We start from the raw sequence: 114,888 nt of genomic DNA, 5'->3' as shown, positions 1-114,888 counted from the left end.
CGCCCGCCAGTTGCTGGAGTCAAGCGATCTCCCGGTCGACCTGGTCGCGCACCGGGCGGGCTTCGGCTCCGCCAACTCGCTGCGCCAGCACATGCGGACCGCCCTCGGCATCTCGCCGATCGCCTACCGCCGGACCTTCCGGCCCGGCACCCCGGCGGCCGCGGCGGCATGACCCCGGAGGTCATGGCCTTCGGCTCCCCGGCTTGGCAGGATCGGATCAACAGTCCGATCCGGAAAGCCACTTGAGAGCGCGGAGGCCACGACCATGACCGCTTACGCCATCGCCCACATCCGGCCCGAGAGCATGAACGAGGAGATCCTCCACTACATCGAGGAGATCCAGTCGACGATGGACCCCTTCGAGGGCCGCTTCCTCGTCCACGGCGCGCAGGCCGAGGTCATGGAAGGCCCCTTCCCCGGGACCGTGGTGCTCCTCGCCTTCCCGGACATCGAGCGGGCCCGTGCCTGGTACGCCTCCCCGGCCTACCAGGCCCTGATCCCGCTCCGCACCCGCCACATCCCGGGCGAGGTCATCCTGGTGGACGGCGTCCCGCCCGGATACGACGCCACGAAGACGGCGGCCCGCCTGCGCGCCGAAGCCGGTCTCTGATGCCCCTGCCGGGCGGGTCGGCCGGTGGCTGACCGGGGCCCGGATCAGCGCGCCGGGGGTGCGAGCATGGGGCGTATGGCTACTCACCTGATCACCGGTACCGGGGCAGGCATCGGCGCCGCCGTCGCCGCCCGGCTGCACGCCCGCGGCGACGACCTCGTCCTGCTCGCCCGCGACGCCGCCCGCGGCAAGCAGCTCGTCGAGCGCTACCCCGGCTCCCGCGCCCTCGTCGGGGACCTCGCCGACCCCGACCGGCTGTCGTGGGCCTTCTCCAAGCAGGCGATCCCGGAGCGGATCGACTCCCTCCTGCACATCGCCGGGATCGTCGACCTCGGCCCCGTCGGCGAGCTGCGCCCCAAGACCTGGCAGCAGCAGCTCAACGTGAACCTGATCGCCCCCGCCGAGGTCACCCGGCTGCTGCTGCCCACCCTGCGCGCCTCCCGCGCCACCGTGGTCTTCGTGAACTCCGGCGCCGGTCTCGCCGCCCACGCCGACTGGAGCGCGTACGCCGCGTCCAAGCACGGGCTCAAGGCGCTCGCCGACTCGCTGCGCGCCGAGGAGAAGCAGAACGGCATCCGCGTCACCTCCGTCTACCCCGGCCGGACCGCGACCGCGATGCAGGCCAAGGTCCACTCCCAGGAGGGCAAGGAGTACGACCCCTCCGCCTGGATCGACCCCAAGTCCGTGGCCACCACGATCCTGATGGCCGTCGACCTGCCGCGCGACGCCGAGGTCAACGACCTGAGCGTCAGGCCCGGCCGATGACCGCGAGCGCCACCGGCGTCGGCTCCCTCCCCGGCGGCGACGCCCGCGAGGCTGCCAAGACCGTCACCGGCTCCTTCGAGGAGTTCCCGTACCTGGCCGAGCTGCCCGCCCGCGGGCCCGGCGCGGACATGATCGGCCGCTCCCTCGGGCTGCTCGTCGACATGTACGCCCACGTCGAGCCCAGCGGCTGGCGGATCAGCGACCGCCCGGGACGGGACTCGAAGCGGGCCCGCTCCTGGCTGGGCGAGGACCTGGACGCGCTCGAGGAGTTCACCCAGGGGTACACGGGCAAGCTCAAGGTCCAGGCCGTCGGGCCGTGGACCCTCGCCACCGCCCTCGAACTGCACGGCGGCGAGGCCGTGCTCCAGGACGCCGGCGCCTGCCGCGACCTGGCCGGATCCCTCGCGGAGGGCCTGCGCGACCACCTGGCCGACGTACGCAGGCGCATCCCCGGCGCCGAGATCGTGCTCCAGCTCGACGAGCCGTCCTTGACCGCGGTGCTGCTGGGACGCGTACGGTCCGCGAGCAAGTACCGCACGTACCGGGCCGTGGACCGGCAGGTCGTCGAGGGCACCCTGCGCGAGCTGTTCGCCGTCCACGACGGGGAGGTCGTCGTCCACTCCTGCGCCCCCGAGGTGCCGTTCGGGCTGCTCCGGCGGGCCGGCGCCACGGGCGTGTCGTTCGATTTCTCCTTGCTCACCGAGCGCGAGGACGACGCCATCGGGGAGGCCGTCGAAAGCGGTACGAAACTCTTCGCCGGAGTGGTGCCGGGCACCGACGCCCCGTTGTCGGACCCTGCCGGTAGCGTCATGGGTGTCAGGAAGCTTTGGCGCAGGCTGGGGCTGGCCCCGGGGACTCTGGCGGAGTCCGTCGTGGTCACCCCGTCGTGCGGTCTGGCGGGCGCCTCGCCCGCCTACGCCCGCGCGGTGCAGGCGCACTGCGTCAGGGCGGCGAGGTCGCTCGCCGACAACCCTGAGTGACGTAAGCAGACGGGCCACGGGAGGACACGGCATGGCAGCCGAACAGAAGCAGGCCGGCGACGGCACGGCCGCACCGGCGGCGGTGCGTGAGCAGCACGCGCTGCTGGCCGAGCAGGTCGAGGAGCACCGCTTCCGGTACTACGTGAACGACCAGCCGGTCGTCAGCGACGCCGAGTTCGACAAGCTGCTGCGCTCGCTGGAGGCGCTGGAGGAGCAGTACCCGGAGCTGCGCACGCCCGATTCGCCCACCCAGAAGGTGGCCGGGGCGTACGCGACGGACTTCACGTCCGTCGAGCACCGGGAGCGCATGCTCTCCCTCGACAACGCCTTCGACGACGAGGAGTTGGCGGCCTGGGCCGAGCGGGTGGCCCGGGACGTCAACACCCCCGATTTCCACTACCTGTGCGAGCTCAAGGTGGACGGCCTCGCCGTCAACCTCACCTACGAGAAGGGCCGCCTCACCCGGGCCGCCACCCGCGGCGACGGCCGCACCGGCGAGGACATCACGCCCAACGTCCGCACCATCGCCGAGATCCCGGACCGCCTCAAGGGCGACCGGATCCCGGAGCTTGTGGAGATCCGCGGCGAGGTCTTCTTCCCGATGGAGAAGTTCGAGGAGCTCAACGCCCGGCTCGTCGAGGCCGGCGACAAGCCCTTCGCCAACCCGCGCAACGCGGCGGCCGGTTCGCTGCGCCAGAAGGACCCGAAGGTCACCGCCACCCGCCCGCTGCACATGGTGGTGCACGGCATCGGCGCGCGCTCCGGCTTCGACATCGACAAGCTCTCGCACGCGTACGAGCTGCTCAGTGAGTGGGGCCTGCCCACGGCACGGCACAACAAGGCGGTGTCCTCGCTCGCGGAGGTCCGCGAGTTCATCGCGTACTTCGGCGAGAACCGGCACTCGGTGGAGCACGAGATCGACGGCGTCGTCGTCAAGCTCGACGAGATCCCGCTCCAGGGCCGGCTCGGCTCCACGGCCCGCGCCCCGCGCTGGGCGATCGCCTGGAAGTACGCCCCCGAAGAGGTCAACACTAAGCTGGTGGACATCAAGGTCGGCGTGGGCCGCACCGGCCGGGTGACCCCGTACGCGCAGGTGGAGCCGGTGACGGTGGCCGGCTCGGAGGTCGAGTTCGCGACCCTGCACAACCAGGAGGTCGTCAAGGCCAAGGGCGTGCTCATCGGGGACACCGTGGTGCTGCGCAAGGCCGGCGACGTCATCCCCGAGATCCTCGGCCCCGTGGTGGACCTGCGCGACGGCACCGAGCGCGAGTTCGTCATGCCGGCCGAGTGCCCCGAGTGCGGGACGGCGCTGCGGCCGATGAAGGAGGGCGACATCGACCTCCGCTGCCCCAACGGGCAGACGTGCCCCGCCCAGTTGCGCGAGCGGCTGTTCTACCTGGCCGGCCGCCAGTGCCTGGACATCGAGAACTTCGGCGCGGTGGCCGCGGCCGCGCTCACCAACCCGCTGGAGCCGGCCGAGCCGCCGATGCTCGACGAGGGCGACCTGTTCGGCCTCACCATCGAGCAGCTGCTGCCCATCAAGGCGTACGTCCTGGACGCCGACAGCGGGCTGCCCAAGCGCGACCCGAAGACCGGCGAGGAGAAGATCGTCACGGTCTTCGCCAACCAGAAGGGCGAGCCGAAGAAGAACGCCCTGGCCATGCTGGAGAACATCGCGGCCGCCAAGGACCGCCCGCTGGCCCGGTTCATCAACGGCCTGTCGATCCGGCACGTGGGCCCCGTCGCGGCGGAGACCCTGGCCCGCGAGTTCCGTTCCATCGAGCGGATCGAGCAGGCCACCGAGGAGGAGCTCGCCGCCACCGAGGGCGTCGGGCAGATCATCGCGGCGGCGGTCAAGGAGTGGTTCGCCGTCGACTGGCACCAGGAGATCCTGCGCAAGTGGCGGGAGGCCGGTGTCCGGATGGAGGAGGAAGGTTCCGGCGAGGCGGAGGGCCCGCGCCCGCTGGAGGGCCTGACCGTCGTCGTCACCGGCACTCTGCAGAGCCACACGCGGGACGGCGCGAAGGAGGCCCTGCAGAGCCGCGGCGCCAAGGTGACCGGCTCCGTCTCGAAGAAGACCTCCTTCGTCGTGGTCGGTGAGAACCCGGGCTCCAAGTACGACAAGGCGATGCAGCTGAAGCTGGCCGTCCTCGACGACGCGGGCTTCGCGGTGCTCCTCGAACAGGGCCCCGACGCGGCACGCGAGGCGGCGCTCCCGGTGGACGGCGCCGCCGAAGCGGAGTAACACCCCCTGAACGACACGGCGGGACGCGTACAGGGAAAGTGGCTCAGGCGAACGGATGCGTGGTGTGCGGCCGTACGGGCGGGCGCACGCCAGGCGCAACGCCCGGTGGTAAAAGGCTGGTACAGGGCTGTTCGCAGGGCGGTGACCTGTCGGATCATCGGATGGGTGACCCGAGGATCCTGGTCCAAACTCACCCGTTCGGCGGATACCGTACTGATGAGGATGGCTGGGTCGCATTCGGGCAACCGCCGCCGACCGCTGCCCCTGGGAGCCTCTCGCGTCCTACTGTTGAGGGGTGCGCCTGTCGTGCACGGCTGCGTGATGCGATTCCAGCCGTGATGGCATGACATCGGGGCCATCGCGTGGCATCGGCATTGCCGGCTGTGAGAGGGACGGGCATGAAACCCACCGAAAGCGCCGACCCGTCACCTGATGTCGGCGGGGAGATCCCGTCCATGCGGGCGGGCCGGCTCGGCGTCCTGCGTTCCAGGACGCCGGACATCCACCCGCTCGACACCGGCGCGGGATCGGGCGGAGCGGCGCAGCGCACCGTGCTGCCCTTCATCGTCGTGGGCCTGTCCGCCGTGGCCCTCGCGGCCGGCATCGTCTCCGCGCTGAGTGACCGTCATGCCCTGTTCCCCGGCGGCCCGGTCGGCTGGGCGCTCGCCCTGCTGACCGGCATCATCGTCGGCCACCTGGTCGCGCTGGGCCGGGACCGCTGGTGGGGCGGCACCGGGTCGGGCGCGGCCCTCACCCTCGGCGTGCTCATCCTGTACGGGTGGGTGCCCGCGGGACTCGTCTCCCTCGCGGTGGTCTCCCTGGTCGGGGCCGCGCGCCGGCACCGCTGGCGCCAAGGGCTGCTGCACGGCGCCACCGACATCCTCGGCATCGGCGCGGGGGCCCTCGTACTCGCCGCGTTCGGCGAGGCGCCGAGCGTCGAGACGCCGTGGCGGCCCACCACCTGGGGGCCGGAGGCGGTCCCCGAGATCGTCCTGGTGGCCCTGGCCTACCTGCTGGTCACCAAGGTGCTGCTGTGGCTCGCGCTGACCCCGCGCGGCGGCGCCCTGCCCACCGTCGCCCGCACGGCCCTGCTCCGGCAGGCCTTAGTAGCCGTCGCCCTGCTCGGCATCGCCCCGCTGATCTGCGTGGTCGCCGTGACGCAGCCGGTGCTGCTGCCGCTGTTCGCCGTACCGCTGATCGCCCTCGACTCCACCCTGTGGATCGCCCGGGCGCGCGCCGAGGAACAGCTGCGCGATCCGCTGACCGGGCTGCCGAACCGGCAGTGGCTCCTGGAGCGGGCGTGGTCCGCTCTGGACGAGGCTGAACGTTTGGGCACCCGGTCAGCTCTTGTGTTGATCGACCTGGACCGGTTCCGCGCGGTCAACGACACGCTGGGCCACCTCGCCGGCGACCGGCTGCTCCTGCAGATCGCCGACCGGCTCCGCCAGGCCCTTCCCGAGGACGCCGAGGCCGCCCGCCTCGGCGGCGACGAGTTCGCCGTGCTCCTGCCCGTCGCCGACTCCACCACCAGCGCCCAGCGGGTCGCCCGCCACCTCGTCGCCGAGCTCAGCTCGCCCCTCGACCTGGACGGCCTGACCCTCGTCCTGGAGGCCAGCGCCGGCCTCGCCGTCTTCCCCGACCACGCGCTGGACGCGGAGGGGCTGCTGCGCCGCGCCGACGTCGCGATGTACCAGGCGAAGCGGGACCGTACGGGCGTGGAGGTGTACGAGTCCAAGCGGGACAGCAACACCCCCGACCGCCTCGGCCTCCTCGGCGATCTGCGGCGGGCCCTCGACGCCGGTGAAGTGGAACTCCACTACCAGCCCAAGGTCCGCTTCGACGGCCAGGTGGCCGGGCTCGAAGCCCTGGTGCGCTGGGTGCATCCGGAGCGGGGCAGGGTCTCGCCGGACGAGTTCATCGCGATCGCCGAGACCTCGGGGCTCATGCCGCACCTCACCGAGTACGTCCTCGAGACGGCCCTCGCCCAGGTGGCGCGGTGGCGGGCGCAGGGCCTGAAGGTCCCCGTCGCCGTCAACGTCTCGCCGCGCGACGTCCACACGCCCGGCTTCGCGGGCGCGGTCGCGGCCCGGCTGGCCCGGCACGGGGTCCCGGCGAGCGGGCTCCAGCTGGAGATAACGGAACACGTCCTGCTGGAGGACCCGCAGCGGGCGGCCGACACCATGGCGGGCCTGACGGGCCACGGCGTCAAGATGTCGCTCGACGACTTCGGCACGGGCTACTCCTCCCTGGTGCACCTGCGGCGGCTGCCGGTCAGCGAGCTGAAGATCGACCGCTCGTTCGTGGCGCGGCTCGCGGTGGACGCGCAGGACGCGGAGATCGTGCGCTGCACGGTGGACCTGGCGCACTCGCTGGGACTGCTCGTCGTCGCCGAGGGCGTGGAGGACGACGAGACCTGGGAGCGCCTGCGCGACCTGGGCTGCGACGCCGTCCAGGGCTGGCTGGTCGCAGCCGCCATGCCCCCGCAGGAGGCCACGGCCTGGCTCCTGGCCCGCGGCGAACGCGGCTGGCGCCGCCCGGCGGACATCACGGCGGAACTCTCGGCCTCCCCGACCGGCGCGGAAACCCCGGCCCAGTAGCCGGCGCGGCAGCCGGCGCCGGGCCCGCAGGGACTCCTGGTGGGAAACGGTTTCGTGGGTCCGGGGCCCGGCCCATAGGATTGGGCACGAAACTACACACTCACCACCCCCAGAGGATCGCTGCATGCCTGGCATCACGCGCGAGGAGGTTGCCCACCTCGCTCGGCTGGCACGTCTGGAGCTGAAGAGCGAAGAGCTCGACCACTTCGCTGGACAGCTCGACGACATCATCGGCGCGGTCGCCCGCGTTTCCGAGGTCGCCGACCAAGACGTCCCGCCGACCTCCCACCCGCTGCCGCTGACGAACGTCATGCGCGCGGACGAGGTCCGACCGTCGCTCACCCCCGAGCAGGCGCTTTCCGGCGCTCCCGCCCAGGAGCAGCAGCGTTTCAAGGTGCCGCAGATCCTGGGGGAGGACTAACAACCATGACTGACCAGATCATCAAGCTCACGGCAGCCCAGACCGCCGAGAAGATCGCCTCCGGCGAGCTCACGGCCGTCGAGGTCACCGAGGCCCACCTGGCCCGCATCGACGCGACCGACGAGAAGGTCCACGCCTTCCTGCACGTCGACCGCGAGGGCGCCCTCGCCCAGGCGCGCGCCGTCGACGCCAAGCGCGAGCGCGGCGAGAAGCTCGGCCCGCTGGCCGGCGTCCCGCTCGCCCTCAAGGACATCTTCACCACCGTCGGGGTTCCGACCACCGTCGGTTCGAAGATCCTCGAAGGCTGGATCCCGCCGTACGACGCCACCCTGACGCGCAAGCTCAAGGAAGCCGACGTCGTCATCCTCGGCAAGACCAACATGGACGAGTTCGCCATGGGGTCCTCCACCGAGAACAGCGCGTACGGGCCCACCGGCAACCCCTGGGACCTCACCCGGATCCCCGGCGGCTCCGGCGGCGGCTCCGCGGCCGCGCTGGCCGCCTTCCAGGCCCCCCTCGCGATCGGCACGGACACCGGCGGCTCCATCCGCCAGCCCGCCTCCGTCACGGGCACGGTCGGCGTGAAGCCCACGTACGGCGGTGTCTCCCGCTACGGCATGGTCGCCTTCTCCTCCTCCCTCGACCAGGGCGGGCCCTGCGCCCGTACGGTCCTGGACGCGGCGCTCCTCCACGAGGTCATCGCCGGCCACGACCCGCTGGACTCCACCTCCATCGACGCCCCGGTCCCGCCGGTCGTCGAGGCGGCCCGCAACGGCTCCGTCGCCGGCATGCGCGTCGGTGTCGTCAAGCAGTTCGCCGGCGAGGGCTACCAGGCCGGCGTCGTCCAGCGCTTCAACGAGTCGGTCGAGCTCCTCAAGGAGCTGGGCGCCGAGATCGTCGAGCTGGACTGCCCCTCCTTCGACCTCGCGATGGCCGCGTACTACCTCATCGCGCCGTCCGAGTGCTCCTCGAACCTGGCCCGCTTCGACGCCATGCGCTACGGCCTGCGCGTCGGCGACGACGGCACCAGGTCCGCCGAGGACGTCACCGCGCTCACCCGCGAAGCCGGTTTCGGCGACGAGGTCAAGCGCCGCATCATCCTCGGTACGTACGCGCTGAGCTCCGGCTACTACGACGCGTACTACGGCTCCGCCCAGAAGGTCCGCACGCTCATCACCAAGGACTTCGAGAAGTCCTTCGAGCAGGTCGACGTGATCGTCTCCCCGACGACCCCGACCACCGCCTTCGCCATCGGCGAGCGCACCGACGACCCGCTGGCGATGTACCTCGCGGACCTGTGCACCATCCCGACCAACCTGGCCGGCAACTCCGCCATGTCGCTCCCCTGCGGCCTGGCACCGGAGGACGGCCTGCCGGTCGGGCTGCAGATCATCGCCCCGGCGATGAAGGACGACCGGCTGTACAAGGTCGGCGCCGCCGTGGAGGCAGCCTTCGTCGAGCGCTGGGGTCACCCGCTGCTTGAGGAGGCTCCGTCGCTGTGAGTGGTAGCGCACTGTCCAAGGCCAAGGGCTTCAAGAAGTCCAAGTCCGGTACGTACCTGTCGATCGGCACCACCGCGTTCGGTGCCTTCAGCGTGATCAAGCAGGCCAAGAAGGCCCGCTCCGAGCACGACACGCTGAAGCTGGTCGACGCCGTTGTGTCCGCCGCCGCCATCGTCACCGGCCTCGCGATCCTGTACCGCGAGCTGAAGCGCCTCGGCGACGACGACGTTCTGCTGGGCTGAGAGGGAAGTTTCACTGTGACCGTCACCGAACTGCTGTCGTACGAGGACGCCCTCGCGTCGTACGACCCCGTCATGGGCCTCGAGGTCCATGTCGAGCTCGGCACCAAGACCAAGATGTTCTGCGGCTGTTCGACCGAGCTGGGCGCCGAGCCCAACTCGCAGACCTGCCCCACCTGTCTCGGTCTGCCCGGCTCGCTGCCCGTCGTCAACGCGATCGGCGTCGAGTCGGCCATCAAGATCGGCCTCGCGCTGCACTGCGAGATCGCCGAATGGTGCCGCTTCGCCCGGAAGAACTACTTCTATCCGGACATGCCGAAGAACTTCCAGACCTCCCAGTACGACGAGCCGATCGCCTTCAACGGCTACCTCGACGTCCAGCTGGAGGACGGCGAGATCTTCCGCGTGGAGATCGAGCGCGCCCACATGGAGGAGGACACCGGCAAGTCGCTGCACGTCGGCGGCGCCACCGGCCGTATCCACGGCGCGTCCCACTCCCTGCTGGACTACAACCGCGCCGGCATCCCGCTCATCGAGATCGTCACCAAGCCGATCGAGGGCGCGGGCGAGCGGGCCCCCGAGGTCGCCAAGGCGTACGTCGCCGAGCTGCGCGAGGTCATCAAGGCGCTCGGCGTGTCCGAGGCGCGGATGGACAAGGGCCAGATGCGCTGCGACGTGAACCTGTCGCTGCGCCCGACCCCCGAGTCCGAGTTCGGCACCCGCAGCGAGACGAAGAACGTCAACTCGCTGCGCTCCGTCGAGCGCGCGGCCCGCTTCGAGATCCAGCGCCACGCGGCGGTGCTCTCGTCCGGCGGCACGATCGTGCAGGAGACCCGCCACTTCCACGAGGAGGACGGCTCCACCACCGCCGGCCGCATCAAGGACAACGCCGAGGACTACCGGTACTTCCCGGAGCCCGACCTGGTCCCCGTCGCCCCGGCCCGCGACTGGGTCGAGGAGCTGCGCGGCGGTCTGCCCGAGATGCCGCGCGTGCGCCGCAACCGGCTCCGCGAGGACTGGGGCGTGAACGAGCACGACATGCAGTCGATCCTCAACGCGGGCGCGGTGGACTCCATCGTCGCCACCATCGAGGCCGGCGCCGACTCGACGGCCGCCCGCAAGTGGTGGATGGGCGAGCTGGCCCGCAACGCCAACGAGCAGGGCGTCGTCGTCGACGAGCTGCCGATCACCCCGGCGCAGGTCGCGCGCGTCGCGGCCCTGGTCGCGGCCGGTGAGCTGAACGACAAGCTGGCCCGCCAGGTCCTCGAGGGCGTCCTCGCCGGCGAGGGCACCCCGGACGAGGTCGTCGAGAAGCGCGGCCTGAAGGTCGTCTCGGACGAGGGCGCGCTCGGCGCGGCCGTGGACGAGGCCATCGCGGGCAACGCGGCCATCGCGGACAAGATCCGTGGCGGCAAGGTCGCCGCCGTCGGCGCCCTGGTCGGCGCGGTCATGAAGACCACCCGCGGCCAGGCCGACGCGGCCCGCGTAAAGGAGCTCATCCTGGAGCGCCTGGGCGTGACCGAGGGCTGATCCCCTCCTGCCTGAACGCCCGGAGGCCCCGCACCTGTCGGTGCGGGGCCTGCGTCGTCTCCGTGGGCGTGACGCCCGGTCAGCGGGCCTGCGGGGTGCTGAGGAAGGCGAGGCGGGCCTGCTTGGCCGGCAGGTAGACCTCGGGCAGGTCGATCTCGGGGAGCTCGATCTCCGGGCCGAGCACGAAGCCGGTGCGCTCGAGGCGGGCGATGGCCTTCTCGTTGCGGGCGTCCGGCTCGGCGACCACGCGGCGGGTGCGGCCGTCGGACCAGACGAACCCCATGAAGGCGCTCATCAGGGCGGCGCTGAAGCCGTGCTGGGGCGACCCCTGGGCGGGGCTGATCAGCAGGTGCACGCCGGTGTCGCCCGGCTGGACCTCGTAGCACTCGCTGACGCGGTCCTCGGCGCAGTCGTACGTCTGGAAGAGCCCGACCGGCTCGCCGTTGCGGCTGACGATGAACGCGTGGTGCGTGGTGCGTCTGTCGACGTCCTCGTAGATCTCCTGGACCAGCTCGCGGCCGGCCTCGCGCATGCCCCAGAAGGCGGCGCGCTCCTGGGTGACCCAGCTGTGGATCAGGGCCGCGTCCCCTGCGGGGTCGACGGGGGTGATGGTGACCGTGCCGAAGCCCTCGACGAGCTGGGTGTGCACGGGGCGGCGGGTGGACGTGGTCATCTGGAGGTTTCCTTCGCGAGGCGGGTCCAGTCGGTGACGACGGGGACGAGTTCGCACTGCGCCCAGAACGGCAGCTGGTCGCGGTGGTGGGGCGAGCCGGTGACGCCGTCCGCGCCGAGCGGGACCGCCCAGAGGCTGTCCTCGCGGCGGGCCAGATCCCAGACGTAACGGGCCGACGATGCACGGGCGGTGAGATCGGTGAACCCGGGGACGGTGGAGGTGGCGTTGACGCAGTCGTGGTCGCCGCCGAGGCCGGGCCACTCGGCCTCCGGGTCGGGGAGCGCCGACCAGGGGGCCAGCCGGTGGACCTCCGACCAGGGGGCGTCGGGGCGGGCGGCGGCGGCCGTCTCCTCCAGGGCGGCGCGGACGTGGGCCGCGCGGTCGAGGCCGGGGAGGAGGGTGGTGGTCAGCAGGCCTTCGAGGGCGTAGCCGATCTTCGGGACCAGGTACAGCCAGGGGTGGAACACCTCCGGGCCGGAGGGGGCGTCGGCGAGTCCGGCGAAGACGGGGTCGGCGGCGAAGCGGCGTACGGTCGCGGTCCGGAAGGCCGAGAAGACGGTCGCGTCGGTGCTCTCGGCCGCCATGTGGCGGTCCCAGGCGAGCAGCCGGGTGCGCAGCGCGGCGGCCTCGGGGGAGAGGTCGTCGAGTGCGGGCAGCAGGGCCAGCAGCGGCTCGGCGGAGGCCAGGTAGGTGTCCCGGTGTACGTCGGCCATCGCCTTCGGGGTCCAGTCCGCGGAGCCGGAGAGCAGCTCGCGGATGCGGTCGGCGCGGTGCGGGGGAGCGAACTCCACGCCGAGCGGCGAGGCGATGCCGCGGGCGTTGGCCATGACGGCGAACCCCTGCACGGGCTCGGCGGGGGTCTCGGCCCAGCCCTGCCAGGCGTACTGCGGATCCCAGGCGGGCACCGGGCGCAGCCGGTTGGCCCGGTGGCGCAGCGGGACCGCGCCGGCGACGCGGTGCAGCAGGCCGCCCTCGGCGTCGGCGGCGTGGACGACGTTGACGGGCTCGGCCCAGCCGTCGAAGGCGCGGTCGATGTCGGCGACGGTACGGGCGCGCAGCAGGGCGGGGAGGACGGCGAAGCCGAGGTCGCGGCGGACGCGGGGCGGGTAGCGGAGGGCGAGGGTCTGGCCGCCGCCGTCCGTCTCGTCCCGGATGATGACGGGGCCACGCGCGGTCTCCAGGACCTCGACCTCGACCGGTTCGGCGCCGGCGACGGTGATGGTCTCGGTGTGCCGGGCGACGGGCTCCCATGCGCCGTCGGGGCCGAGGGCCTCGATCACGCCGGGGGCGGCGGGGGCGGTGCGGAGCTGCTCGGCGTACAGGTCCTGGTAGTCGGACATGGCGTTGGTGATCGCCCAGGCGGCGCTGCCGGTGTGCCCGAAGTGGCCGAGGCCGGGGATGCCGGGGACGGCCAGGCCGAGGACGTCGTACTCGGGGCAGGAGAGCCGTATCTGCTGGTACACGCCCGGGTCCTCGATGAACCGGTGCGGGTCGCCCGCGATGATCGCCGAGCCGGTGGCGGTCCGGTCGCCGGGGACCAGCCAGCCGTTGCTGCCGGCGGTGCCGGGGCCGTCGGTGGCGAAGAGGGTGACGGCCTCGTCGCCGAGGGCGCGGGCCACGCGCTCGCGCCACAGCTTGGTGGCGAAGCCGGCAAAGAGGATGTGGGTGGCGATCCAGATGGCGAGGGGGACCCACGGCTCCCACGGGGTGGGGGTGTGGCCGGTACGGGCGAACCGCTCGTCGCGGACGGCGCCCTCGGCCAGCCCGTCGTTGACGCCGTCCACGTAGGCCCGCACCCAGGCGGCGGTGTCGGGGTCGAGCGCCTCGTGGCAGCGGCGGGCGGTGTCGGCGAGCCGGGACAGGCGGGCGAACCGGTCCCAGGCGACGGACTCCGGGCCGAGGAAGGCGGCGCTGGAGCCCTGGGCGCGGTGGCGCTCGACCTCCAGCTGCCAGGCGCGGTCGAGGGCGGTGGTGTGGCCCTGGGCGTAGGCGAGGCGGTCGGCGTCGGCGGCGCGGAGGTGGGGGATGCCCCAGTCGTCGCGGTAGAGCTCGAAGGCTTCGGCTTCGGCTTCGGCTTCGGCTCCGGTGGCGTCCGCTCCGGTGGTGTTCGCGTCGGCGTCGTCGGCGTTGGTCACAAGGCGCACACTCATCCCCCAATGCATTAGGTTAGGCTGCCCTAACTATAGGGGCTCAAGGGAGGGGTGGTCACACATGGGAGGCGTCGGCAAGGGCTGGGAGGGCGTGGTCCTTCGGCTTCTGCGGGGCAAGGACTTCACGTTCACGGTCACGGGCGCGGAGGACGTCACGGAGCACTACCGTCGCGTGCACGTGACGGACGGCGGACTGCTCGCGGCGGCCGGCGAGTCGCTCCACCCGACGATGTGGGTGCGGCTGTGGTTCGAGAGCGCGGGCAAGCCGCACACGCGGGCGTACACCCTGGTCGACCCGGATCCGGCGGCGGGCACGTTCAGCCTGGAGTTCGCGCTCCACGACGGCGCCGCGAGTGCGTGGGCGCGGGCCGCGAAGCCGGGAGACACCATCGAGGCCACCGTCCAGGGGACCGGCTTCACCGCCCCGGCGCCCGAGCCCGAGCGGCTGCTGGTGATCGGCGACCCGGCCTCGGTCCCGGCGATCAACTCCCTGCTGGACGCCTACCCGCAGACCCCGGCGACGATCTGGCTGGAGACGCAGCACGCGTCGGACGCCGACCTGCCGGTACGGCTGGACCCGGCCCGGCACGAGATCAGGCGGGTCGAGCGCACGGGCTCGGCACTGGTGGAGCAGGTGAAGGCGGAGCTCCCGGAGCTCGTTGCGGACCCGGCGTCGGCGTACGTCTGGCTCGCCTGCGACACGGCGACGACACGCACGCTGACGGCGTACCTGCGCAAGGAACTGGCCCTGCCGAAGCAGCGCGTGAACGGTCTGGGCTACTGGCGGGCCGCCTGACGGGCCTTCGGGCCTGCGGGCCTGCGGGCCTGACCGGGTCTGGGCGGTCCCGCCAGGTCCGTCAGGCTCCGGTGGCGCCGTCGACGGCCTCGCGCAGGAAGTCGGCGTGGCCGTTGTGGCGGGCGTACTCATGGATCAGGTGCAGCATGACGAGGCGCAGCGAGGCCTCCTCCTTCCAGCTGGCCACGTACGCCGTCACGTCGAGGGACTCGGCGGCCGCCTCGATGCGGCGGGCGTGCGCGACCTCCGCCTCCCAGGCGGTGAACGCCTCCTCGCGGGTGGCGCCGGCGGCGTCGTAGGCGGCCTGGAAATCGTGGGTGTCGGACCAGAGGTGGGGGAGGTCCTCGCCGTTCAGGGTGCGGCGGAACCAGTGCCGTTCGACCTCGCCCATGTGCCGGACCAGGCCCAGCAGGGAGAGGGTGGACGGCGGCGACGAGGGGCGCCGCAGCTCCTCGTCGGTGAGGCCCTCGCACTTCCAGGCGAGGGTGGCCCGGTGGTAGTCGAGGTACGCGCGCAGGGTCTCGCGCTCGTCGCCGGTCAGCGGCGGTCCAATGCGTTCCATGGCTCGATCTTGCCTGGGAGACGCCGGGGCCGGAAGGCCGGCGGGCCAAGTGGGCCGTCCCCTGCGGGGGCGGCTACGCGGTCCCGGTCCAGACGTACGGCACCGTCGTGCCCAGGCGTGTGAAGCCCAGGCGTTGCAGGATCGGGCGACTGTCGTCCGACGCGTCCACCTGGAGGTAGCGGATGCCGCGCTCCGCTGCGATGCGGGCCCGGTGGGCGACCAGGAGGCGGTAGATGCCCCGGCCCCGCCACTCCGGGAGGGTGCCGCCGCCCCAGAGGCCCGCGAAGGAGGAGCCCGGGCGCATCTCCATGCGGGCCGCGCTGACCGGGGTGTCCCCGGCCATCGCCACCACCGCCGCGACGGTCTCCGGCTCCTCCCTCAGCAGGGTGAGCAGCAGGTGCCGGATCCGGGGACGCTCCGTTCCGAAGGCCTTCGTGTGGACGTCCATCATCAGGTCGACGCCCGCCTCGTCCGTCACCACCCGCAGGGTGATCCCCTCCGGCGGCTCCACCTGCAGTGCGGCGAGTTCGTCCACCTGCCCCACCAGCAGGGTCTCGGCCGGCTCCGGGACGAAGCCCGCCGCGCGCAGCCGGTCCCCGAGATCCGCCGGCCGGTCGTGGTCGTACAGCTTCCACTCGAAGTCGCCGGCCCCGCGCCCCGCGAAGTGCGCCACCTGCGCCGCGATCTCCGCGTCCGCCGTCTCCTCGTCGAGGTCGGACCAGAGCACGCCGTTCCACCCCGGCCCGGGCACGGTCTGCCGTACCACCGCCCCCGCCCGTTCCACCCTGGCCTCCGCGGCGTCCGGCAGTGCGTCGCGGCGCATCTCCCGGTCGTACCGGTCCCGTACCTTCAGCAGTTCGTCAGGATTCATCGTCATCGGCCCAGCTCACCAGCCGTCCGCCCGCCCGCACAACTGCATTAGCCTCAGCCCGTGAACGACGACTCCATCTACACCGGCAAGGCCACCCCGGACGCCGCCACCGACCGCGGCTGGCTCCTCGGCCACTTCAAGGACCCCGCCGATCCGCGCCACAGCAAGGACGTGGAGATCAAGTGGGGAGTCCACCCGAAGGGCGACGAGCGGGCCCAGTGGGTGCGGGGCGAGGAGCGCACCGCGCTGCAGGTGCTGATCAGCGGGCGCTTCCGGCTGGAGTTCCCCGGCCGGACCGTCGTCCTCGCCGAGCAGGGGGACTACGTCGTCTGGGGCCGCGGGGTCGACCACTCCTGGTACGCGGAGGAGGACGCGGTGGTCCTCACCGTCCGGTGGCCCTCCGTCCCGGGCTACCGGGCCGACGAGCCGGACGGCCCGTCGAGCGGATGACCTTGGTCCCGCGCGGCTCCGCGCCCCTGTGACTATGCACACGAAAGGGGCCAACGATCACGAAACGCTGGGATCGTGGCGGTGTATACCTTCTTGGTCGATACCCGGGGCGATCCCCCGGGCTTCCGGCCTTCACGAGTTCCAGTGTCTTTGCGTCGGGCAGCTCCCGGTGAAGATCCGAACCACCAGGGAGCACGTCCGTTGGCAGCGATCGCACGGTGGTGCATGCGGCACCGGCTGGTAGCCGTTCTCCTGTGGCTGGTCGCGCTCGGCGCCGCCGCCGCGGCCGCAGGGACCGCCGGATCGGCGTTCTCCAACGACTACGAGGTCCCCGGCACCGAGTCCAGCCGCGCCCATGCCCTCCTCCGGGCGGGCTTCCACGGCCACGGCGGGGACACCGACACCGTCGTGTGGCGGGCCCCGGAGCATCAGAACGTCCGTACTCCCGACGTCCAGCAGCGCATGGCCAGGGCCCTCGACGCCATCGCCGGGCTCCCCGGCGTCGGTTCGGTCGCCGGCCCCTACGGCGCGGGGCCCGAGAGCGCCGCGCAGATCAGCCCCGACGGGCGCACCGCCTATGCCGTGGTGACGTTCGACCAGCAGGCCGACTCCGTACCCAAGGCGCAGGCCGAGGCCGTCGTCGACGCCGCGAAGAACCCCGCCACCGAGGCGGACGGCCTTCAGGTCGAGCTCGGCGGCCGGGCGATCGCCCTGACCGAGGCGCCCACCGCGCACGTCGCCGAGGTCATCGGCGTGGCCGTCGCGGCCCTCGTCCTCTTCCTCGCCTTCGGCTCGCTCGCCGCGAGCCTGCTGCCCATCGCGACCGCCCTGGTCAGCGTCGGCACCGCCTACTTCGGCATCACGCTCCTCGGGCACGCCATGCCCGTCGCCGACTTCGCCCCGATGCTCGGCACCCTCGTCGGGCTCGGCGTGGGCATCGACTATGCGCTGTTCATCGTGACCCGGCACCGCAAGGGCCTCATGCGCGGCCTGCCCGTCGAGGAGGCGGCCGAGCGCGCCGTCGCCACCACCGGCCGGGCCGTCGTCTTCGCCGGGGCCACCGTCTGCATCGCGCTGCTCGGCATGCTGGTGCTGCGGCTGAACTTCCTGAACGGCGTCGCGATAGCCGCCTCCCTCACGGTGGTGCTGACCGTCGCCGCCTCGGTCACGCTGCTGCCCGCCCTCCTCTCGTACATCGGCATGCGCGCCCTCTCGCGCCGCGAGCGCCGCCGGCTCGCGGCCGAGGGTCCGCGGCCCGAGACGCCCACCGGGTTCGCCGCCCGCTGGTCGGCCTTCGTGGAGCGGCACCCCAAACTGCTCGGCGCCGTCGCCGCGCTGGTCATGGTGGTGCTGGCGCTGCCCACCTTCTCGCTCCACCTGGGCACCTCCGACCAGGGCAACAACCCGGCCGGCTCCACCACCCGGCAGGCCTACGACCTGCTCGCCGACGGTTTCGGACCCGGCATGAACGGTCCGCTCACCGTCGTCTCCCGCCTCGACGGCGCCGGGGACCGGATAGCCGTCGATCACCTGGCCGAGGCGCTCCGTGCGACCGAAGGCGTCGCCGCCGCCGGCCCGGCCGTCTTCAACCGGAGCGGGGACACCGCCGTCCTGACCGTCGTACCGGACTCCGCCCCGCAGTCCCGGGCCACGAGCGAGCTGGTCACGACGCTGCGCGAGGAGGTCATTCCGGGCGCCGGGCACGGCAACACCATGGACGTCCACGTCGGCGGTGTGACCGCGGGCTACGACGACTTCGCCGACGTCATCGTCGGGAAACTGCCGCTGTTCGTCGGGGTGGTGATCACCCTCGGCTGCGTCCTGCTGCTGCTGGCCTTCCGGTCCCTCGGCATTCCGCTCAAGGCGGCCGCCATGAACGTCGCGGCGGTCGCCTCCTCCTTCGGCGTCGTCGTCGCCATCTTCCAGTGGGGCTGGGGCAGTGAGCTGCTGGGCCTGGGCAGCGCCGGTCCGATCGAGCCCTTCCTGCCGGTGATCATGGTGTCGGTCCTCTTCGGACTGTCCATGGACTACCAGGTGTTCCTGGTCAGCCGGATGTACGAGGAGTGGCTGGAGACGGGCGACAACCGGCGGGCCGTCCGCGTCGGCCTCGCAGAGACCAGCCGGGTGATCAACTCCGCGGCGGTCATCATGATCTCCGTCTTCCTGGCCTTCGTGCTCAGCGGCGACCGGATCATCGCGATGTTCGGCATCGCTCTCGCCGCGGCAGTCGCCCTCGACGCCTTCGTGCTGCGCACCCTCCTCGTCCCGGCGCTGATGCACATGCTCGGCGGCGCCAACTGGTGGCTGCCCGCCTGGCTGGACCGCAGGCTGCCCAAGATCAGCATCGAGCCCCCCGAGCGCCGTTCGCGTGCGACACTTCCGGCGCAGCGACCCGGTGCCGGCTCCGCCACGAGCGAGGACGGCGCCGAGCCCGCCACCGCATCCCGGTGATCCGGCAACCCGCCGTATGAGACCCAAGGAAGAAGCCGCATGTTCTCGATAGACCTCGCCGACGACGCCCAGCTGTTTCCGCTGGGGGTCTGGCACGCCGAGGAGTTCCTGGCACACATGGACCGCGGCCGGGAGTTCATCGGCGAGCACATCGTCCTGGCCGACTACGTCACCGACCTCGACTCGGCGCGCGGCTTCCTCTCCACGTACGCACAGAAGACGGCCGCCGACGGCGGGCGGATCTACGGCATCCGGGTCGGCGGCACCCTCGTCGGCGGGGTCCTCTTCCGGACCTTCGATGCCGAGTCGGGCAACTGCGAGGTCGGCTGCTGGCTGGAGCCGACGGCGGCCGGCCGGGGCCTGGTGTCCAAGGCCTGCCGCGTCCTGATCGACTGGGCCTTCCACGAGCGCGGCATGCACCGCGCCGAGTGGCACGCCTCCTCCGCCAACAAGAAGAGCCTCGCCGTCGCGGAGCGCCTCGGGATGACCCGCGAGGGCGTCCTGCGCGAGGCCTACCCGTACCGCGGCGTCCGCCAGAACACCGAGATCTGGGCCGTCCTCGCCCACGAGTGGCCGCCTGTTCCCACCGCCTGACACCACCCGCCGCGGCCCCGGTCCGGGGCCCGCGGCCGGCCCGGCCCGACCGCGTCGGCGCATTCTCAGAAACCTCTCAGACAAGCCGCCTACGGTGCCCCGCATGGACACCACGAAGACTGCCGACCCGACCGCTCCCGAGGCGGACACCGCCGAGCCCCAGGCCGCCGAGGCCGCCGAGGCCAAGGCCGACCTCAAGGACGCCCCCGCCGCGGAGACCGCCGAGGCCACCGAGCCCGCCCTCTCCGACGAGGAGCTCGAGGACGCGCTCCACGACGACCTCGACGACACCGAGAAGGTGTCCGAGGGCGTCGGCGCCGCGGCCTCCGCCGTCGTCGCGGCCGGGCTCGGGCTCGTCGCCCTCAGCGGCAGCTGGGTCTCGCGCGTCATAGCCGAGCGCCAGACCCTCGTGGGCCAGATCGAGTCGGTCAACGCCGCCACCACCGAGGCGAAGATCGAGGCCCTGTACGGCGACGCCTGGCACATGACCGCCCTCGTCAACGGCGTCCTGTCCACCCTCGCCCTCCTCCTCGCCGTCTTCGTGCTGGCCCGCCCCGCCTTCGGCGCCCCCGGCCGCACTCTCCCGACCTGGGTCCGCGCCGTCTCCTGGGCCGCCGTCGCGCTCGGCGCCCTGGGCGTCCTGCTCTTCGGCCTCATGTACTTCGACATCCTGGCTCCCCTCCCGAAGGCCGCCTAGGACCCCCGTTTCGCCTGCCTAGGACCCCCTCCTAGGCACTCCCGATCCGACCCGGGGTCCTTCGGCCGCGGCCTAAGGACCCCTGCCCCGTACAGATGCGGCATGCGCCCGATGTGCCGGCACCCCCTGGGACGCGAATCTTGGATCACACCGAACGAGGTGCCGAGAAACGCAGACCAGGGAGTACGAGATGTTCGAGTACGAGATCGCCACCGCCCGCCGCGCCGACCTCATCCGCGAGGCAGATGCGTACCGCCGGGTCCAGGAGGCCAAGAAGGCGCGCCGCGCCTCCTCTCGCAGCCAGGAACCCGAAGGGCCGGTGAGCGGGCAGCGCAGCCGCTTCACCCGCGCCGCGTAGCCCGCGCCACGAAACGCGTGGACCGGCACGTGATGAGAAGCGCACCGATAACGAGTGCCGTCGGCCCGGGATCCTGTGCGATGCTCGGCGACGTGGAGACCAGATCTGTCAGCCCGGTGTTCGTCGGCCGAGCCGACGAACTGGCGGTACTCACCGACGCATTGGCCCGCGCCGCGGGCCAGGAGCCGCAGGCGATGCTCATCGGGGGCGAGGCCGGGGTCGGAAAGACCCGCCTCACCGAGGAGTTCCTCTGCGAAGCGGCCCGCCGCGGTGCGGTCGTGGCCGTCGGAGGCTGTGTGGAGATCGGGGCGGAGGGACTTCCCTTCGCCCCGTTCTCGACGGCCCTGCGCACCCTGCACCGGCAGCTCCCGGGGGAGTTGGCGGCCGCGGCCGCCGGCCAGGAGGACGAACTCGCCCGGATCCTTCCCGAACTCGGCGACACCCCCCGCGGCCCGCACGACGAGGAGAGCACCGCCCGGCTCTTCGAACTGACGGCCCGGATGCTGGAGCGGCTCGCTGCCGACCGCACCGTCGTCCTCGTCCTGGAGGACCTGCACTGGGCGGACACCTCCACCCGGCACCTGCTCTCCTACCTCTTCCGCACCCTCGCCAGCGGTCGGCTCGTCGTCGTCGCCACCTACCGGGCCGACGACGTCCACCGCCGCCACCCGCTGCGCCCGCTGCTCGCCGAACTGGACCGGCTCCGCACCGTCCAGCGCATCGAACTGCCCCGCTTCAACCGGGCTGAGGTGCGGCGCCAGCTCGTCGGCATCCTCGCCGCGCAGCCCGACGAGGCCTTCGTGGACTCCGTCTTCGACCGCTCCGACGGCAACGCCTTCTTCGTCGAGGAACTCGTCGCCTGCCGGGAGAGCGGCTGCCGCGCCGGACTCACCGAGTCCCTGCGCGACCTGCTGCTCGTGCGCGTCGAGGTGCTGCCGGACGCCGCCCAGCGCGTGGTGCGCATCGTCGCCGAGGGCGGCTCCACCGTCGAGTATCCGCTCCTGCGCGCCGTCGCCGGGCTGACGGAGGACGAGCTGATCGAGGCCCTGCGGGCCGCCGTCGGCGCCAACATCCTCCTCGCCACCACCGACGGCGACGGCTACCGCTTCCGCCACTCGCTGGTCCGCGAGGCCGTCAGCGACGACCTGCTGCCCGGCGAACGCGCCCGCGTCAACCGCCGCTACGCCGAGGCCATGGAGGCCGACGGCTCGCTGATCCGAGCCGAGGAGGGGGTCATCCGGCTGGCCAGCTACTGGTACCACGCCAACGACGCCGCCAAGGCGCTGCCCGCCGTCCTCGCCGCCTCGGTCGCCGCCCGCCGCCGGCACGCCTACTCCGAACAGCTGCGGCTGCTGGAGCGGGCGTTGGACCTGTGGGAGAGCGCGCCGGAGGAGGTCCGCGAGGCGCTGCGCCCGGTGGACTACACCGATGTGTACCCTCCGTGCGGCTGCGACCCGGCCACCACCCCGCTGCAGCGGCTCGACCTGCTGGCCGAGGCGACCGTCGCCGCCCGCTTCGGCGGCGAACGGGAACGCGCCCTGAAGATCACCAAGACGGCGCTGCGCCTGCTGGAGGAGGACCAGGACCCGCTGCGGGCCGCCTGGTTCTGGACCGAGCGCTCCCGGCTCGTCTCCAGCCTGGCCCGCGGCGACGGCTGGGAGGAGCTCGCCAAGGCCCAGGAGCTCGTCAAGGGGCTGCCCCCGTCCCAGGTGCACGCCGAGGTCCTGGTCCGGGCCGCGGGCTGGGGCATGCTCCACAACCCCGGCCCCGGCAACCTCGACGCCGCGGAACGCGCCGTCGACTACGCCCGCATGGTCGGGGCCGAGGAGATCGAGCTCAACGCCCGGATCACGGTGGGCTCCCTGCTCACCGACTCCGGCGACGCCGAGCGCGGCCTCGCCGAGATGCACGCGGTCCGGGAGCGATCCGTGGAGCTGGGGTTCGTCATGCTGGCGGGACGTGCACATATCAACCTCACCTCTCAGCTGGAAAGTACGGGCCGGTCCCGCGAAGCCGTGGAACTGGCCGAACAGGGGGTCGAACTCGTCAAGAAGTCCCGGCTGCTGGACACCGAGGCCTGGCTCAGCGGGAACATGGCGGAGAGCCTGTACAACCTCGGCCGCTGGGACGAGGCAGCCGAAGCCGCCCGGCGCGCCCTGAGCGTCGGCCAGAGCGCGGCTCCGCGCGGTTCCGCCTCCGCACGGCTGTCCTACCTGGCCCTGGCGCGCGGCGAAATGACCGAGGCGACCGGCCGGCTCGCCGCCGCCCACGCCCACTTCGGCACCCACGACAGCCAGCCCCAGCACCGCATACCGCTCTACCGCCTCGCGGTCGGCGTGGCCGCGGGGGAGGGCCGGATAGCCGACGTCCGCGCGGAGATCGCAGATGCGGTTGCCCACGGCTTCCCGCTCGGCCACCACCGCTACGCCTGGCCGCTGCTGCTCGCCGCCGCCTCCGCCGAGGCGGACGCCCGAGGACTCCCCGTTGCCGACGCCGGCCGCGAAGCCGCCCTGGACGTGCTCCGCGGCGCCGCCCGCGCCCTGGCCACCCCGGTGCCCGTGTGGACCGCCCACGCCGAGTTCTTCCGCGCGGAGCTGCTGCGCGCCGAGGACCGGGACACCGCCGCCGACTGGGCCGCCGTCGAGCAGGCCGTCCGCCCGCTGGAGCGCCCGTACCTGCTGGCCCGCGCCCGCCACCGGCTCGCCGAGGCCCTGCTGGCCTCCGGCGGCTGCCGCGAGACCGCCGCCGTCCTGCTCCGCGAGGCCTACGCCACCGCGGACCGGCTCGGCTCCCGCCGGCTCCGCGAGGACCTGGCCCTGCTCGCCCAGCGCGCCCGGCTCCCGCTCACCGAGGCCGACACACCCCCGGCCCTGCCCGCACCGGACACCGACCCCGTCGAGGCCCTGGGCCTGACCAGCCGCGAGCGCGACGTACTGCGCCTGGTCGCGGCGGGCAACAGCAACCGCCAGATCGCCGAGGAGCTCTTCATCTCCCCGAAGACGGCCAGCGTGCACGTCTCGAACATCCTGGCCAAGCTGGGCGTCGCCGGCCGCGGCGAAGCAGCGGCCCTCGCCCACCGGCTGCGGCTGTTCGCGCCCCTCACTCCTGCGGGGGCTGCTCGGCCGGGCGTATGAGCACCTTGCCGGAGTCGAGGTCTATCGGACCGCGCCCCGGATCGTTCACGTCGGTCCGGGACAGCTCCAGCCGCTTCTTCTCCTCGTCCGTGTGCTTGCGCCCCGGGTTGAACAGCTCCTCGATCATGTTGAACACCGCGCCCACCGTGCCTTTCGCCCCCCCACCGGGGACCCGTCGGTTACCGCACCGTCAGTGTCAGGATCCTGTCGTCGTCCGCCTCCGGCGATCCGCGCCCGTCCGTCTCGCTCGTGACCAGCAGCAATCTGTCCCCGCCGAGGGCTATCACCGTGCGCAGCCGGCCGTACTTCCCCGTCAGGAAAGCCTCCGGCTCGGCCACCGGAGCGGCCCCGGCCAGCGGGATCCGCCACAGCCGCTCGCCCTTCAGCCCGGCCATCCACACCGAGCCCTGCGCCCAGGCGATCCCGCTCGGCGAGGCCTCGTCCGTCTTCCACACGGCCACCGGATCACGCAGGCCGGGCTTGCCCGCCTTCCCCTCGGCCTCCGGCCAGCCGTAGTTCGCGCCGGGCTCGATCAGATTCAGCTCGTCCCAGGTGTTCTGGCCGAACTCGGCCGCCCACAGCCGTTTGTCCTTGTCCCAGGCCAGGCCCTGCACATTGCGGTGCCCGTAGGAATAGACGACGGAGTCGGCCTCCGGATTCCCGTGTACCGGCTGCCCGTCCGGGGTCATCCGCAGGATCTTGCCGCCCAGAGACTTCTTGTCCTGCGCGAGCCCGGTGTCGCCGGTCTCGCCCGTCCCCGCGTAGAGCATCTTGTCCGGGCCGAAGGCGATCCGGCCGCCGTTGTGGACCAGGCCCTTGGGGATGCCCCGGAACACCGTGTCCGGCGCGCCCAGTTGCTGACCGGGGTCCCTCTGCTCGTCGTAGCGCATCCGGGCGACGCGGTTGTCGGACTCCGTCGTGAAGTACGCGTACACCATGCGGTCCGAGGCGTACGAGGGCGACAGCGCGAGCCCCAGCAGCCCGCCCTCCCCGCCCGGGGCCACCCCGGGCACCTTGCCGATCGGCGTCACCTTGCCCGTGGCTGCCGCGACCCTGCTGATCGTCCCCTTGTCCCGCGAGGCGACCAGCAGGTCCCCGCCGGGCAGCGGGGCCACGCCCCACGGAGACTCCAGGTTCTTGGCGATCTCGCCCGCCACCGTCACGGAGCCCTTGGCCGGCGGCGGGGCGGCCTCCGACGAGCCGGACGGGGAGCCTGCGGGGCCGGCCGCCGATGGTGTGGGTGCCGCGCGGGGTGGTGAGCTGCCCGCCTTGCTGCCGGGGGCGCCCGCCGGTGCGCAGCCCGCCGCCAGCAGAGCCCCGCATCCGGCCAGGGCGAATGCCGCCAGCACTCCACGGGTCCGGGTGCGCGGGCCCTCGTACAGCTTGTGCGCCTGTCCGTATCGCATCGTCCTGCTCCCCTTCGGTCCCGCGATCGTGCCTTTCATCTGTCTCAACAGCTGCGGCAGTTCCCGAAGTTCCACCACTCGTACACCCGATCGAGTGGTTGTGTCGGCGCAGGCCCGGCCACGGCCCCGGCCACGGCCCCGGGCCCCGCTCAGTCCCAGGCTCCCACCGCCGCCGGCAGGGCCGCGATCTCGGCCAGGTCCCCGGCCGTCAGCCTGACCTCCGCCGCCCCCGCGTTCTCCGCCGCCCAGTGCACCCGGTCGGCCCCCGGCACCGGCACCACATGCGGCCCCTGCGCCAGCACCCACGCCAGCGCCACCTGCGCCGCCGTCACCTGCGGCCCGTGCCGCCGGGCCACCCGCCGCAGCCCCGCCACCAGCACCTGGTTCGCCGCCATCGACTCCGCCGTGAACCGCGGATGCCGCGCCCGTACGTCCTCCCACTCGAAGCCCTCGCCCGGCCTGAGCGTCCCCGTCAGGAACCCGCTGCCCAGCGGCATCGCCGCCAGGAACCCCACCCCGCGCGCCGCACACCACGGCAGCAGCTGCCGCGCCGCCTCCGGGGACCACACCGACAGTTCCGCCTGCACCGCGCTCACCGGGAACACCTGCTGGACCCGTTCCAGGTGCCCCAAGGTCACCCGGTACGCCCGGTCCCCGCGCCGCCCCGCACCCGGCCCGGCACCCGCGCCCAGCGCGCAGAACCCGAGCGACCGCACCTTCCCGGCACCCACCAGCTCCGCCATTGCCCCCCAGGTCTCCTCCACCGGGACGTCCGGATCGACCCGGTGCAGCTGGTAGAGGTCTATGACGTCCGTCCGCAGCCGCCGCAGCGAGGCGTCGCAGGCCCGCCGCATGTAACCGGGCCGACCGTCAGCCACCACGTGCTGCTCGCCCGCCCGCAGTCCCACCTTGGCGGACACGAACGCCTCCGCCCGCCGCTCCCGCAGCACCCGCCCCAGCAGCAGCTCATTGGTGAACGGCCCGTACAGGTCGGCGGTGTCCAGCAGGTTCGCCCCCAGGTCCAGCGCCGTGTGCACCGTGGCCAGCGACTCCTCGCCGCGGCGCCGCGAGGGCGCGTACGCCCAGCTCATCGGCATGCACCCGAGCCCGACGGCGCCCACCGTCAGCGCCCCCGCCCCGATCGACCTGCGCTCCACCCGTGGGTCCCCCTCCCGGTCCGGCAAACAAACTAACGGCTTGATCAGGATCCTTTGGCCTTGGCATAGCCTCGTGATCATGACTGCAAAGACAGCGGACGTCTGGCTCCCGTTCCCCGCCGAAGAGATCGAGGGCCTCCCCGATACCTTCCGCTACCGCCACTGGGACGGCGAGGACACCTTCCCGGCCGATCCGGCCGCCTGCGTCTTCTACGTCACCCCGTACATGAAGTCCGCCGAGGTCACCCTGCGCCCGCTGGCCGGCATGCCGGACCTGGAGGTCGTACAGACGCTGACCGCGGGCATCGACCACGTCCTGGACGGCCTCGACCTCCTGCACCCCGGCGTACGGCTGTGCAACGCGCGCGGCGTCCACGAGGCGAGCACCGCAGAGCTGGCGCTCACCCTCACTCTCGCCTCGCTGCGCGGCATCCCCGGCATGGTGCGCGGCCAGGACCGCGAGGAGTGGCGCGGCGGCTTCTACGACGCCCTCGCCGACAAGTCCGTACTGATCGTCGGGTACGGATCGATCGGCGCGGCCATCGAGGACCGGCTCGCGCCCTTCGAGTGCGCGCGGGTCACACGGGTCGCACGCTCGGCGCGCACCACCACGCGCGGGCCGGTGCACGCGCACGCCGACCTGCCCCGGCTCCTCCCGCAGGCCGACGTGGTGATCCTCTCCACTCCGCTGACCGATGCGACGCGGGGCCTGGCCGACGCCGCCTTCCTCGCCGGCATGAAGGACGGCGCCCTGCTGGTGAACGTGGCGCGCGGCCCCGTCGTCGAAACCGCCGCGATGCTGGCGGAACTGGAGTCGGGCCGGCTGCGCGCGGCACTCGACGTCACCGACCCGGAACCGCTGCCCGCCGGCCATCCGCTCTGGCATGCTCCGAATGTCCTGATCACGCCTCACGTCGGCGGCAGCAGCACCGCGTTCGAGCCGCGGGCGAAGCGTCTGGTGGCCCGCCAGCTGCACCGGTTCGCCGCCGGGGAGCCCGTCGAGAACACGGTCCTGATCACCGAGTGACGCGCTGTGCGCACGCTCCGCATCCGTCCGGACGCGCACAGTGGCCACAACTCCCCGTGTGGTAACGGAGAGTAGACCATCTATGTCCCTGAGTGACGAAAGTGGTGTATCGTCCGGACCAAGGGGCTGCAGCGCGTTCGTCTGGCGCTGGTGAGTGATCGGACACTTTGGGGGGCGACGGGCGATGCACGGCCAATGGACGAAGGATCCGATGCGGCACAGCCGCCGGAGGCGACGCTGCCGAGACTGGGCTGCACCGGAACCAGCCGGCGAGGGGGGCCGGTGAGTGCCCCGGGGGCGGCGCTGCTGACCAGGCAGCCCGTCCCGGGCGGCGGTGGCAGGAGCCTGGCGATGCAGCTGCTCCTCGCCCTGATCAGCGGCGGTTACGCCGTCGGCGCCGCCCTCGGCTGGGGCTCCGAGGAACTCGCCGAGATCATGGGCGACTTCGGGCTCAGCGCCGCCGCCTTGCTCGCCGCCGTCTCCTGCTACACCTACGCACGGGCCATCGACAGCCGCGAGCGCCCGGCCTGGCTGCTCTTCGCGTTCTCCTCCCTCATGGGAGCCTGCGGCAACGCCGTCTGGGGCTGGTACGAGGTGATCCTCGGCGAGGCCGTGCCGAAGCCCTCGGTCGCCGACTTCGCGTTCCTCTGCTTCGCGCCGCCCGCCATCGTGGGCCTGCTCGTCCTCGCCAAACGCCCGGTCACCCGCGCCGGCTGGGTCTGCCTCGGGCTCGACTCCTGGCTCATCGGCGGCTCCCTGCTCACCCTGTCCTGGAGCCTGGCCCTCGCGCACGCGGCGCGCACCGCCCAGTCCGGGGCCCCAGGCAGCGTCCCGCGCGCCGCACTCTCCCTCGCCTACCCGCTGCTGGACATCGCGCTCGTCTCCATGGTGCTGGTCCTGCACTTCCGGCGCTCCGAGGCCAACCGCTCGGCCGTCAACACCGCCATCGCGGCCCTGGCCCTGACCGTGCTCAGCGACGCCCTGTTCACCTCGCCGCTGCTGAGCGCCGAATACCAGTCCGGGCAGCTGCTCGACGCCGGCTGGTTCGCCGGCTCGCTGCTGCTCGCGTACGCACCCTGGGGCGCCCGGCGCATCCACCCGGACCCGGGGACGCCGGGGCTTCCGCGCGCCGACCGTCCCGTCAGCCGTCCCGTCAGCCGCCCCATCACCGGCTCGCTGCCCGCCCTCACGCCGTATCTCGCGGCGGCCGTCTGCACCCTGGGCATCCTGTACAACGTCGTCGACGGCAGGAAGGTCGACCGGGTGGTCGTCTTCACCGGCTGCACGGTCGTGCTCGCCCTCGTCATCCGGCAGGGCATCATGCTCATCGACAACATCGCGCTGACGCAGGAACTGGCCCAGAAGGAGAACCACTTCCGCTCCCTCGTCCAGGGCTCCAGCGACGTCATCATGATCGCCGCACCCACCGGGACCCTGCGGTATGTCAGCCCCGCAGCGGCCGGGGTCTACGGGCGCGAGGCCGAGGAGCTCATCGGCACCGAGCTCGCCACCCTGATCCACCCGTACGACCTGGGCCGGGTGGTCCACGAGGTACGCCGCTTCCTCGCCGCACAGCCCGCCGAGGAGCCGACCACCCGCATTGAATGCCGCTTCAAGTCGGGCAGCGGCGAATGGCTCAACGTGGAGTCCACCGTCAACCGCCACCAGGGCGGCCTCATCCTCAACAGCCGGGACGTCACCGAGCGGGTCCGCCTCCAGGCGCAGCTCCAGCACAGCGCCGAGCACGATCCGCTGACCGACCTGCCCAACCGGGCGCTGTTCACCCGCCGGGTCCGCCAGGCCCTGACCGGCCGGCGCGCGGGGGACCACAGCACCGCCGTGCTCTTCATCGACCTCGACGGATTCAAGGCGGTCAACGACACCATCGGCCACCAGGCCGGCGACGAGCTGCTCATCCAGGCCGCGCACCGGCTCCAGGACTCGGTGCGTGCCGGTGACACCGCGGCCCGCCTCGGCGGCGACGAGTTCGCGGCGCTGATCCTGGGCGACGGCAGCCGCGACCGCAGTGCCCGCGAATACCAGGTGCACGAGATCGCGGACCGGCTGCGCACCACCCTGTCCCAGCCGTACCGGATCGCCGGCAGCGAGGTCCGGGTCGCTGCCAGCATCGGCGTGGCCTTCGCCGACCCCGGCATCACCCCTTCGGACCTGATGCGCAACGCGGATCTCGCGATGTACCGCGCCAAGGCGGGCGGCAAGGACCGGGTCGAGCTGTACGCGCCCCAGATGCAGGCCGAGGTCGTACGGAAGGCGGAACTCGCCGGGCGGCTGCGCACCGCGCTGCACGACGGGGAGTTCGCCCTGCTGCACCAGCCCGTGGTCTCGCTGGCGACCGGCGAGGTCACGGCCGTGGCGGCGCAGGCCCGCTGGCGCTCCGCCCAGGGGATCCTGTTCACCCCGGCGGAATTCCTCCGGGTGGCCGAGTACAGCGAGGGAGCGGCGGCAGGGCCGGACGGTCGCGGCGGGCTCCCCGGGGGCACGCCCACCCGGGCCGCCGAGCTGGGGCGCTGGCTGCTGGACGAGGCCGTGGGGCAGGCCGCCGAGCGGCACCGGATCGGGCACGACGTACCGGTGGCCGTCCGGATGAGCGCGCAGCGGCTGCTGGACCTGGGGCCGGCGGCAGCCGGGGGAGCCGTGCCGCTCGGCTCCGTGGATGCCTTGCTGAACCGCCACGGGCTGCCGTCCGGCGCCCTGGTGATCGAACTGGCCGACAGCGACCCCAGAGTCCCCTTCGACGAGCTGGAGCGGCGCCTGGCGGCCCTGCGCCGCCTGGGGGTCCTGATCGCCCTGGACGGCTTCGGCAGCGGCTACGCGGCCATCAGCGCCCTGCGCCGGCTCCCCGTGGACATCCTGAAGCTGGACAGAGGCCTGGTCGAGGGCGTGGTCGAGTCCGCCCGACTCCACAAGATCACCGCTGGTTTGTTGCGCATTGCAAATGATTTGGGCATGCAGTCGGTGGCCGACGGGGTCGACCTCCCCGAGCAGGTCATGGCGCTGCGCGCAATGGGCTGCACGCACGGCCAGGGAGCGGCTTTTTCCGGCCCGCTCGACGAGTACAGGCTGCGCCGCGCGCTGGTGCGCGGTACGTTCCCAGTACCGGGCGGATCGGCCCAGCCTGCCTTGGCCGGTGGTTCGTCCGGGGGCTCGATGGCCATCCGCAGAGGCTCACATAATGAGACGCCCGTCCCACCCGCTTGACATCCCCCTCCCGCCGGAGGGAGGGTCAGTGCCATGCGCACCCGAATTCTCGTACTTGGAAAGCGCGTCGGCTGAAGCTGGGACCAGCATGTCCCCGCTTCGCACACCCGACGCGCTCCCCTCGCTTGCCTCCTGGCACGAGGGGTTTTTTGTTGCACTGGCACACCTTCGAATCCTCGTAAAACCCTCAGCCTCGAGAAGAGAATGCCGATGACCGAGCAGGCCACCGGGGCCCACCATCCGCAGCCGCGGCCCCGTTCCGGCGGACACCAGCCCGCCGCAGTTGAGCACGTCACGGGTGCGCAGTCCCTCATCCGCTCTCTCGAAGAGGTGGGGTGCGACACCGTCTTCGGCATCCCGGGCGGGGCCATCCTGCCGGCGTACGACCCGATGATGGACAGCACCAAGGTGCGCCACATCCTGGTCCGCCACGAGCAGGGCGCCGGCCACGCTGCGACCGGCTATGCGCAGGCCACCGGCAAGGTGGGTGTCTGCATGGCCACCTCCGGCCCGGGCGCCACCAACCTGGTCACCCCGATCGCCGACGCGCACATGGACTCCGTGCCGCTCGTCGCGATCACCGGCCAGGTGTCCTCCAAGGCGATCGGCACCGACGCCTTCCAGGAGGCGGACATCGTCGGCATCACGATGCCGATCACCAAGCACAACTTCCTGGTCACCAAGGCCGAGGACATCCCGAGGACGATCGCCGAGGCCTTCCACATCGCCTCCACCGGCCGTCCCGGCCCGGTCCTGGTCGACATCGCCAAGGACGCCCTGCAGGCGAAGACCACCTTCACGTGGCCGCCCTCGCAGGACCTCCCGGGCTACCGGCCGGTCACCAAGCCGCACGCCAAGCAGATCCGTGAGGCCGCCAAGCTCATCTGCCAGGCCAAGCGCCCGGTCCTGTACGTCGGCGGCGGCGTCATGAAGTCCGGCGCGACCGCCGAACTGAAGGTCCTCGCCGAGCTGACCGGCGTCCCGGTCACCACCACGCTGATGGCGCTGGGCTCCTTCCCCGACAGCCACCCGCTGCACGTGGGCATGCCGGGCATGCACGGTGCGGTCACCGCCGTCACCGCCCTGCAGAAGTCGGACCTGCTGATCGCGCTCGGCACCCGCTTCGACGACCGCGTCACCGGCAAACTGGACAGCTTCGCCCCGTTCGCCAAGGTCATCCACGCGGACATCGACCCGGCCGAGATCGGCAAGAACCGCGAGGTCGACGTCCCGATCGTCGGTGACGCCCGCGAGGTCATCGCCGACCTGATCCAGGCGGTCCAGGCCGAGCACACCGAGGGCAACGCCGGGGACTACTCCGCCTGGTGGAAGGACCTCAGCCGCTGGCGCGAGACCTACCCGCTGGGCTACGAGACCCCCGCGGACGGCATGCTCTCGCCGCAGCAGGTCATCCAGCGCATCGGCGAACTCGCGCCCGAGCACACCATCTACGCGGCCGGCGTCGGCCAGCACCAGATGTGGGCCTCGCACTTCGTCAACTACGAGGAGCCCCGCACCTGGCTGAACTCCGGCGGCGCCGGAACCATGGGCTACGCGGTCCCGGCCGCGATGGGCGCCAAGGTCGGCATGCCGGACCGCACGGTCTGGGCGATCGACGGCGACGGCTGCTTCCAGATGACCAATCAGGAACTGGTCACCTGCGCGCTGAACAACATCCCGATCAAGGTCGCGATCATCAACAACGGTGCGCTGGGCATGGTCCGCCAGTGGCAGACCCTGTTCTACAACCAGCGGTACTCCAGCACCGTCCTGCACGCCGACGAGACCGGCCACGCCGCGGTCGGCTCCCAGCTCGGCGAGTCCACGGCCCCCCGCAAGGGCACCCGCGTCCCGGACTTCGTCAAGCTGTCCGAGGCCATGGGCTGTGTGGCGCTGCGCTGCGAGGACCCGGCCGACCTGGACAGGGTCATCGCCGAGGCCAACGCGATCAACGACCGTACCGTCGTGGTCGACTTCATCGTCCACGAGGACGCCATGGTGTGGCCGATGGTCGCCGCCGGCACCTCCAACGACGAGGTCATGGCAGCCCGGGGCGTCCGTCCCGACTTCGGCGACAACGAAGACGACTGAGCCGAGAGAGCCTGAGAGAGAGAACGACTCACATGTCCAAGCACACGCTCTCCGTCCTGGTCGAGAACACGCCCGGCATCCTCGCCCGGATCGCCGCGCTGTTCTCCCGCCGCGGGTTCAACATCGACTCCCTCGCGGTCGGCGTCACCGAGCACCCCGACATCTCGCGCATCACCATCGTCGTGAACGTCGAGGACCTCCCGCTGGAGCAGGTGACCAAGCAGCTGAACAAGCTGGTCAACGTGCTCAAGATCGTCGAGCTGGAGCCGCACAACGCCATCGAACGCGAACTCGTTCTGGTGAAGGTCCGGGCCGACAACGAGACCCGGTCCCAGATCATCGAGATCGTCCAGCTGTTCCGCGCCAAGACGGTCGACGTCTCCCCCGAGGCCGTCACCATCGAGGCCACCGGCGGTGCCGACAAGCTCGGCGCGATGCTCAAGATGCTGGAGCCGTTCGGCATCAAGGAGCTCGTGCAGTCCGGCACGATCGCCATAGGGCGCGGCGGCCGGTCCATCACGGACCGCAGCCTGCGCGCGCTCGACCGCAGCGCCTGAGCAACACCCTGACGTCGCGTTGCCTCTCGCATCGCGAGACCAGGAAACTTCCTCCCCGTTCCCCGCCGTACGGTGGGAGCAACACCAGCGCACCAAGGAGATATCCCAGTGGCCGAGCTGTTCTACGAGAACGACGCCGACCTGTCCATCATCCAGGGCCGCAAGGTCGCTGTCATCGGCTACGGCAGCCAGGGCCACGCCCACGCGCTGTCGCTGCGTGACTCCGGCGTCGACGTCGTCGTCGGCCTGAAGGAGGGCTCGAAGTCCAAGGCCAAGGCCGAGGAGCAGGGTCTGAAGGTCGTCCCCGTGGCCGAGGCCGCCGCCTGGGCGAACGTCATCATGATCCTGACGCCGGACCCGCTGCAGGCCGAGATCTACGAGGAGTCCATCAAGGAGCACCTCGAGGAGGGCGACGCGCTCTTCTTCGGCCACGGTTTCAACGTCCGCTACGGCTTCATCAAGCCCCCGGCCAACGTGGACGTCGCCCTGGTCGCCCCGAAGGGCCCGGGCCACCTGGTCCGCCGCCAGTACGAGGAAGGCCGCGGCGTGCCCTGCATCGCCGCCGTCGAGCAGGACCACTCGGGCAGCGCCTTCGCCCTCGCGCTCTCGTACGCGGCCGGCATCGGCGGCACCCGCGCCGGCGTCATCAAGACCACCTTCACCGAGGAGACCGAGACCGACCTGTTCGGTGAGCAGGCCGTCCTCTGCGGTGGCGCCTCCGCCCTGGTCAAGGCCGGTTTCGAGACCCTGACCGAGGCCGGCTACCAGCCGGAGATCGCGTACTTCGAGTGCCTGCACGAGCTGAAGCTCATCGTGGACCTCATGTACGAGGGCGGCCTGGAGAAGATGCGCTGGTCGGTCTCCGAGACCGCCGAGTGGGGCGACTACATCACCGGCCCCCGCATCATCACGGACGCCACCAAGGCCGAGATGAAGCAGATCCTCGCCGAGATCCAGAGCGGCGAGTTCGCCAACACCTGGATGGCCGAGTACAAGGCCGGTCTGCCGAAGTACAACGAGTACAAGAAGGCCGACGAGGCACACCTGCTCGAGACCACCGGCAAGAAGCTGCGCAAGCTGATGAGCTGGGTCGACAGCGACGAGAGCTGATCTCGCAGCCGTGGGGGCCGGGGCGACGCACCGTCCCGGCCCCGCGGCGCACCACCGGTTCGGCGGAATGCAGGCCCTCTTCGGCGCGGCTTGTCCACCCCGGCCAACCCCGGACGGGTGATCCTTCCGTACAGGCGGAATTCCGGCCGGGATCCGCCACTACACTGCTCAACACAACGCGTCAGGCCCACAGTGTCGTGCGTCTTCCACGCGGCTACCCCCTCCACCGCCTGCGGCCGTCGGGACGGCCGTCCGCACTGGACTTGTGAGGACCCACGTGAGCTCGAAACCTGTCGTACTCATCGCCGAAGAGCTGTCGCCCGCCACGGTGGACGCGCTCGGCCCGGACTTCGAGATCCGGCACGTCAACGGAGCCGACCGCGCGGAGCTGCTCCCCGCGATCGTGGACGTCGACGCCATCCTCGTGCGCTCCGCGACCAAGGTCGACGCGGAGGCCATCGCCGCCGCCAAGAAGCTGAAGGTCGTCGCCCGGGCCGGTGTCGGCCTCGACAACGTCGACGTCTCCTCGGCCACCAAGGCCGGCGTGATGGTCGTGAACGCCCCGACCTCCAACATCGTGACCGCCGCCGAGCTCGCCTGCGGCCTGCTCGTCGCCTCGGCCCGCAACATCCCGCAGGCCAACACCGCCCTGAAGAACGGTGAGTGGAAGCGGAACAAGTACACGGGCGTCGAGCTCAGCGAGAAGACCCTCGGTGTCGTCGGCCTCGGCCGCATCGGCGTCCTGGTCGCCCAGCGCATGTCGGCCTTCGGCATGAAGATCGTCGCGTACGACCCCTACGTACAGCCCGCGCGCGCCGCCCAGATGGGCGTCAAGATGCTGACGCTGGACGAGCTCCTCGAGGTCGCCGACTTCATCACCGTGCACCTGCCCAAGACCCCCGAGACCCTCGGTCTCATCGGGGACGAGGCCCTGCGCAAGGTGAAGCCGTCCGTGCGCATCGTCAACGCCGCGCGCGGCGGGATCGTGGACGAGGCCGCGCTGTACTCGGCCATCAAGGAGGGCCGCGTCGCCGGCGCCGGCCTCGACGTGTACGCGAAGGAGCCCTGCACGGACTCCCCGCTCTTCGAGCTCGACCAGGTCGTCTGCACCCCGCACCTCGGCGCGTCCACGGACGAGGCCCAGGAGAAGGCTGGCATCTCGGTCGCCAAGTCGGTCCGCCTGGCGCTCGCGGGCGAGCTCGTACCGGACGCGGTCAACGTCCAGGGCGGCGTCATCGCCGAGGACGTACGTCCGGGCCTGCCGCTCGCCGAGAAGCTCGGCCGCATCTTCACCGCCCTCGCGGGCGAGGTCGCGGTCCGCCTCGACGTCGAGGTCTGCGGCGAGATCACCCAGCACGACGTCAAGGTGCTGGAACTCTCCGCCCTCAAGGGTGTCTTCGAGGACGTCGTCGACGAGACGGTCTCCTACGTCAATGCCCCGCTGTTCGCGCAGGAGCGCGGTGTCGAGGTGCGCCTGACCACCAGCTCGGAGTCCCCGGACCACCGCAACGTGGTGACCGTGCGCGGCACCCTGTCGGACGGTCAGGAGGTCTCGGTCTCCGGCACCCTCGCCGGCCCGAAGCACCTGCAGAAGATCGTCGGCATCGGCGAGTACGACGTGGACCTGGCGCTCGCCGAGCAGATGCTCGTGCTGCGCTACACCGACCGCCCGGGTGTGGTCGGCACCGTCGGCCGCATCCTCGGCGAGGCCGGCCTGAACATCGCGGGCATGCAGGTCGCCCGCGCCGAGGAGGGCGGCGAGGCGCTCGGCGTCCTCACGGTCGACGCCGAGGTCCCGGTGAACGTCCTCGCGGAGATCGCCGCCGAGATCGGCGCCGTCTCGGCGCGTACGGTCAGCCTCGACTGACCCCGTAGCGGGCGGCAGCCGCCGGCAGCCGCGCAGCAGCAGACGAAGGGCTCGGGGAGTTCCCCGGGCCCTTCGCCGTGTTCCGCCGCTGCTCCGTCCGGCCGTACGGGGCTCAGCCGGCGAGGGGCGCGCCCTGCTCGGCGGTCTGCGCTGAGGGCTGCGCGGCCGGGGCGGGGGCACCGAGCCCCCGTGTCAGGGCCACCGCGAGGACGCCGCCCGCGAGCAGCAGGGCCGCACCGCCCCAGGCCGCGTACTGCATGCCGTGGACGAAGGCCTCGCGGGCCAGGGCCAGCACCTGCTCGCCGGCCGCACCGCCGAGCTGGTGGGCGGTGGCGTCGGCGCCGCCCAGGGTCTCCTGTACGGCAGGCTCCGCACCCGGCAGATCGGAGCGGTAGACGGCGGTGCCGAGGCTGCCCAGGACCGCCATGCCCAGCGCCCCGCCGAACTCCGACCCGGTCTCCAGCAGGGAGGCGGCGGAACCGGCCTTCTCGGCGGGGGCCGAGGCGAGGGCCATGTCGGAGACCAGGGACATCACGGTGACGAGACCGGAGGCCAGCACGCCGGCGCCGGTCAGCAGCAGCCACAGCGAGTCGCTGCCGACCAGGCTGATCAGGGTGAACCCGCCGGCGGCGAGGACGAAGCCGCCGGCGATGACGTACGCCCGGTCGGTCTTCTGGGCCAGGGCGGCGCTGACCGGGGCGGCGGCGCCGATGACGAGCGAGGGCGCGAGGCTCCACAGGGCGGCTTCCAGCGTGCCCATGCCGAGCACCGACTGCAGGTACTGGGTGGTGAAGTAGGCCGAGCCCATCATGGCGAAGGCGGCGATGGTGTTGAGGGCGATCCCCGCGCCGAATCCGCGGCCCCGGAAGAGGGCCCGGGCGACCATGGCGTCGTCACGGCTGCGCTGGCGGCGGACGAAGACGAACCCGAAGACCAGGCCCACGGCCACGGAGAGCGCGTAGAGCGGTTCGAGGCCCTCGGCGGCGATCTCCTTGAGGCCGTACACGACCGGGAGCACGGCGGCCGTCGACAGCGGGACGCTCAGCAGGTCGAAGCGGCCGGGGGCCGGGTCCTTGAACTCGGGGACGAGCACCGGGACGAGGACCAGCAGGAGCAGCATCGCGGGCACGTTGATCAGGAAGACCGAACCCCACCAGAAGTGGTTCAGCATCACGCCGCTCAGCACGGAGCCGAGGGCGATCCCGCCGGTCATGGCCCCGGACCAGATCGCGATGGCCTGGCCGCGCTGCCTGTCGTCCTGGAAGAGGTTGCGTACGAGCGCCAGCGTGGAGGGCATCAGGGTCGCGCCGCCGATGCCGAGCAGGACGCGGGCCGCGATCAGCATCTCGGCGCTGGTGGCGTAGGCGGCGCCGACGGAGGCGAGCCCGAAGGCGGTCGCCCCTATCAGCAGCAGCTTGCGGCGGCCGATCCGGTCACCGAGCGAACCCATGGTGATGAGCAGCCCCGCGAGGGCGAAGGCGTAGCTGTCGAAGATCCAGAGCTGCTGGGTGGCGCTCGGGTCGAGCTCCTGGGTGATGGCCGGGATGGCGAAGTAGAGGACGGAGACGTCCATGGAGACCAGGAGCAGGGGCAGCAGGAGAACGGTGAAGGCGGTCCATTCCCGGCGGCCGGCGAGACGTGCTGCGGAGTTCGTCATGAGCAGCAATGTACAAGCGTCATAAACGCTTGTCTAGTACGGGCGTATGGAACGCTTGTCTATGACGGTTGTCTTGATACGGTGAGGGCATGGGACACCGTGAAGATCTGCTCGAAGGCGCCAAGAAGTGCCTGGTCGAGAAGGGTTTCGTGCGGACGACCGCGCGCGACATCGTCAACGCCTCCGGGGCGAACCTGGCGTCGATCGGCTACCACTACGGCTCGAAGGACGCCCTGCTGACGCAGGCCTACGTCGAACTCGCGCAGGAGTGGGGCGACTCCTTCTCGCCGGAGGTGACCGGCGAGGGAGGCTCGCTGGAACGCTTCCGCTCCGTATGGGACGGCGTGATCGGCCGTCAGGAGGAGTCGGCCCCGATGTGGGCGGCCAGTATGGAGGTCGCGCTCAGCCGTGACCGGCTGCCTGAGCTGCGGGCGATGCTGGCCGCCTCGCAGGGCGAGGGCCGCCGGGGGCTCATCGCGCTGATCACCGGCATCCCCGAGGAGGACCTGGACGAGCGGGACGAGCGGACGCTCGGCGGGCTGTACGAGGCCCTGCTGACCGGAGTGATGGCGCAGTGGCTGTTCAACCCGGAAGGCGCGGTCACCGCGGAGGAGTTGACGGAGGGCATGCGGCGCACCGCAGAGATGATCACGAAGGGCAAGGGCGCCGACCCGGCCTGAGCCAGGCCGGGCCATTGGGCCATCGGGCTGTCGGCCGGCCAGGACTCGCTCAGGAGAGCGTGCCGGCCGGGCCCGGCGGCGCGGCGAGGGCGTCACGCAGCCGGGCCGTATGCGTGCCCGCTACCCGAACAGCCCCGGACCGTGGGCCGCCCATACGCACACGGGCAGTTGAGCGATCGGCGTCCGGCGTCGGCGCGCTGTGGGCACGCCCGTGCCGCTGACCTCGGGGGTCTGCGATCAGCCGTGCAGGCGGGCCGCCTTGAGGGCCATGTGGAGCAGCAGGCGGTCCTCGCCCTCGTCCAGGTCCAGGCCGGTCAGCTGTTCCACCCGGCCGAGCCGGTAGTAGAGGGTCTGGCGGTGGATGCCCAGGGCCGCCGCCGCGCGGCCCGCCTGGCCCGCGCAGTCCAGGAACAGCTCGGCGGTCCGGGCGAGTTCACGGTGCGCGGGGCCGAGCAGGACGCGGGTCGCCGGGTCGCCCTCCCGGTCGGCGGCCGCGAGCGCCGCCAGCATCCGGTACGGGCCGATCGCCGACCACTGGGCCACCGGGCCGAACCGGGGCTGGGCCGCGGCCGCCTGCGCCGCTGCCGTGGCCTCCGCCCAGGCGTCGGCCAGCGCGGTCAGCTCCCGGCGGGGCTCTGCGATTCCGGCGGTGGGGCCTGCGTGCGGCCGGGCGGCCGACGTGTCGGCGTGGGGCAGCAGCCGCGTCGCGATCCCCACGGCCGGTACGAGCACCTCGGCCGAGCGGAGCCTGACCAGTACGGCGAGGGCCTGGCGCCCCGGCCAGGGCGCGGTGCAGACCGCAGCCGTGCCCGGTACCGACGCCGGGGCCTCGCCGGCCCAAGGTGTCACGCACACCACCGCGTGCAGCCCGTCCGCCCCCGGACCGAGCGCCACCCGGAGTGCGGCCACCGCCGTGTCCTGCTGCGAACCCCGGCCGGCCGTGAGCACCGCCCGGAACTCCCGGGACAGGTCGGCCCCCGCCTTCGCCTCCTCGGCGAGCAGGATCCCGATCCGCTCGGCCACCTCCATGGCCGCCGCCAGGACGTCCGGCCCGGGGCCTGGCTCCTGGTCGAGGAGCCATACGTAGCCCTGCACGATCCCGCGGTACCGCACCGGCAGGCAGATCCGTCCCCGGAAGACCCCCGCGTCCGGCGCCGCCGGGATGCGTACCGGCCCGGTGGCCCGCGCGATGCCGAAGCCCTCGAACCAGGCCCGTACGGCCGCCGTCGACTGGCGGGTCAGGATCGAGCGGGTGCGTACGGGGTCCATCGCGAGATCGTCGTCGCTGTCGTGCGCGCCGAAGGCGATGAGGCGGAAGTCCCGGTTCTCCAGCGTCGCCGGGGCGCCGAGAAGCGCCGAGATCTCATCCACCAGGTCCTGGTAATCGCCCTTCACCCGGACATTCTCCCACCTGGAAACCCCGTCTTCAGACAGATGTATGAGATCGGGGACACGGATGCGTGACAGCTGTCGATGGCCGAGGATCAAAGCGATCCTTAGGTTTCACGGTGGTTTTACTTGAGTTTTCCTTATGGCCCCCGCTCACCCTCGCGCGGACCGTATGCCTGCTTCTGCCACCTGTTGGAGGTGCCCCGTGCTGGGTCCCGCGATCCTCGCCGCTTCGCGCAGCGACAAGATGCGCCGAATCGTCTCTGCCGCCCCGGTGACCAAGCCCGTGGTGAACCGGTTCATCCCCGGCGAGACGGTCGACCAGGTCATCCCGATCGTCGTGGACCTCACGGAGAAGGGCCTGGAGCTCACGCTCGACGTGGTGGGCGAGGACATCACCACCGTGGAGCAGTCCTACGCCGCGCGTGACGCCTACCTCGATCTCATCGAGCACCTGGCGGGCCTGGGACTCGGCGAGAAGGCCGAGATGTCGGTCAAGCTGTCGATGTTCGGCCAGGCGCTGGAGGGCGGCCACGAGCTCGCGCTCGCCAACGTCCGCCCGGTCGTCGAGGCCGCCGCGGCGATCGGCACCACCGTCACGCTGGACGCCGAGGACCACACCACCCTCGACTCGATGTTCGCCATCCACGAGGAGCTGCGCCGGGACTTCCCGCAGACCGGCTGCGTGATCCAGGCGTACCTCTTCCGCACCGAGGCCGACGCCCGCCGCCTGGCCGCCGCCGGCAGCCGCGTCCGGATCGTGAAGGGCGCGTACAAGGAGCCCGCCGAGGTCGCGTACCAGGACAAGGCCGAGATCGACAAGGCGTACGTCCGCATCCTGAAGACGCTGATGGAGGGCGAGGGCTACCCGATGATCGGGTCGCACGACCCGCGCCTCATCGCCATCGCCCAGGAGCTCGCCCGCACGGCGGGGCGCAAGCTGGACGAGTACGAGTTCCAGATGCTGTACGGCATCCGCAGCGAGGAGCACCTGCGGCTCGCCGCCGAGGGCCACCGCATGCGCGTCTACACCGCGTACGGGACGGACTGGTACGGCTACTTCATGCGGCGCCTCGCCGAGAAGCCGGCCAATCTCCTGTTCTTCCTCCGCTCGATGATCACCAAGAACTAGCCAAGAACCAGGTCAAGGAGTTACCAGTCCCATGGATGCTGTGACCCAGGTCCCCGCGCCGGTCAACGAGCCGGTCCACTCGTACGCCCCCGGCACCCCGGAGCGCGCGCGTCTCGAAACGCAGCTCAAGCAGCTGTCCGAGAACCCGATCGACCTGCCGATGACGATCAACGGCGTCAGGCGCATGGGCGGGGGCGAGCGCTTCGACGTGGTCCAGCCGCACGACCACAAGTCCGTGCTCGGCACCTACGCCAACGCCACCCAGGCCGACGCCCAGGAGGCCGTCGACGCCGCCCTGGCCGCCGCCCCGGCCTGGCGCTCGATGTCCTTCGACGACCGCGCCGCGATCATCCTGCGCGCCGCCGAGCTGCTGTCCGGCCCGTGGCGCGAGAAGCTGGCCGCCTCCACCATGCTGGGCCAGTCGAAGACCGCGCAGCAGGCCGAGATCGACACCCCGTGCGAGCTCGTCGACTTCTGGCGCTTCAACGTCCACTTCGCCCGCCAGATCCTGGCCGAGCAGCCGGTCGCGAACTCCGCCGGCGTGTGGAACCGCAGCGACCACCGCCCGCTCGAGGGCTTCGTCTACGCGATCACGCCGTTCAACTTCACGGCCATCGCCGGCAACCTGCCGACCGCCCCCGCCCTGATGGGCAACGTGGTCGTCTGGAAGCCGTCCCCGACGCAGACCCACTCCGCGGTCCTCCTGATGGAGCTCCTGGAGGAGGCCGGCCTGCCGAAGGGCGTCATCAACCTGGTGACGGGCGACGGCATCGCCGTGTCCGAGGTGGCCCTGAACCACCCCGAGCTGGCCGGCATCCACTTCACCGGTTCGACCAAGACCTTCCAGTACCTGTGGAAGACGGTCGGCAACAACATCGAGAACTACAAGTCCTACCCGCGCCTGGTCGGCGAGACCGGCGGCAAGGACTTCGTCGTCGCGCACCCGTCCGCGGACCGCGCCGTCCTGAAGACCGCCCTGACCCGCGGCTCCTTCGAGTTCCAGGGCCAGAAGTGCTCGGCGTCCTCGCGCGCCTACGTTCCGGCCTCGATCTGGAACGACGGCTTCAAGGAGGCCTTCGCGGCCGAGGTCGACGGCATCACCATGGGTGACGTCCGCGACCTGACCAACTTCATCGGCGCCGTCATCGACGAGCGCTCGTTCGCCAAGAACAAGGCCGCGATCGACCGCGCGATCGCCGACCCGACCTGCGAGATCATCGCCGGTGGCACGTACGACGACTCGGAGGGCTACTTCGTCCGCCCGACCGTCATCGCGTGCACCGACCCGGAGAACGAGGTCTTCACGACCGAGTACTTCGGCCCGATCCTGGCGATCCACGTGTACGAGGACGCCGACTTCGACGCGATGCTGGCCCAGATGGAGTCCGTCTCGGCGTACGCGCTGACCGGCTCGATCATCGCCGCCGACCGCTACGCGGCCGCGGACGCGATGGAGAAGCTCCGCTTCGCGGCGGGCAACTTCTACATCAACGACAAGTCGACCGGCGCCGTCGTCGGCCAGCAGCCCTTCGGCGGCGGCCGTGCCTCGGGTACGAACGACAAGGCCGGTGCCGCATCGAACCTGATGCGCTGGACCTCGACGCGCTCCATCAAGGAGACCCTGGTCGCGCCGACGGACTACGCGTACCCGCACATGGGCTGATCCTGCCCCGCTGAACCCCGCCCCCGTTCCGGTACCCGCAAGTCCGGATCGGGGGCGGTTCCAGTTGTGCCCTTGTCCGGTCGGGGGATCAGGGATCAGGGGATCAGGACCACCTTGCCGAGGTTGCGCCGCTCCTCGATCAGCCGGTGCGCACGGGCCGCCTCGGCGAGCGGGATCTCCCCGTGCACGGCGGGGCGCAGCGAGCCGTCCGCGTACGCCTCCCACAGCTCGCGCCGCCAGCCCTCGTACACCTCGGGCCTGCCCTGGGCGACGGCCCGGATCTGGAAGCCGATCACCGAGGCGCCGCGCACGAGCAGTTCGTACGCCTCCACCGTGCCGCCGCCGGAGCTGTACGCCACCAGCCGCCCGCCGGTGGCCAGGGCCCGCACGGCGGGGCCGAGCAGCTCGCCGCCGACTGCGTCGAGGACCACGTCGTACGGCTCGCCCCAGGCGGCGGGGTCCTCGTACAGCACGACCTCGTCGGCGCCGAGGCTCCGGACGAAGCCGGCCTTGTCCGGGCCGGACACGGCGGCGACCAGCCGGCCCGCCCCGGCGGCCCGGGCCAGCCGGAGCGCGAGGCTGCCGACCCCGCCGGCGGCGGCCGTGACCAGTACGGACTCCCCGGGCCGGATCTGTCCGGCCGCCACGGCGCCGCGGGCGACGAGCCCGCTGCGCACGAGGGCGACGGCGTCCACGGAGCCGGCCCCGTCGGGGACGGCGGAGGCGAAGGGCGCCGCGAGGAGCGCGTACTCGGCGTATCCGTGGCCGAAGCACAGCCCGGTGACCCGGTCCCCGACGGCGAAGCCCGTCACCCCCTCGCCGAGCGCGGCGACGGTCCCCGCGACCTCCCCGCCGAGCGGTACGGCCTCCCCGCCCTCCCGCACCTTGCGCACGACGGGCAGCGTCACCCCGACGGCCTCGACCGCGACGAGCAACTCCCCTGCCCCGGGGGCGGGCACGGCCACGTCCTCGGCGAACAGCACCTCGGGGCCGCCGTTGACGTCGTAGCGGATGCGGAGCACAGGACCTCCCGGACCGGTCAGATTCGTTGGGAGTCCCAACGATATAGGAGATCGTGGGGAACCCCAACGAATTGCTAGGCTGGGCTCATGACCTCGGCCCTCGCACACATCCAGTCCCTGCCGAGCTGGCTCGTCGGCCGGGTCGCGGCGCGCGGCCGCAGCCTGGTCGCCGAGGCGCTGGCCGCGGAGGGGCTGAAGCTCGCGCATCACGCGGTGCTGGCGGCGACCGCCGAGTACGGCCCGGTGGCCCAGGCCGACCTAGGCCGCCGGCTCGGCATCGACCCCAAGGACCTGGTCGGCCTCCTCAACCACCTGGAAAGCGCCGGCCTCGTCCTGCGGGCCCCGGACCCGGCGGACCGCCGCAAGAACGCGATCACCCTCACCCCTGCGGGCACGGCCACCCTCACCCGATGCGCATCGCTGGCCGAGACGGCGAACGCCGCATTCCTGGCCCCGCTGACCCCGGCGGAGCGCGAGCAGCTGACGGCCCTGCTGACGCGCATCCACGAAGCCTCGTAGATCCTCCGGGGAAGTCCTGTCAGCCTGGCGCCAGTTGTCGCGTACGGCGACACGCTCCATGATTCGGGCCCGGCTTCCCGAGGGGGCGAAGGGCTCCCGCGAGTTGCCGTGCGGGGTGGGGTTCCACGACAGGAGATACGCAACCTCTACGAGTCCGTGCCGGGGCGGGGGCCCGAGGAGACGTATGTCCCGGCGCACCGACAACCGCCACCGCGTGGCCACCATCTGCCGCGAGGCCACGGGCCTCGCACACCACACCTGCATGCAGTGGGCCGCCGACGGCCTGATCACCAGGCACCAGCCCGTACCGGACGCGGCCACCGCGGAGCAGCGGGCCTTCGAGGCGCGTGTGGCCCTCGTACTCGGGAACGCGCTCCGGGACAGCCAGATCGACTCCGCGGTCCTCGGGTACATCCGAGCCGAGCCCCTGCCCGAAGAGCTGACGCTGTGTCGTAGGAGATCAGCTCCTCCTGCTCGGCGGCGGCGCGGATCTGCCGCCGTACGGCCGGGTCCTTGACCAGGACGAAGGTCCACGGCTGCTGGTGGGCCCCCGACGGCGCGGTCGCGGCGCACGCGATGGCGTCCCGGACGACCTGCTCCGGGACGGGGTCGGGGGAGAACCGGCGGACCGTCCGCCGCTCGTCCATGCGCGCCCGCAATTCCGCGGCACGCGCGAGCGATTCCCCGCTCGGCATCCGCTCGGGCCGGTAGGCGACGGGGCGATACGGCTCGCCGTGGGTCGGGGTCCACTGCTGGGTCTCGGGCGACATGGACAGATCTTCACGCGGGGAACCGCGCGCGGCCAGAGTCGCGTCATGAGCCTCTGCCCGTTGTGTACTGACAGGGGGGCTATGGGAATGGCGACCACCGGTCGATTCCTGGTGTGGGACGGCTGTTTCAACGTGCGGGACCTGGGGGGCCTCGGGCGGGTCGTGCCGAGGGCCGCGGTCCGCGCCGACCGGCTCGACGCGCTCACGGCGCGCGGCTGGACCACCCTGTCCGCGCACGGCATACGGACCGTCGTCGACCTGCGCAACGACGACGAGCTCGTGGTGGACCAGTCCGCCCGCCCGGCCGGACTGACCACGCTGCGGATCCCCCTCGACGGCATCGAGCACCGGGACTTCTGGGACACCTGGTGGGGCACTCCGGGTTTCGGAACCCCCGCGTATTTCCGGCCTTTCCTGGAACGCTTCCCGGACCGCGTGGCCGCCGTCGCCCGTGCGATCGCCGAGGCCCCGCCAGGGGGAGTGGCCTTCCACTGCGGACTGGGCCGCGACCGTACGGGGATCATCGCGCTGGTCCTGCTGAAGCTGGCCGGTGCCGACCCCGAGGAGATCGCCGCAGACCACGGGCTGAGCGAGCCCCGGGTGCGGGCGATGCACGCCACGCAGGGGCGCCCGTACGACTCCGGCGAGATCGAGGCGTACGTGGCCGGCCTAGTGCTGGGTCAGGCGACGTTTGCCCGTCAAGGAGCGGCGTCCGGTGCGTGCTCTCGGCGTGCCGGCCGCAAGCGCTCGTACTGGACGTACTTGAGCTTTCGGCCGGTGCGGCGAGAGTGCGTGCCGGGCGTCGCGACGGGGCGAACGTCGCCTGACGCGGCACTGGGCACCACCGTCCACGAACTGGCCCGCGAGGCCGCGGACTGGCTGGACGCGGAGGCCTACCTGCGCGCCGCCGGCCTCGGCCCGGGCCCGCTGGATGCGCTTCGGCGGCGGCTCGGCGGGCGTTGATACGGTCCGGGCATGAGCATCGTGCTGCGGCATACCTCCCAGATCGGGGACGGCGGGCTCCGCGAGGTGCGGGAGTTGCTCGACCGGGCCTTCGGCGGGGACTTCGGCGACGAGGACTTCGAGCACGCCCTCGGCGGCATCCACGTGCTCGTGCGCGAGGGCGGGGAGCTCGTAGCGCACGGGAGCGTGGTGCAGCGGCGCGTACTGCACCGGGGACGGGCCCTGCGGACCGGATACGTCGAGGCCGTGGCCGTACGGCCGGACCGGCGCCGGCGCGGTCTCGGCGGGCAGGTCATGGCGGGGCTCGAGGGCGTCGTCGAGCGGGCCTACGTACTCGGGGCCCTGTCGGCCTCCGACGCCGGGGCCCGGCTGTACGCGGGACGGGGGTGGGCCGTGTGGGGCGGGCAGATCGGGGCCCTGTCACCCGCCGGGCCGGTACGGCTCGCCGAGGAGGAGGGGTCGACGTACGTGTGGTTCCCGCCCGGCGGGGTACTCGGGGATCCCGCCGGGCGGCTCGACTTCGACTGGCGTGACGGGGACGTGCTGTGAACCGTCGGTCAGGCCGTCAGGCCGTCAGCCCGAGATGCTCGGCGTGCCCGTCTCGATGTGGCCCGTGTAGCGGCGCGACCAGGTGCCGTCGTTGTCCGCGAGGATCGTGAAGTCGTACCAGCCGTCGTTGTAGGCGACCGCGTTGAAGTAGTCCTCGCGCGAGGAGTTCGCCGGGACGGTGTACGTCCACGGGCCGTCCGAGCGGTAGGCGTTCGAGCGGATCGTGAAGGTGACCGGCGCGGCCGACGTGTTCGTCATCTTGAAGTAGACCGCCGTCTTGCCCGTGCCCGGCTCCACCGCGAAGCGGGCCGCCACCTCGATCGCCTTGCCCGCCTTCGACGCGTCGCCGATGAACCGGCGCAGGAAGCGGTTGGGCCCGTACATCGAGATGTCGTACTTGCCGGAGCCGCTGCCGAGCCCGATGTTGAAGTAGTCCGTCGACGTCGCGCCCGGGTCGACCGTGTACTGCCAGGCCGCCGTGTCCCGGTACTGGTGCGGGTGGATCGAGAAGTGCGCCGGCCGCTTCGCCTGCGCACCTTGGTTGGTCATCGAGAACCACGCCAGGATCTTGCCGGCCGCGCCGAACTCGAAGCGGTCCAGATTGCCGTTCACCTGGTACGGAAGGGCCCGCGCCGGGCGGGTGCCGGCCTCCTGCGCCGGGAGCGCGTTGTCCTGCGGCGCCGGGTTGGGCAGCGGGCCGCAGGTCGACTGGCCGATGACCTTCGCGGTCGAGGGCAGCCCGGACGGCACCCCGTACACCGGGTGCGCGAAGTCGAAGACGCCCGTCAGGTCGCCCGTCACCTTGCGGCGCCAGGCGCTGATGTTCGGGCAGTTCGCCGGGGTGCCGAGGGCCGCCGTCCAGGTCTCCATGAAGCGGAGCACCGAGGTGTGGTCGAAGACCTCCGAGCTCACCCAGCCGCCGCGCGTCCACGGGGACATGACCAGCATGGGCACGCGGAAGCCGAGGCCGATCGGGGTGCCGTCGATGTACTCGCCCGCGGTGCCGGGCGGGGCGACCGGCGGCGGGACGTGGTCGAAGAAGCCGTCGTTCTCGTCGTAGTTCAGGAAGAGGACGGTGGAGTCGAAGACCTCGGGGTTCGCGGCCAGCGCCCGGTAGACCAGGTCCACGAAGTGTGCGCCGTCGCCGGGCGGGGCGTACGGGTGCTCCGAGAAGGCCTCGTTCGCGACGACCCAGGAGACCTGGGGCAGGGTGCCGGCGACGACGTCCGCGCGGATGGCGGCCGCGATGTCGTCGGGGGTGGAGCCGGTGACCTTCGGGACGGAGCCCATGCCGCGGTCCCACAGCGGGTTGCCGGGCGCCGCGTCCGTGAACTTCTTGAAGTAGGCCAGACCGTTGTCGCCGTAGTTGTCCTGGGCGTTCTGGTAGACCTTCCAGCTCATGCCGGCCCGCTGGAGGGCCTCCGCGTACGTCTCCCAGGTCAGCCCGGACTCGTCGCCGCCGTCCTTGCTGCCCGCGTCGACCTTGCCGCTCCACAGGAAGGTGCGGTTGGGGCCGGTCGCGCTCAGCGTGGAGCAGAAGTACGCGTCGCAGATCGTGTAGTTGTCGGCGAGCCCGTAGTGGAACGGTATGTCGCCGCGGTCCAGGTAGCCGAGGGTGCGGGTGTTGCCGACGCCCATGACCCAGTTGTCCATGCGGCCCTTGTTCCAGGCGGCGTGCTGCGAGGTCCAGCTGTGCGGGAGGTCGCCGTTGCACTGGGCCAGGGTCTCGCCGTCCACGCCGCCCGCCGGCGGGGTGGCGCTGAGCTTCCACGGATACTGGCGGCCGCCCCAGTTGGGCTGGTTGAACATGCCCCAGCCGCCCGGGATGTTGCCGGCGGCGCGGTCGCCGAAGCCGCGGACACCCTTCAGCCTGCCGAAGTAGTGGTCGAAGCTGCGGTTCTCCTGCATCAGGATCACCACGTGCTTCACGTCGGTGATCGTGCCGCTCGCGGCGGCCGCGGCCGCCGATGTCGGCGCGATCGCCGGCAGGGCGGCACCGGCCATCAGCCCGGCGCCGATTCCCACGAAACCTCTGCGGCTGATCGGTGTCACTGGCTACTCGCCTCCAACTCAAGTGCCCCGCTGGCACATTGACGGACAGAGTGACGGGCGCCGGGCCAAAGGTCTACATCCGTGCGGTAAGAAGTCGGTGAACATCCGGTTGGCTGGATTCAGCCCTCGAGACGGACGAGCATCTTGCCCAGATTGTCCCCGCGGAGCACGCCCAGGAAGGCGTCCACCGTGTGATCGATTCCCTGTACAACAGTGGTGTCCGTGCCGACGTGGCCGCTCTGCAGGTGCGGGACCAGGAAGTCCTCCAGCTCGTCCTGCAGATTGGTGTGGTTTCGAACCAATACGCCTTCCAGGCGCAGCGACTTGTGGACGACCTCGAAGAGGTTGCGGGGCGCGGCCGGCGAGCGGTCCCCGTTGTACATCGAGATCCCGCCGACCCAGGCGATCCGCCCGTACTCGCGCAGCACGTCGATCGCGCCCGCCAGGTGGTCCCCGCCCACGTTGTCCACGTACACGTCGATGCCCTCGGGCGCGGCCTTCGCGAGCTGCTCGCCGACGGGCCCGTCGTGGTAGTCGAAGGCCGCGTCGAAGCCGAGCACGTCGGTGAGGTGGCGGACCTTCGCCGCCGAGCCCGCGCTGCCGATGATCCGGCGGGCGCCCAGCAGCCGCGCGATGTGGCCGGTCGCGGTGCCGACCCCGCCCGCGGCCGCCGAGACGAAGAGGTCCTCGCCCTCGCGCAGGGCCGCGGTCCGGGTGAGGGCGGCGTACGCGGTCAGGCCGGTGCCGCCGAGGATGCTCAGGTACGCCTCCAGCGGGACGCCCTCGTGGCCGCGCAGCTTCCGGGTGCCGTCCACGCCGAGCGTGACGAGGGCGTGCGTACGCCAGCCCTCGCGGTGGAAGACCAGGTCGCCCTCGCGCAGCCCCGGATCGCGGGAGGCGAGCACCCGGCCCACCGAGCGGCCCTCCAGCGGGGTGTTCAGCTCGAAGCCGCCCTCGCCGCCGTCCATCAGCCCGCGGTGGTACGGGTCCACCGAGAGCAGGAGGTTCTGCACCAGGGCGGTGCCCGGGGCGGGGGAGGGGACCGGGGTCTCGACGTACGCGAAGTCGGCCGGGGAGGGGAAGCCGGTCGGGCGGGCGATCAGGTGGACGGCGTGAGCGGTGTGGTTCGTGGTCATGGCGAGGACGTTAGGAAGGAATCACCGGCCCGGGCAGAGGGTTGCGTTCATGGAAGCCGCACATCCATGAACACCGCTCATAGAACGAGGTGAGAGCCGCCGTGGCCGAGCTCGCTCCGCACGAACTCCGGGTCCTGGTCGCCGTCGCCGAAACCGGCGGCTTCTCCGCCGCGGCCGCCCGCCTCGGCCTGACCCAGTCGGCCGTGTCGCACTCCGTACGCGGCAGCGAGGCCAAGGTCGGCGCGGTGCTCTTCGAGCGCGGGCGCACCGGCGCCTCGCCCACCCCGGCGGGGGAGCGGGCCGTCGGCCTCGCCCGCCGGATCCTGCGGCTGTACGAGGTCCTCGGCGCGGAGGCGCGCAGCGCCGGCCGGACCGCCCCGGATCGCGGCGTGGTGGAGGGGGTGCTGCGCATCGCGGCGTTCCGCAGCGCGGCCCTGCACCTGCTGCCCCCGGCCCTGGAACGGCTCGCGGCCCGCCACCCCGGCATCCGTCCCGAGGTCCGGGTGGTGCGCGAGCTCGGCGCCGGCACGGCAGGGGAGGTGGCCGCCGGCCGCGCCGACCTCGGCATCGCCACGCTGAACGGGGCCGGGCCCGTACCGGAGGGCGGCGCCGCGGGCCTGCTGACGGGGGTGCTCCGGGAGGAGGCGTACGCCCTGGTCCACCCGGCCGGACACCCCGACCCGAAGGCGCTGCCCCTGCTGGACTGGGACGAGAACTGCGGCTCGTACACCCGCGACTGGTGGCAGGCCCAGGACTGGATCCCGCGGGCCACCGTCAAGGCGGAGGACGACGGGATGGTACTGACCATGGTCGGGCGCGGGCTCGGCATGGCGATCCTGCCCGAGCTCTCGCTCCGCGAGGCCACCGACGCCGTGGACATCACCGGACTGGGCCCTTCGGGGCCGGTGAGACGCGTGGGGTACGTCACCACGCCGGAATCCGCCGCCACTCTCGGCGTAAGGGCTCTGATCAGGGAACTTCGCTCCGAGACGCGCTGAATCGGATGCCCGGGAGGGAGCCTTCCGGGCGGTTGCCCGTCTCAGATAGTAGGAAGTCCGAGTAATTGCGGAGACAGACAGCGGGACCTGCCCTAGCTTTGTAGAAGCCGAACGTCTCGCCGATCCGGCGAATGGCGGTCGAGAGCGCGCGCCCCTGGCAGGCAACCCCTGCGGCGCACAGCTCCCCGCCTCTTCCGGCGCCTTGAAGGAACCCCTCATCCGTGGCCCCGCCACGCCGTGATCTCAAGGAGTCGATCACCATGACCGCATCCACCGCAGCCCGCCGCGTCCGCCACTCCTCCACGGCCGACGCCGACCGCAAGAACGCCGCCGCAGCCCTCCAGCGCGCCCTTGACCGCCGTGACAACGGCGGCTCGACCGGCCACTGAGCAAGGCCTGGCGCCTCAGACATCGTGCGTCCACATGGTGGACGCAAGATGTCTGAGGGCTGGGACAGGGAGTACGGTTCCGACATGTCGACCAGCATCAATCTCGCAGTGATCCCCGGTGATGGCATCGGCCAGGAAGTCGTGGCTCAGGGCCTCAAGGTCCTTACCGCGGTCCTGCCCCAGGATGTGAAGCTGGAGACCAAGCAGTACGACCTCGGCGCCACGCGCTGGCACCGCACCGGTGAGACCCTCCCGGACGACGAGCTCGAGGCGCTCAAGCATCACGACGCGATCCTGCTGGGCGCCATCGGCGACCCGTCGGTCCCGTCCGGCGTCCTGGAGCGCGGCCTGCTGCTCAAGCTCCGCTTCGCGTTCGACCACTTCATCAACCTGCGCCCGTCGAAGCTCTTCCCGAACACGGCCACCCCGCTCGCCGGCCGTCCGGAGATCGACTTCGTCGTGGTCCGCGAGGGCACCGAAGGCCCGTACACCGGCAACGGCGGCAGCCTGCGCACCGGCACCCCCGCCGAGGTGGCCACCGAGGTCAGCATCAACACCGCGTACGGCGTCGAGCGCGTCGTGCGTGACGCGTACGAGCGGGCCAACTCCCGCCCGCGCAAGAAGCTGACGCTGGTCCACAAGAACAACGTCCTCGTGTACGCGGGCCACATGTGGAAGAACATCTTCGACAAGGTCGGCCAGGAGTACCCCGAGGTCACCACCGACTACCTGCACGTCGACGCCGCGACGATCTTCTTCGTCACGCAGCCCGAGCGCTTCGACGTCATCGTCACGGACAACCTCTTCGGTGACATCCTCACCGACCTGGCCGCCGCCGTGACCGGCGGAATCGGCCTCGCTGCCTCCGGGAACATCAACCCGACCGGCGCCTTCCCGTCCATGTTCGAGCCCGTCCACGGCTCGGCCCCGGACATCGCGGGCACCGGCAAGGCCGACCCGACCGCGACGATCCTGTCCGTCGCCCTCCTGCTGCGCCATCTCGGCCACGAGGCCCAGGCCGTTCGCATCGAGGACGCGGTCACCGCCGACCTCGCGGAGCGCGACGGGACCTTCCGCACCACCGACCAGATCGGCGACGCGCTCGCCGCCCGAGTAGCCGGCTGACCCGGCAGCTCCACCTCAGGAAGCCGCCGGGTCGCGCGCACGACGCACCCGGCGGCTTTTCCTGTGCGGCCCCGGGTGCCACCATCTCCCCTGGGCCGCATTCACCCCGCTTCTCCGAAGGCACCTCGCGCGCGATAATCGAACGCGAGACCGCGGAATGCGGGGAAGCTCGGACGTCCTAGTACGCCGTGAGCGCGGTCCGCCATACACAACCGGTGAAGGACAAGCACTCATGACGACGCCCACGATCGAGCTCAAGCCCTCCTCGAACCCGCTGTCCGATGCGGAGCGCGAGGCGATCCTGGCCAGCCCCGGCTTCGGCCGCCACTTCACCGACCACATGGTGACGATCAAGTGGACCGAGGGCCGCGGCTGGCACGACGCCGAGCTGGTCCCCTACGCCCCGCTCTCGATGGACCCGGCGAACATGACCCTGCACTACGCGCAGACGATCTTCGAGGGCCTCAAGGCCTACCGCCAGCCTGACGGCACCGTGGCCACCTTCCGCCCGCAGGCCAACGCCGAGCGCTTCCAGTCCTCCGCGCGCCGCATGGCGATGCCGGAACTGCCGACCGAACTGTTCATCGAGGCCTGCGACGCGCTCATCAAGCAGGACCGCGCCTGGGTGCCGGACTCCGGCGAGGCCTCCCTGTACCTGCGGCCGTTCATGTTCGCCTCCGAGGTCGGCCTCGGCGTCCGTCCGGCCAACGAGTTCCTCTTCATCGTCATCGCCTCGCCCGCCGGCGCGTACTTCCCCGGTGGCGTCAAGCCCGTCTCCGTCTGGCTCTCCGAGGACTACGTCCGCGCGGTCAAGGGCGGCACCGGCGCCGCCAAGACCGGCGGCAACTACGCGGCTTCCCTCGTGGCCCAGGCCCAGGCCGCCGAGCACGGCTGCGACCAGGTGGTCTGGCTCGACGCCGTCGAGCACCGCTGGATCGAGGAGATGGGCGGCATGAACCTGTACTTCGTGTACGGGCAAGAGGATGGAACACAGCGCATCGTCACCCCGGAGCTGACCGGCTCGCTCCTGCCGGGCATCACCCGCGACTCCCTCCTCACCATCGCCCGCGACCTCGGCTACACCGCCGAGGAGGGACGTATCTCCACCGAGGACTGGAAGCGCGACAACGAGAACGGCACCCTGACCGAGGTGTTCGCCTGCGGCACCGCCGCCGTCATCACCCCGGTCGGCTCGGTCAAGTCCGAGCGCGCCAACTGGACCCAGGGCGACGGGCAGCCCGGCGAGGTCACCATGAAGCTCCGCAAGGCGCTGCTGGACCTCCAGACCGGCCACACCGCCGACACCCACGGCTGGATGCACCCGCTGGGCTAGGTCTGCCGCGCACCCGCACCGAAGAAGAGGTCCCGGCCGGGAGGCCGGGGCCTCTTCGTGCGTCCGGACCCGGTCCGGCGGGCGGTGCGGGCAGGCCGGCGCATCCGTCCGTGCCACCCGTACGGGGGTACGCCGGGGCTGTTGCGCACCGTCGCCCGCCACGGGCGCGGGCGCCGCCTGCGCCCGTGCCCGCGGGCGTTGCGGCCCCGCCCGCCGCGGCGTGGGGCGCGTGAGTCCGGTCCGTTCGGAAATGCGGTGGACGTACCGCCGTGCGACGTTGATCGCGCCTGCCCATGCGGCGCCGGACACCGGCTCCGGGCGGCACGGTACGCCCCCAGTGGCGTGAATCTCTCGTGCGTCGGCCGCCCAGGCCGGCGGGAAGGCGGATCCCCATGAAGCGGTTCGTTGCCTCCGGCCTGCTGTGCACGGCCGTGGTACTCGGCGCCTCGGCATGCTCCAGCGACGACAACGCGACGCCGCAGGAGGCAGCATCGTCGGCCAGCGCCGCGCTGTGCACCAACCTGGTCCAGTTGAAGTCGGACAACGCCGCGCTCAAGGCGTTGAATCCGGCGACGGCCACCAAGGACCAGTTGAAGTCGGCGTACGACGCTGTCCAGACCGACTGGAAGAAGGTCAAGGAGAGCACGTCGGCACTGAAGTCGGCCGAGAAGGACGCCGTCACGACGGCCGCGGAGAACCTCAAGAAGGCCTATGAGGACCTGCCGGGCGACACCACGGGCAAGGACGCGATCACCCAGCTCCAGCCGCAGGTCCAGGCGCTGGACACCGCGGCCACCGAGGCGACGACCTCGCTGAAGTGCAGTTAGCGCGCAGCGGCGGCTACGGTCACGCGGGCCCCGGGGGGACGTCCCCCCCCGGGGCCCGCGTCATGCACCGGTCCAAGCGTCCGCCGTCAGTCGACGGCGACCGCCACCTTGCCCGCGGTGTTGCCCGTGCCCACGGGTGCGACCGCGGTCGTGCTCGCGGTCCGGAACGTCAGGGCCGTGTAGACCAGGCCGCCGGCCAGTGCGGAGAGGACGAAGGAGCAGTCGACGCCGCCGGTCAGGGCGAGCAGCGGGCCCTCGTAGAAGGGGGTGGTCACGGCGAGCAGGCCGACTCCGGCGCCGACGGCCCAGGAGACCGTGGCGGCGACGTTCCAGCCGGCCCGGTACCAGTAGATCCCGCCCACCGAGCGGCGGTTGAAGACCTGGAGGGCGTCGGCGTCGTACTGCCCGCGGCAGCGGACGTAGCCGATCAGGGTGATCACGGCCCACGGGGTGCCGATCGCGGTCAGCAGCAGGACGAACGAGGTCATCGCGGACTGCACGTCCCACTCGAAGGAACCGATGAAGACGAACCCGGTGGCGACGCCTGCCGCGACCAGCGTGGCCTTGGCCCGGGTCGCCTTCGGCACGATGGCATCGAGGTCGAGGCCCATGGAGTAGAGCATCAGCCCGGCGTTGCCCACCGAGCCGGCCGCCGCGGCGGCGAGCAGCGGGAGCAGGTACCAGAAAGGCGCGGCCTCGACGAGGGGCCCGGCATAGTCGGCGCCGGCCTTGGCGGCGAGCGCGGTGTAGGTGCCGAACAGTTGCGGGATCAGCAGACCGACCAGCAGGCCGAGGCAGGTGGCCCAGAACACCTTGCGGGAGCTGTGCCTGCGGGGGGATATGTAGCGGGTGTAGTCGCCGAGCAGGGTGATGAAGGCGACGGGGCCGCTGAGTCCGGCGGCGACGGCGGCGAGGAGCCAGGTCGGCCAGAAGGAGCCGAGCAGGTACGCGGTCTCCGGCGGCGCGGCGGTGGTGAAGTCGGGGGCGTAGGCGTAGATGCCGACGGCGAGCAGGACCACCATGCCGATGGACAGGACCTTGCTCATGCGCAGCAGCAGCCGGTAGCCGAAGACGGCCCCGACGACGGTACAGGCGGCCAGTACGCCGTACATCACGGCCCGCGTGGCACCCGTGTCGGGCAGGCCGATGAGCCGGGACAGCGTGCCGGCCATCACGTCGCCGCCGATCCACAGGGTGAGCGCTGTGTAGCCGAGGGCGAGCAGTAGGCCGACGACCGAGCCGACGAGCCGGCCGCGTACGCCGAACTGGGCGCCGCTCGAGGTGGAGAGGTTGGTCGCCGTGCGCAGGGACACCAGCGCCAGCGGCGCGGTGAAGGCGATGCCGACCAGCGTGCCGGTCACGATGGCGGTGACCGAGGGCCACAGGCCCAGTCCGAAGGACGGGGGCAGCCAGCCGAACACGATCACGCCGAGGCAGAGGTTGGAGCCGAGCAGGATCGAGATCAGGTCACGGGGACCGCTCGTCCGCTCCTCCTCGGGGATGGTGTCGACTCCGCGCTGTTCGATGGGCATGGGGGGACTCCCTTGGCAGGGCGGGGGGTGGTTCGCATTTGTTTGAGCGACACTCAATGTGACCTAAGCCCAGGTCTCAGGTCAATGCTTCATTGCTGAGAAATGAAGAGTTAGAGTGATGCTCTAACCCATCGACTCAAAAGGTGGTGGATCGGCGTGCGGCTGACCCCTACGGAGCGCGACCGGCTGCTGCTGCGCAGCGCGGCGGAACTGGCCAGGGCCCGGCGGGCCCGCGGACTCAGGCTCAACGTCCCCGAGGCCACCGCGCTCATCGCGGACACGGTCTGCGAGGCCGCGCGCGACGGCAAGCGGCTGGCGGAGGCCATCGAGGAGGCCCGCAGCGTGCTGGGCCCGGACGACGTCCTGCCCGGCGTGGCCGACGTGGTCACCGAGGTGCACGTGGAGGCCGTCTTCGACGACGGATCCCGCCTCGCGGTGGTCCCGGCCCCGATCCAGGGCGCGGTGCCGCTCGGCGACGACGCCCCGGGAGCCGTCGTCCCCGGCCCCGGCGCCCCCCAGCCGGAGCCGGCGCTGCACCTGCACGTGCGCAACACGGCCTCCGTGCCGGTGAGCGTCACGTCCCACTTCCACTTCTTCGAGGCCAACCCCCGCCTCGACTTCGACCGCGCCGCGGCCTACGGCATGCGGCTGTGCGTGCCCGCGGGCTCGTCCGTACGGTTCGACCCGCACGGCGAGGCCGAGGTCGGCCTCGTCCCCATCGGCGGCGACCGCATCGCGATCGGCTTCGCCGGCCTGGTCGACGGTCCCCTGGATGCCCCGGGAGCCAAGGACGAGGCCCTGCGCCGCGCCGCGGCCTGCGGCTACCTGGGTACGGGGATCAGCGGCACGGCGGACGACACGGCGGACGACTCGGCGGACGGAGAGCAGGCGTGAGCAAGCAGACCAGGCACAGCGACCACTGTGCGCCGGGCAGCCGGCACATCGACCCCCACGAGTACGCCTCCGTCTTCGGCCCCCGCGCCGGGGACCGGGTCCGGCTCGGCGACTCCGGGCTCACCGTCCGGGTCGAGTACGACGCCCAGAAGCCCGGCGACGAGTTCCTGGCCGGCTTCGGCAAGACCGCCCGCGACGGCCTGCACCTGAAGGCCGCCGCCGTCCGCGAGACCTGCGACGTCGTGATCAGCAACGTCCTCGTCATCGACGCCGTCCTCGGCATCCGCAAGGTCTCCATCGGCATCCGGGAGGGCCGGATCCACGCGATCGGCCGGGCCGGCAACCCCGACACCCTCGACGGGGTGGACGTCGTCGTCGGCACCGGCACGAGCATCGTCTCCGGCGAGGGCCTGATCGCCACTGCCGGCGCCGTCGACACCCACGTCCACCTGCTGTCCCCGCGCGTCATGGAGGCCTCGCTCGCCGCGGGCGTCACCACGATCATCGGCCAGGAGTTCGGCCCGGTGTGGGGCGTCGGCGTCAACTCGCCGTGGGCCCTCAAACACGCCTTCAACGCCTTCGACGCCTGGCCCGTCAACATCGGCTTCCTCGCCCGCGGCTCATCCTCGGACGCCGCCCCGCTGGTCGAGGCGCTGGCCGAGGGCGGTGCGTCCGGCTTCAAGGTCCACGAGGACATGGGCGCGCACACCCGGGCCCTGGACACCGCGCTGCGGGTGGCCGAGGAGCACGACGTCCAGGTCGCCCTGCACAGCGACGGCCTCAACGAGTGCCTCTCCGTCGAGGACACCCTGCGCGTGCTGGACGGCCGCACCATCCACGCCTTCCACATCGAGGGGTGCGGCGGCGGACACGTCCCCAACGTGCTCAAGATGGCCGGCGTGCCGAACGTCATCGGCTCCTCCACCAACCCCACCCTGCCCTTCGGCCGGGACGCCGTCGCCGAGCACTACGGCATGATCGTCTCCGTCCACGACCTCAAGCCCGACCTCCCCGGCGATGCCGCCATGGCCCGCGACCGGATCCGCGCGGGCACGATGGGCGCCGAGGACGTGCTGCACGACCTGGGCGCGATCGGCATCACCTCCTCCGACGCCCAGGGCATGGGCCGCGCCGGCGAGACCATCCGCCGTACCTTCGCCATGGCCGCCAAGATGAAGGGCGAGCTCGGCCCGCTCGAAGGCGACGGCGAGGGCGACGACAATGCCCGCGTCCTGCGCTACATGGCCAAGCTGACCATCAACCCGGCCATCGCCCACGGCCTGGCCCACGAGATCGGCTCCATCGAGGTCGGCAAGCTCGCCGACATCGTGTTGTGGCGGCCCCAGTTCTTCGGTGCCAAGCCGCAGCTGGTCCTCAAGTCCGGCTTCCCCGCGTACGGGGTCACCGGCGACCCCAACGCGGCCACCGACACCTGCGAACCGCTGGTCCTCGGCCCGCAGTTCGGCTCGTACGGAGCCACCCCCGCCGATATCTCCGTCGCCTTCGTCTCGGCCGCCGCGGCGGCCCTGGGCAGCGACGAGATGCCGACCCGGCGCCGCCGGGTCGCCGTCCGCGGCACCCGCGGCATCGGCCCCGGGAACCTCCTCCTCAACTCCCGGGTGGGCGCGGTCGATGTCGACGCGCGCAGCGGGCTCGTCACTCTCGACGGCGACCTGCTGCGCTCCGAAGCGGCCGACTCGGTCTCCCTCAACCGCCTGTACTTCTTGTAAGTCAGCACAGCTTTTTAAGGACCCCTGCCATGACTGAAAAGCCCGCCGCCCGCGGATTCCGGATGCCCGCCGAGTGGATGCCCCACGAGCGGACCTGGATGGCCTGGCCCAGCCCCAACCCGACCTTCACCAACGAACAGGAGCTCGCCGAGGCCCGCGAGGCCTGGGGCGCCGTCGCCCGCGCGGTGCGCGCGTACGAGCCGGTGACCCTGGTCGTCTCGCCCGGCGACGCCGAGAGCGCCCGCGCGGTCGTCGGCGACGACGTACAGCTGGTGGAGCGCGAGCTCGACGACGCCTGGATGCGCGACATCGGTCCGACGTTCGTCACCAACGAGGCCGGCGAGCTGGCCGCCGTGGACTGGACCTTCAACGGCTGGGGCGGCCAGGAATGGGCCCGCTGGGAGCACGACTCCAAGGTTGCCCGGTACGTCTCCGACCTCGCCGGCACCCGTACGTACAGCACCCGGCTGGTCAACGAGGGCGGCGCCATCCACGTCGACGGCGAGGGCACCGTGCTCCTGACCGACACCGTGCAGCTGGGCGCCGGGCGCAACCCCGACTGGACCCGCCAGCAGGTCGAGGAGGAGATCCACGCCCACCTCGGCACCACCAAGGCGATCTGGCTGCCGTACGGCCTGGCCGGCGACTACGGCACCTACGGCACGCAGGGCCACGTCGACATCGTGGCCGCCTTCGCCCGCCCCGGCGTGGTGATGGTCCACACCCAGCCCGACCCGGCCCACCCGGACCACGAGCGCTGCAAGACCATCGCCGCCATCCTGCGCGCGTCCACCGACGCGCAGGGCCGGCAGCTGGAGGTCGTGGAGATCCCGGCGCCGACCGTGCTGGAGGAGGACGGGGAGTGGGTGGACTACTCCTACATCAACCACTACCTGTGCAACGGCGGCGTCGTGCTGTGCTCCTTCGACGACCCGCGCGACGAGGAGGCCGCCGAGATCTTCCGCGGCCTGTTCCCCGAGCGGACCGTGACGCTGGTTGACGCACGTACGATTTTCGCCGGGGGTGGCGGTATCCACTGCATCACCCAGCAGCAGCCGAAGGTCTGACCCGAGGCGGATCGACGAAGGAGTGGCCCATGGCGGCCGGTGGAGTACGCGCGGTCCGGAAGAACGCGCCGCCGCGCGAGGACGTACTCGTCGCCGCCATGGCCACGATCGCCGAGCGCGGCCTGGAGGGCCTGACCATGGCCGGGCTGGGCCGCCAGGTCGGTATGAGCAGCGGCCACCTCCTCTACTACTTCGGCAGCAAGGACGAGCTCCTGCTGCAGACGCTGGAGTGGAGCGAGGCGGCCCTGGGTGCGAAGCGGCGGGCCCTGCTGTCCCGCCGCGGCCCGGCGCGCGAGCGCCTTCAGGCGTACGTGGACCTGTACGTGCCCGAGGAGGCCCGGGACCCGCACTGGACCCTGTGGCTGGAGGTCTGGAACCGCTCGCAGAACGCGGGCGCGCAGGAACGCGAACGCCAGGCCGCCATCGAGGGCGCCTGGCACCGCGACCTGGTGGCCCTGCTCGCCGAGGGCGTCTCGCGCGGGGAGTTCCGGCCCGTGGACCCCGACCGCTTCGGCGCCCGTCTGCGGGCCCTGCTCGACGGGTTCAGCATCCAGGTCGCCGTCGGCCTGCCCGGGATAGGGCGGGCGGACATCCTGGCCCACGTCTCGGAATTCCTTGACGAGGCTCTCGTATCGTGAGACGCGCCGCTCTTGCGGTGAGACGGTATGACACACTGCGGATGTGCCTGCTCAGCTCATGATTATGGACAGCAGCGCGCCGGTCCGCAGTGGCCGCTGAACCGTGGAAAACCTTCGCGGAAGCGGCCATCGTGCCTCAGACCCGCGCGCAGACCTCTCGCACCCGCGAGAGGTCTTTTCGTTTCCCGGCCCCATTCCTGCCGGGAACGTACTGCGCGCGATGATGGGGGCAGTGGCGGCGGCCTGCCCCTGGGGCGGGTATCCGGAACCACTCATCCGACAGGAGTCAGACAGCAATGACGACGACAGAGGCGACAGCGCCGGCTCAGGGCCCCGACGACAGCTTCCACGTCTTCGACACCACCCTGCGCGACGGCGCCCAGCGTGAGGGCATCAACCTCACCGTCGCCGACAAGCTGACGATCGCACGGCACCTGGACGACTTCGGAGTGGGCTTCATCGAGGGCGGCTGGCCGGGCGCCAACCCCCGCGACACCGAGTTCTTCGCCCGCGCCCGGGCCGAGATCGACTTCAAGCACGCCCAGCTGGTCGCCTTCGGCGCGACCCGGCGGGCGGGCGGCTCGGCCGCCGAGGACCCGCAGGTGCGGGCCCTGCTCGAGTCGGGCGCCCCGGTGATCACCCTGGTGGCCAAGTCCCACGACCGGCACGTCGAGCTCGCCCTGCGCACCACGCTGGACGAGAACCTGGAGATGGTCCGGGACACGGTCTCCCACCTGGTCGCCCAGGGTCGCCGCGTCTTCGTCGACTGCGAGCACTTCTTCGACGGCTACCGGGCCAACGCCGAGTACGCGAAGTCGGTCGTGCGCACCGCGCACGAGGCCGGCGCCGACGTCGTCATCCTCTGCGACACCAACGGCGGCATGCTGCCCGCGCAGGTCACGGCGACCGTCGCGACCGTACTCGCCGACACCGGGGCGCGCCTCGGCATCCACGCCCAGGACGACACCGGCTGCGCCGTCGCCAACACCCTGGCCGCCGTCGACGCCGGCGCCACGCACGTGCAGTGCACCGCGAACGGCTACGGCGAGCGGGTCGGCAACGCCAACCTCTTCCCCGTCGTCGCCGCGCTGGAGATCAAGTACGGGCGCCAGGTGCTGCCCGTCGGCGCGCTCGCCGAGATGACCCGCATCTCGCACGCCATCGCCGAGGTTGTGAACCTGACCCCGTCCACGCACCAGCCGTACGTCGGCGTCTCGGCCTTCGCGCACAAGGCGGGCCTGCACGCGTCGGCCATCAAGGTCGATCCGGACCTGTACCAGCACATCGACCCCGAGCGGGTCGGCAACACCATGCGGATGCTGGTCTCCGACATGGCCGGGCGCGCCTCCATCGAGCTCAAGGGCAAGGAGCTCGGCGTCGACCTCGGCGGGGACCGCGCGCTGGTCTCCCGGGTCGTCGAGCGGGTCAAGGAGCGGGAGCTCTCGGGCTACACGTACGAGGCCGCCGACGCCTCCTTCGAGCTGCTGCTGCGCGCGGAGGTCGAGGGCCGGGCCCGCAAGTACTTCCGTACGGAGTCCTGGCGGGCCATCGTCGAGGACCGTCCGGACGGCACCCACGCCAACGAGGCCACGGTGAAGCTGTGGGCCAAGGGCGAGCGGATCGTCGCGACGGCGGAGGGCAACGGCCCGGTCAACGCCCTGGACCGGGCGCTGCGGGTCGCCCTCGAGCGCTTCTACCCCCAGCTGGCCAAGTTCGAGCTGATCGACTACAAGGTCCGCATCCTGGAGGGCAAGCACGGTACGGAGTCCACGACCCGCGTCCTGATCGCCACGACGGACGGCAGCCGCGAGTGGTCCACGGTGGGCGTCGCCCCGAACGTGATCGCCGCGTCCTGGCAGGCCCTTGAGGACGCCATCACCTACGGCCTCCTCCACGCCGGCGTGGAACCCGCCGAGTAGCCGAGCCCCACCCACCCCACCCCCCCCGTGGCGGGGGTGGTGGGGTTTATGTCCTGCTCACACAGGAAAGTGGCGGTTCCGGTAGCGTCGGGGATATGAGGACCAGGCTGATACCCGTACGTTCCGGCCGGCTGCTGGCCGGTCTGCTGCTGGCCCTGTCCGCGACCGCCCTCGTGGCCGCCCCGCAGGCATCGGCGGCCACCGGACCCGCTGCCGTGGCGGAGGCCCTCAAGCAGGGCCCGGTCTACGTGGACCCCCGCGCCGAGGCGCAGCTGCCGAAGGCCCAGGCGGACGCACTGGCCAAGAAGATCAAGGACGCCGGGAAACCGGTGTTCGTCGCCGTGCTGCCGGCCAACGCGGAGTTCCCCGCCGACAGTGTGCTGCGTACGGTCCGGGCCGAGACCGGCATCACCGGGCTCTACGCGATCCGGCTCGGCGACGGCTTCAACGCGGGCGCCGACCGGGCCGTCATGCCCGCCAACGCCGTCCGCAATCTGACCGATGCGGTGAAGGCGGGCGGGCCCGTGGACGCGGGCACGCAGCTGAACAACTTCGTGGACCAGGCCCTGGCCCAGGCCAAGGGCGGCGCCCCGGGCTCCTGGGGCGACTCCGGCAGCGGCGGCGGGGTCCCGGTCGGCGGGCTGATCACGCTCGGCGCGGTGGCCGCCATCGGCGGCGGCGGTGCGTACGCGCTGGTGCGCCGCAATCGCAGGAAGAAGGAAGAGGCGGAGCGCGAGGCCATCGAGAAGCTGCGCGTGGTCGTCGACGAGGACATCACCGCGTTCGGCGAGGAGCTCGACCGGCTGGACTTCCACCCCGGTGAGCCCGGCGCGGACGACGCCATGCGGGCGGACTACGAGAAGGGCCTCGACTCGTACGAGAAGGCCAAGGACATCATGGCCTCGGTCCAGCACCCCGACGAGGTCAGGGGAGTCACCCAGGCTCTTGAGGACGGCCGGTTCGCGCTGGCGAGCCTCGATGCCCGCCGTGAGGGCAGGCCGCTGCCCGAGCGCCGTTCGCCCTGCTTCTTCGACCCCCGGCACGGGCCGAGTACGGAGGACGCCGGCTGGGCGCCGGCCGGCGGGGCGGCGCGTACCGTGCCCGTGTGCGCGACGGACGCCGTCCGCCTGCGCGAGGGCAAGGACCCGATGGTCCGCACGGTCGACACCGAGTACGGTCCGCGCCCGTACTACGACGCCGGCCCGGCGTACGGCCCCTGGGCGGGCGGATACTTCGGCGGCGGCATCCTGCCCGGCCTGCTCGTGGGCACGCTGCTCGGCTCGATGATGTCGAGCCCCGCCTACGCCTCCGACATGGGCGGCTACGACGGCGGGGACTATTCCGGCGCCGACTTCAACTCCTCCGACTTCGGGGGAGGGGACTTCGGCGGCGGCGGTGGATTCGACGGCGGCGGCGGGTTCGACGGTGGGGGCGGCTTCTAAGCGGTCTCGGGGAAGTGGGGCGCGCCCCCGCGCCGCCCGGCACGGCACCTCGCCGCGTTGTCGCGGCACCCGAGTACGCCCGGTACGGGGGCGCCGCTCCGCCGTGCGATCCACCGCACCGCACGACGCGCAAACGCACCCCACTTCCCCGAGACCGCTGAGGACCGCCCCCGGTCCCGGCGGCGTCAGGCGGGTCAGGCCTGCTTGATGGCCGAGATGTCGAAGGTCAGCTTCACCTTGTCGCTGACCATGACGCCGCCGGCCTCCAGTGCGGCGTTCCAGGTCAGGCCCCAGTCGGAGCGCAGGATCTCGGCGGAGCCCTCGAAGCCGACGCGCTCGTTGCCGTAGACGTCGGTGGCCGAGCCGTTGAACTCCAGGTCGATGGAGAGCGGGCGGGTCACATCCTTGATCGTCAGCTCGCCGGTGATGCGGTACTTGTCGCCGCCGAGCTGGGCCGCCTGGGTGGAGCGGAAGGTCATCAGCGGGAAGGCCTCCGTGTCGAAGAAGTCCCCGCTGCGCAGGTGGCCGTCGCGGTCGGCGATGCCGGTGTCCACGGAGGCGACCTTCACCTCGAGGGAGGCGGCGGAGCGCGCCGGGTCGCTGCCGTCGAGCTGCAGGGTGCCGGCGTAGTCGGTGAAGCTGCCTCGGACGTTGGTCACCATCGCGTGGCGGACGGTGAAGCCAATGCTGCTGTGGGCGGCGTCGATGACGTAGTCGCCGGTGAGGGCGGCCAGCGCCGGGTCCACCTCGAGGGTGGCGACGGCGGTGTTGGCGGTGTCCTGGCTGCGGCGGGTGAAGAGACCCATGATCTGCTCCTTGGGGGTGCCCTGCTCGGTGTTGGTTGAACTTTCAACGAGACTGACGCTAGACCTATTCCGTTCAAATTTCAACATCCAGGGTCCGAGTCGCGCTGTTTTGTGGACACTCCACAAAGGAGGGCGGCCCTGCCTGGTGGGGTCCGCGCATCACGTGGCGGTTCTGTCCGGGCCGGACAGCGGAACACACCCGAGACTGTGTGGAACCAACGGAGGTTTTTCTTCGACCGCTTCGTAAGGTCGATACATGACCGTTGTGGACCAGACTCCGAGCGAGCCGACGGACGCCCGCGGGCGCGTGGCCGAGCTGCACTCCCTGCGCGAGCAGGCGCGGCGTGGACCCAGTGACCGGGCGACCGAGGCGCAGCACGCCAAGGGCAAGCTGACCGCGCGCGAGCGCATCGCGCTGCTGCTCGACGAGGGTTCCTTCAAGGAGGTCGAACAGCTGCGCCGCCACCGGGCGACCGGCTTCGGCCTCGAGGGCAAGAAGCCGTACACCGACGGTGTCATCACCGGCTGGGGCACGGTCGAGGGCCGCACGGTCTTCGTCTACGCGCACGACTTCCGCATCTTCGGCGGCGCCCTGGGCGAGGCCCACGCCACGAAGATCCACAAGATCATGGACATGGCCATCGCGGCCGGTGCCCCGCTGGTCTCCCTGAACGACGGCGCCGGTGCCCGTATCCAGGAGGGCGTCTCCGCGCTCGCCGGCTACGGCGGCATCTTCCAGCGCAACACCAAGGCCTCGGGTGTCATCCCGCAGATCTCGGTCATGCTGGGCCCGTGCGCCGGCGGCGCCGCGTACTCGCCGGCCCTGACGGACTTCGTGTTCATGGTCCGCGAGACCTCGCAGATGTTCATCACCGGCCCCGACGTCGTCCGCGCCGTCACCGGCGAGGAGATCTCCCAGAACGGCCTCGGCGGCGCCGACGTGCACGCCGAGACCTCCGGCGTCGCGCACTTCGCGTACGACGACGAGGAGACCTGCATCTCCGAGGTGCGCTACCTCATCTCGATGCTGCCCTCCAACAACCGGGAGAACCCGCCGGTCCAGGAGACCTCCGACCCCGCCGACCGGCGCTCGGACGTCCTGCTGGACCTGGTCCCCGCGGACGGCAACCGCCCGTACGACATGCACAAGGTGATCGAGGAGCTCGTCGACGAAGGCGACTTCCTGGAGATCCACGAGCGCTGGGCCCGCAACATCATCTGCGCCCTGGCCCGGCTCGACGGCCAGGTCGTCGGCATCGTCGCCAACCAGCCCGCCCACCTCGCGGGCGTCCTCGACATCGAGGCCTCCGAGAAGTCCGCGCGCTTCGTCCAGATGTGCGATGCCTTCAACATCCCGATCATCACCCTGCTGGACGTCCCCGGCTTCCTGCCGGGCGTCGACCAGGAGCACGGCGGCATCATCCGCCACGGCGCGAAGCTCCTGTACGCGTACTGCAACGCCACGGTCCCGCGGATCTCGCTGATCCTGCGCAAGGCCTACGGCGGCGCGTACATCGTCATGGACTCCCAGTCCATCGGCGCGGACATCACGTACGCCTGGCCGACGAACGAGATCGCGGTCATGGGCGCCGAGGGCGCCGCCAACGTCATCTTCCGCAAGCAGATCGCGGAGGCCGAGGACCCCGAGGCGATGCGTGCGCGCATGGTCAAGGAGTACAAGGCCGAGCTGATGCACCCGTACTACGCCGCCGAACGCGGTCTCGTCGACGACGTCATCGACCCGGCGGAGACCCGCGAAACCCTGATCAGCGCCCTGGCGATGCTCCGCAGCAAGCACGCCGATCTGCCGTCCCGCAAGCACGGCAACCCGCCGCAGTAACAGCGAAGGAGACCTGCCACTGATGAGCAAGACGACCGACACCCTGCTGCGCGTCGAGAAGGGCAACGCCGCCCCCGAGGAGCTGGCCGCGATCACCGCGATCCTGCTGGCCCGCGCCGCGGCCACCCCGGAGGCCCGCCCGGTGCACCGCATGGGCTCCCAGGCCCGCTGGCGCCGCCTGGAGCGCACCCCCGGCTTCCGCGCCCCGCACAGCTGGCAGGGCTAGTTCTTCCGCAAGAGCCGGCCTCGCAAAGCCCCCGTACGTACGAGCCTTCGTACGTACGGGGGCTTCGTCGTTGCCGGACCGTGCACCGAAGACCGAAAGGCCCCCGCACTCCGAGGAGTGCGGGGGCCTTTCGCGTCAGCCGTGGCGCCTAGCGCAGGCGGGCCATGAGGGCGTGCTCGACGAGCGTGATGAGCGCGCTCTTGGCGTCCGCGCGGTGGCGGGCGTCGGTGGTGATGATCGGAGCGTCCGGGCCGATCTGCAGGGCCTCGCGGACTTCCTCGGGGGTGTAAGGCTGGTGTCCCTCGAAGCCGTTGAGGGCGATGACGAACGGCAGCCCGCTGTTCTCGAAGTAGTCGACCGCGGGGAAGCAGTCGGCGAGGCGGCGGGTGTCGACGAGCACGATCGCCCCGATGGCGCCGCGGACGAGGTCGTCCCACATGAACCAGAACCGGTCCTGACCGGGGGTACCGAAGAGGTACAGGATCAGGTCCTGGTCCAGGGTGATGCGGCCGAAGTCCATGGCGACCGTGGTGGTCGTCTTGTCCCCGGTGTGGGTCAGATCGTCGATACCGGCCGACGCGGACGTCATGACGGCTTCGGTGCGCAGCGGGTTGATCTCGGAGACCGCGCCGACGAACGTGGTCTTGCCCACGCCGAAGCCGCCCGCCACCACGATCTTCGCGGAGGTGGTGGAGCGAGCCGCTCCGCCGTTAGAGCTTGCGAAGTCCACTGAGCACCCTTTCGAGCAGTGTCACATCTGGCTGGCCGCCGGCAGACTCGTCGCCGCCGGGCTGGTGAATGGCGACAAGGCCCGCCTCCGCCAGGTCGGCGACGAGGATTCGGGCGACACCAAGAGGAATGGAGAGAAGTGCCGAGATCTCCGCGACGGATTTGATCTCCTGGCACAGGCGGCAGATGCGCTGGTGCTCGGGCAACTGCCCTTGCAACCGCGCGGGATCTGCCGTGGTACTGACCAGCGCCTCGATGGCGAGCTGGTAGCGCGGCCGGGTACGGCCGCCGGTCATCGCGTACGGGCGCACCAGCGGGTTGTGGGCCTTGGGGGCCTGCGGCTGCGTACCCCGGTGGGCCTGCTGCGAAGGCCGCTGAGGCGCCTGGGCCTGCTGGGGCTGGCCGTACGGCTGCTGGTACGGGTTGTGCTCCGGCACGGGCCGGCTGGGAGCGGAGGGAAAGTTGAAGCGGTTCTGGTCGTGCTGCCCACCCTGCGGCTGCTGCGCGCCGCCATAAGGATGACCTCCGGGTGTTGTCACGTTTCCTCCTCCGACTCCAAGAACGCAGTACTCCCTGTGGAACCGCGCCACCGCACCCTATGGTGCGATGACGCGAAACGCACTGCCTGTTTGCTAGTTGAGAAGACTTCCCTGCAGCTCCGAGCGCAGTTCCGGGGTGAGAACACTGCCTGCTCGGTCCACAAGGAGGGCCATCTCGTAGCCCACGAGGCCGATGTCACACTCGGGGTGCGCGAGCACCGCGAGCGAAGATCCGTCCGAGACGGACATGAGGAAGAGGAATCCCCGGTCCATCTCGACCACGGTCTGGTTGACGGCGCCACCCTCGAAGATGCGGGAGGCTCCTGCGGTCAGCGACGTCAGACCGGAGGCCACGGCCGCCAGCTGATCGGCGCGGTCGCGCGGGAATCCGTCGGACATCGCCAGAAGAAGGCCGTCGGCGGAGACCACCACCGTGTGGGACACCCCAGGGGTGTTGTCCACGAAGTTGGTGATCAACCAGTTCAGGTTCTGTGCCGCCTGGCTCATCGGGCTCACACTAACGCTCCTGGTCATAGCTGTTACTTGACTGCTCAGAACCCGCACTGCGTCCCTGCTGGACACCGCGCCGCAGGTTGCTCAACCTGCCGCGGACGTCCTCCGGTGCGCGGGAGACCTGGGGGCCGCCCTGCGGGGTCGTCTCCGCCGCACCCTCGACCAGGTTGGCCTTGGGCACGCGCCGAGGGAGACCGGACGGGGTGACCCCGCCCGCCTTCGGCTCACGGAGCTTTGAGGCCTGCTGCCAGCGCTCGTCGTTGTTCGAGCGCCAGTCGTTGCTGCCTTCCTCGTCCCGCTCCGCGGCGGCGGGCTGCTGCTGTCGCGGCGGCCGCTGCGCGAAGAGGGATCCGGTGGACTCCGCTTCCTTCCGTGCCGGCTGCCCCTGCTGCTGGCTGCCGCGGCGCGGCAGGCCCGCTCCGGTCACTTGGTGGCTGGTGTCGGCAGCGGCGCCCGGACGGTCGAAGCCTACGCGTTCCGGGGCGGGTTCGGGAGCGGCCGGGGGTTCCGATTCGGTCCCGTATCCCTGCTGGTAGCCGCCGGAGTAGGTGTTCTGCTCGGGCCACTCGGCCTGCTGGGACTGGGATCCGAAGCCGCCGTCGTACGCCTGGGCGCTCTGCTGCCGATCCTGGTAGCCGGCTTCCGGATAGGCGTAGTCCTGCTGCGGGTACGCCTCGTAGCCCTGCTGGGACCCATGGGCCTGCTGGGAGTCGTACGAGGTGTCGTAACCCTGCTCGGGCTGCTGCGGGTAGTCCTGGTACTGCTGGTACCCGTGCTCCGGCTGCGGTTCCGCATACTCCTGCTCGGAGTACTCGGCCTGCTGCTCCTGCCCGTAGACCTGGGCCTCGAGCGCGGCTCTGCGCTCCTGCTGGGCCAGGGAGCGGCCGACCGGGTTCAACCCGGGGGTGTCGCCGCCCTGGTTGTCGTAGCGGGAGTCGTCGAAGCCGAGCTCGGCGGCCGTACGCATCGGAATGGCCTGCGGCGCCGGCTGCTGCGGGATCATCGTGGACACCGTGAAGTCGTCGCTCGGGATCCCCTCACCACCACCACCGTGGGTGATCACGTCGGGCAGCATGACCAGCGACGTGGTGCCGGCGGCCTCGCCCGAGGGGCGCAGCTGGACCCGGATGCTGTGACGGTCCGCCAGCCGGCCGACCACGAACAGACCCATGCGCTGGGAGATCGCGGCGTCCACGGTCGGCGGGTTGGCCAGCTTGTGGTTGATGTCCGCGAAGTCCTCGGCGGTGAGGCCGATGCCCTTGTCGTGGATCTCGATCATCACGCGGCCGTCGGGCAGACGCGTGGCGTTGACGCGGACCTTGGTCTGCGGCGAGGAGAACGTCGTGGCGTTCTCCAGGAGCTCGGCGAGCAGGTGCACGAGGTCGGTCACGGCCTGGCCGTGGATCTCGGCCTCGGAGACGCCCGAGAGCTCGATGCGCTCGTACTGCTCCACCTCGGAGGAGGCGGCGCGCAGGACGTCGACGAGGGGGACCGGCTGGTCCCAGCGGCGGCCCGGCTCCTCACCCGCGAGGATGAGGAGGTTCTCGCCGTTGCGGCGCATACGGGTGGCCAGGTGGTCCAGGCGGAAGAGGTTCTCCAGCTGGTCCGGGTCGGCCTCGTTGTTCTCCAGGTCGGTGATGAGGGTCAGCTGGCCCTCGATCAGCGACTGGTTGCGCATGGAGAGGTTCGTGAAGATCGCGTTGACGTTGCCTCGCAGGAGCGCCTGCTCGGCGGCGAGCCGGACCGCTTCCCGGTGGACCTGGTCGAAGGCGCGGGCGACCTCGCCGATCTCGTCCTGGGAGTTGATCGGGATCGGCGCGACACGGGTGTCGACCTTGCCCGGGTCGGTGCGCGAGAGCTGGTCGACGAGCATCGGCAGGCGCTGCTCGGCGACGTCGAAGGCGGCGGAGCGCAGGCGGCGCATCGAGTTGCTCATCGAGCGGGCCATCATGGCGGCCAGGATGAAGGCGGCGAGCAGGGCCACGACCACGACGGCGCCGGTCCAGATGGCGTCGTTGCGGGCCGCGTCGGAGACCGCGACGGAGTCGTTGACGGCCTTGGCGAGGAGATCCTTCTCGATCTCGGCGTAGCCCTCGAACTTGGCGGTGGCCGCGGCCTGCCAGGCCTGGGGCGTGGTGCCGTTCGCGGCGAGCTTGGTCTTGTTGTCGCCGCTGGCTATCGCCTCGGTCATGCCGGTGAGCACGGAGCCGTTCACCATCGGCGGGACCTTGAAGACGGTGCCGGCCTGCTCGGCCTGCGTCTTGGCGGCCGCGAGCTTGGCAGCACCCTCCTGCGACTTCTTGCCCATGACCTCCTTGAGGCGGTTCACGTCGTCCTCGGTGCCGGCCGCGACGTACTCGCCGATGGCGATGTCCTCGAGGTAGGCGTACGAGGCGAAGGCGACGAGCTGGGCCTTGCGGACCTGTTCGTTCTCATTGGGCCGGACCAGCAGGTGGGTGCCGACCGAGCGCTGGAGCGAGTTGGCGGCCTTGGCCAGCTCGACCGCGTAGACCATGCGGCCGTAGCTGGTGACGTTGCCGGTGCCCAGGCCGAGTTCGTTGGAGAACGTCATGAGGTAGTGCTGGACCAGCACGTACCCCTCTTCGGTCGGGATCGGACCGTTCGCGCTGGGCGGGTTCTTCTTGTCCGTCTCCTGCGCGACGTACGCCGTCTGCCGGACGGCCGCGAGCTTGGGCTCCTCCTGACGGAAGAGCTCCAGGCGGCGCTCCAGCCCCTGGTTCGCGTTCGAGGGGAGGTCCTTGGCGGCCTGGGCGAACCTCTCCTTGGCCGCGTCGGTGGCGTCCCGGGCCTTCGCGACGCCCGCGTTGGTGGCGTCGCCCCGGAGGAGCGGTTCGGCCGTGAGGTCGCGCTCGTTGAGGAGGGCCTGGCCGTATTCGGCCGCCGCCTGGACGATGCGGGCCGTCTTCTCGGCGTCCTTGGCCTCGTTCCAGCTGTCGACGGAGCCCTTCACCTGGAAGCCGCCCATGACCAGTCCGACGAGGACGGGTACGAGCAGGATGGCGTTCAGCTTGGTCGGCACACGCCAGTTACGGGGTGCGAACCTGCTGGTGCTGCCGCTCATCGCCGGTGGGTCCACGGGTACGTCGACGTGCGACGCGGCCGCGCGCTGCGGCGGGGTGAAGTTGCCACGCGCGGGTTCATCCGCGGGGCTCGCGTTGCTTCGCCTCACTCGACCAACAACCTTCCGGCGGTGCTACTAGCTAGTTAGTTGAATTCCAGCACGGTTAACGGCCGTGTTCCAAACAGTTGGAATCAGCCATTCCAAGAGACTTATGTCCCGCATAAATCGGACATAAAGAGCGAGTGGCAGCAAAAATGGAGTCATTCGTGCGCGCAGCGGCACCGACCGACCGCACCCTGTGTCCAACTGGCGGCAATTCTCTGTCGAAACGTTATGAACCGAGAGGGCGGGCCGTGTCCTATGACACAGCCCGCCCTCTCACGTTGTGAAGAACCCGTGGTACTTGAGTGGTGCCCCTTGAGCCGCGTGACTCGAATCGTGTTACTTGAGTCGGGCCATGAGGGCGTGCTCGACCAGCGTGATGAGCGCGCTCTTGGCGTCCGCGCGGTGGCGGGCGTCGGTGGTGATGATCGGAGCGTCCGGGCCGATCTGCAGGGCCTCGCGGACTTCCTCGGGGGTGTAAGGCTGGTGTCCCTCGAAGCCGTTGAGGGCCACGACGAACGGCAGCCCGCTGTTCTCGAAGTAGTCGACCGCGGGGAAGCAGTCGGCGAGACGGCGGGTGTCGACGAGCACGATCGCCCCGATGGCGCCGCGGACGAGGTCGTCCCACATGAACCAGAACCGGTCCTGACCGGGGGTACCGAAGAGGTACAGGATCAGGTCCTGGTCCAGGGTGATGCGGCCGAAGTCCATGGCGACCGTGGTGGTCGTCTTGTCCCCGGTGTGGGTCAGATCGTCGATACCGGCCGACGCGGAGGTCATGACGGCTTCCGTGCGCAGCGGATTGATCTCCGAGACGGCCCCGACGAACGTGGTCTTGCCCACGCCGAACCCGCCCGCCACCACGATCTTCGCGGAGGTGGTGGAACGGGCGGTTCCGCCATTAGAGCTTGCGAAGTCCACTGAGCACCCTTTCGAGCAGCGTTACATCCGGCGTGCCGCCGGCCTCTCCATTGCCCGGCTGGTGGATGGCCACCATTCCGGCCTCGGCCAGGTCGGCGACGAGGATCCGGGCGACACCGAGCGGCATCGACAGCAGTGCGGAGACCTCCGCGACCGACTTGACCTCGCGGCACAGCGTGCAGATGCGCTGGTGCTCGGGAAGCAGGCCGGACAGGTGCATCGGATCGGCCGTGGTGCTGACCAGCGCCTCAATGGCGAGCTGGTAGCGCGGCCGGGTCCGTCCGCCGGTCATCGCGTACGGGCGAACGAGCGGCTGGTCGCCTTCCGAGTACGACGAATCGCCGTACGAATCGGGGTAGGCGGGGGGCGGGGTCATTGATCCTCCGGGCTGGACAGCAGTGGTCAGCGTGCCGTCTGACGGGGCGGCCGGTGGGGGGACGGTATGACGGCCTGACGGTGGTACTGGGTTCCGGGGCTGGCGCCCCGGTCTCCCGGCCGGAAGTACCGTCCGGCCGGGAGATGTGGCGTCAGATGAGCAGGCTTCCCTGCAGCTCCGCGCGCAGGTCCGGGGTGAGGACGCTGCCGGCGCGGTCCACGAGGAGGGCCATCTCGTAGCCGACGAGGCCGATGTCGCAGTCGGGGTGTGCGAGTACGGCCAGCGAGGATCCGTCCGAGACGGACATGAGGAAGAGGAATCCCCGGTCCATCTCGACCACGGTCTGGTTGACGGCGCCGCCCTCGAAGATGCGGGAGGCTCCTGCGGTCAGCGACGTCAGACCGGAGGCCACGGCCGCCAGCTGATCGGCGCGGTCCCGGGGAAAACCTTCGGACATCGCCAGAAGGAGGCCGTCGGCGGAGACCACCACCGTGTGGGACACCCCGGGGGTGTTGTCCACGAAGTTGGTGATCAACCAGTTCAGGTTCTGTGCCGCCTGGCTCATCGAACTCAACTAACGCTCCTGCTGGTAAGTGGGGTCGATGTGGTAACTGCCGGTCGCCGGGCCGTTGTTGCCGGCCTGACGGCCCTGCTGGATACCCCGTCGGAGGTTGGTCAGACGGCCGCGGACGTCGTCCGGCGCTCGCGAGACCTGCGGGCCGGACTGTGCGTCGGCCTGCTGCTGCGCGGTGCCGGCCACGAGGTTCGCCCGTGGTACTCGGCGGGGCAGCCCCGAGGTGGTGATGCCGCCGGCGGCGGGCTGGCGCACGCGCTCGGCCTGCCGCATCAGCTCGTCGTTCGGCGAGGACCGCCAGCTGACGGTCGGCGAGCTGCCGTTCGCCGCCTGGGCGGGCTCGGCCGCCTGCTCCTGGCCGCGCTGCGGCAGCGGCTGCTGCGAGCGCTGCTGGGGAGCCGGAGCCGGGGCGGACTGCTGGGGTACGGCCGGCGCCTGACCGGAGGACTGCTGGCCCTCCTGGTGGAACCAGTTCGACTCCAGCGTGTCGAAGATCGGGCTGCGCTCGTTGCCGGTGCTCGGAGCCGGCGGCAGCGCCTCCGGCTGGGGAGCCTGCGGCAACTGCGGGGCCTGCGACTGCTGGGCGTATCCGCCGACACCGGGGCCGCCGGGCCGCGGGGCCTGGTAGTCCGGGCGGGCGAACTGGCCCGTGGTGGACGGGTCCGCCGGACCGCGCAGCTCCGGGCGCTCGAACTGCCCGGTGGAGGACATGTTCTGGCCGGCTGGGGGCAGCGGGGCCCGCAGGTCGGGACGCTCGAACTGGCCGGTGGTGCTGTTGCCGGCCGGCGGGCGCGGAGCATTGAAGTCCGGACGGGGGAACTCGGCCGTCGCACCGGGCCCCGAGAGCTCGTCGTGGCCGCGCGGGACCTCCTGGCCGCCGCTGCGCGCCGGGTCGGCGCCCCAGCTGGTGGTCTGCGGGATCCCGGCAGGACCCGTACCCGGAAGCTCCGGACGGGGGGCGCCACCGCGCGGCGGCAGCTGCGGACGGTTGCCGCGCGGAGCCGGGGCGGCGGGCGCCTGGGCCGAGGGGACCGGGCCCGTGGGGGCGGGCTGCTGCGGAGTCTGCGGCCGCTCGAAGCCGTTGCCCTGCGGGAATCCGGCCTGACCGGAGGCCGTGGGCGCGGACATCGGACGCGACGGGGGACCGCCGGCCGGACCGCGGCCCGGCAGAGGGGCACCGCCGCCGAAGGCACCCTGGCCCTGGCCGGTCGGAGCGCCCGGCATGCCCGGACCGCCCTGCGGACGCCCGCCGGTGCCGCCCTGCTGCGGACGTGCACCGGGACCGCCCTGCGGACCGGCGGCGCCGTCGCGTCCCGGCAGCGCGGCACGCTGGCCGCCGCCGGAGACCTGGCCGCGCTGCGGGCCGGCGCCCACGGGCTGGCGTGCGCCGCCGCCCGGGACGGAACCCTGCGGGGAAGCACCCGGCATGCCCTGCGGACCGCCGGAGCCCGGACCACCCGGACCGCCCTGGCCCGGCATCGGACCCGGCTTCTTGCCGCCCTGGGCGACGTCCACCGGCAGCATGACGAGGGCCGTCGTACCACCCGAGTCGGACGGGCGCAGCTGGATGCGGATGCCGTGTCGCAGGGACAGGCGGCCGACCACGAACAGGCCCATGCGGCGGGAGACGGAGACGTCCACGGTCGGCGGCGACGCGAGCCGCTCGTTGATCGCGGCGAGGTCCTCGGGCGAGAGGCCGATACCGGTGTCGTGGATCTCGACGAGCACGCGGCCGTCGGGCAGCGCGTGACCGGTGACCTTGACCTTGGTCTGCGGGGAGGAGAACGAGGTGGCGTTCTCCAGCAGCTCGGCGAGCAGGTGCACGAGGTCGTTGACGACGCGGCCGGCGACATCGGTGCCGGGCACCGACGACAGCTCGATGCGCTCGTACTGCTCCACCTCGGACGCGGCGGCGCGGAGCACGTCGACGAGCGGGACGGGGCGGGTCCACCGGCGGCCCGGCTCCTCGCCCGCGAGGACGAGGAGGTTTTCGCCGTTACGGCGCATACGGGTCGCGAGGTGGTCGAGCCGGAAGAGCGAGGACAGCTGGTCCGGGTCGGCCTCGCGCGACTCCAGCTCGGAGATGAGCGAGAGCTGGCGCTGGATGAGGCCCTGCGAACGGCGCGAGAGGTTGGTGAACATCGCGTTGACGTTGCCCCGGAGGAGGGCCTGCTCGGCGGCGAGGCGGACGGCCTCGCGGTGCACGTCGTCGAAGGCCGCGGCCACCTGGCCGATCTCGTCGCGGGTGTGCAGGCCGACCGATTCCACGGACGTGTCCACGTCCTGCGGGTCGGACTCGGACAGCTGCTTGACGAGCTCGGGCAGTCGGTCCTGGGCGACCCGGGTCGCGGTGTCCTGCAGGCGGCGCAGCGAGCGGATCATCGACCGCGCCATGACGAAGGCACCGACGAGCGAGACACCGAGGACGAGGAGGATCAGGGCACCGTTGATGATGGCGTCCTGCTGCGAGGAGTTCTTGAGCTCGCGGGCCTTCTGCTCCATGTCCTCGAGCAGGGTGAGCTCGATCTGCTTCATCGCCTGGATCTTGGTGTCGTCCGCGTCGTACCAGTCCATCCAGGACCGGTACTGCGTCTCCTTGGCGAACTGACCCTGGGTCGACAGGACGCGGCGGGTGTAGTGGTCCGCCTTGCCGATCTCCGCGTTGCCGTCACCGAGCACCGCGAGGAGTTCCTCGGGCTTGCCCTGGTAGACGAGTTCGAAGGTCTTCTTCGCCTGGCTCTCGCCGCGGAGCGCGGCGAGAGCGTACAGGCGGTCGTTCTCGGTGAGGGTGCCGGCGGGCTGGCCGCTGTCGGGCAGCGAGGCGGCGATGACGGCGCGCTGGATCGAGGCGTACTCCTTGGCGGAGGAGAAGGCCGCCAGGGCGCGCGTACGCTTGATCATCTCCGGGCTGGAGGTGGCCTGCGCCATGTCCTGGGAGAGCGAGAGCAGCGAGACGATCAGCGCGTTGTACTCGGTGACCGTCTGCTGGGCGCTGTTGCGGTACGCGTTCTTGCGGATTTCCTCGATGCCGGTGAGCTGGCGGCCGATCTGCAGGATGTTGTTGCGGATCGACTTGAGGGTCTCGTCCTTGTCCTGCGCGCTGTCGACCTTGTCGGTCGCGGCGGCGAAGGACTTGGCGGCGGCGTCGGTCTGGTCGCGGACGCCCGTGACGAGGGTGCTGGGCTTGCCCGACTTGTCGACCGACAGCGGACCCGCCGACCTGTCCCGCTCCTCCTGGAGCATGGCGGCCAGGTTGGTGGCCTGCCGGGTCATCGTCGTCAGCAGCTGCATGTGCTCCAGCTGGGAGATGTCGTTGAGCGAGTCGTTGATGCGGAAGCCACCGAGCGTGGTGGCCGCGACGACCGGCAGGGTCAGCAGCGACACGAGTCGCGTGCTGATGCGCCAGTTCTGCATGGCGAATCGCGAACCGGGCCCGCTGGGAGCCTTCGGTATCGCCACGTCCTTGTCGGCCGGCTCTTCGCTCTTCGCCTTGCCCCGGGGCTTGAGGCGTGCCTTCCCCCTCACCGCGTTCACGGTGGCGGAGGAGTCGGTGCCCGCGCCTTGGACAGCCGGCCCGCGGTTCTGGGCGTGCTGGGGCGAGGAGCCACGGTCGGTCCCGCCGCGCGGCTCCTGCTCCGCCGCAGCGCTGCCATCCCTCTTGAATCGTCCCTGCACTAGCGTCGCAACCTCTGGACCAGGCGTCCCGCCGGGCGACCGGTGGGACGGTGTCGAGTCGTGGGGCGTTTCGGCCCCATGGTGGTCGTCGGTGACCGGCGCGTCTCCCTCTCCTTGCCGCCGCGCGCGGCGCTGTGTCGCGCCACCTGCGCGCCGGCTGTTCCCGCGGCGGTCCCGCGAATTCCAGCACAGTGGCGGATCTCCAACAAGGTGCGCGTGTCGGCCCGGGGAGTTGGTGACCTCCCGTAATGGCGGGATTACGCGATGTGGTCCGCCTTTCGGGAGGAAACGGACTTACGCCATCCAAACGCAGGGGCTGGCAAGGTGTCCCAGTCGAGATGATCAGGAGCGGAATGGCTGATTCAGTGGCGTAATGTCCGGTTCGTCACCCAAAAATGACCATCCGTTATGCCCGTATTGCCTGGTCACAGGTGAGCAAACTCACACAGCCGTGGCCATTACTTCCCGGTTGAGCCGGGGAATCGGATGTTTAGCCTTGCCCTTTACAGGGTTGACGGATCCGACAACCCCCACCCCACAACCGAGCCGAGGGCCCGAGACACCGTGAAGACGACGATGATGTTCCGCAACATAGCCAACCCCCGCCGCACCACCCTCGCGCACCTCAAGGACGCCGAGGAGCTGCAGGCGACCGAGGCTCCGGAGCACACCGTCGAGCTCCCCACCCAGACCGCGAACCCGCGCCGCACGATCCTCATGGACGCGCCGGTCGCCGCCGCGCAGTAAGCCACTCGGCAAAAGGAGCGCGAAGCGCCGCTGCCCGCCGCGTTAGCCTGGGGACGCAGACTCCAGCCAGCGGAAATACAGAGGGGCAGACGCAACACGTGCGCATCGCCAGGTTCTCCATCGACGGCAATGTCGCGTTCGGCGCGGTCGAGGGCAGCACTGCCCCCGGCGCCGAGGGTGAGCTCGTCCTCGACATCATCAAGGGCATTCCGTTCGCGGACTTCGAGCTCTCGGGCACGAAGGTCCCGCTGAGCAAGGTCCGGCTGCTGCCGCCCGTGCTCCCGAATAAGGTCGTGGCCATCGGCCGCAACTACGCGGAGCACGCGGCGGAGCTGGGCAACGAGGTCCCCGAGGTCCCGATCACCTTCTTCAAGCCCTCCACCTCGGTGGTCGGCCCGGGCGACCCGATCACGTACCCCTCCTTCTCCCAGGACCTCCACCACGAGGCGGAGCTCGCCGTGGTCATCGGCCGCATGTGCCGAGAGGTCCCGAAGGAGCGCGTCAAGGACGTGATCCTCGGCTACACCTGCGCCAACGACGTCACCGCGCGCGATGTCCAGCAGCGCGAGAAGCAGTGGGCCCGGGCCAAGGGCTTCGACAGCTCCTGCCCCCTCGGCCCCTGGATCGAGACCGAGCTCGACCCGAGCGACCTGACCATCCAGTGCACCGTGAACGGCGAACAGCGCCAGCTCGGCCGCACCAGCGACATGGTCCGCTCCATCGAGGACCTGATCGTCCACATCACCGAGGCCATGACGCTGCTCCCCGGCGACGTCATCCTCACGGGGACCCCGGCCGGAGTCGGCCCCCTCAACGTCGGCGACGAGGTCGCCGTCACCATCGAAGGCATCGGCACTCTCACCAACAAGGTGATCAAGCGTGACTAACGCGAACGTCCGCGTACGTTTCTGTCCCTCCCCGACCGGCAACCCCCACGTGGGCCTGGTCCGGACCGCCCTCTTCAACTGGGCGTTCGCCCGCCACCACGGCGGCACGTTCGTCTTCCGCATCGAGGACACCGACGCGGCCCGCGACTCCGAGGAGTCGTACAACCAGCTGCTCGACTCGCTGCGCTGGCTCGGCTTCACCTGGGACGAGGGCCCCGAGGTGGGCGGCCCGCACGCCCCGTACCGCCAGTCCGAGCGGATGGACATCTACGCGGACATCGCCCAGCGCCTGCGCGACGGCGGCTACGCGTACGACTGCTACTGCACCACCGAGGAGCTGGACGCGCGCCGCGCCGCCGCCCGCGCCGCCGGCAAGCCCTCCGGCTACGACGGCCACTGCCGCGAGCTGACCCAGGTGCAGCTGGAGGCCTACCAGGGCGAGCACCGCTCCTCGATCGTCCGCTTCCGGATGCCCGACGAGCCGATCACCTTCACCGACCTGGTCCGCGGCGAGCTGACCTTCACCCCGGAGAACGTGCCGGACTTCGGCATCCTGCGCGCCAACGGCGCCCCGCTCTACACGCTCGTCAACCCGGTCGACGACGCGCTGATGCAGATCACGCACGTGCTCCGCGGCGAGGACCTGCTGTCCTCCACACCGCGCCAGATCGCGCTCTACAAGGCGCTGATGGAGCTCGGCGTCGCCACGGACGTCCCGCAGTTCGGTCACCTGCCCTACGTCATGGGCGAGGGCAACAAGAAGCTCTCCAAGCGCGACCCGGAGAGCTCGCTCAACCTGTACCGCGAGCGCGGCTTCCTCCCCGAGGGCCTGCTGAACTACCTCTCGCTCCTCGGCTGGTCCTTCTCCAAGGACCAGGACATCTTCTCGATCGAGGAGATGGTGGCGAAGTTCGACATCCCGGACGTCAACGCCAACCCGGCGCGCTTCGACCTCAAGAAGGCCGAGGCCATCAACGCCGACCACATCCGGCTGCTGGACCCGAAGGCCTTCGCGGACGCCTGCGCCCCGTGGCTGCAGGCCCCGCACGCCAACTGGGAGGCGGAGGACTTCGACGCCGAGGCCTGGGCGGCCATCGCGCCGTACGCCCAGACCCGCGTGACCGTCCTGTCGGACATCACCGCGAACGTCGACTTCCTGTTCCGCAAGGAGCCGGTCGAGGACCAGGCGTCCTGGGACAAGGCCATGAAGGGCGAGCCCGCGGCCCTCCTGACCACCGTCCGCGCCAACCTGGACGCGGCCGACTGGAGCGACCCCGAGTCCCTCAAGCAGGCCGTCCTGACCGCCGGCGAGGCCCACGGGCTCAAGCTCGGCAAGGCCCAGGCCCCGGTCCGCGTGGCCGTCACCGGCCGTACGGTCGGCCTGCCGCTCTTCGAGTCCCTGCAGATCCTCGGCAAGGACCGCTCGCTGTCCCGCATCGACGCGGCCCTGGCCAAGCTCGCCGCGTAAGCAAGCCCGTACCTCTCTCAGGGGGCGGCAGCCGGAGTTCCCGGCCGCCGCCCCCTGAGGCGTTTCCCGGGGGTCGACCGGGGGTCGGGCGATGGACATCGGCAAACCCCGGGAGCGGAGCCCGGCGATGTCGTAGCGTCGGGGGTATGCCGATCCGCGCCGTGCTGTGGGACATCGACGACACCCTGTTCGACTACACGGGGGCGGACAGTGCCGGACTCGCGCGCCGGCTCGCCGAGGAGGGCATCGCGGAGCGGTACGGATCCCCCGCGCAGGCGCTCGCCCTGTGGCGGGAGATCACCACCCGCCACTGGGACCGCTTCGCCGCCGGGGAGGTGAGCTTCCAGGAGCAGCGCCGGGACCGGGTGCGGGACTTCCTCGGAAGGCCGGGGATGAGCGCCGCCGAGGCCGACGGCTGGTTCGACCGGTACGTCGAGCACTACAAGGCCGCCTGGATGCTGTTCCCCGACGTGGTGCCCGTACTGGACGCCCTCGCGGCCGACTACCGGCACGGGGTGCTCACCAACTCCTCCACCGTCAACCAGGACCCCAAGCTGCGCCACCTCGGGCTGCGCGAGCGCTTCGAGGTGCTCGTGTGCGCCGTGGAACTGGGCGTCAGCAAGCCCGAGGCGGAGGCCTTCCTGGCGGCCTGCGAGGCGCTCGGGCTGCCGCCGGGCGACGTGGCGTACGTGGGCGACCAGCCGGAGATCGACGCGCGCGGCGCCCGCGACGCCGGGCTGACCGCGGTCTGGCTCGACCGCGACGGCGATCGAGGACCGGGCCCCGACGGCGTGCACCGGATCGCCGGGCTCGCCCGGCTCCCGGAGCTGCTGGCCTCGGATACCCGTTTTGGAGCACGGTCAGGCATCCGGTAATGTTCTTTCTGCGCCGCCGGAGCGGGCCGAAAGGCCGGACGGAGGCGCCACTCGAAAGAAAATCCCCCCAGGGGGTTGACTTTCGGTGGGGTATAGTGTAATTGGCAACACGAGGGTTTCTGGTTCCCTTATTCTAGGTTCGAGTCCTGGTACCCCAGCGCAGTGCAGTAATGACGCAGTGCTTTGCCCCCGTTGTGTAGCGGCCTAGCACGCCGCCCTCTCAAGGCGGTAGCGCCGGTTCGAATCCGGTCGGGGGTACAGATCCTTCCCGCAAGATCTCCATTTGGGTAGCTCCCGGACGTCTTGATGCAGGATCGCTAGGGCCCCCGTTGTGTAGCGGCCTAGCACGCCGCCCTCTCAAGGCGGTAGCGCCGGTTCGAATCCGGTCGGGGGTACTGGTCTGGTATAGACCACATTGGGCTATGGTGTAATTGGCAACACGAAGGTTTCTGGTTCCTTTGTTCTAGGTTCGAGTCCTGGTAGCCCAGCGCAGTACAGAGCAAGCCCCCGTTGTGTAGCGGCCTAGCACGCCGCCCTCTCAAGGCGGTAGCGCCGGTTCGAATCCGGTCGGGGGTACGCACAGAAGAGGCCCTCCGCGTTCATCGCGGAGGGCCTCTTCGTTGTTCCCGAACGCACTCCGCCCCCGTGCAGGGCCCCGTACAAGTACGGGCCCGGAGGCGCGTGTTCGGACGTGTGCGGCGCCGTACGCGCCCCCGGGCCCGGGGGAGTGGGAGAAGGGCGGGAGGTCAGCCGGAGCGGCGCAGGGCCTCCGACAGGCGGCCGGCCGCGTCGATGACGGCCTGGGCGTGCATCCGGCCCGGGTGGCGGGTCAGGCGCTCGATCGGCCCGGAGACCGACACGGCGGCCACCACGCGGTTCGACGGCCCGCGCACCGGCGCAGAGACCGACGCCACGCCGGGCTCCCGCTCGCCGATCGACTGCGCCCAGCCGCGGCGCCGTACGCCCGACAGGGCCGTCGCCGTGAAGCGCGCACCCTGCAGCCCGCGGTGGAGCCGCTCGGGCTCCTCCCAGGCCATCAGGATCTGCGCGGCCGAACCGGCCTTCATCGGGAGCGTGGAGCCCACCGGGACGGTGTCCCGAAGGCCCGACAGCCGCTCCGCGGCCGCCACGCAGATGCGCATGTCGCCCTGACGCCGGTAGAGCTGCGCGCTCTCGCCCGTCACGTCACGGAGGTGGGTGAGTACCGGTCCCGCCGTGGCCAGCAGGCGGTCCTCGCCGGCTGCGGCGGCGAGCTCCGCCAGCCGCGGTCCGAGGATGAACCGGCCCTGCATGTCCCTCGCCACCATCCGGTGGTGTTCCAGTGCCACGGCCAGGCGATGTGCCGTGGGTCGTGCGAGCCCTGTCGCCGCGACCAGCCCGGCGAGGGTGGCCGGACCGGACTCCAGTGCGCTCAATACCAGAGCTGCCTTGTCGAGAACGCCGACGCCGCTAGAGTTGTCCATGAAACGATATTCGCGTCTCACACTGTGAAACGCAAGTTCAATTTTTCCAAGAAACAGCGAGTCTGTATGTACGGGTCCACGAACCACTGGATCCGGGACGGTGAGCCGGAGGGAAAGCGATGGGTAGGACACTCGCGGAGAAGGTCTGGGACGACCATGTCGTCCGGCGCGCCGAGGGCGAGCCCGACCTCCTCTTCATCGATCTGCACCTGCTGCACGAGGTGACCAGCCCCCAGGCCTTCGAGGGCCTGCGGCAGGCCGGCCGCAAGGTCCGTCGCCTGGACCTCACCATCGCGACCGAGGACCACAACACCCCCACCATCGACATCGACAAGCCGATCGCGGACCCGGTTTCCCGGGCCCAGCTGGAGACGCTGCGCAACAACTGCGCCGAGTTCGGCGTACGCCTGCACTCGCTGGGCGACGTCGAGCAGGGCGTCGTCCACGTCGTGGGACCGCAGCTGGGCCTGACCCAGCCGGGCACCACCGTGGTCTGCGGTGACTCCCACACCTCCACGCACGGCGCCTTCGGCGCGCTGGCCTTCGGCATCGGCACCAGCCAGGTCGAGCACGTGCTGGCCACCCAGACGCTGCCGCTGGCCCGCCCGAAGACGATGGCCATCACCGTCACCGGCGAGCTGGCCGAGGGTGTCACCGCCAAGGACCTGATCCTGGCGATCATCGCCAAGATCGGCACCGGCGGCGGCCAGGGCTACATCCTGGAATACCGCGGCGAGGCCATCGAGAAACTCTCGATGGAAGCGCGCATGACCATCTGCAACATGTCGATCGAGGCCGGCGCCCGCGCGGGCATGATCGCCCCCGACCGGACCACCTTCGACTACCTCGAGGGCCGCGACCACGCCCCCGAGGGCGCGGACTGGGACGCGGCGGTCGCGTACTGGGAGACCCTGCGCACCGACGACGACGCGGTCTTCGACGCCGAGGTCGTCATCGACGGCGCCACGCTGTCCCCGTTCGTCACCTGGGGCACCAACCCGGGCCAGGGTGCGCCCCTGTCGGCGAACGTCCCCGACCCGGCTTCGTACGAGGACGCTTCGGAGCGCCACGCCGCCGAAAAGGCCCTGGAGTACATGGGGTTGACGGCCGGGCAGCCGCTGCGCGACATCAAGGTCGACACCGTCTTCGTAGGTTCGTGCACCAACGGCCGCATCGAGGACCTGCGCGCCGTCGCCGGCATCATCGGGGGCCGCAAAGTCGCCGACGGCGTACGGATGCTGGTCGTCCCGGGCTCCGTCCGGGTCGCCCTGCAGGCCGTGGAGGAGGGCCTGGACCAGGTCTTCAAGGAGGCCGGCGCCGAATGGCGGCACGCGGGCTGCTCGATGTGTCTGGGCATGAACCCCGACCAACTGGCCCCCGGTGAGCGCTCCGCGTCCACCTCCAACCGCAACTTCGAGGGCCGGCAGGGCAAGGGCGGGCGGACCCACCTGGTCTCCCCGCAGGTGGCCGCCGCCACCGCGGTGCTGGGCCACCTGGCCTCACCCGCCGACCTGTCCGACGCCAACGCGACCGCCGGAGTCTGAGAACCATGGAAGCCTTCACCACCCACACCGGCCGGGCCGTCCCGCTGCGCCGCAGCAACGTCGACACCGACCAGATCATCCCGGCCCACTGGCTGAAGAAGATCACCCGCGACGGGTTCGAGGACGGGCTCTTCGAGGCCTGGCGCAAGGACCCCGAGTTCGTCACGAACCGCCCGGAGCGCCAGGGCGCGACCGTCCTGGTCGCCGGCCCCGACTTCGGCACCGGTTCCTCGCGCGAGCACGCCGTCTGGGCCCTGCAGAACTTCGGGTTCAAGACGGTCATCTCCTCCCGCTTCGCCGACATCTTCCGCGGCAACTCGCTGAAGAACGGTCTGCTGACGGTGGTCCTGCCGCAGGAGACCGTCGACCGGCTGTGGGAGCTGACCGAGGCCGACCCGACCGCCGAGGTCACGGTCGACCTGGTCGCCCGCCAGGTCCGCGCGGCGGGAATCGAGGCGGAGTTCGAACTCGACGACAACGCCCGCTGGCGTCTGCTGGAGGGTCTGGACGACATCTCGCTCACCCTTCAGAACGAAGCGGACATCGCCACGTACGAAAGCACCCGGCCGAGCTTCAAGCCGCGCACGATCCAGGCCTGATTCCTGCCTGATCAGCGCTTTTTCACCCTTGGGTGATCACATCGACAACACTGTGCCCCCCGCCTTCCGGCGGGGGGCACAGCCGTGTGTTGAGGCCCCGTGAGGCGACAACTCGCCCCAGATGGCACAATCTGTGCATGGAACGCGACAGTCAACTTGAGCTCTACGAACTCGTCGCCGACCGGCTGAAAGAAGCACACACAAGGGTGCGCACACTGCAAGTCCCGGAGGGCGTAAGGATGGCGCTGTCCCGGAAGCTGTTGGTCGTCACGGCCGCGGCGAAGCATGATCTCGCCGATGCGGCAAGGCGCCTGGACAGGTTGATGAAGGACCTCGACGAGGGTCGATTCCCTGAAGGCGACTGATGCGAAGGAACTCCGTAACGACCTACACCGTTGCGGCACTAGGGTGATTAGCCCGTTTCGTGTTTGATTTGCGGTATATATCCGCCTAACGTGCGAAATAAGCTTGAACACATTCGTTCTGGCGAAGTCTCCGAAGGGGAAGACGTGAACAAGGCGCAGCTCGTAGAAGCGATTGCCGACAAGCTGGGCGGCCGCCAGCAGGCCGCGGACGCTGTCGACGCGGTACTGGACGCGATGGTCCGCGCTGTGGTCGCGGGCGACCGGGTCTCGGTCACGGGCTTCGGCTCGTTCGAGAAGGTCGACCGCCCGGCCCGCTACGCCCGCAACCCGCAGACGGGTGAGCGCGTCCGGGTCAAGAAGACCTCGGTTCCCCGCTTCCGCGCGGGCCAGGGCTTCAAGGACCTGGTCGCGGGCACCAAGAAGCTGCCCAAGGGCGGCGAGGTGTCGGTGAAGAAGGCTCCCAAGGGCAGCCTCTCCGGCGGAGCTTCCGCGACGGTCAAGAAGGCCGTGGCCAAGAAGGCCACCACCGCCAAGAAGGCGGCGGCGAAGACCACGGTCGCCAAGAAGACCACCGCGAAGAAGGTCGCCACCGCCAAGAAGGTGGTCGCCAAGACCGCCGCGGTGAAGAAGACCACGGCGGCGGTGAAGAAGACCACTGCCGCGGCGAAGAAGACCGCGACGGCGGCGAAGAAGACCACCGCCACCGCCAAGAAGACGGCTCCGGCGGCCAAGAAGGCCACCGCGAAGACCACGGCGCCCGCCAAGAAGACGACGGCGCGCAAGACCACCGCGAAGAAGACCACGGCCCGCAAGAAGTAAGGCCACGAGTCACACACGCCGGGCCGGCTTCCCCTCCTTGGGGAAGCCGGCCCGCGGTGCTGTCCGTGCAGGTCGGAAGGCCGGCACGGCCGAGGCTCAGAAGGTCTGCAGGGTGATCAGGGTGATCCGCCGCGCCGGCCCCTCGCCGTCCGTCTCGATCCGGACCCGCTGCCCGGGGCGCAGCAGCCGCAGGCCGCCCGCGTCGAACGCCGGGGCCTCGAAGGGCACCGGGGTGCCGTCGTCCAGCAGCACACTGCCGCTGCGGGTCTGGGAGTCGTACGTGTACGCGGTCGCCTGCATACCGGCACTGTATCGGGCCGTGTGACGGCCCACACCGAGGGCGAGGGCCGTCCGCAGATCCGCGGCCGTGTCCACGTCCCGGCGCACGCTCTCGACATCCGCGAGGGCTATTTCCGCAGCTCCCGAGGCCGAATGCCGGGCCCGTGACGGGCCCCCGAACGAGGGTGCCAATTCCACGTCCGGCGCAGCGGAAAGCAGGGTCGTACCGATTCCCGCCGCATCCGCCAGAAATGCCCGGGGAAATGCGGATGCGGCTTCGAGCACGCGTAGCAATTCCGGCGGCCGCAGCGCGGGCAGATCCGCGTTCATCGCGGCCACCGCCGCCCCGGGCCGCGCCGCGCGTATCTCCCGCGCCCCGTGGGCCAGCGCCGCGTTGAGCCCGGCGGCCGGGGTGTCCGGCAGGATCCGCGCCCCGAGCCGGGCCAGTTCCGCACCCGCCTGCACGTCGTCCGTGACGACCACCACATCCGCGACTGCCGCGCAGGCCAGCGCCCCCGCCACGGTGTCCTGCGCGAACGCCAGCGCGAGCCCGGGACGGGACGCGCCCACGGCCGCCGCGAGACGGCTCTTGGCCACCGCCAGGGGCTTCAGCGGGACCACCAGACTCCAGACCGCGTTCGTGGCGGGCCCCTTCCCTCCGGTGCGCGTCCGTACATACGTGGACCAAGGCCGGGTCACGGCCGGGTCATGCGTCGGCCCATTGTCGCCTCTGCCCGGTCGACCCGGCGGTTCGGTGCTCCGGGCGGGGCGTACCGTGTTCTCGACAGAGACCGGACCTGAGGCCACACTTGTCCGGCCGACGAGGTGTCCCGGCTTCCCCAGCTGCCGCTGGGAGGTACCCCCACGCACCGGTTCAAGAGGAAAGGTGTCCGAGTGTCCCGCCGCAGAATCGGCTTCTGGTACCGCCTGGCGGCGGTCATCGCAAAACCGCCGCTGGTGGTGCTCTTCAAGCGGGACTGGCGGGGAATGGATCACATTCCGGCCGACGGCGGGTTTATCACGGCCGTCAATCACAACTCGTATCTGGACCCGCTCTCCTACGCGCACTTCCAGTACAACACCGGCCGGGTGCCCCGATTGCTCGCGAAGGCGGCCCTCTTCAAGGTCCCCATTGTCGGCGCGATCCTGCGCGGCTCCGGCCAGATCCCGGTCTACCGCGAGACCACCAACGCCCTGGACGCATTCCGGGCCGCCGTGGACGCGATCGAGCGCGGCGAATGCGTGGCCTTTTATCCGGAAGGCACCCTCACCCGCGATCCGGACATGTGGCCGATGGCCGGCAAGACCGGCGCCGCCCGGGTCGCGCTGATGACCAGGGCACCGGTCATTCCGGTGGCCCAGTGGGGCGCGAATCTCGCGATGCCGCCCTACGCCAAGGAGGACAAGGTGCGGCTGTTCCCGCGCAAGACCCTCCAGGTGCTCGCCGGACCTCCCGTGGACCTCTCCGAGTTCTACGACCGGGAGCCCACCCCGGACGTGCTCAAGGCCGCCACCGAGACGATCATGGAGGCCATCACCGAGCTGCTGGAGGAGCTGCGCGGCGAGAAGGCGCCCGAGCAGCTGTACGACCATCGCAGGGCCAGGGCGGAACAGCGGCACAAGGCCGCGGGGGAGGACCAGAAGTGACACGTCCCGTGAAGGCAGCCGTCTTCGGAACCGGCTCCTGGGGCACGGCCTTCGGCATGGTGCTCGCCGACGCAGGCTGCGAGGTGACCCTGTGGGGCCGCCGCCGCGAGGTCGTCGACGCCATCAACACCGGCCGGACCAACCCGGACTACTTCCCGGACGTCGAACTCCCCGCGAACATGCGCGCCACCACCGACCCGGCCGAGGCCGCGGCCGGCGCCGATTTCGCGGTCCTTGCCATCCCCTCCCAGACCCTGCGCGGCAACCTCGCCGAATGGGCCCCGCTGCTGCCCGCCGACGCCGTTCTCGTCTCCCTGATGAAGGGCATCGAACTCGGCACCGCCAAGCGGATGAGCGAGGTCATCGAGGAGGTGGCCAAGGTCCCCGCCGAGCGCGTTGCCGTCGTCACCGGCCCCAACCTGGCCCGTGAGATCGCCGCCCGGCAGCCGGCCGCCGCCGTCGTCGCCTGCTCCGACGAAGCCGTCGCGCAGCGCCTCCAGGCGGCTTGCCACACCCCGTACTTCCGCCCGTACACGAGCACCGACGTCATCGGCTGCGAGCTGGGCGGCGCCGTCAAGAACGTCATCGGCCTCGCCGTCGGCATCGCGGACGGCATGGGCCTGGGCGACAACACCAAGGGCTCGCTCATCACCCGCGGCCTCGCCGAAGCGACCCGGCTGGGCCTGGCGATGGGCGCCGACCCGCTCACCTTCTCCGGTCTCGCGGGCCTCGGCGACCTCGTCGCCACCTGCTCCTCGCCGCTCTCCCGGAACCACACCTTCGGCACCAACCTCGGCCGCGGAATGACCCTCGAGGAGACCATCGCGGTCACCAAGCAGACCGCCGAGGGGGTCAAGTCCTGCCAGTCCGTGGCAGATCTGGCACGGCGCCACGGAGTGGACATGCCGATCACCGACACGGTCGTCGACATCGTCCACCACGGCAAGCCCCCGCTGGTCGCGCTCAAGGAACTGATGGGACGCAGCGCCAAACCGGAACGCCGCTGACTCCATTCCGGACGTGTGAGCGGGTATCGTCGTGGCGATATGAGCAGCGAGAACCTCCCCCAGACCCCTGAGCAGCAGGGCCGCAAGCCCCGCGTGGCCGTCGTGTTCGGCGGCCGCAGCTCGGAACACGCCATCTCGGTCGTCACGGCGGGCGCCGTGCTGCGCTCCATCGACCGGTCCAAGTACGAGGTGCTGCCGATCGGCATCACCACGGACGGCCGGTGGGCGCTGACCGCCGACGAGCCCGCGCGGATGGCCATTGCCGACCGCAAGCTCCCGAGCGTCGAGGAGCTTGCGGACTCCGAGGACGGCGCCGTCGTGCTCTCCGTCGACCCGGCCAACCGCGAGGTCGTCTACACCGAGCCGGGAGCCGTCCCCAAGGCCCTGGGCGAGGTCGACGTCGTCTTCCCGATGCTGCACGGCCCGTACGGCGAGGACGGCACCCTGCAGGGCCTCCTGGAGCTCTCCGGCATCCCGTACGTCGGCTCGGGCGTCCTCGCCTCGGCCGTCGGCCAGGACAAGGAGTACATGAAGCGGGTCTTCACCTCCTTCGGCCTCCCCGTCGGCCCGTACGTGACCATCCGCCCCCGCGAGTGGGAAGCCGACCGGGAAGCCGCCAAGGCGCGCATCCTGGACTTCGCCGGCGAGCACGGCTGGCCGCTCTTCATCAAGCCCGCCCGGGCCGGCTCCTCCATCGGCATCACCAAGGTCGACGACGTCTCCGGCCTCGACGAGGCGATCCGCGAGGCCCAGCGCCACGACCCGAAGGTCATCGTGGAGGCGCTGCTGCGCGGCCGCGAGATCGAGTGCGGGGTGCTGGAGTTCGAGGACGGGCCGCGCGCGAGCATGCCCGCCGAGATCCCGCCGGTCTCCAGCCACGACTTCTACGACTTCGAGGCGAAGTACATCGACTCCGCCTCCGGGATCGTGCCCGCTCCGCTCACCCCGGAGCAGACCGCCGAGGTGCAGCGGCTCGCGATCGAGGCGTTCGACGCCGCGTCCTGCGAGGGATTGGTGCGCGCCGACTTCTTCCTCACCGAGGACGGCACCTTCGTCATCAACGAGATCAACACCATGCCGGGCTTCACCCCGATCTCCATGTACCCGCGGATGTGGCAGGAGTCGGGCATCGAGTACCCGGAGCTGGTGGACCGCCTGATCCAGGCGGCCCTGCGCCGCTCCACAGGGCTGCGCTAGCAGGCAGCCGCAGCGCGCAAAGCCGACCGCCCGCCGGGATTCCCGGCGGGCGGTCGGTGTGCGAAGCGGGGAGGGGGCAGGCCGTCGGGCCTTCGAGCCCTTCGGGCCGTCAATACGAAGAGATTCCCTCCGGGACGGTCCTGGCCACGACGCCGGACAGACCGACCAGCATGCCCGCATCCGTGGCATGCTCCTTGTCGACCCGGACCTCGGTGTACGCCAGCCGCATCCCGGTGATGAACCGGAACCCCCCGCCGGCGCTGTCGGGGACCGGCTTCAGCAGCCACCGGACGCCGTCGACCTCGACGCCGCCCAGCTTTTCGTCCGTCATCTCGGGGGGCTTGGGGATACCGCACCGCAGTACGATCGCCGAGCCGCCCCACGCGGCGGTCAGATCCGAATCCGGCGCGGTCCTGGCCCGCGCCAGGCCGGCCACCGTCTCCGGGAGCTCCTTGTGCAGTGCTGCACAGAACCCCGCGACGTCGGCGGGCGGCGTGGGCGGCGGGTCCACCCGGGCTTCGGAATCACCCGGGGTGCAGCCCGCGAGGGCCAGTACCGCGACCAGTACGGGCAGAGCGGGCAGACGCAGGGGCCGGCGGTGGAAGGACATCACCGGCCAAGAGTAGACGGGGGCTACAGATGGACCACCGGGCAGGTCAGGGTGCGGGTGATGCCCTCCACCTGCTGGACCTTGGCGACGACCATGCGGCCGAGCTCGTCCACGGTGTCGGCCTGGGCGCGCACGATCACGTCGTACGGGCCCGTCACGTCCTCGGCCTGGATCACCCCCGCGATCTGGCTGATGGACTCGGCGACGAACGACGCCTTGCCCACCTCGGTCTGGATAAGGATGTACGCCTGTACCACGGAACCTCCAGGGCGGCCACGAGGATCGATTCCCCTAACCTTCGGGTGGGCCCAGGGATTCGGGTGGGCCCGGGGAAGAAGGGACGCCACGGTACCGCGTTGCCGAGCACCACGGGGAGACCCGGGGGCACGGCGCCACGCACAGCGGGGCGTACGGAGAGCAGAAGTTGACGTATCTGTTGACGGTACCCAGAGCTGTGACGGCTCGCGACCGCAAGCGGACTGGGCAAGAAGGGGCACAGCGATGAAGGGCACTGTGGGCGAGCTGGGGGAGTTCGGGCTCATTCGGGAGCTCACCTCACGGCTCACCACCACCCCGGCGGTCCGGCTCGGACCGGGCGACGACGCCGCGGTCGTGTCGGCCCCCGACCGGCGAGTCGTGGCGAGCACCGACATCCTGCTCGAGGGCAGGCACTTCCGGCGCGACTGGTCCACCGCGTACGACGTCGGCCGCAAGGCCGCCGCGCAGAACCTCGCCGACATCGCCGCCATGGGCGCGGTGCCGACCGCGCTGCTGCTCGGCCTGGTCGTCCCGGCCGAGCTGCCGGTCACCTGGCCCACCGAGCTGATGGACGGCATCCGCGACGAGTGCCAGGTCGCCGGCGCGGCCGTGGTCGGCGGCGACGTCGTCCGCGGGGACACCATCACCGTGGCCATCACCGCCCTCGGCGACCTGCGCAACCACGAGCCCGTGCTGCGCTCCGGCGCCCAGCCCGGCGACGTCGTGGCCGTCACGGGCTGGCTGGGCTGGTCCGCGGCCGGATTCGCCGTGCTCTCGCGCGGCTTCCGCTCCCCCCGGGCCTTCGTCGAGGCGCACCGGCGCCCCGAACCCCCGTACCACGCGGGCCCCGCGGCCGCCGGACTCGGCGCCACCGCCATGACCGACGTCAGCGACGGCCTGATCGCCGACCTCGGGCACATCGCGGAGGCCAGCAAGGTACGGATCGACCTGCGTTCGGCGGCCGTCGACATCCCGACCCAGATGCACGACATCGGGCAGGCCGTCGGGGTCGACCCCTTGCAGTGGGTGCTCACCGGAGGAGAAGATCACGCCATCGTGGCGACCTTCCCGCCCGACGTGAAACTGCCGGCCCGCTGGAAGGTCATCGGAGAGGTGCTGAACCGGTCCGCGCTGCCCCAGGTGACCGTCGACGGCGCCCCCTGGACGAGCACCGGCGGGTGGGACCACTTCGGCTCCGACCCGTCCACCGAGGAGACCCCCAGATGACCGACGCGCCACCGCTGTGCCTGACCGTCGCCGGATCCGACTCCGGCGGTGGCGCCGGGATCCAGGCCGACCTCAAGACGATGCTGGCACTCGGCGTGCACGGGATGAGCGTGGTGACCGCCGTGACCGCGCAGAACTCCCTCGGGGTCCAGGGAGTCTGGGAGCTGCCCGCCGAGGCCGTGAAGGCCCAGTACCGGGCCGTCGTGGACGACATCGGCGTACAGGCGGTCAAGACCGGGATGCTGTCCTCCGCCGCGCTGGTGGAGATGGTGGCCGAGCTGCTCGCCGCCACCTCCGCCCCCGCCGTCGTGGATCCCGTCGGGGTCTCCAAGCACGGGGACGCGCTGCTCGCCGAGTCGGCGCTGGACGCCGTACGCAAGGAGCTGCTGCCGCGGGCCACCGTGGCCACGCCGAACCTGGACGAGGTGGCACAGCTCACGGGCGTGGTGGTGGAGAGCGAGGACGACATGCGGCGGGCCGCCGACGCGGTCCTCTCGTACGGGCCCGAGTGGGCGCTGATCAAGGGCGGGCACCTGGCGGCCCACGGGAACGAGGCCGCCGACCTGCTGACCGACGGCGAGACCCAGCTGTGGCTGCGGGCGCCGCGCCACGACAACCGGCACACCCACGGCACCGGCTGCACCCTCGCCAGTGCGATAGCCGCCGGGCTCGCCAAGGGCCAGGACGTGCCGCAGGCCGTCATGGAGGCCAAGGAGTACGTGACCGGCGCCATCGCGGCGGGCTTCGCGCTCGGCGGCGGCATCGGCCCGGTGGACCACGCCTGGCAGTGGCACCGCTGAGGCGACGGGACCGCGCACCCCGCACAGCAGAAGACCCCCGCATCACATGATGCGGGGGTCTACGGCCGCCCGGTCGGTCCAGGCAAGGCAAGGCAAAAGGCCGGTCCACCAGGTGGACCGGCCTTCTTGGCAACCGGAAAGGGCTGCGCTACGACGGTTGGCGTCAGCGCGAGACCTTGCCGGCCTTGATGCACGAGGTGCAGACGTTGAGGCGCTTCGGCGTCCCACTGACCATGGCACGAACGCGCTGGATGTTCGGGTTCCAGCGACGCGAGGTGCGGCGGTGCGAGTGGGAGATGTTGTTGCCGAAGCTCGGCCCCTTGGCGCAAACGTCGCAGTTGGCAGCCACAGGTCACTCCAAAGACTTCAGATGCACTTACAGTGAAATCCGGCGCACCGGATCAGAAGTCTGAGGAAGTCTGAGTGGTTTGCCGGGGGAATGGCCCGACTCTCATCGGGCAACCGGAGCAGCATACAACGACTGCGTCCGTCCAAGAAAACTACCATGGCTGCCGCCGACCCCGCCCCGCGGTCCCGGACGCCCGGCAGTCCTTGGTTACCCTGCGGTGAACCCTGGCCCGCACAAGGAGGAACGCCCGGTGCCGCACGAGCCGCAGCCGCAGCCCCCCGACGAGCTCGACGCCGAAGCGGTGCGCACCTGGAGCTCGCTGGCCGTGGCCGCACTGGGCCGGGCCCGCGAGGACATCGACGCGATCAACGTCTACCCGGTCGCGGACGCGGACACCGGCACCAACCTCTACCTGACCGCCGAATCGGCGGACCGCGCACTGGCCGAGGCCCTCGGGGCGGCGCCCGCGGACGTGAGCGAGACCACAGGGCCCGGGCCGGACGCCGGGGCCCGGACCCCCTCCCTCTCCCAGGCCGTACGGGCCTACGCGCACGGCGCCCTCATAGGCGCCCGGGGGAACTCCGGGACGATCCTGGCGCAGCTGCTGCGCGGAGTGGCCGACGTACTGGGGGACGAGCCCGGCGACCGCGGGCCGGGCCGGCTGCTGGCCCAGGCGCTGACCCGGGCCGCCGAGGAGGCGTACCGGGCGGTCGCGCACCCGGTGGAGGGCACGATGCTCACCGTCGCCGCCGCGGCGGCGCGGGCCGGCGAGGCGGCGGGGGCGGCCGCCGGAACCGCCGCGGACGTGGCCCGGGCCGCCTACGACGCGGCCCGCGCGGCCCTGGCGGACACCCCGGGGCAGCTGGCCGAGCTGGGCCGGGCCGGGGTGGTCGACGCCGGGGGCTGCGGGCTGGTCGCCGTACTCGGGGCGCTGTGGCAGGCGCTGTCCGGCCAGGAGCCCGCCGCCGAGGCGGTCCGCGGCCGGGCCGTGCCCGTACCGCAGCCGCCGCGGCCCTGCGACGCGGAGGAGCAGGGCGGGCCCGCGTACGAGGTGATCTACCTGCTGGAGGCCGCCGAGCCGGCCGTGGGGGAGCTGCGCGAGCGCCTCGACGGGCTCGGGGACTCCCTGGTGGTGGTCGGCGGCGACGGACTGTGGAACGTGCACGTCCACGTCGACGACCCCGGCGCCGCCGTGGAAGCCGGCGTGGTCGCCGGGCGGCCGTACCGCATCCGCATCACCCACTTCGGCGACGAGCGGCGCCGGGCGCGCGGGGAACGCGTCCAGCGGGCCGTGGTCGCCGTGGTCCCGGGCGAGGGGCTGGCCGGGCTGTGCGGGGAGGCGGGCGCGACCACCGTGCTCACCCGCCCCGGGGAGGTCCCGGACGCCGCCGCACTCGTCGACGCCATCCGGCGCGCGCACGCCCGCGAGGTGGTGCTGCTGCCCGGCGGCGCCGACCAGCGCGCGGCCGCGGCCGCCGCGGCCGAGCGGGCCCGCGCCGACGGCGTACGGGTGGCCGTGATCCCCACCCGGTCCGCGGTGCAGGGCCTGGCCGCCCTCGCCGTGCACGACCCGGACGGCAGCTTCGACGAGGACGTCGTCGCCATGACCGCGGCGGCCGGCGCCACCCGCTACGCGGAACTCGCCGTCGCCGAACGGCAGTCCTTCACCTCCGCCGGCATCTGCCAGGCCGGGGACGTGCTCGGGCTCATCGACGGCGACGTCGCCGTCATCGGGACCGGCCTCACCGAGACCGCCGAGGCGGTCCTGGAGCGGATGCTGGGTTCCGGCGGCGAACTCGTCACCCTGGTCCTGGGACCGGAGGTGCCGGACGCCCTCGCCGAGCGCCTGGAGGCGTACGTACAGCACGGACACCTGGCGGTGGACACCGTCACCTACCGCGGCGGCCGGTACTCGGCGCCCCTCCTCATCGGGGTCGAATAGCCGGCTTGTCAGCGCGATGGTGTGCAATGAACACGTGCCCGCGCTCGACGAAGACCTCAAGAAGACGCTCGGCCCCGCCACCGCCAAGGTGCTGGCCGAGCAGCTCGGCCTGCACACGGCCCTGGACCTGCTCCACCACTACCCGCGGCGGTACGCCGAGCGCGGCGAGCTGACCTCGCTGGCGGAGCTCGCCGACCAGATCGACGAGCACGTGACGGTGGTCGCCCAGGTCGCCGACGCCCGGATCCTGACGTTCAACGGGGGCCGCGGCAAGCGCCTGGAGGTGACCATCACCGACGGCAGCGGCCGCCTCCAGCTGGTCTTCTTCGGGGCGGGCGTCCACAAGCCGCACAAGGACCTGCTGCCGGGCAGCCGCGCCATGTTCGCGGGCAAGGTCGGCATGTTCAACCGCAAGCTCCAGCTGGCCCACCCCGCGTACGAGCCTCTGGGCGCGGACGCCTCCGACCGGGACGCCGCCACCGCGTTCGCAAACCAGCTCATCCCGATCTACCCGGCCTGCGCCAAGCTGGAGTCCTGGAAGATCGCCAAATGCGTGGACGCCGTACTGCCCAGCGCCCATGAGGCCGTGGACCCGCTGCCGGACGCACTGCGCGAGGGCCGCGGACTGGTCCCGCTCACCGAGGCCCTCCTCAAGATCCACCGCCCGACCACCAAGGCCGACATCGAGGACGCCCGGCAGCGGCTGAAGTGGGACGAGGCCTTCGTCCTCCAAGTCGCCCTGGCCCGCCGCCGGCACGCCGACGCCCAGCTCCCGGCCGTCCCGCGCCGCCCCGCTCGCGGCGGCCTGCTCGACGCCTTCGACGCCAAGCTCCCCTTCACCCTCACCGAGGGCCAGCAGACCGTCTCGAAGGAGATCTTCGACGACCTGGCCACCGAACACCCCATGCACCGCCTCCTCCAGGGCGAGGTCGGCAGTGGGAAGACGATGGTCGCGCTGCGGGCCATGCTCGCCGTCGTGGACTGCGGCGGGCAGGCAGCCATGCTGGCCCCCACCGAGGTGCTCGCCCAGCAGCACCACCGCTCCATCACCGAGATGATGGGCGAGCTCGCCGAAGGAGGAATGCTCGGCGGCTCCGACCAGGGCACCAAGGTCGTGCTGCTCACCGGCTCCATGGGGATGCCCGCGCGCCGCCAGGCCCTGCTCGACCTGGTCACCGGCGAGGCCGGCATCGTGATCGGCACGCACGCGCTCATCGAGGACAAGGTGCAGTTCCACGACCTCGGCCTGGTCGTGGTCGACGAACAGCACCGCTTCGGCGTGGAACAGCGCGACGCGCTGCGGTCCAAGGGGAAGCAGCCCCCGCACCTGCTGGTGATGACCGCGACCCCGATCCCGCGCACGGTCGCGATGACCGTCTTCGGGGACCTGGAGACCTCCGTCCTGGACCAGCTGCCCGCCGGCCGCTCCCCGATCGCCACCCACGTCGTACCGGCGAAGGACAAGCCGCACTTCCTGACCCGCGCCTGGGAGCGGGTGCGGGAGGAGGTCGAGAACGGGCACCAGGCGTACGTGGTGTGCCCGCGGATCGGCGACGGCGAGGACGACCCGAAGAACCCGAAGAAGAAGACCGCCGAGGACGACGGCGAGAAGCGGCCGCCGCTGGCCGTCCTGGAGATCGCCGAGCAGCTCACCCGGGGGCCGCTCGCCGGGCTGCCGGTGGAGGTGCTGCACGGCCGGATGGACCCGGCCGACAAGGACGACGTCATGCGCCGCTTCGCCGCCGGCGAGGTCAAGGTGCTGGTCGCCACCACCGTCATCGAGGTCGGCGTGAACGTCCCGAACTCCACGGTCATGGTGATCATGGACGCGGACCGGTTCGGCGTCTCCCAGCTCCACCAGCTGCGCGGCCGCGTCGGCCGCGGCTCCGCGCCGGGCCTGTGCCTGCTGGTCAGCGAGATGCACGAGGCGAGCCCCGCCCGGGCCCGGCTCGCCGCGGTCGCCGCCACCCTGGACGGCTTCGAGCTCTCCCGGATCGACCTGGAACAGCGCCGCGAGGGCGATGTGCTGGGCCAGGCCCAGTCGGGCGTGCGGTCCTCGCTGCGCATGCTCGCGGTCATCGAGGACGAGGAGGTCATCGCCCAGGCCCGGGAGGAGGCCACCCGCGTGGTCGCCGCCGACCCGGAACTGGAGCGGCTGCCGGGCCTGAGGAGCGCGCTGGAGGCCCTGCTTGACACCGAGCGGGAGCAGTACCTGGAGAAGGGCTGAGCGGTACCGCCCGGGGCCGCCCGGAGCGGTACGACCTATCGTTGAACTCCGCAGTACCGGGCAGGAACGGAAACGGCCCGGCAGTACCTGTCAGTACCCCGACCGCCACCGTCGTACCGAAGGACCCCAGATGACCCGCGTGATCGCCGGCAGCGCCGGCGGGCGACGGCTGACCGTGCCCCCGGGCACCGGCACCCGGCCGACCTCGGACCGGATGCGCGAAGGCCTGTTCTCCACCTGGGAGTCGCTGCACGGAGTCGAGGGCGCCCGGGTGCTCGACCTGTACGCCGGCTCCGGCGCCGTCGGCCTGGAGGCCCTCTCCCGCGGCGCCTCCCACGCGCTGCTGGTCGAGCCCGAGGCCAAGGCAGCCAAGGCGATCCGGGACAACATCAAGGCGCTGGGCCTGCCCGGCGCCGAGTTCCGGGCCGGCAAGGCGGAGCAGATCGTGGCGGCCGCGGCGGGCGGGGACCCGTACGACGTCGTCTTCCTGGACCCGCCGTACGCCGTCGGCCACGGCGATCTTGGCGAGATCCTCCTCACACTCCGCGCCAATGGCTGGCTCACGGACGATGCGCTCGTCACCGTGGAGCGCGGTACGAGGAGCGGTGCGTTCCCGTGGCCCGAGGGGTTCGAGCCGCTGCGCTCCCGCAAGTACGGCGAAGGCACCCTTTGGTACGGTCGCGCCGCCTTCACCAGCGAAGACTCATGATGCCCGCACCGGAGAGCGAGGGACCCAAGTTGCGCCGAGCCGTCTGTCCCGGGTCATTCGACCCCATCACCAACGGACACCTCGACATCATCGGCCGGGCCTCCCGGCTCTACGACGTCGTCCACGTCGCCGTGATGATCAACCAGTCCAAGCAGGGGCTGTTCACCGTAGAGGAGCGGATCGAGCTGATCCGCGAGGCGACCGCCGACTACGGCAACATCGAGGTGGAGTCCTTCCACGGCCTGCTCGTCGACTTCTGCAAGCAGCGCGACATCCCGGCCATCGTCAAGGGCCTGCGCGCCGTCAGCGACTTCGACTACGAGCTCCAGATGGCCCAGATGAACATGGGGCTCTCGGGCGTCGAAACGCTGTTCGTGCCGACCAACCCCACCTACAGCTTCCTGTCCTCCTCCCTGGTCAAGGAGGTCGCCGCCTGGGGCGGCGACGTCGCCCACCTGCTGCCGCCGCACGTGCACGCGGCGCTGACCGAGCGGCTCGCCGCCCGCTGACCGACTGACGGGCCGTCAGTCGGTGTCGGGCGTTCGCCCGGTGGCCTTACAGTCGTCCCGTCCGTCTCAGGAACCGCCCGAGGCCGAGAGAGTGCGAGCCCCCATGGACGTGCAGAAGAAGCTCGACGAGATCGTCGCGGCCGTCGGCGGCGCCCGGTCCATGCCCATGTCGGCCTCGTGCGTGATCAACCGCGCCGAGCTGCTCGCCCAGCTCGAAGAGGTGCGCCAGGCGCTCCCCGGCTCGCTCGCGCAGGCTCAGGAGCTCATCGGCGGGCGGGAGCAGATGGTCGAGGAGGCCCGCCGGGAGGCGGAGCGGATCATCGACGCCGCCCACAACCAGCGCGGTTCGCTGATCTCCGACACCGAGATCGCGCGGCGTTCGCAGGCGGAGGCGGACCGGATCCTCGAAGAGGCCCGCCGGGAGGCCGAGGAGATCCGGGCCGAGGCCGACGACTACGTCGACAGCAAGCTCGCGAACTTCGAGGTCGTGCTGAGCAAGACCATCGGTTCGGTGGACCGGGGCCGGGAGAAGCTCCTGGGCCGCGGCCCCGGCCTGGACGAGCACGGCTACCCGGACATGGACGCGCCCGAGCGCAGCCACGATCCGGACACGCAGCGGCAGCAGGCGGACGCGTACGTGGACACCAAGCTGGCGACCTTCGAGGCGGTGCTCTCCAAGACCCTCGAGGCGGTCGGCCGGGGCCGCCAGAAGCTGCTGGGCCGGGTGCCCACGGACGACCTCGGCGCGCACATGGCCGCCCAGGACGCCGCAGCCTCGCAGCAGTCCCGCTCGGCGAGCGACGCGGACTTCCTGGCGGGCCTGGCGGAGCCGGCGGCTCCGATGGCCCCCGCGATCCCGGCGCAGGCCCAGCAGGAGCCGGCGTACGACGCGTACGGCTACCAGCAGCCCCAGCAGCAGGACGCGTATCCCGGTGCAAGCACCGGCTCCACTGCTGGAGCGGCTTACGCCGCGCCCTCCTATGGGGACCCGTACGCCTATCAGCAGCAGGTCCAGCAGCCGGATCCGTACGCGACGATGGGCTACGAGCAGCAGCCGGACCCCTACGCGGCCTACCAGCAGCAGCCGCAGGCCCCGCAGCAGCCCCAGCAGCCCGCCCTCGACGAGACCAGCTTCTTCGACACGAGCATGATCAACCTGGACCAGCTGCGCCAGTACGAACAGGGACGCTAGGGCCGGATTGGGCTCAGAGCGAAGCGCCGGGTATCCTGGCTCTTCGGTCGCGCGTATGCTCCGCGATCCATGCTGCCCGCAAGTGGCGGAAATTTTGATCTTCAGCGATCTGTGAAAGCAGGAACGGCCCTGAATACCCGCCTCGACCACCGCAACCCTCTCGTGTTCGACACGCACGAGCTGGGCCGGCGTCCTGGTGCCATGCAGCGGCTGTCCCGTGAGATCGCGGCACCGGCGGACCTCGGTCTCGTCGGCGTCATCGGGGTTCCGGAAGGCGCCCCGCTGAAGCTCAGCCTCCGCCTCGAGTCGGTCATGGAAGGGGTGCTTGTCACAGGCACCGCCCGTGCAGCGGCCGTAGGGGAGTGCGTAAGGTGTCTGGAGCCCGTCGAGCGCGAGCTCAAGGCGGACTTCCAGGAGATGTTCTCGTACCCTGACGCCGACGACCGGAGCCGCACCAAGGCGGAGCCGGCCGACGACGCCGAGGACGACGAGGACACGCTCTTCCTCGAGGACGGTTTGTTCGACCTCGAACCCGTGCTGCGGGATGTGGTGGTGCTCGCACTGCCCATGCAGCCGGTGTGCCGGGAGGACTGTCTCGGACTGTGCCCCGATTGCGGGCTCAGCCTGAACGACGACCCGGACCACCACCATGACGCCGTCGACATCCGTTGGGCGGCACTGCAAGGACTCGTCACCGATCAGGGCGTCGAGAAGGACAACATGAGCGGCACTGCCTCTGACGGAGTTCAGGGCGCCGCCGAGAAGCAGGAGAAGTAGCCGTGGCTGTTCCGAAGCGGAAGATGTCGCGCAGCAACACGCGCCACCGCCGGTCGCAGTGGAAGGCTGCGGTCCCCACCCTGGTTTCGTGCGAGCGTTGCCAGGAGCCGAAGCTCCAGCACATTGCGTGCCCGAGCTGCGGCACCTACAACAAGCGCCAGGTCCTCGAGGTCTGAGCGGCTGGTGAGAGGCGCAATGTCTGAGCTGTCCAACGCTGAGAAGCAGGCAGACAGTAACAACGCGGCCTCGTCCCACACGCTTCTGGAAGGGCGGCTCGGGTATCGACTCGAGACCGCCCTTCTGGTGCGTGCACTGACCCACCGCTCGTACGCGTACGAGAACGGCGGTCTGCCCACCAACGAGCGCCTGGAGTTCCTCGGGGACTCCGTGCTCGGCCTGGTGGTCACGGACACGCTGTACACGACCCACCCCGACCTGCCCGAAGGCCAGCTGGCCAAACTGCGGGCCGCGGTGGTCAACTCACGCGCACTGGCGGAGGTCGGGCGCGGCCTCGAACTCGGCTCCTTCATCCGGCTCGGCCGGGGCGAAGAGGGCACGGGTGGCCGGGACAAGGCCTCCATCCTCGCCGACACCCTTGAAGCGGTGATCGGCGCGGTCTACCTCGACCAGGGCCTCGACGCGGCCTCGGAGCTGGTTCACCGGCTCTTCGACCCGCTCATCGAGAAGTCCTCGAACCTCGGGGCCGGCCTGGACTGGAAGACCAGTCTCCAGGAGCTCACGGCGGCCGAAGGCCTCGGTGTACCGGAATACCTGGTCACCGAGACCGGTCCGGACCACGAGAAGACCTTCACCGCTGCCGCCCGCGTCGGTGGTGTCTCGTACGGCACCGGCACCGGCCGCAGCAAGAAGGAAGCGGAACAGCAGGCTGCGGAGTCCGCATGGCGCGGTATCCGTGCCAAGGCGGACGAGCGGATCGCGGCGGAAGCCGCGGCCTCTGCGGCCGCACAGGTCACGGTGGCGGCCCCGGCCGACACCGAGGCCCCGGCCGAGGGCGGCGGGTCGCCGACGCCCGCCGAACCGACGCCGAACGGCTGAGCCCTTCCTTCGGGATCTCCCGCCCGCCCCTGCCGAGCAGGGGCGGGCGGACCCGTTTCCGGGCCGGGCGGGGGAGGCCGGTACGCTCGCCGGGAGCGACCAGAACGCACCCCCTCCGGAGGACCGCCGTGCCCGAGCTGCCCGAAGTCGAAGTGGTACGGCGGGGCTTGGAGCGCTGGGTGGCCGGCCGGACGGTCGAGGCCGTCGAGGTGCTGCACCCCCGCGCGGTACGCCGCCACCCCGCCGGCGGGGCCGATTTCGCGGCGCGGCTGACGGGCGAGACGATCGGCGTGGCGCAGCGGCGCGGCAAGTACCTGTGGCTGCCCCTGGAGGGGCGGGACCTCTCCGTGCTCGGGCACCTCGGTATGAGCGGACAGCTCCTCGTGCAGCCCGAAGAGGCCGCCGACGAGAAGCACCTGCGCATCCGCGTGCGCTTCCGGGACACCGCCGGGACCGAGCTGCGTTTCGTCGACCAGCGCACCTTCGGCGGTCTCTCGCTCCACGAGAACACCGCCGACGGGCTGCCCGACGTCATCGCGCACATCGCCCGGGACCCGCTGGACCCCCTCTTCGACGAGGCGGTGTACCACGCGGCGCTGCGCGCCAGGCGGACCACCGTCAAGCGGGCCCTGCTGGACCAGTCCCTGATCAGCGGCGTCGGCAACATCTACGCCGACGAGGCGCTGTGGCGGGCCAGGCTGCACTACGAGCGCCCCACCGCCACGCTGACGCGCCCCCGGAGCGCGGAACTCCTCGGGCATGTCCGGGACGTGATGAACGCGGCCCTCGCGGTCGGCGGCACCAGCTTCGACAGCCTCTACGTCAACGTGAACGGAGAGTCCGGCTACTTCGACCGTTCGCTCGACGCCTACGGGCGTGAGGACGAGCCGTGCCGGCGCTGCGGCACCCCGATGCGGCGCCGCCCGTGGATGAACCGGTCCAGCTACTTCTGCCCGCGCTGTCAGCGGCCGCCGCGCGTGGCGTCGTAGGTCTCCCGGGCGTTCATGACCTGGGGCATGCTGCCCTCGAGGAAGTGGATGAGCGCGAGCAGCCGGTCGGCGACCTCGATGCCGAGCGGGGTCAGCTCGTAGTCGACGCGCGGCGGGTTCGTCGGCTGCGCCTCGCGGTGGACGATGCCGTCGCGCTCCAGCGCCTGCAGGGTCTGGGAGAGCATCTTCTCGCTCACGCCGTCCACCTTGCGGCGCAGCTCGTTGAAGCGGCACGAGCCGTCGCGCAGGGCGCCCACGGTGAGGCTGCCCCAGCGGCCCGTGACGTGCTCCAGGGTTGCCCGGGACGGGCAAGCGCGCGCGAAGGCGTCGAACGGAAGCTGTGTCTCCATGGCGACCAGCTTAACTCCGCACAGCGCTTGCCAGAAGCTTGCGCTTTCGGTTGGTAAGCGCTTGGTAGGTGCTCGCCGCCGGGGCTGCGGTGCTGCGGCTAGAAGCCGAAGTCCTGGGTCCACCAGGGGCCGCCGGCCGCGACGTAGACGCCGACGCCCAGGGTGCGGAACTCGCAGTTGAGGATGTTCGCCTTGTGGCCCGGGCTGTTCATCCACGCGTTCATGACCGCCTGGGCGTCACCCTGGCCGCGGGCGATGTTCTCGCCGCCGAGCCCGGAGAGGCCCGCGTTGGTGGCCCGGTCCCACGGGGAGTTCCCGTCGGGGTCGGTGTGGTCGAAGAAGCCGCGGGTGGCCATGTCCTTGCTGAAGGCGCCGGCCAGTGCCGCGAGCGGCGGGTTCGCCCGGACGGGACCGCAGCCGGCCTGTGCGCGCTCCTGATTGACCAGGGTGAGTACGGCGGCCTCCTCCGCGGAGTGGCCGGTGTCGGGCGTCGGGGGCGTCGGGGGCGTCGGGGGCCTCGGGGCCGGCGGGGCCGGCGGGGCCGGCGGGGCCGGCGGCTTGGGCGCGGCCGTCTTCGGCGGCACCGGCACCGGGACCGGCTTCTTCTCCGGCTTCGGAGCTTCCTTGGCGGAGGCAGAGGCGGACGGGGTGGGCGAGGCGGAAGGGCTCGCCGAGGCCGACGGGGAAGGGGAGGCCGATGGCGAGGGGGAGGCCGAGGGGGACGGGCTGCCCGTGCCGGGGCCCGAGGAAGCGCGGCCGGACAGGTTGGCCAGCCCGCCCTGCTGCTCGGCCGCGGTGTCGGGGCTCGGCGAAGCCTCGGCCTCGGCCCGCGTCTTGGCGGCCGGGCTGTCGGCGGTGACGCCGACATAGGGGAAGGAAGTGCTGACCGGCACCATGCCGGTGGTCACGGCCGCCGTGCCGAGGGCCACGGCCACGGCGACGCCCAGCAGGCCACCCCGCACGAGGGCGTGGCGCTTGCCGCCGTGGTCCGGCGCGGCGGGGAGTCGGTGGCGTCCCATCGGCGCGTACCTTCCTTGCAGGTCAAGATCATCCCTTACTCACCCAAATGGGCGAGTTCATTGCTGCGCGACTGTACGCCATGGGGCGCGGGGGCGATGTGGGCCGAAACTCTTTGCCCGGTTAGCGTTCACGCATGAATGAAGATGTCCGCCTGACCGCCTGGGTGCGCGGCCGCGTACAGGGAGTGGGCTTCCGCTGGTTCACCAGGGCCAATGCGCTGGAGATCGGCGGAGTCGTCGGGTTCGCGCTCAACCTCGACGACGGACGAGTGCAGGTTGTGGCTGAAGGTCAACGTGAGAATTGCCACCGGCTGCTCGACTGGCTGCGCTCCGCCGACACGCCCGGGAAGGTGGACGGAGTGACAGAGATCTGGGGCACACCGCGCGGTGGCTACGACGGGTTCGTCAGTCGGTGACCGATCGACTGATCATGTACTGATCACATCTCTCAACGGTCCGCACCCCGTCGGATCTGCGCGTTCGCCGTCGACGCGTTGCCTGTCGGCCCGAACCGTGGAAGGCTCGAAGCAGCGGACGATCTCCACGTCCCTTGGGAGAGCCGGGCTGCCCGCCGATACGGGGCGTGATCGTGTTGACCGTCAAACTTTTTGGTGAGACGCTGGAAGCCCCGCGCACCTGAGCTGTTTGGCAGTGCTGGCAGTAGCCGTGTTAGCAAAAGAACGCGTGCAGTGACTGACAGTCGCTGCCGGACATCCGCGGGTGCGATTCCCTCACGACCCACACCGCTTCGGTCGGTCACTCAGTGTGGAGGACCATCCATCATGGCAAAGGCGCTTCTCGGTTACGTCGGCGGTTCCGATCCGCGACTCCTCGCCGAGATGCGACGGCTTCAGCAGCGCGTCCAGGACCTCGAGTCCGAGCTCGTACGGATTCAGTCCGAAAACGACGCGCTGAATGCGGCCGCCGCTCAGCACGGAGACTCGCTGCTGGACCGCATCGACATCGACGTACCCCAGGCGGAGCCTGCGCTCACCTGATCCGCGCTCAACTCGTCGCTCGACTACAGCCCCGCATGATCTGCAAGGGACGCTCCGGCGTCCCTTCTTTCTTTGACCACCGCGTCAGCTACCACCGCGCCACCCGTGCGCGAGCACGTTGGGCCAGGTGGGGGGCCGATTCCTTTAACGTCAGTTGTGCCCTGCACCTTCATGGGTGAAACCGAACGCGAAAGGTAGAGTCCGGCGGCGTGCACCTCAAGTCCCTGACCCTGCGTGGCTTCAAGTCCTTCGCCTCTGCAACCACCCTGCGCTTCGAGCCCGGTATCACCTGCGTCGTGGGCCCGAACGGCTCGGGCAAGTCCAACGTGGTGGACGCGCTGTCCTGGGTCATGGGGGAGCAGGGTGCCAAGTCCCTGCGCGGCGGCAAGATGGAGGACGTCATCTTCGCCGGGACCACCGGGCGGCCGCCGCTCGGGCGCGCCGAGGTCTCGCTCACCATCGACAACTCTGACGGCGCCCTGCCGATCGAATACGCCGAGGTCACGATCACGCGGATCATGTTCCGCGGCGGCAGCAGCGAGTACCAGATCAACGGCGACACCTGCCGGCTGCTCGACATCCAGGAGCTGCTCTCCGACTCCGGAATCGGCCGCGAGATGCACGTCATCGTCGGCCAGGGCCAGCTGGACTCTGTCCTGCACGCCGATCCGATGGGCCGCCGCGCCTTCATCGAGGAGGCGGCCGGCGTACTCAAGCACCGCAAGCGCAAAGAGAAGGCACTGCGGAAGCTGGACGCGATGCAGGCCAATCTCGCGCGCGTGCAGGACCTCAACGATGAACTGCGGCGCCAGCTGAAGCCGCTGGGGCGGCAGGCCGCGGTGGCCCGGAGGGCCGCCGTCATCCAGGCCGACCTGCGCGACGCGCGGCTGCGGCTGCTCGCCGACGACCTGGTCACGTTGCGGGGCGCGCTGGACGCGGAGGTCGCGGACGAGGCGGCGCTGAAGGAGCGCAAGGAGGCGGCCGAGGCCCAGCTCGCGGACGCGCTGCGGCGCGAGGCGCAGCTGGAAGAAACGGTGCGGCACTTGACGCCGCGGCTCCAGCGGGCCCAGCAGACCTGGTACGAGCTGTCGCAGCTGGCCGAGCGGGTACGCGGGACCGCGTCCCTGGCCGACGCGCGGGTCAAGTCGGCCTCGGCTCCGGCCGAGGAGGAGCGGGGCGGCTCGAACCAGAGGGACCCTGAAAGCATGGAGCGGGAGGCCGCGCGGATCCGCGAGCAGGAGGCGGAGCTGACGGCCGCGCTGGAGGCGGCCTCGCGGGCGCTGGAGGATACCGTCGAGCACCGGGCGGAGCTGGAGCGGTCGCTGGCCGAGGAGGAGCGGCGGCTGCGCGACGCCGCGCGGGCCATCGCCGACCGGCGCGAGGGGCTGGCCCGGCTGACGGGGCGGCTGGGCGCTGCCCGGTCCCGGGCGGGGGCCGCGCAGGCGGAGATCGACCGGCTGGTGGCGGCGCGGGACGAGGCCGAGTCCCGGGCCGGGGCCGCGCAGGCGGAGTACGAGGCGCTGGCCGAGGAGGTCGGCGGGCTCGAGGACCCGGCGGTGGACGAGGAGTACGCGGCGGCGCGGGCGGAGCTCGCGGCGGCGGAGGCCGCGCAGACGGCGGCGCGGGACGCGGTGACGGCCGCGGAGAAGTCGCGGGCGGCGGTGTCGGCGCGGCGGGATGCGCTGGCGCTGGGGCTGCGGAGGAAGGACGGCACGGGGGCGCTGCTTGCGGTGCGGGAGCGGCTGGCCGGGCTGCTGGGGCCGGCGGCGGAGCGGCTGTCGGTGACTCCGGGGTACGAGGTCGCGGTGGCGGCGGCGCTGGGCTCCGCGGCGGACGCGGTGGCGGTGGCCTCCCCGGGCGCGGCGGCCGACGCCATCCGCCACCTGCGGGACGCGGATGCGGGCCGGGCCACGTTCCTGATCACCCCCGCCCCGGCGGATCCGTCGGCCGGGATCCCGATCCCGGGTCAGGCCTTCGCGGGCGCGGATGCTGCAGTCCAGGCGGGTCGGACCGCTGCCGACGCGGATCCCCAGGCTCCGGAGGGCGGGATCCCGTTGCCGAGCCGGGCGTTGGCCACGGGTGGCCCGGCGGGTGGGGCTGCCGCCGGCGCGGATGCCGTGTACCCGCCGGGCTCTTCGGCCGGGACGCCGTTTCCGGGACAGGCCGCGGCCGACGGGGTCGGGCCGGGGGGAACTTTCCCCCGCCTCGCCCCTTCCCGAACCCGGGACTCCGCCCCGGACCCCGCGCCTCAAACGCCGGAGGGGCCGGAATCGGCTGCCCCGGGCTCGACCGCGGCCCCCGCGCCTTGGGCGACGGTCGGGTTGGGGTTGCCCGCAGGGCGGGAGGGCCGGGGTTCCACGCCCGGGGCGTTGTCCGCCGCAGGCTCCGGCCAGGGCGCCGCGTCGACCGTGCCGGGCTTGCCCGTCGGGGCCTCCGGTCAAGGTGCCGCGCCGGCCGTGCCGGGCCTCGGGTTGGCCGGGCCGGGATTGGCCGGCGGGCCAGGGCTGGCTGCCGGGGGGTTGGTGCAGGGGGATGCCGGTGTTGTGCGGGCCGTGGCCTGGGTGTTGCGGGAGTACGTCGTCGTCGGGACGCTCGACGAGGCCGAAGGGGTCGTCGGGGCGCGGCCCGACCTCGTCGCCGTGACCCTCGACGGGGACGTGCTCGGCGCGCACCTCGCGCACGGGGGTTCCGCCGGGGCGCCGAGCCTCATCGAGGTGCAGGCCGCCGTCGACGAGGCGGAGGGTGAACTCGTACGGCTCGACGGGCAGTGTGCGGAGCTCGGCGCGGCCCGGGACGCCGCCCAGGCCCTGAGGCGGGAACTCGTCGCGCGTGTCGAGGAGATCGGCGAGCGCCGCCGGGCCGGGGAGCAGGCCCGGGCCGGGGTGGCGCAGCAGCTGGGGCGGCTCGCCGGGCAGGCGAAGGGGGCCGCCGGCGAGGCCGAGCGCAGTGCCGCCGCCGCGGCCAAGGCCCAGGACGCGCTGGAGCAGGCGCTGACCGATGTCGAGGAGTGCGCCGAACGGCTGGCCATCGCCGAGGAGATGCCTGTCGAGGAGGAGGCCGACACCGCGGTGCGGGACCGGCTCGCCGCCGACGGGGCCAACGCCCGGCAGACCGAGATGGAAGCCCGGCTGCAGCTCAGGACCCATGAAGAGCGGGTCAAGGGGCTGGCCGGGCGGGCTGATTCCCTGGATCGCGGGGCCCGCGCCGAGCGGGAGGCCCGGGCCCGCGCCGAGCGGCGCCGGGCACGGCTGCGCCACGAGGCCGAAGTGGCCCGCGCCGTCGCCGACGGAGCCCGGCAGCTGCTCGCGCACCTGGAGGTCTCGCTGCGCCGGGCCGAACGGGAGCGCACCACCGCCGAGTACGCCAAGGGCCTGCGCGAGCGGGAGCTCGGGGAGGCCCGGACCCGCGGCCGCGACCTCAAGGGCGAGCTCGACAAGCTCACCGACTCCGTGCACCGCGGCGAGGTGCTCGGCGCCGAGAAGCGGCTGCGCATCGAGCAGGTGGAGTCGCGTGCGCTGGAGGAGTTCGGGATGGAGGCGGCCGGTCTCGTCGCCGAGTACGGGCCGGACCAGCCGGTGCCGCCGAGCCCGCCCGCCGAGGGCGAGGACCCGGACGAGGACGCCGAGCCGGGGCCCTTCGTACGGGCTCGGCAGGAGAAGCGGCTCAAGGCGGCCGAACGTGCGTACCAGCAGCTCGGCAAGGTCAACCCGCTCGCCCTGGAGGAGTTCGCGGCGCTGGAGGAGCGCCACCAGTTCCTGAGCGAGCAGCTGGAGGACCTGCGCAAGACCCGGGCCGATCTCCTTCAGGTCGTGAAGGAGGTCGACGAGCGCGTCGAGCAGGTTTTCACCGAGGCCTACCGGGACACGGCCCGGCAGTTCGAGGGGGTGTTCTCGCGGCTGTTCCCCGGCGGCGAGGGCCGGCTGATCCTCACCGACCCCGACAACATGCTGACCACCGGCGTGGACGTGGAGGCCCGGCCGCCCGGCAAGAAGGTCAAGCGGCTCTCCCTGCTCTCCGGCGGCGAGCGGTCGCTGACGGCCGTCGCCCTGCTGGTGTCCATCTTCAAAGCCCGGCCCAGCCCGTTCTACGTGATGGACGAGGTCGAGGCCGCGCTCGACGACACCAACCTGCAGCGGCTGATCCGGATCATGGAGGAGCTCCAGGAGAGCTCCCAGCTGATCGTCATCACGCACCAGAAGCGGACGATGGAGGTCGCCGACGCGCTGTACGGCGTCTCCATGCAAGGCGACGGCGTCTCCAAGGTCATCAGCCAGCGACTTCGTTGACCCATCCGTTCGTTCGAGAAGTGAATGTCTCTATCCCCGGCAACCAGGCAAGTGAACTTCCCCCCGCCTCTTGACTTCAAGAACTGAACACATAGGCTCGCTCCCGCTGCCTTTCCCCTTCGGGTGGTGCCGGATCTTCAGCTGTGCGCCACTGGAAGGAATCACCCCCACCCAGCCCGTCACCGCAGCCGGGCACCGCAGGAGCAGACCTTGACCAGCAGCACAGCGCAGGAGCCGGTGCCGGGCGGCGGCGGCCGGGCCGCCCACCCCGACCACCTCGCGCACGTCATCTTCATTGCCGCCGCGGCCGCCATGGGCGGCTTCCTCTTCGGCTACGACAGCTCGGTCATCAACGGCGCCGTCGTGGCCATCCGCGAGCGGTTCGACGTCGGTTCGGCCGTACTCGCCCAGGTGATCGCCGCCGCGCTGATCGGCTGCGCACTCGGTGCGGCCACGGCCGGCCGCATGGCCGACCGGATCGGCCGTATCCGCTGCATGCAGATCGCCGCCATCCTGTTCACCGCGAGCGCGATCGGCTCGGCCCTCCCCTTCGCCCTCTGGGACCTCGCCGTCTGGCGCGTCATCGGCGGCTTCGGCATCGGCATGGCCTCCGTCATCGGCCCCGCCTACATCGCCGAGGTGTCCCCGGCCGCCTACCGCGGTCGGCTCGCCTCGTTCCAGCAGGCCGCGATCGTCATCGGCATCGCCGTCTCCCAGCTCGTCAACTGGGGGATCCTGAACCTCGCCGACGGCGACCAGCGCGGGGAGATCGGCGGCCTCGAAGCCTGGCAGTGGATGCTCGGCGTCATGGTCGTTCCGGCCGTGCTCTACGGGCTGATGTCCTTCGTCATCCCGGAGTCCCCCCGCTTCCTCGTCTCCGTCGGCCGCACCGACGAGGCCAAGAAGGTGCTCACCGAGGTCGAGGGCTCGAAGATCGACCTGGACGGGCGCGTCGCCGAGATCGAGCACGCCATGCACTCCGAGCACAAGTCCACCTTCAAGGACCTGCTCGGCGGCCGCTTCGGCTTCCTGCCCATCGTCTGGATCGGCATCGGCCTGTCCGTCTTCCAGCAGCTCGTCGGCATCAACGTGATCTTCTACTACAGCTCCTCGCTGTGGCAGTCGGTCGGCATCGACCCGAGCTCCTCCTTCCTGTACTCCTTCGAGACCTCCGTCGTGAACATCATCGGCACGGTGATCGCGATGATCTTCGTCGACCGGATCGGCCGCAAGCCCCTCGCGCTCATCGGCTCGGTCGGCATGGCGATCTCCCTGGGGCTCGCCGCATGGGCCTTCTCCTACAAGGACACCAGCGGCGGCGACATCGCCCTGCCGCACACCCAGGGGCTCGTCGCGCTCATCGCCGCCAACTGCTTCGTCCTCTTCTTCGCCCTGTCCTGGGGCGTGGTGGTCTGGGTGCTGCTCGGCGAGATGTTCCCCGGGCGCATCCGCGCCGCCGCCCTCGGCGTGGCGGCCGCCGCCCAGTGGATCGCCAACTGGGTCATCACCGTCTCGTTCCCGTCGCTGTCGGACTGGAACCTGTCCGGTGCGTACGTCATCTATTCGATCTTCGCCGCGCTCTCGATCCCGTTCATCCTCAGGTGGGTGCCGGAGACCAAGGGCAAGGCGTTGGAGGAGATGGGGTAACCACCCCCGCCAACACCCCCTCTCCTCTTACGGCAGGTGCTGCCCCCGCTCAGTCCTTGAGCCGGGGCAGCACCTGTTCGCACAACAGGTGCAGGCTGCGCCAGCCCTCGTCCAGCGGCATCCCGCCGCACAGCGGGTGCAGCACCAGGTTCCCCGCCTCGCCCGCCCCCCGGGCGTACGCGACCGCCTCGTCCGGGGTCAGCACCCGGTACACGCCCTCCGCGCGCAGCTCCGCCACCGTGCGCGCGGCCGACCGGACGGCGCTGCGGATGTCCTTCGACTGCCACGAGGCGTACATGCCCGCCTCGTGCAGGAAGCGGTCGCCGTACTCGGCCCAGACCCGGTCCGGGTCCTCCGCGATGTGCAGCAGCGGCGTCTCGGCCGCGGGCATCATGCAGAAGCCCTCCGTCCCGTGCTCCGCGAGCTGCGCCTGGTAGTACGCCTCCAGCTCCGGCAGGTGTGCGCTGGGGAAGAACGGCAGCCCCAGCCGGGCCGCACGCCGGGCCGCGGCCTTGGAGCTGCCGCCGACCAGGAGCAGCGGGTGCGGCTGCGTGAAGGGTCGCGGGGTGACCCGTACGGTACGGCCGCGGTACTCGAACGGCTCGCCGGTCCACGCCCGCAGCAGGGTCTCCAGCAGCTCGTCCTGGAGCCGGCCGCGCCGGCCCCACTCGACGCCGTGCTGCTCGTACTCCTCGGGCCGGTAGCCGATGCCCGCGACCGTGACGAGGCGGCCGCCGCTCAGCAGGTCGAGGACCGCGATGTCCTCGGCCACCTTCAGCGGGTCGTACAGCGGGCCGATGATCGCCGAGACGGTGACCGCGATCCGGCGGGTGGCCCCGAAGACCGCGCCCGCGAAGGCGAACGGCGAGGGCAGCCAGTTGTTGGCGGCGCCGTGGTGCTCCTCGGTCTGGACGGTGTCGATGCCGCGGTCGTCCGCGTACCTCGCCATCTCCAGCGCGGCTTTGTAACGGGCGGAGAGGGTCTCGGGGGTGCCGTTCGGGTCGACGAGATTGAACCGGGCCACGGTGATGGGCATGGAGAAGTCCCCCTTCGCCGGAGGTGGGTGGGCGGGCGAAGGGGGACGCTAGCTGACGTGGCGTCAGTTGGACAGGGATCCGGCGAGCGCGGGCTCCTCGGCCTCGGCCGCGCCGGCCGCCGGAGCCGGGGTGCGCGGCAGTACGGCGTACAGCACACCGGAGGTGACGATGCCGGCCGCCCAGCCCAGGCCGTTCTGCCCGATCCAGGTGCCGGCGAGCGGTCCGCCGAACCAGTCGACCTTGGTGAAGAGCAGCCCCACGACCAGGGCCAGGCCCCACGCGGTCATGGCCTGCCAGGCGTACCCGCCCCGGTACCAGTAGGCGCTGGTGCGGGTGGTGTCGAGCAGCGCGGCGCCGTCGTACGAGGTCCGGCGCAGCATGTCGACGCCGAAGACGCCGATCCACGCGGAGAACGCCACGGCGAGGAGCGTCAGGAAGGAGATGAACGAGCCGAAGAAGCTGGTCGCGACCACCATCAGCAGGAAGCCGAAGACCAGGCTGATGACGGCGTTGACGCTGACGGCCGCCGCGCGCGGGACCTTGATGCCGAGGGTCTGCGCCGTGAAGCCGGCCGAGTACATGGACATCGAGTTGATCAGCAGCATGCCGACGAGCGCGACCAGCAGGTACGGGACCGCGATCCAGGCGGGCAGCAGATTGCCGATGAAGGAGACCGGGTCCTGGGCCGTGGCCAGGTCCGGGGTGCCCACCGCCATGACCGCGCCCATCAGCACCATCGGGATGACGACGACGGCGGCGCCGCCGATCGTCGCGCCGACCATGCCCTTGGCGGAGGCCGTACGCGGCAGGTAGCGGGTGAAGTCCGGGCCGGACGGGACCCAGCTGATGCCGCCCGCGGCGATGGTGCCGATCCCGGCGATCATCATCGCCGTCGAGCCGGCCGGCTTGTCGAAGACGGCGGACCAGTCGGTCTCCGCGACCAGATAGCCGAGCACGAGCACGCTGAAGGCGCCGAAGAGGTACGTCGACCAGGTCGAGCAGACGCGCAGCGCGCTGATGCCGAGGCCGGACACCAGGAAGGTGCAGCCGACGAAGAGCAGCAGGGTGACCACGATCAGGGCCGTGTTCTTCTGCACGCCGAACAGCAGGTCCAGCACGGTGAGCATGGCGAACGCGCCGCTGACCGCGTTGATCGTCTCCCAGCCCCAGCGGGCGACCCAGATCAGTGCGCCGGGGAAGAGATTGCCGCGCTGGCCGAACACGGCGCGCGAGAGGGCCATGCCGGGGGCGCCGCCGCGCTTCCCGGCGATCGAGATCAGGCCGACGAGCCCGTACGAGACGACGGGCGCGGCGACCGCGACGACGAGCACCTGCCAGATGTTGAGCTTGTTGAAGATCACCAGGCCCGCGCCCATCGTCAGCAGCAGCACGCTGATGTTGGCGGCGACCCAGGTGGGCACGAGCTCGCGGACCCGGCCGCTGCGCTCGCCGTCCGGCACGGGCTCGAGGCCGCGGGTCTCGACCGAGGTCTCGGGCAGCGTCTCGACGGACGTCTCGGGCGGCGTCTGTATCGCGCCTTCGACGGGCTCGGCAGGCATGCGGCACTCCGGGTGGGCAGGGCGTACGGGAATCCGCCCATCATCGTAGATGTGCTGCTAAGAGCACAAATAGAGCCTTACGGCCTGGTCGCAAGCGCCGGAAACGGGGGTCCGGGGCTGCCGTGGCCGATACTGGACGCGTTATGGACATCCTCATCCTTGCTGTAGTCATCGCCCTGGTCGCGGTCGGCGTGATCAGCGGGCTCGTGGTCGGCAGCCGCAAGAAGAAGCAGCTGCCGCCCTCGGCGCCGCCCAGCACACCGACCATCACTGCCCCGCCCACCGAACCGCAGGTGGGGGAGGACGCCGTAGAGACGGCGGAAGAGCCCCGCCGCACCATCGAGGAGGTCGGCCTCCCCGAAGCGGAGGCTGCGGCTCCCGAGGCGCCCGCCGTCCTCGAACCCGCGGCTCCGGCCGCCCCCGAGATCGAGGTGCCCGAGCCCACCGCCGGCCGCCTGGTCCGGCTGCGCACCCGGCTCGCCCGGTCGCAGAACTCGCTCGGCAAGGGGCTGCTCACGCTGCTCTCGCGCGAGCACCTCGACGAGGACACCTGGGAGGAGATCGAGGAGACCCTCCTGATCGCCGACGTCGGTGTCGTGCCGACGCAGGAGCTCGTGGACCGGCTCCGCGAGCGGGTCAAGGTGCTCGGCACCCGCACCCCCGCGGACCTGCGCGCCCTGCTCAAGGAGGAGCTGCTGACCCTGGTCGGCACCGACTTCGACCGCGCGGTGAAGACCGAGAGCGGCGTGGACACCCCGGGCGTCGTGATGGTCGTGGGGGTCAACGGCACCGGCAAGACCACCACCACCGGCAAGCTGGCCCGCGTGCTCGTCGCCGACGGCCGCTCCGTGGTGCTCGGCGCCGCCGACACCTTCCGTGCCGCCGCCGCCGACCAGCTCCAGACCTGGGGTGAGCGGGTCGGCGCGCGCACCGTGCGTGGCCCCGAGGGCGGCGACCCGGCCTCGATCGCCTACGACGCGGTCAAGGAGGGCATCGCCGAAGGCGCCGACGTGGTGCTCATCGACACCGCCGGCCGCCTGCACACCAAGACCGGCCTCATGGACGAGCTCGGCAAGGTCAAGCGCGTCGTGGAGAAGCACGGCCCGCTGGACGAGATCCTGCTCGTCCTGGACGCCACCACCGGGCAGAACGGCCTGACCCAGGCCCGTGTCTTCGCCGAGGTCGTGGACATCACCGGCATCGTGCTGACCAAGCTCGACGGCACCGCCAAGGGCGGCATCGTCGTCGCCGTGCAGCGCGAGCTCGGCGTCCCGGTCAAGCTCATCGGCCTCGGCGAGGGACCGGACGACCTGGCGCCCTTCGAGCCGGAGGCGTTCGTGGACGCCCTGATCGGCGACTGAGCGCAGACCGTACGCAGCGCACGCAGACGTACGCATGGCAGCGCCCCCGCATTCCGGCCGGAACGCGGGGGCGCTGCCATGGACACCCCCTGAGCGGTCTCGGGGAAGTGGGGTGCGTTTCCGCGCCGTGCGGTGCGGTGGATCGCACGGCGGAGCGGCGCCCCCGTACCGGGCGTACTCGGGTGCCGCGACAACGCGGCGAGGTGCCGTGCCGGGCGGCG

100 protein-coding genes, 5 tRNA genes and 2 pseudogenes (1 of these 107 only partly in view) are annotated in these 114,888 nt (G+C 71.4%); 75 read left to right on the top strand and 32 right to left on the bottom strand.

The features are described 5' to 3' along the window. From AB0M76_RS27740 to gatB, 10 genes are all read left to right on the top strand, one after another. Positions 1–172: the final stretch of a helix-turn-helix domain-containing protein gene (locus tag AB0M76_RS27740; protein ID WP_365955440.1), read on the top strand. The gene continues 818 nt to the left of window position 1, outside the view; 172 of the gene's 990 nt are visible here — the last part of the coding sequence; the start codon falls outside the window, past its left edge; its stop codon occupies positions 170–172. Between the two features lie 93 nt (positions 173–265). Next, positions 266–610, top strand: a complete 345-nt coding sequence (locus AB0M76_RS27735) for a DUF1330 domain-containing protein (protein ID WP_365955439.1) — start codon at positions 266–268, stop codon at positions 608–610. 75 nt (positions 611–685) lie between these two features. Further along, positions 686–1,375: an SDR family oxidoreductase gene (locus AB0M76_RS27730; RefSeq protein WP_365955438.1), complete on the top strand. Its 690-nt coding sequence runs from the start codon at positions 686–688 to the stop codon at positions 1,373–1,375. Beyond that, positions 1,372–2,355: a methionine synthase gene (locus tag AB0M76_RS27725; protein WP_365955437.1), complete on the top strand. Its 984-nt coding sequence runs from the start codon at positions 1,372–1,374 to the stop codon at positions 2,353–2,355. The genes AB0M76_RS27730 and AB0M76_RS27725 overlap by 4 nt, the downstream gene beginning before the upstream one ends. A gap of 31 nt (positions 2,356–2,386) precedes the next feature. After that, on the top strand, positions 2,387–4,600 hold the full coding sequence (gene ligA, locus AB0M76_RS27720) for an NAD-dependent DNA ligase LigA (RefSeq protein WP_365955436.1): 2,214 nt from the start codon (positions 2,387–2,389) through the stop codon (positions 4,598–4,600). 554 nt (positions 4,601–5,154) lie between these two features. Next, positions 5,155–7,197: a bifunctional diguanylate cyclase/phosphodiesterase gene (locus AB0M76_RS27715; RefSeq protein WP_365955486.1), complete on the top strand. Its 2,043-nt coding sequence runs from the start codon at positions 5,155–5,157 to the stop codon at positions 7,195–7,197. A gap of 124 nt (positions 7,198–7,321) precedes the next feature. After that, the gene (gene gatC, locus AB0M76_RS27710; protein WP_007266718.1) at positions 7,322–7,618 is read left to right on the top strand and encodes an Asp-tRNA(Asn)/Glu-tRNA(Gln) amidotransferase subunit GatC; all 297 of its coding nucleotides are present in this window, start codon (positions 7,322–7,324) and stop codon (positions 7,616–7,618) included. A 5-nt stretch (positions 7,619–7,623) separates the two neighbouring features. After that, positions 7,624–9,120 (top strand): Asp-tRNA(Asn)/Glu-tRNA(Gln) amidotransferase subunit GatA, encoded by a 1,497-nt coding sequence (gatA, locus tag AB0M76_RS27705; RefSeq protein ID WP_266997168.1) that lies wholly within the window; start codon positions 7,624–7,626, stop codon positions 9,118–9,120. Further along, complete coding sequence (locus tag AB0M76_RS27700) at positions 9,117–9,362, top strand: hypothetical protein (protein WP_266625181.1); 246 nt, start codon at positions 9,117–9,119, stop codon at positions 9,360–9,362. The genes gatA and AB0M76_RS27700 overlap by 4 nt, the downstream gene beginning before the upstream one ends. A gap of 15 nt (positions 9,363–9,377) precedes the next feature. Beyond that, a complete protein-coding gene (gatB, locus tag AB0M76_RS27695) occupies positions 9,378–10,889 on the top strand; it encodes an Asp-tRNA(Asn)/Glu-tRNA(Gln) amidotransferase subunit GatB (RefSeq protein WP_365955435.1) in 1,512 nt (503 codons plus the stop codon). 79 nt (positions 10,890–10,968) lie between these two features. On the opposite strand, the gene AB0M76_RS27690 is transcribed toward gatB, so the two are convergent. Both AB0M76_RS27690 and AB0M76_RS27685 read right to left on the bottom strand, forming a co-directional pair. After that, positions 10,969–11,562 carry a GNAT family N-acetyltransferase gene (locus tag AB0M76_RS27690; protein ID WP_365955434.1) on the bottom strand — a complete coding sequence of 198 codons (594 nt, stop codon included), beginning with the start codon at positions 11,560–11,562 and terminating at the stop codon, positions 10,969–10,971. Further along, positions 11,559–13,712 carry a penicillin acylase family protein gene (locus AB0M76_RS27685; RefSeq protein WP_365955433.1) on the bottom strand — a complete coding sequence of 718 codons (2,154 nt, stop codon included), beginning with the start codon at positions 13,710–13,712 and terminating at the stop codon, positions 11,559–11,561. The genes AB0M76_RS27690 and AB0M76_RS27685 overlap by 4 nt, the downstream gene beginning before the upstream one ends. Before the next feature lie 61 nt (positions 13,713–13,773). Here AB0M76_RS27685 and AB0M76_RS27680 point away from each other — a divergent pair, with 61 nt between their 5' ends. Continuing rightward, complete coding sequence (locus tag AB0M76_RS27680) at positions 13,774–14,508, top strand: siderophore-interacting protein (protein ID WP_365955431.1); 735 nt, start codon at positions 13,774–13,776, stop codon at positions 14,506–14,508. 61 nt (positions 14,509–14,569) lie between these two features. On the opposite strand, the gene AB0M76_RS27675 is transcribed toward AB0M76_RS27680, so the two are convergent. Next, entirely contained in the window at positions 14,570–15,070 is a 501-nt protein-coding gene (locus tag AB0M76_RS27675) for a DinB family protein (RefSeq protein ID WP_365955430.1), read from the bottom strand. 73 nt (positions 15,071–15,143) lie between these two features. Continuing rightward, positions 15,144–15,941 carry a GNAT family N-acetyltransferase gene (locus AB0M76_RS27670; RefSeq protein WP_365955485.1) on the bottom strand — a complete coding sequence of 266 codons (798 nt, stop codon included), beginning with the start codon at positions 15,939–15,941 and terminating at the stop codon, positions 15,144–15,146. A 60-nt stretch (positions 15,942–16,001) separates the two neighbouring features. On the opposite strand from AB0M76_RS27670, the gene AB0M76_RS27665 reads away from it, so the two are divergent. The 6 genes from AB0M76_RS27665 to AB0M76_RS27640 all read left to right on the top strand — a co-directional run bounded on the left by AB0M76_RS27665 (position 16,002) and on the right by AB0M76_RS27640 (position 23,625). After that, positions 16,002–16,391, top strand: a complete 390-nt coding sequence (locus AB0M76_RS27665) for a signal peptidase I (protein WP_030295063.1) — start codon at positions 16,002–16,004, stop codon at positions 16,389–16,391. Between the two features lie 201 nt (positions 16,392–16,592). Next, positions 16,593–18,842 (top strand): MMPL family transporter, encoded by a 2,250-nt coding sequence (locus tag AB0M76_RS27660; RefSeq protein ID WP_365955429.1) that lies wholly within the window; start codon positions 16,593–16,595, stop codon positions 18,840–18,842. Positions 18,843–18,881: 39 nt separating this feature from the next. Then, complete coding sequence (locus AB0M76_RS27655) at positions 18,882–19,436, top strand: GNAT family protein (RefSeq protein ID WP_365955428.1); 555 nt, start codon at positions 18,882–18,884, stop codon at positions 19,434–19,436. A gap of 103 nt (positions 19,437–19,539) precedes the next feature. Continuing rightward, a complete protein-coding gene (locus AB0M76_RS27650) occupies positions 19,540–20,133 on the top strand; it encodes a hypothetical protein (RefSeq protein WP_365955427.1) in 594 nt (197 codons plus the stop codon). Between the two features lie 190 nt (positions 20,134–20,323). Beyond that, positions 20,324–20,491, top strand: a complete 168-nt coding sequence (locus AB0M76_RS27645; protein WP_168724336.1) for a hypothetical protein — start codon at positions 20,324–20,326, stop codon at positions 20,489–20,491. 80 nt (positions 20,492–20,571) lie between these two features. Further along, positions 20,572–23,625: an AAA family ATPase gene (locus AB0M76_RS27640; protein WP_365955426.1), complete on the top strand. Its 3,054-nt coding sequence runs from the start codon at positions 20,572–20,574 to the stop codon at positions 23,623–23,625. Here AB0M76_RS27640 and AB0M76_RS27635 read toward each other — a convergent pair. From AB0M76_RS27635 to AB0M76_RS27625, 3 genes are all read right to left on the bottom strand, one after another. After that, positions 23,591–23,752, bottom strand: a complete 162-nt coding sequence (locus AB0M76_RS27635; protein ID WP_365955484.1) for a DUF6191 domain-containing protein — start codon at positions 23,750–23,752, stop codon at positions 23,591–23,593. The two genes, AB0M76_RS27640 and AB0M76_RS27635, sit on opposite strands and share 35 nt — an antisense overlap. A gap of 52 nt (positions 23,753–23,804) precedes the next feature. Beyond that, positions 23,805–25,031 (bottom strand): PQQ-dependent sugar dehydrogenase, encoded by a 1,227-nt coding sequence (locus AB0M76_RS27630; RefSeq protein ID WP_365955425.1) that lies wholly within the window; start codon positions 25,029–25,031, stop codon positions 23,805–23,807. A 149-nt stretch (positions 25,032–25,180) separates the two neighbouring features. Then, complete coding sequence (locus tag AB0M76_RS27625) at positions 25,181–26,188, bottom strand: aldo/keto reductase (RefSeq protein WP_365955423.1); 1,008 nt, start codon at positions 26,186–26,188, stop codon at positions 25,181–25,183. A 79-nt stretch (positions 26,189–26,267) separates the two neighbouring features. Here AB0M76_RS27625 and AB0M76_RS27620 point away from each other — a divergent pair, with 79 nt between their 5' ends. From AB0M76_RS27620 to serA, 6 genes are all read left to right on the top strand, one after another. Beyond that, a complete protein-coding gene (locus tag AB0M76_RS27620) occupies positions 26,268–27,215 on the top strand; it encodes a 2-hydroxyacid dehydrogenase (RefSeq protein ID WP_365955422.1) in 948 nt (315 codons plus the stop codon). Positions 27,216–27,566: 351 nt separating this feature from the next. Beyond that, on the top strand, positions 27,567–30,434 hold the full coding sequence (locus AB0M76_RS27615; protein ID WP_365955483.1) for an EAL domain-containing protein: 2,868 nt from the start codon (positions 27,567–27,569) through the stop codon (positions 30,432–30,434). Positions 30,435–30,638: 204 nt separating this feature from the next. Then, a complete protein-coding gene (locus AB0M76_RS27610; protein ID WP_365955421.1) occupies positions 30,639–32,525 on the top strand; it encodes an acetolactate synthase large subunit in 1,887 nt (628 codons plus the stop codon). A gap of 32 nt (positions 32,526–32,557) precedes the next feature. Next, a complete protein-coding gene (gene ilvN / locus AB0M76_RS27605) occupies positions 32,558–33,082 on the top strand; it encodes an acetolactate synthase small subunit (protein WP_054223586.1) in 525 nt (174 codons plus the stop codon). Positions 33,083–33,190: 108 nt separating this feature from the next. Further along, entirely contained in the window at positions 33,191–34,192 is a 1,002-nt protein-coding gene (gene ilvC, locus AB0M76_RS27600) for a ketol-acid reductoisomerase (RefSeq protein WP_365955420.1), read from the top strand. A 277-nt stretch (positions 34,193–34,469) separates the two neighbouring features. Further along, on the top strand, positions 34,470–36,059 hold the full coding sequence (serA, locus tag AB0M76_RS27595; RefSeq protein WP_365955419.1) for a phosphoglycerate dehydrogenase: 1,590 nt from the start codon (positions 34,470–34,472) through the stop codon (positions 36,057–36,059). A 112-nt stretch (positions 36,060–36,171) separates the two neighbouring features. On the opposite strand, the gene AB0M76_RS27590 is transcribed toward serA, so the two are convergent. Next, complete coding sequence (locus tag AB0M76_RS27590) at positions 36,172–37,716, bottom strand: MFS transporter (protein WP_365955418.1); 1,545 nt, start codon at positions 37,714–37,716, stop codon at positions 36,172–36,174. An 89-nt stretch (positions 37,717–37,805) separates the two neighbouring features. On the opposite strand from AB0M76_RS27590, the gene AB0M76_RS27585 reads away from it, so the two are divergent. Next, positions 37,806–38,396 carry a TetR/AcrR family transcriptional regulator gene (locus tag AB0M76_RS27585; protein WP_365955417.1) on the top strand — a complete coding sequence of 197 codons (591 nt, stop codon included), beginning with the start codon at positions 37,806–37,808 and terminating at the stop codon, positions 38,394–38,396. A gap of 237 nt (positions 38,397–38,633) precedes the next feature. On the opposite strand, the gene AB0M76_RS27580 is transcribed toward AB0M76_RS27585, so the two are convergent. Further along, a complete protein-coding gene (locus AB0M76_RS27580; RefSeq protein WP_365955416.1) occupies positions 38,634–39,791 on the bottom strand; it encodes a helix-turn-helix domain-containing protein in 1,158 nt (385 codons plus the stop codon). Positions 39,792–39,990: 199 nt separating this feature from the next. On the opposite strand from AB0M76_RS27580, the gene AB0M76_RS27575 reads away from it, so the two are divergent. Then, a complete protein-coding gene (locus tag AB0M76_RS27575) occupies positions 39,991–40,917 on the top strand; it encodes a proline dehydrogenase family protein (RefSeq protein ID WP_365955415.1) in 927 nt (308 codons plus the stop codon). 31 nt (positions 40,918–40,948) lie between these two features. Next, positions 40,949–42,580: an L-glutamate gamma-semialdehyde dehydrogenase gene (pruA, locus tag AB0M76_RS27570; protein ID WP_365955414.1), complete on the top strand. Its 1,632-nt coding sequence runs from the start codon at positions 40,949–40,951 to the stop codon at positions 42,578–42,580. Between the two features lie 95 nt (positions 42,581–42,675). Here pruA and AB0M76_RS27565 read toward each other — a convergent pair whose 3' ends face one another. After that, the gene (locus AB0M76_RS27565) at positions 42,676–43,602 is read right to left on the bottom strand and encodes a zinc-binding dehydrogenase (protein WP_365955413.1); all 927 of its coding nucleotides are present in this window, start codon (positions 43,600–43,602) and stop codon (positions 42,676–42,678) included. Between the two features lie 87 nt (positions 43,603–43,689). On the opposite strand from AB0M76_RS27565, the gene AB0M76_RS27560 reads away from it, so the two are divergent. After that, entirely contained in the window at positions 43,690–44,121 is a 432-nt protein-coding gene (locus tag AB0M76_RS27560; protein WP_365955412.1) for a MarR family transcriptional regulator, read from the top strand. A gap of 184 nt (positions 44,122–44,305) precedes the next feature. Continuing rightward, on the top strand, positions 44,306–44,638 hold the full coding sequence (locus AB0M76_RS27555) for a hypothetical protein (protein WP_365955495.1): 333 nt from the start codon (positions 44,306–44,308) through the stop codon (positions 44,636–44,638). On the opposite strand, the pseudogene AB0M76_RS27550 reads toward AB0M76_RS27555, so the two are convergent. Then, positions 44,571–44,891: pseudogene (locus tag AB0M76_RS27550) on the bottom strand (nitroreductase family protein); the annotation flags it as partial. The gene AB0M76_RS27555 and the pseudogene AB0M76_RS27550 sit on opposite strands and share 68 nt — an antisense overlap. An 87-nt stretch (positions 44,892–44,978) precedes the next feature. Between AB0M76_RS27550 and AB0M76_RS27545 the strand changes: the two are divergent. Both AB0M76_RS27545 and AB0M76_RS27540 read left to right on the top strand, forming a co-directional pair. Further along, a complete protein-coding gene (locus AB0M76_RS27545) occupies positions 44,979–45,854 on the top strand; it encodes a tyrosine-protein phosphatase (RefSeq protein ID WP_365955411.1) in 876 nt (291 codons plus the stop codon). A gap of 12 nt (positions 45,855–45,866) precedes the next feature. Next, positions 45,867–46,403: a GNAT family N-acetyltransferase gene (locus AB0M76_RS27540; protein ID WP_365955410.1), complete on the top strand. Its 537-nt coding sequence runs from the start codon at positions 45,867–45,869 to the stop codon at positions 46,401–46,403. A gap of 24 nt (positions 46,404–46,427) precedes the next feature. Here AB0M76_RS27540 and AB0M76_RS27535 read toward each other — a convergent pair whose 3' ends face one another. Both AB0M76_RS27535 and AB0M76_RS27530 read right to left on the bottom strand, forming a co-directional pair. Then, on the bottom strand, positions 46,428–48,455 hold the full coding sequence (locus AB0M76_RS27535) for a phosphocholine-specific phospholipase C (RefSeq protein ID WP_365955409.1): 2,028 nt from the start codon (positions 48,453–48,455) through the stop codon (positions 46,428–46,430). Positions 48,456–48,574: 119 nt separating this feature from the next. After that, on the bottom strand, positions 48,575–49,591 hold the full coding sequence (locus tag AB0M76_RS27530) for an NADP-dependent oxidoreductase (RefSeq protein WP_365955408.1): 1,017 nt from the start codon (positions 49,589–49,591) through the stop codon (positions 48,575–48,577). A gap of 101 nt (positions 49,592–49,692) precedes the next feature. Between AB0M76_RS27530 and AB0M76_RS27525 the strand changes: the two genes are divergently transcribed. From AB0M76_RS27525 to AB0M76_RS27505, 5 genes are all read left to right on the top strand, one after another. Continuing rightward, a complete protein-coding gene (locus AB0M76_RS27525) occupies positions 49,693–50,589 on the top strand; it encodes a LysR family transcriptional regulator (protein WP_365955407.1) in 897 nt (298 codons plus the stop codon). A gap of 260 nt (positions 50,590–50,849) precedes the next feature. After that, positions 50,850–50,978: a hypothetical protein gene (locus AB0M76_RS27520; protein WP_266625109.1), complete on the top strand. Its 129-nt coding sequence runs from the start codon at positions 50,850–50,852 to the stop codon at positions 50,976–50,978. 84 nt (positions 50,979–51,062) lie between these two features. Then, complete coding sequence (locus tag AB0M76_RS27515; protein WP_365955406.1) at positions 51,063–52,103, top strand: 3-isopropylmalate dehydrogenase; 1,041 nt, start codon at positions 51,063–51,065, stop codon at positions 52,101–52,103. A gap of 232 nt (positions 52,104–52,335) precedes the next feature. Further along, positions 52,336–53,436 (top strand): branched-chain amino acid aminotransferase, encoded by a 1,101-nt coding sequence (locus AB0M76_RS27510; RefSeq protein ID WP_365955405.1) that lies wholly within the window; start codon positions 52,336–52,338, stop codon positions 53,434–53,436. Positions 53,437–53,828: 392 nt separating this feature from the next. Next, on the top strand, positions 53,829–54,263 hold the full coding sequence (locus AB0M76_RS27505; protein WP_365955404.1) for a hypothetical protein: 435 nt from the start codon (positions 53,829–53,831) through the stop codon (positions 54,261–54,263). 86 nt (positions 54,264–54,349) lie between these two features. On the opposite strand, the gene AB0M76_RS27500 is transcribed toward AB0M76_RS27505, so the two are convergent. Then, the gene (locus AB0M76_RS27500; RefSeq protein WP_365955403.1) at positions 54,350–55,795 is read right to left on the bottom strand and encodes a cytosine permease; all 1,446 of its coding nucleotides are present in this window, start codon (positions 55,793–55,795) and stop codon (positions 54,350–54,352) included. 156 nt (positions 55,796–55,951) lie between these two features. Between AB0M76_RS27500 and ureA the strand changes: the two genes are divergently transcribed. The 6 genes from ureA (at position 55,952) to AB0M76_RS27470 (ending at position 63,485) form a co-directional block, all read left to right on the top strand. Continuing rightward, positions 55,952–56,689 (top strand): urease subunit gamma, encoded by a 738-nt coding sequence (gene ureA / locus AB0M76_RS27495; protein ID WP_365955402.1) that lies wholly within the window; start codon positions 55,952–55,954, stop codon positions 56,687–56,689. Beyond that, positions 56,686–58,419 carry an urease subunit alpha gene (locus tag AB0M76_RS27490; protein WP_365955401.1) on the top strand — a complete coding sequence of 578 codons (1,734 nt, stop codon included), beginning with the start codon at positions 56,686–56,688 and terminating at the stop codon, positions 58,417–58,419. Before ureA ends, AB0M76_RS27490 begins: the two co-directional genes overlap by 4 nt. Before the next feature lie 29 nt (positions 58,420–58,448). Continuing rightward, positions 58,449–59,486, top strand: a complete 1,038-nt coding sequence (locus tag AB0M76_RS27485) for an agmatine deiminase family protein (protein WP_365955400.1) — start codon at positions 58,449–58,451, stop codon at positions 59,484–59,486. Between the two features lie 29 nt (positions 59,487–59,515). Beyond that, positions 59,516–60,124, top strand: a complete 609-nt coding sequence (locus AB0M76_RS27480; protein ID WP_365955399.1) for a TetR/AcrR family transcriptional regulator — start codon at positions 59,516–59,518, stop codon at positions 60,122–60,124. 296 nt (positions 60,125–60,420) lie between these two features. Beyond that, the gene (gene cimA / locus AB0M76_RS27475) at positions 60,421–62,043 is read left to right on the top strand and encodes a citramalate synthase (protein WP_365955398.1); all 1,623 of its coding nucleotides are present in this window, start codon (positions 60,421–60,423) and stop codon (positions 62,041–62,043) included. 95 nt (positions 62,044–62,138) lie between these two features. After that, positions 62,139–63,485: a hypothetical protein gene (locus AB0M76_RS27470; RefSeq protein WP_365955397.1), complete on the top strand. Its 1,347-nt coding sequence runs from the start codon at positions 62,139–62,141 to the stop codon at positions 63,483–63,485. Between the two features lie 194 nt (positions 63,486–63,679). On the opposite strand, the gene AB0M76_RS27465 is transcribed toward AB0M76_RS27470, so the two are convergent. After that, positions 63,680–64,291 (bottom strand): YceI family protein, encoded by a 612-nt coding sequence (locus tag AB0M76_RS27465; protein ID WP_365955396.1) that lies wholly within the window; start codon positions 64,289–64,291, stop codon positions 63,680–63,682. A 256-nt stretch (positions 64,292–64,547) separates the two neighbouring features. On the opposite strand from AB0M76_RS27465, the gene AB0M76_RS27460 reads away from it, so the two are divergent. Next, the gene (locus AB0M76_RS27460) at positions 64,548–66,131 is read left to right on the top strand and encodes an acyl-CoA carboxylase subunit beta (RefSeq protein ID WP_365955395.1); all 1,584 of its coding nucleotides are present in this window, start codon (positions 64,548–64,550) and stop codon (positions 66,129–66,131) included. Between the two features lie 22 nt (positions 66,132–66,153). Next, complete coding sequence (locus tag AB0M76_RS27455) at positions 66,154–66,357, top strand: acyl-CoA carboxylase subunit epsilon (protein ID WP_266663400.1); 204 nt, start codon at positions 66,154–66,156, stop codon at positions 66,355–66,357. A gap of 148 nt (positions 66,358–66,505) precedes the next feature. Here AB0M76_RS27455 and AB0M76_RS27450 read toward each other — a convergent pair whose 3' ends face one another. From AB0M76_RS27450 to AB0M76_RS27415, 8 genes are all read right to left on the bottom strand, one after another. After that, the gene (locus AB0M76_RS27450) at positions 66,506–67,087 is read right to left on the bottom strand and encodes an ATP/GTP-binding protein (protein WP_365955394.1); all 582 of its coding nucleotides are present in this window, start codon (positions 67,085–67,087) and stop codon (positions 66,506–66,508) included. Further along, positions 67,068–67,625, bottom strand: coding sequence for a DUF742 domain-containing protein (locus AB0M76_RS27445; RefSeq protein ID WP_365955393.1), 558 nt, complete (start codon positions 67,623–67,625; stop codon positions 67,068–67,070). The genes AB0M76_RS27450 and AB0M76_RS27445 overlap by 20 nt, the downstream gene beginning before the upstream one ends. A gap of 93 nt (positions 67,626–67,718) precedes the next feature. Continuing rightward, entirely contained in the window at positions 67,719–68,132 is a 414-nt protein-coding gene (locus AB0M76_RS27440) for a roadblock/LC7 domain-containing protein (RefSeq protein WP_008739857.1), read from the bottom strand. Positions 68,133–68,142: 10 nt separating this feature from the next. Next, entirely contained in the window at positions 68,143–71,328 is a 3,186-nt protein-coding gene (locus AB0M76_RS27435; protein WP_365955392.1) for a nitrate- and nitrite sensing domain-containing protein, read from the bottom strand. Positions 71,329–71,661: 333 nt separating this feature from the next. Then, a complete protein-coding gene (locus tag AB0M76_RS27430) occupies positions 71,662–72,243 on the bottom strand; it encodes an ATP/GTP-binding protein (RefSeq protein WP_048475966.1) in 582 nt (193 codons plus the stop codon). Beyond that, positions 72,224–72,619, bottom strand: coding sequence for a DUF742 domain-containing protein (locus AB0M76_RS27425; protein ID WP_266663387.1), 396 nt, complete (start codon positions 72,617–72,619; stop codon positions 72,224–72,226). The genes AB0M76_RS27430 and AB0M76_RS27425 overlap by 20 nt, the downstream gene beginning before the upstream one ends. A 151-nt stretch (positions 72,620–72,770) precedes the next feature. Further along, complete coding sequence (locus tag AB0M76_RS27420; RefSeq protein WP_266672658.1) at positions 72,771–73,184, bottom strand: roadblock/LC7 domain-containing protein; 414 nt, start codon at positions 73,182–73,184, stop codon at positions 72,771–72,773. A 9-nt stretch (positions 73,185–73,193) separates the two neighbouring features. Further along, complete coding sequence (locus tag AB0M76_RS27415; RefSeq protein ID WP_365955391.1) at positions 73,194–76,868, bottom strand: nitrate- and nitrite sensing domain-containing protein; 3,675 nt, start codon at positions 76,866–76,868, stop codon at positions 73,194–73,196. 564 nt (positions 76,869–77,432) lie between these two features. On the opposite strand from AB0M76_RS27415, the gene AB0M76_RS27410 reads away from it, so the two are divergent. The 9 genes from AB0M76_RS27410 to AB0M76_RS27370 all read left to right on the top strand — a co-directional run bounded on the left by AB0M76_RS27410 (position 77,433) and on the right by AB0M76_RS27370 (position 81,421). Continuing rightward, positions 77,433–77,615: a hypothetical protein gene (locus tag AB0M76_RS27410; RefSeq protein ID WP_365955390.1), complete on the top strand. Its 183-nt coding sequence runs from the start codon at positions 77,433–77,435 to the stop codon at positions 77,613–77,615. A gap of 98 nt (positions 77,616–77,713) precedes the next feature. Continuing rightward, positions 77,714–78,502, top strand: coding sequence for a fumarylacetoacetate hydrolase family protein (locus tag AB0M76_RS27405; RefSeq protein ID WP_266663381.1), 789 nt, complete (start codon positions 77,714–77,716; stop codon positions 78,500–78,502). Next, the gene (gene gltX, locus AB0M76_RS27400) at positions 78,495–79,970 is read left to right on the top strand and encodes a glutamate--tRNA ligase (RefSeq protein ID WP_365955389.1); all 1,476 of its coding nucleotides are present in this window, start codon (positions 78,495–78,497) and stop codon (positions 79,968–79,970) included. Before AB0M76_RS27405 ends, gltX begins: the two co-directional genes overlap by 8 nt. Positions 79,971–80,116: 146 nt before the next feature. After that, a complete protein-coding gene (locus AB0M76_RS27395; RefSeq protein ID WP_365955388.1) occupies positions 80,117–80,845 on the top strand; it encodes an HAD family hydrolase in 729 nt (242 codons plus the stop codon). Positions 80,846–80,931: 86 nt separating this feature from the next. Then, a tRNA-Gln gene (locus tag AB0M76_RS27390) sits at positions 80,932–81,003 on the top strand. A 27-nt stretch (positions 81,004–81,030) separates the two neighbouring features. Further along, positions 81,031–81,103 (top strand) — tRNA-Glu (locus AB0M76_RS27385). Positions 81,104–81,167: 64 nt separating this feature from the next. Beyond that, positions 81,168–81,240, top strand: a tRNA-Glu gene (locus AB0M76_RS27380). Between the two features lie 21 nt (positions 81,241–81,261). Next, positions 81,262–81,333: transfer RNA gene (locus AB0M76_RS27375), tRNA-Gln, on the top strand. Between the two features lie 15 nt (positions 81,334–81,348). Further along, a tRNA-Glu gene (locus tag AB0M76_RS27370) sits at positions 81,349–81,421 on the top strand. 170 nt (positions 81,422–81,591) lie between these two features. Here the strand turns inward: AB0M76_RS27370 and ndgR are convergent. Beyond that, on the bottom strand, positions 81,592–82,308 hold the full coding sequence (gene ndgR, locus AB0M76_RS27365) for an IclR family transcriptional regulator NdgR (protein ID WP_365955387.1): 717 nt from the start codon (positions 82,306–82,308) through the stop codon (positions 81,592–81,594). A gap of 119 nt (positions 82,309–82,427) precedes the next feature. On the opposite strand from ndgR, the gene leuC reads away from it, so the two are divergent. The 4 genes from leuC to AB0M76_RS27345 all read left to right on the top strand — a co-directional run bounded on the left by leuC (position 82,428) and on the right by AB0M76_RS27345 (position 85,635). Beyond that, positions 82,428–83,852, top strand: coding sequence for a 3-isopropylmalate dehydratase large subunit (leuC, locus tag AB0M76_RS27360; protein WP_365955386.1), 1,425 nt, complete (start codon positions 82,428–82,430; stop codon positions 83,850–83,852). 5 nt (positions 83,853–83,857) lie between these two features. Continuing rightward, positions 83,858–84,451 carry a 3-isopropylmalate dehydratase small subunit gene (leuD, locus tag AB0M76_RS27355; protein ID WP_266663370.1) on the top strand — a complete coding sequence of 198 codons (594 nt, stop codon included), beginning with the start codon at positions 83,858–83,860 and terminating at the stop codon, positions 84,449–84,451. Between the two features lie 137 nt (positions 84,452–84,588). Then, positions 84,589–84,816, top strand: coding sequence for a hypothetical protein (locus AB0M76_RS27350; RefSeq protein ID WP_008739877.1), 228 nt, complete (start codon positions 84,589–84,591; stop codon positions 84,814–84,816). 144 nt (positions 84,817–84,960) lie between these two features. After that, complete coding sequence (locus AB0M76_RS27345) at positions 84,961–85,635, top strand: HU family DNA-binding protein (protein WP_365955385.1); 675 nt, start codon at positions 84,961–84,963, stop codon at positions 85,633–85,635. 300 nt (positions 85,636–85,935) lie between these two features. Here AB0M76_RS27345 and cofC read toward each other — a convergent pair. Continuing rightward, positions 85,936–86,538 (bottom strand): annotated as a pseudogene (gene cofC / locus AB0M76_RS27340) (2-phospho-L-lactate guanylyltransferase); the annotation flags it as partial. A gap of 270 nt (positions 86,539–86,808) precedes the next feature. Between cofC and AB0M76_RS27335 the strand changes: the two are divergent. The 3 genes from AB0M76_RS27335 to AB0M76_RS27325 are packed head-to-tail and all read left to right on the top strand — an operon-like array spanning position 86,809 to position 89,765. Further along, complete coding sequence (locus AB0M76_RS27335; protein ID WP_365955384.1) at positions 86,809–87,561, top strand: lysophospholipid acyltransferase family protein; 753 nt, start codon at positions 86,809–86,811, stop codon at positions 87,559–87,561. Continuing rightward, the gene (locus AB0M76_RS27330; RefSeq protein WP_266663364.1) at positions 87,558–88,568 is read left to right on the top strand and encodes an NAD(P)H-dependent glycerol-3-phosphate dehydrogenase; all 1,011 of its coding nucleotides are present in this window, start codon (positions 87,558–87,560) and stop codon (positions 88,566–88,568) included. The genes AB0M76_RS27335 and AB0M76_RS27330 overlap by 4 nt, the downstream gene beginning before the upstream one ends. Before the next feature lie 39 nt (positions 88,569–88,607). Then, entirely contained in the window at positions 88,608–89,765 is a 1,158-nt protein-coding gene (locus tag AB0M76_RS27325) for a D-alanine--D-alanine ligase family protein (RefSeq protein WP_365955382.1), read from the top strand. A 109-nt stretch (positions 89,766–89,874) separates the two neighbouring features. Here AB0M76_RS27325 and AB0M76_RS27320 read toward each other — a convergent pair whose 3' ends face one another. Further along, positions 89,875–90,375 (bottom strand): DUF3515 domain-containing protein, encoded by a 501-nt coding sequence (locus AB0M76_RS27320; RefSeq protein ID WP_266663360.1) that lies wholly within the window; start codon positions 90,373–90,375, stop codon positions 89,875–89,877. Between the two features lie 23 nt (positions 90,376–90,398). Further along, the gene (locus tag AB0M76_RS27315) at positions 90,399–90,632 is read right to left on the bottom strand and encodes an Lrp/AsnC ligand binding domain-containing protein (protein ID WP_030298511.1); all 234 of its coding nucleotides are present in this window, start codon (positions 90,630–90,632) and stop codon (positions 90,399–90,401) included. A gap of 244 nt (positions 90,633–90,876) precedes the next feature. On the opposite strand from AB0M76_RS27315, the gene AB0M76_RS27310 reads away from it, so the two are divergent. Next, positions 90,877–91,860 carry a thiamine-phosphate kinase gene (locus AB0M76_RS27310; protein ID WP_365955380.1) on the top strand — a complete coding sequence of 328 codons (984 nt, stop codon included), beginning with the start codon at positions 90,877–90,879 and terminating at the stop codon, positions 91,858–91,860. Next, the gene (gene thiD / locus AB0M76_RS27305) at positions 91,857–92,660 is read left to right on the top strand and encodes a bifunctional hydroxymethylpyrimidine kinase/phosphomethylpyrimidine kinase (RefSeq protein ID WP_365955379.1); all 804 of its coding nucleotides are present in this window, start codon (positions 91,857–91,859) and stop codon (positions 92,658–92,660) included. Before AB0M76_RS27310 ends, thiD begins: the two co-directional genes overlap by 4 nt. A gap of 163 nt (positions 92,661–92,823) precedes the next feature. Here the strand turns inward: thiD and rpmB are convergent, their stop codons facing one another. Then, complete coding sequence (gene rpmB / locus AB0M76_RS27300; protein WP_030298506.1) at positions 92,824–93,009, bottom strand: 50S ribosomal protein L28; 186 nt, start codon at positions 93,007–93,009, stop codon at positions 92,824–92,826. Positions 93,010–93,259: 250 nt separating this feature from the next. Here rpmB and AB0M76_RS27295 point away from each other — a divergent pair, with 250 nt between their 5' ends. The 9 genes from AB0M76_RS27295 to mutM all read left to right on the top strand — a co-directional run bounded on the left by AB0M76_RS27295 (position 93,260) and on the right by mutM (position 102,410). Next, a complete protein-coding gene (locus AB0M76_RS27295; protein ID WP_365955378.1) occupies positions 93,260–94,951 on the top strand; it encodes a DAK2 domain-containing protein in 1,692 nt (563 codons plus the stop codon). Between the two features lie 16 nt (positions 94,952–94,967). Further along, entirely contained in the window at positions 94,968–97,178 is a 2,211-nt protein-coding gene (gene recG, locus AB0M76_RS27290; protein WP_365955377.1) for an ATP-dependent DNA helicase RecG, read from the top strand. 130 nt (positions 97,179–97,308) lie between these two features. After that, positions 97,309–97,887, top strand: a complete 579-nt coding sequence (gene rsmD, locus AB0M76_RS27285; RefSeq protein WP_266663349.1) for a 16S rRNA (guanine(966)-N(2))-methyltransferase RsmD — start codon at positions 97,309–97,311, stop codon at positions 97,885–97,887. 29 nt (positions 97,888–97,916) lie between these two features. Beyond that, positions 97,917–98,396: a pantetheine-phosphate adenylyltransferase gene (coaD, locus tag AB0M76_RS27280; RefSeq protein ID WP_365955376.1), complete on the top strand. Its 480-nt coding sequence runs from the start codon at positions 97,917–97,919 to the stop codon at positions 98,394–98,396. 103 nt (positions 98,397–98,499) lie between these two features. Further along, positions 98,500–99,588: a cell division initiation protein gene (locus AB0M76_RS27275; RefSeq protein ID WP_365955375.1), complete on the top strand. Its 1,089-nt coding sequence runs from the start codon at positions 98,500–98,502 to the stop codon at positions 99,586–99,588. Between the two features lie 69 nt (positions 99,589–99,657). Continuing rightward, positions 99,658–100,365, top strand: a complete 708-nt coding sequence (locus AB0M76_RS27270) for a DUF177 domain-containing protein (RefSeq protein ID WP_266663345.1) — start codon at positions 99,658–99,660, stop codon at positions 100,363–100,365. Between the two features lie 2 nt (positions 100,366–100,367). After that, positions 100,368–100,541, top strand: coding sequence for a 50S ribosomal protein L32 (gene rpmF, locus AB0M76_RS27265; protein WP_003965982.1), 174 nt, complete (start codon positions 100,368–100,370; stop codon positions 100,539–100,541). Between the two features lie 19 nt (positions 100,542–100,560). Then, positions 100,561–101,421, top strand: coding sequence for a ribonuclease III (gene rnc / locus AB0M76_RS27260; RefSeq protein ID WP_365955374.1), 861 nt, complete (start codon positions 100,561–100,563; stop codon positions 101,419–101,421). 128 nt (positions 101,422–101,549) lie between these two features. Then, the gene (gene mutM / locus AB0M76_RS27255) at positions 101,550–102,410 is read left to right on the top strand and encodes a bifunctional DNA-formamidopyrimidine glycosylase/DNA-(apurinic or apyrimidinic site) lyase (protein ID WP_365955373.1); all 861 of its coding nucleotides are present in this window, start codon (positions 101,550–101,552) and stop codon (positions 102,408–102,410) included. On the opposite strand, the gene AB0M76_RS27250 is transcribed toward mutM, so the two are convergent. Then, positions 102,383–102,760 carry a helix-turn-helix domain-containing protein gene (locus tag AB0M76_RS27250; protein WP_365955372.1) on the bottom strand — a complete coding sequence of 126 codons (378 nt, stop codon included), beginning with the start codon at positions 102,758–102,760 and terminating at the stop codon, positions 102,383–102,385. The genes mutM and AB0M76_RS27250 overlap by 28 nt on opposite strands. A 98-nt stretch (positions 102,761–102,858) precedes the next feature. Continuing rightward, positions 102,859–103,779: a CAP domain-containing protein gene (locus AB0M76_RS27245; protein ID WP_365955371.1), complete on the bottom strand. Its 921-nt coding sequence runs from the start codon at positions 103,777–103,779 to the stop codon at positions 102,859–102,861. Positions 103,780–103,913: 134 nt separating this feature from the next. Between AB0M76_RS27245 and AB0M76_RS27240 the strand changes: the two genes are divergently transcribed. From AB0M76_RS27240 to AB0M76_RS27225, 4 genes are all read left to right on the top strand, one after another. Then, positions 103,914–104,195 carry an acylphosphatase gene (locus AB0M76_RS27240; protein ID WP_365955370.1) on the top strand — a complete coding sequence of 94 codons (282 nt, stop codon included), beginning with the start codon at positions 103,914–103,916 and terminating at the stop codon, positions 104,193–104,195. 366 nt (positions 104,196–104,561) lie between these two features. Continuing rightward, positions 104,562–104,777 (top strand): hypothetical protein, encoded by a 216-nt coding sequence (locus tag AB0M76_RS27235; protein ID WP_030162422.1) that lies wholly within the window; start codon positions 104,562–104,564, stop codon positions 104,775–104,777. 209 nt (positions 104,778–104,986) lie between these two features. Continuing rightward, entirely contained in the window at positions 104,987–109,063 is a 4,077-nt protein-coding gene (locus AB0M76_RS27230; RefSeq protein WP_365955369.1) for an AAA family ATPase, read from the top strand. 210 nt (positions 109,064–109,273) lie between these two features. Beyond that, positions 109,274–110,710 carry a sugar porter family MFS transporter gene (locus AB0M76_RS27225; RefSeq protein ID WP_365955368.1) on the top strand — a complete coding sequence of 479 codons (1,437 nt, stop codon included), beginning with the start codon at positions 109,274–109,276 and terminating at the stop codon, positions 110,708–110,710. 49 nt (positions 110,711–110,759) lie between these two features. Here the strand turns inward: AB0M76_RS27225 and AB0M76_RS27220 are convergent, their stop codons facing one another. Both AB0M76_RS27220 and AB0M76_RS27215 read right to left on the bottom strand, forming a co-directional pair. Beyond that, positions 110,760–111,746 (bottom strand): LLM class flavin-dependent oxidoreductase, encoded by a 987-nt coding sequence (locus AB0M76_RS27220; RefSeq protein ID WP_365955367.1) that lies wholly within the window; start codon positions 111,744–111,746, stop codon positions 110,760–110,762. A gap of 63 nt (positions 111,747–111,809) precedes the next feature. Beyond that, positions 111,810–113,306, bottom strand: a complete 1,497-nt coding sequence (locus tag AB0M76_RS27215; RefSeq protein WP_365955365.1) for a cytosine permease — start codon at positions 113,304–113,306, stop codon at positions 111,810–111,812. 143 nt (positions 113,307–113,449) lie between these two features. On the opposite strand from AB0M76_RS27215, the gene ftsY reads away from it, so the two are divergent. Then, a complete protein-coding gene (ftsY, locus tag AB0M76_RS27210; protein ID WP_365955364.1) occupies positions 113,450–114,667 on the top strand; it encodes a signal recognition particle-docking protein FtsY in 1,218 nt (405 codons plus the stop codon). Positions 114,668–114,888 lie beyond the last annotated feature (221 nt).

The sequence above is a fragment of the Streptomyces sp. NPDC051364 genome (assembly GCF_040682115.1).
In the GTDB taxonomy this organism is placed as follows: Bacteria; Actinomycetota; Actinomycetes; order Streptomycetales; family Streptomycetaceae; genus Streptomyces.
The sequence above is the reverse complement of the archived record's forward strand: the minus strand, read 5'-3'. Positions and strand labels throughout refer to the sequence as shown.

Bases quoted from the DNA above. Each gene is read 5' to 3' on its own strand.
- AB0M76_RS27735 (WP_365955439.1), top strand. From the start codon at position 266: ATGACCGCTTACGCCATCGCCCACATCCGGCCCGAGAGCATGAACGAG.
- AB0M76_RS27730 (WP_365955438.1), top strand. From the start codon at position 686: ATGGCTACTCACCTGATCACCGGTACCGGGGCAGGCATCGGCGCCGCC.
- AB0M76_RS27725 (WP_365955437.1), top strand. From the start codon at position 1,372: ATGACCGCGAGCGCCACCGGCGTCGGCTCCCTCCCCGGCGGCGACGCC.
- ligA (WP_365955436.1), top strand. From the start codon at position 2,387: ATGGCAGCCGAACAGAAGCAGGCCGGCGACGGCACGGCCGCACCGGCG.
- gatC (WP_007266718.1), top strand. From the start codon at position 7,322: ATGCCTGGCATCACGCGCGAGGAGGTTGCCCACCTCGCTCGGCTGGCA.
- gatA (WP_266997168.1), top strand. From the start codon at position 7,624: ATGACTGACCAGATCATCAAGCTCACGGCAGCCCAGACCGCCGAGAAG.
- AB0M76_RS27690 (WP_365955434.1), bottom strand. From the start codon at position 11,562: ATGACCACGTCCACCCGCCGCCCCGTGCACACCCAGCTCGTCGAGGGC.
- AB0M76_RS27685 (WP_365955433.1), bottom strand. From the start codon at position 13,712: ATGAGTGTGCGCCTTGTGACCAACGCCGACGACGCCGACGCGAACACC.
- AB0M76_RS27680 (WP_365955431.1), top strand. From the start codon at position 13,774: ATGGGAGGCGTCGGCAAGGGCTGGGAGGGCGTGGTCCTTCGGCTTCTG.
- AB0M76_RS27675 (WP_365955430.1), bottom strand. From the start codon at position 15,070: ATGGAACGCATTGGACCGCCGCTGACCGGCGACGAGCGCGAGACCCTG.
- AB0M76_RS27670 (WP_365955485.1), bottom strand. From the start codon at position 15,941: ATGAATCCTGACGAACTGCTGAAGGTACGGGACCGGTACGACCGGGAG.
- AB0M76_RS27655 (WP_365955428.1), top strand. From the start codon at position 18,882: ATGTTCTCGATAGACCTCGCCGACGACGCCCAGCTGTTTCCGCTGGGG.
- AB0M76_RS27650 (WP_365955427.1), top strand. From the start codon at position 19,540: ATGGACACCACGAAGACTGCCGACCCGACCGCTCCCGAGGCGGACACC.
- AB0M76_RS27645 (WP_168724336.1), top strand. From the start codon at position 20,324: ATGTTCGAGTACGAGATCGCCACCGCCCGCCGCGCCGACCTCATCCGC.
- AB0M76_RS27640 (WP_365955426.1), top strand. From the start codon at position 20,572: ATGCTCGGCGACGTGGAGACCAGATCTGTCAGCCCGGTGTTCGTCGGC.
- AB0M76_RS27635 (WP_365955484.1), bottom strand. From the start codon at position 23,752: ATGATCGAGGAGCTGTTCAACCCGGGGCGCAAGCACACGGACGAGGAG.
- AB0M76_RS27630 (WP_365955425.1), bottom strand. From the start codon at position 25,031: ATGCGATACGGACAGGCGCACAAGCTGTACGAGGGCCCGCGCACCCGG.
- AB0M76_RS27620 (WP_365955422.1), top strand. From the start codon at position 26,268: ATGACTGCAAAGACAGCGGACGTCTGGCTCCCGTTCCCCGCCGAAGAG.
- AB0M76_RS27615 (WP_365955483.1), top strand. From the start codon at position 27,567: ATGCAGCTGCTCCTCGCCCTGATCAGCGGCGGTTACGCCGTCGGCGCC.
- AB0M76_RS27610 (WP_365955421.1), top strand. From the start codon at position 30,639: ATGCCGATGACCGAGCAGGCCACCGGGGCCCACCATCCGCAGCCGCGG.
- ilvN (WP_054223586.1), top strand. From the start codon at position 32,558: ATGTCCAAGCACACGCTCTCCGTCCTGGTCGAGAACACGCCCGGCATC.
- AB0M76_RS27590 (WP_365955418.1), bottom strand. From the start codon at position 37,716: ATGACGAACTCCGCAGCACGTCTCGCCGGCCGCCGGGAATGGACCGCC.
- AB0M76_RS27585 (WP_365955417.1), top strand. From the start codon at position 37,806: ATGGGACACCGTGAAGATCTGCTCGAAGGCGCCAAGAAGTGCCTGGTC.
- pruA (WP_365955414.1), top strand. From the start codon at position 40,949: ATGGATGCTGTGACCCAGGTCCCCGCGCCGGTCAACGAGCCGGTCCAC.
- AB0M76_RS27560 (WP_365955412.1), top strand. From the start codon at position 43,690: ATGACCTCGGCCCTCGCACACATCCAGTCCCTGCCGAGCTGGCTCGTC.
- AB0M76_RS27555 (WP_365955495.1), top strand. From the start codon at position 44,306: ATGTCCCGGCGCACCGACAACCGCCACCGCGTGGCCACCATCTGCCGC.
- AB0M76_RS27545 (WP_365955411.1), top strand. From the start codon at position 44,979: ATGGCGACCACCGGTCGATTCCTGGTGTGGGACGGCTGTTTCAACGTG.
- AB0M76_RS27540 (WP_365955410.1), top strand. From the start codon at position 45,867: ATGAGCATCGTGCTGCGGCATACCTCCCAGATCGGGGACGGCGGGCTC.
- AB0M76_RS27530 (WP_365955408.1), bottom strand. From the start codon at position 49,591: ATGACCACGAACCACACCGCTCACGCCGTCCACCTGATCGCCCGCCCG.
- AB0M76_RS27520 (WP_266625109.1), top strand. From the start codon at position 50,850: ATGACCGCATCCACCGCAGCCCGCCGCGTCCGCCACTCCTCCACGGCC.
- AB0M76_RS27515 (WP_365955406.1), top strand. From the start codon at position 51,063: ATGTCGACCAGCATCAATCTCGCAGTGATCCCCGGTGATGGCATCGGC.
- AB0M76_RS27510 (WP_365955405.1), top strand. From the start codon at position 52,336: ATGACGACGCCCACGATCGAGCTCAAGCCCTCCTCGAACCCGCTGTCC.
- AB0M76_RS27505 (WP_365955404.1), top strand. From the start codon at position 53,829: ATGAAGCGGTTCGTTGCCTCCGGCCTGCTGTGCACGGCCGTGGTACTC.
- AB0M76_RS27500 (WP_365955403.1), bottom strand. From the start codon at position 55,795: ATGCCCATCGAACAGCGCGGAGTCGACACCATCCCCGAGGAGGAGCGG.
- AB0M76_RS27485 (WP_365955400.1), top strand. From the start codon at position 58,449: ATGACTGAAAAGCCCGCCGCCCGCGGATTCCGGATGCCCGCCGAGTGG.
- AB0M76_RS27480 (WP_365955399.1), top strand. From the start codon at position 59,516: ATGGCGGCCGGTGGAGTACGCGCGGTCCGGAAGAACGCGCCGCCGCGC.
- cimA (WP_365955398.1), top strand. From the start codon at position 60,421: ATGACGACGACAGAGGCGACAGCGCCGGCTCAGGGCCCCGACGACAGC.
- AB0M76_RS27470 (WP_365955397.1), top strand. From the start codon at position 62,139: ATGAGGACCAGGCTGATACCCGTACGTTCCGGCCGGCTGCTGGCCGGT.
- AB0M76_RS27465 (WP_365955396.1), bottom strand. From the start codon at position 64,291: ATGGGTCTCTTCACCCGCCGCAGCCAGGACACCGCCAACACCGCCGTC.
- AB0M76_RS27460 (WP_365955395.1), top strand. From the start codon at position 64,548: ATGACCGTTGTGGACCAGACTCCGAGCGAGCCGACGGACGCCCGCGGG.
- AB0M76_RS27455 (WP_266663400.1), top strand. From the start codon at position 66,154: ATGAGCAAGACGACCGACACCCTGCTGCGCGTCGAGAAGGGCAACGCC.
- AB0M76_RS27440 (WP_008739857.1), bottom strand. From the start codon at position 68,132: ATGAGCCAGGCGGCACAGAACCTGAACTGGTTGATCACCAACTTCGTG.
- AB0M76_RS27425 (WP_266663387.1), bottom strand. From the start codon at position 72,619: ATGACCCCGCCCCCCGCCTACCCCGATTCGTACGGCGATTCGTCGTAC.
- AB0M76_RS27420 (WP_266672658.1), bottom strand. From the start codon at position 73,184: ATGAGCCAGGCGGCACAGAACCTGAACTGGTTGATCACCAACTTCGTG.
- AB0M76_RS27395 (WP_365955388.1), top strand. From the start codon at position 80,117: ATGCCGATCCGCGCCGTGCTGTGGGACATCGACGACACCCTGTTCGAC.
- ndgR (WP_365955387.1), bottom strand. From the start codon at position 82,308: ATGGACAACTCTAGCGGCGTCGGCGTTCTCGACAAGGCAGCTCTGGTA.
- leuC (WP_365955386.1), top strand. From the start codon at position 82,428: ATGGGTAGGACACTCGCGGAGAAGGTCTGGGACGACCATGTCGTCCGG.
- leuD (WP_266663370.1), top strand. From the start codon at position 83,858: ATGGAAGCCTTCACCACCCACACCGGCCGGGCCGTCCCGCTGCGCCGC.
- AB0M76_RS27350 (WP_008739877.1), top strand. From the start codon at position 84,589: ATGGAACGCGACAGTCAACTTGAGCTCTACGAACTCGTCGCCGACCGG.
- AB0M76_RS27325 (WP_365955382.1), top strand. From the start codon at position 88,608: ATGAGCAGCGAGAACCTCCCCCAGACCCCTGAGCAGCAGGGCCGCAAG.
- AB0M76_RS27320 (WP_266663360.1), bottom strand. From the start codon at position 90,375: ATGTCCTTCCACCGCCGGCCCCTGCGTCTGCCCGCTCTGCCCGTACTG.
- AB0M76_RS27310 (WP_365955380.1), top strand. From the start codon at position 90,877: ATGAAGGGCACTGTGGGCGAGCTGGGGGAGTTCGGGCTCATTCGGGAG.
- thiD (WP_365955379.1), top strand. From the start codon at position 91,857: ATGACCGACGCGCCACCGCTGTGCCTGACCGTCGCCGGATCCGACTCC.
- recG (WP_365955377.1), top strand. From the start codon at position 94,968: ATGGTGTGCAATGAACACGTGCCCGCGCTCGACGAAGACCTCAAGAAG.
- rsmD (WP_266663349.1), top strand. From the start codon at position 97,309: ATGACCCGCGTGATCGCCGGCAGCGCCGGCGGGCGACGGCTGACCGTG.
- AB0M76_RS27275 (WP_365955375.1), top strand. From the start codon at position 98,500: ATGGACGTGCAGAAGAAGCTCGACGAGATCGTCGCGGCCGTCGGCGGC.
- AB0M76_RS27270 (WP_266663345.1), top strand. From the start codon at position 99,658: ATGCTGCCCGCAAGTGGCGGAAATTTTGATCTTCAGCGATCTGTGAAA.
- rnc (WP_365955374.1), top strand. From the start codon at position 100,561: ATGTCTGAGCTGTCCAACGCTGAGAAGCAGGCAGACAGTAACAACGCG.
- AB0M76_RS27250 (WP_365955372.1), bottom strand. From the start codon at position 102,760: ATGGAGACACAGCTTCCGTTCGACGCCTTCGCGCGCGCTTGCCCGTCC.
- AB0M76_RS27245 (WP_365955371.1), bottom strand. From the start codon at position 103,779: ATGGGACGCCACCGACTCCCCGCCGCGCCGGACCACGGCGGCAAGCGC.
- AB0M76_RS27240 (WP_365955370.1), top strand. From the start codon at position 103,914: ATGAATGAAGATGTCCGCCTGACCGCCTGGGTGCGCGGCCGCGTACAG.
- AB0M76_RS27235 (WP_030162422.1), top strand. From the start codon at position 104,562: ATGGCAAAGGCGCTTCTCGGTTACGTCGGCGGTTCCGATCCGCGACTC.
- AB0M76_RS27220 (WP_365955367.1), bottom strand. From the start codon at position 111,746: ATGCCCATCACCGTGGCCCGGTTCAATCTCGTCGACCCGAACGGCACC.
- AB0M76_RS27215 (WP_365955365.1), bottom strand. From the start codon at position 113,306: ATGCCTGCCGAGCCCGTCGAAGGCGCGATACAGACGCCGCCCGAGACG.
- ftsY (WP_365955364.1), top strand. From the start codon at position 113,450: ATGGACATCCTCATCCTTGCTGTAGTCATCGCCCTGGTCGCGGTCGGC.